Source organism: Thermococcus celer Vu 13 = JCM 8558 (assembly GCF_002214365.1).
In the GTDB taxonomy this organism is placed as follows: Archaea; Methanobacteriota_B; Thermococci; order Thermococcales; family Thermococcaceae; genus Thermococcus; species Thermococcus celer.
On sequence record NZ_CP014854.1, the window covers coordinates 1 to 113,552 of the forward strand.

Here is a 113,552-nt window from a genome sequence, read left to right on the forward strand (position 1 = left end):
TTTGAAATCCGGAGACGGTCAGGATAACTGGGGCATCACCTCCTGAAGCCATTCAGCAACATCACCAGGTGGTCGACCAAACCGAGAATGAATTCTGATAAAATTATACCAGAAAGCAAACAGAAAAACAAACCTGTGAACCTTCCTCCAGTCCCTACCCCTGAAATTATTCCAGAAACGCTTTGTTCTCTCCTTAAGGGTCCTGAACCAGCGCTCAATACTATTCCTCGGATCAAAAATCACGTGAACAAAATTCAGTCTCAAAGACTTAAAGGCAGACTTGTACCAATGCCCACCATCAACCAGCTTCGCAGGATTTCAAAACAACCAGGATAAAATTCCTGGCAATCCACCAGTTTCTGATTGTTGTAATCCAGACTGCTAAAACTTCCCTGCTTTCAACATCAATCGCAGCCCTTCGCTTTTCCTTGATTTTTATTAGGGTCTCGTCAACTGTGATGAGCCTGCTTCTGCGGTGGTTGAATAACACTCTTCAGCCTGCTCACCGCCTCGTGACTCATTGTCTGGAATACTCATGAACTTTTTTTCTGAGGGAGATTCCGGGGTAGTGCAGGATTGCGGCAGGTTTGATGTCTTTCTTGTTTCGCTTGAAGCGTTTAACCTCCTTATAGCCAACGCCATCCCCATGATCAGAACTAATCCTCAATTAATACTTCACTGTTATCTTGACAGTCTCTTGCTCAAAAGAAATAGAAAAGAGTTCATGAAGGAGCAAATCATGTATGATCTATCTAAAGTCAATTAACTGTGAAATTCTCCTAAGATCTGGGACCTGACATTCTCTTTCCAACAGTTGTCGAGATGAACATTCCTAGGATGCTAGCCAACGAAGACAAAGCATACATATACTCACTCAGAACCCCATACTCATTGCAATAACCGCTGGAAGTGCAACTCTCGGCACTTGGCTGTACTTAGGAAAGCCATTCGTTTTTGCCTTAGAGAGGATGGTAACTGTGATGGTAATTACATGTCCTCACGCTTTAGGATTAGCAGTTCCTTTAGTGGTTTCAGTATCAACATCAATATCAGCGAGAAAGAGAATACTAATTAGGAATAGAGAAGCCTTTGAGAGGGCAAAAGATGTTCAGGTAGTTGTTTTTGACAAGACGGGAACTTTGACCGAAGGAAAGTTTGAGGTAACGGATATAATTCCATTGGATGAGCTTAGTGAGGAAAGAATCTTGAAATACGCGGCAGCGTTAGAAAGTTATTCGGAGCATCCAATCGCTCAAGGAATAGTGGAGAAGGTTAAGGAGAAGAAGATTGAGCTTTACGATGTTAAGGACTTCAAAGCAATTCCCGGAAAAGGTGCTCAAGGCGTTATCAACGGCAGAGAAGTGCTTATTGTAAGTCCACAGTTCTTGAAGGAAAAGGGACTCTGGAAAGAGGATGAGCGCGTTAACAATGTCTTGGAGCAAGGAAAGACGGTGGTGTTCTTAGTCATCGGTGGAAAGCTCGTCGGTGCTTTAGCTTTAGCCGATAAGATAAGGCCAGAATCAAGGGAAGCTGTAAAAAGACTTCACGAGATGGGGGTAAAGGCATACATGCTCACAGGAGACAACGCTAAAGTTGCAAAGTGGGTTGCTGAGGAGCTTGGTTTAGATGGCTTCTTCGCCGAGGTGCTACCCCATCAGAAGTCTGAAAAAGTGCAAGAGTTACAGAATAAGGGATTAATTGTTGCGATGGTCGGCGATGGAATAAACGACGCTCCAGCCCTGATACAGGCGGACGTTGGAATAGCCATCGGGGCGGGAACCGATGTTGCCATAGAAAGTGCTGACATAATTTTAGTCAAAAACGATCCAAGAGATGTCATAACGGGGATACACCTTGCGAGAGCTACATACAGGAAGATGGTGCAGAACCTGGCATGGGCAACGGGCTACAACACCTTCGCCATCCCGCTGGCGGCAGGTATTCTCTACAGGTATGGTATACTATTGAGTCCAGCAGCCGGTGCTTTGCTGATGAGTCTGAGCACGGTGATAGTTGCCATCAACGCGAGGTTTTTGAAGGCCTGATCTTTTTAATTCATGCCTTAATTTTTATCCGTTTTCTAAAGTTAGTTTGGTGCCTCTAAAAGCTACATTTCTTGAGAAAGAATAGATGAGAGATAAGTTTTCCAGGCTTTCAGAGGTATTAACCCCAAAGCCAGCAATAGAGAGCATATTATCCATTTTACGTGGAGTTCCCCCAAGGACAAAAACAACGGGAGGATCACAATACCTACGGCAGAGTTTACCAGAGAAATCATAGATATTGCAGATGCCCGTATTTCTGATGGGACTATTGAGTTTCGGATATAACCCATGAAGACATAGTATAAACCAATAAGAACCTCAAGCACGTATAAAAGTGCCAGCACTATTATGTATGAGTCAATGTTCCACTTTAATACCAACGCTATGGCGATTGTAATGGCTGTTCCAAATATCAGGAAAAAACTCACTCCCCTGAGAGGCATCGAAACCTTTCTCGCAATGTAACTACCAAGGGACATGGAGAGCATCAAAGAAAAGTATACTGGACCCAGTATACTCTTAGGTGCTCCTAAGTTCTTTAGTGTTACAGGCCACACCACAAAGAATACTGAAAGCATTGAGGATACCAGCAGACTTAAAAACACAAGCATTGAAAAATCGGGGTTTTGGAAGAGTTTTAAGTTTTTCCTCAAAAGTGTCCTGCCTTCAGAATACCCTCTATTGTCTGGAAGGGAAAACAGTACTGCCGGGGAAAACACTCCCAAGAGACCAGATATAAACAAAGGATATTTTAGTCCTGCATATTTGACAAGGATGCCCGACAGTATTGAGGCAATAACACCTGCAATATTTTTTAATGTCCCCATGTCAGAAAATAGCCGCTTTACATCTTTTTTCCCAAATTCATCCACTGCCCATGCTTCCAAAGATCCGGAAATAAACGCCATTCCAGCCCCTCCGAGGAATGCTGAAAGTAGTACAATGTAAATCGGAAGTCTCTCAAATATTGTCAGCAATATCATACTCATCCCAACCAAAAACGTGCCCAGCATTGTAGATTTGAGTCTTCCGACTTTATCAGCAAATATTCCAGATGGGTATTCAAACAGCAGGTTGGAGAGTCTATTTAATGAATATGAAAGGCCAATCCATGATAATGCGATATGGGCATTAAGATACAATACAAAATAAGGTCCCGGAAGATATATGGAAGCGGACAATGCAAAATAAAATAAGAGGAATATCAACCGTTCATTTGAAGCTTTTCTATGTGGGGACATAATGGATCCTCTCTTTCTATTGTACCGTAGAATGCATAGGAGTTGTAAGCGCATCCCCCTTTGCATATGTTAAAAAATTTGCATTTTGAACACTGCGTAGTTTCTAGAGACCCTATTCTACTACTCCTGAACATGTTTAGCACATTTGAGTTAATCCAAATGTCATAAAAGTCTTGTTTAATAAGATTTCCTGATATGAACTCTTTATGTCCTAGAAACAGGGAACATGGATACACATTTCCAAAATTATCTATATGAAGTATTGTTCTCCCTGCAGCACAAACCCCCGCTAGATTTAATTCTCTCAGTGTACTAAACGAATCCGGATGTTTTTCCCAGGTAAATGTATATCCAAAGTCATCTAGCATTACTTTAAATGTGTCTGTGGAGTATTTATCTACAAGACGCTCTAGTTTGTGTTGTATCTCCTGAATCTCATGTTTGTCAAGGCTATATTTCTCAAAAACCTTTGAAGCCCTACCTGCAGGGGTAAATACCATAAAGTGTACTCCATCTGCCCCCAGATCCCTGCTAAACTTTATTATTTCCTCTAACCTATCCTTGTTGTGTCTATGTATTACAGTTCCAATTATAAATGGAATTGTAGTTTTGTTAATCTTGTTAATGAACTTCACCGTTCGTTCCCACGCTCCATCAGTTCCCCTGAATTCATCATGAATTTCACTTTCTACATCATCAAGACTTATAAAGAGACCACCAACATCCTTGACTTTGTCTTTGGATAGAAAATTAATCACATCTTTCCGGAATATAGTCCCATTAGTCAATATAGTGAAATTAAGTTTAGTTGAAGCATAAATATATTTAATTATTTTGTCTAGATACGGATGAAGAAAAGGTTCCCCTCCAGTAATAGCCAAATGGGTGACTCCTGATAGATCCAATTTTGATACTATTCTCACAAGATCCATGAAGCTAATATGTTCCCCTTGATGTAGTGCACTCGCATAACAGTGCTGGCACGATAAGTTACAAACATTAGTTATGTCAACTGAGACATCATACGGAGCAGATAGACTAAAAATAGGCGTTTTATGTGGTGCCAGTGTTCTAATATTGATACTATCTCCTGAATTGGGGAGAACTTCAAAGATTTCTTCCACCATGCTGTATGGATCCTCAAGAAATCCTGAAACTACATCCTCCACTGGAGATACTATCCTAACTTGAGCTCCTTCCCTTAAATGGACGTATGCTCCGAATGGTTCTTCTCTAACAGTTATATTATATACCGCCATCTTAACACCTCCATTTCACCAATACTCTCCCAATAACCAAAAAATAAAATACCAAAAATAAAAAATCAAAGCCCAACGGAGTCATGGCTGTTCCAGTGGTAGCATCCCGCATTCGAAAGTTTTCTTATCTTTAGTTTTTTCTTCATTATATATACCTCAAATAGAGTTTTTGCATATTTGAATAAGAAATTAGAATATTTAAGGTTTTCTTAAACTTATAGTTAGTAACTCAAAGTTAAGAAATTTCTAAAAAAGTAATCCTACAAGAGCTTTATTTTAAGAATTTAAATGATGTAAAATTATACAATTTTGAATAGTCATAGTTGGTAAGGATGCCTACAAAATAGCCGAGGGGACAATTGGGATGGTATCAAGTTAGTCCGTGCATCAGTTGTGAAGAGTCCCCTATATCAAAAACCAGATAACCCTCCTCGCGCAGCGCTTCCTTTTCCTCGAGGTGCTTTGCAATCAGGCCGTAGCGTTTTCCATTTCCGCCAGGGATAACGGTGGTCTCGTAGCATTCATAAACGATCAATGAATTTTAATACCGTGATATTAAATATCTCACGTTATTAAATTAAGCTCTTCTGCGAGGGATGCTGGTAGGTCAGGATGGAAGATTTTGATAATTGGATTTTTTAACCGATCCAAGCCCATCAAAATCCCTGTATTCCTTTCCGTCTCATTCTAACCTCAAGTACTCTGTAGCTTAGAATCCCCATTCCAAAGTATCCAAGGGACATCATAAGGAGAAGCATCAGCTCGGCATCAAAACCGAGGATCGTTCTGGAACCCAAAATCACCCCCCTGAGCAGATCAATCCCCCACGTGAATGGAAACGCATAGGAGAGGATCAACAGCGGCGCCGGGAGTACGGTTACGGGAAAGTAAAGACCGCCCAGGAGCGGGGCTGCGTTTCCGAGTAGCGAGACTATTTCATCGCCTTCCCTGATCACCAACGTCAAACCAAAAATTAAAAATGCAAAACCAAAAGAGGCTATCATTGAAATTAAAAATATAGATACTGCCAGAATACAAGTTTCTATGCTCAGGTGAAAGATATTTATTACCAACGCCACTATAATTAACGGCAAAGAATTTATTGTTGTTAAACTTATCGCCAAGAAGGACCAGCCGAGAATGTACTCCCACGGTCTAATCGGGGTAAGAAGGAGCTCTTCTAATTGTCCAATCCTCATGTGTTCTCTGAGTACGAAAATTGAAGCCCACACCGCTTCGATGTAGTTCCAGTAAGCGATTCCAAGGATGTAGTATTCAAAGAATTTTTTAGTTCCAACAATATGGGAAAAATCTAGAAAACCAATTTTATTCCCATACCACACGGCAATAGTAACAGGAAGAATCCCCAGAACCGGCATTAACACGTTGCCATACCAGTCTATTCTATAACGTTTTGCAGTTAATAGAGATGCTTTTGCGAGATATAGAAACCTCACCAAGCTTCCCATCCTCCCATACTCCTTAAATTATTTTCAGCCCTTTTGAGCAGTACTGTTCCTATAGAAAAGTACAGGAACGTTATGATTGTCAGGATAGCTAAATCGGGGAGAACTTCAAAAAAAGTTCTTCCTAGCAGAATTTCTCTGCCGATTTTTATTGTATATGTTAGGGGAAGAATATAAGCTACAGTTCTCATTAGTCTAGGATAAGCATTAATGTTAGCAGTGACACCAGAGGCTATCCCTAGGATTTCTTGAGTTATAAAGTTTATACCCGCGATCCTCCGGAATTGCAGCACCAAAGCCCCCCAGAGGATGGAAAACGCAAAGGTATACAGCCCTGACAGTATGTAAACGGCGAACATCTGAGGGGAGATAGCCTGCGATATTCCTAAAGCCCAGAATATTAGCATGGTAACGCCCGTTATGTACACACATTCCACAAGAATCCACATCCCCTTTCCAATCAGGAACTCCAGCAGTGAGATTGGAGTTAAAGCGATGCTTATCAGAGTCCCCTCTTCCCTCTCATCTTCGAACGCCTCCTGAACTCCAAAGAAGTACTGGTTGAGCCAGTACCACATGAGTGAGCCAACCAAAACGGCTTCCCCAAAGTCGGGGGAGAACATTTTGGCCGTCAGAACCCAGGGAGCCAACATAAAGAATGGCGTTAGGGCAAAGTTAATCCACACCACCCGATATCGAAGCTGGATTCTGCACTCTTTTTTAGCAATTGTGAGGATTCCACCCGCGTTAACCATCAAGGATCCTCCTTAGGATGGAGTACAGGTCGTCCCTCTCAATTTGAACGTTCTCGGCTCCACTCTCTGTGAGCTCCATCAGTGTTTCATTGAGCTCCTCCCGGGATACTATTCTTTCGACCTCTTTTCCGTTAATCGTTGCTTTGATTTTTATACTCTCATCCAATTTGAACTTCGAAAGTTTATCGTCAAGAACAATCCTCCCATCTTTCATAACTATCAGCCTAGCTTTTGGGGGTAGATCATGAAGGGCATGGCTAATTAAAACAATTGTTATCCCATTTTGATTTAATTCCTCAAGGAACTCTATAATCTTTAAATAGGACTTGGGATCAAGACCGTTAAGTATTTCATCAAGAAACAAGATTTTGGGGTTATGAATTGTGGCTTTAGCTAAAAGCAATTTCCGTCGCATGCCACTTGAATATTCCTCTACAAGCTTATCTTTTACATGTACTAGATTAAGTTTCTCTAAGATTTCTAAGGCCTTTCTTTTCCCTTTTTTGACCCCATAAAGTCCGGCAAATATCTCTAAATTTTCTAGGCCTGTAAGCTTCCAATATAGGGTCCTTTCATTTGCTAACGCAACACCAATATACTTAGAAAGTTTTTTCCAGTCTTTAGATACATCAAACCCTAAAACCCTAACTTTGCCTTCATCTGGGATTAACAGACCTGTCATTACTTTGAGAAGTGTTGTCTTACCCGAACCGTTTTCTCCGGCTATTACCACGAACTCGCCCTCGCGGATTCTGAGGTTTATGTCCCTTAGCACCCGGACATCTCCAAAAGACTTGGAGACGCCAATGATTTGGATTACTTCATTATTCATAGTAAGTCACCATACGTTGATAATTTCCTGTCCTTTTTGAAGTAATTGTAATTTTTATAGTTTTGTTATACCGTGGGGACTACTTTTCTAAGGGTACCCAAATATCGGGTTCTATTTCATCCACCTCTAATAACATCTCTGCAAATTTTGGTAGTGTTTTTTGGTGAAATATAGCCCAGCAGTCCTTCTTTTTACCCTCAATCCACGCATTGTATACACATCCTCCCCCACACACCGGGAAATACTGACAGCTCCAGCAATAATTATCGCCCTTCCCTCCTTCAATAAACTGGGCATATTTTACTAAAAATAACTCTGGGTTATGAAATACCTCTTCTTTTGATGCTACTTTGAAGTTATCCAATCCAATGGCTGATGTACACTTATAAATGGAACCATCTGGACCCACAAGTAGTTCGTTGTCTTTATTGTAGGTGCACACTGATTCCGAAAGGAAAGAGATTATGGGCACTTTCCTGTTTATAGCTTCCCTAATTGCATAAAGGAACATCGTTGCATATTGTTCGGGGTCTGGGATGTTACTTATCGTATGGGTACACGGGGAGGAGGGATGACTCTCCATCCCCACATTGAAAACAATTCGTCTGTCTTTAATGTGATCTCCAAATTTGTTTAATAGAATGTCTAGCATTTCCCCATAGTATTTCCAGTTTTGAGCATCTATGACGCTATGTATAATAATACGTATATCTGTGTGTTCTAGCAATAATCTGATGTTTTCCATTATTTTGTTAAATGTTCCATTGCCCGTAGGAAAAATTCTGCGTTTGTCGTGAATCCTTGGGGGGCCATCTAATGTTATTTGTACGTATTCAAATGGATACTCCGTGATGATCTCTAAAGTTCTCTCAGGATCCTTGAATACTCCGTTTGTTATTGCAGAATAATGTCCAACAGGAATACTAAGATTTTTGCTCATAGATAACATTTCCTCTACATAGCTAGGATCGTAGAACGGCTCGCCACCAAATAGCAGCACATCTATATATTCTTTTCTGAAAATTCTACGGAGTTGGTCCCATATTTGGACTCTCTCTTCTGGAGATAATGATAATTGTGGATTCAGCTTTCGAGTATCTTGTTGCATGCAATAAGTGCAAGATAAATTACAGTTAAGCGTCCATGCATCTATTATTATCAGTCTGTCCTCTGAGGGGTACTTTAGCTTATTATGGACATATCTGCTCAATGCCTCCTCTCCGTCAACCAAAATGAAGGAGGCCTTTAGTTTTTGTGAAATGCTTTCGTTATCAGCATTATCAGACACAACCTCAATGGATCTGGTCAATATGTTGAATAAAATAGTCTGACCATTAGGAAGAGTTTTACGAACTACATACTTCATTGATGATCCCTCCTTTTCCATGAGTCTATGTCTCCAGAGTAGGATTTGGTATTAAAATAAAAATTAAAAAGACAATTAGCTAAAACAATAAGTTTTTGCATCTCTGGCTACGGTTGCAACATCCTCCTGCGGGGGTAGGACCAGATATTAGTCTTGACAGAATTGTCTTCACCATTGGTACTCCCTCCTAGCTTAAATATCATGCATAATTTAATAGGTTGCTATATAATATTTATTCTTTTCGTAAACTTATAGTTAATAATTTGAAGTTAATAAGGAGAGAACAAACGCTTTGTTCTCTCCTTAACAGTCCTGAACCAGCGCTCCGCCCCCAAAAGTCACGTGAACAAAATCCAGTCCCAGGGACTTAAAGGCAGACTTGTACCACTTTGCTCCATCAACCAGAAAACCGGTTGTCCCTCGCAGGATTTCAAAACAACCAGAATGAAATCCACCAGTTTCTGGTTGTTGTAATCCAGACTGCGCCTTCAACATCAATCGCAGCCCAGAGGTATCTCTGCTTTCCGTTGATTTTTATTAAATTCCTGCAATTGCTGTAGGAGGCACTACACTTATTCTTATTGGAGTACCTGCTCTAATTGCTCTGGTGTTGATAATCGAGTACAGAGATGACATTGAGGACAAGGTTAAAAATGAATACGATAAAATTAAAAACACAAAATATAGCATTGAGATCAGAGAAGCCATCAACACTTTTAGAAAGAGATCTTTCAAAACTACTGGAAGAATGGCTCTCAGTGCAAGCACCATTGAAGTGCTCCTCCGAAACTCTACAATACCCTCCCTTGAGCCAGCGATAAGTACTCTGAAAAAGGAAACTTTGTTCATTTCATTGATCACATGCTGCCTGCAATAGCCGGGGAACTTGTAGCCGTGCAGGTTATAAGGGAGAAGTATGGCAGGCAAATTCGTGAAATTAGCAAAAATGGGAAAGCAGGCCCAGATTTTAGAATTAGACTACCAAAAGAGACAAAAATAGTCCCGTGGGAAGCCAAAGGTAGGTGGTGGAGGAGCCCGAACGGGCAGCTTAAGAGGGGCTACTGCCAGATACAAAAATATACCGACGAGAAAAGAGGCTATGTTTCGGTTCTAGTAATACTGGAAAAATTGAAAGAGGTACTCAACGGTGATCCAAGTATCATCTTCATAGGATGGTACGACAAAGCGGGACTGGTGGACTGCAAAAAGTACTGAGGTGGTCTTAATGGAGAACTTCAAACTGCTTGCGGATAACCTTCTGAAAGCTGCAATCGAACTCTTCACAAAGATCAAAAATGGCAATCCCTATGAAAAAGAAGACCTTGAAGATCTGGAGCATTTCATCAACACCGCTGCCCTTTACTATTTTTCCACTGGAGAATATGAAAAGGTTCTGGAGTGTGGCAGGCTCTATCATGAGGTTGAGGTATACTTAAAAGAGCTGGACGAGGGTATTCCTGCCTCTTTAAAGAAACTTCTTGCGTAGGAGGGATTCAAGCGCGCAAAATATTTGGAAGAGGTATCCATTCTCATCCTCGCTGGAAAGCCCATTCCGTGGAAGCTCATGAAGCACTTCCAGAAGGTCGTCGGAACTGCCGAGTCCAAAGACACCGAGTTCAGAGCCTTCCTCCTTGCCGCGAGGAGAGTTCTAGACTACCAGTTCGGATTTGGAAGGATAAACTGCAGACTTGAGACCCTTATCAATCCCCATCTTCTCGAATTTGGACTTGTAGGAGAGGTTAAAGGTTTTCAGGTGGTGAAAGGCAGAAACTGCTATGTTGGAAAATTCAAAGGAGTTCTTGACATTCGAGGAATGGACAGGGTAACATGGTCTAATCATGTCGAACTGTGGCTGAAAACCGAAAAAAGCAGATTCAACATAAGCTATGACCCAGAGACCAAAATCGGACTCTTTACCGGAAAGGGGGATATTAAAGAACTCAAGAAAAGGATACTCCCTCCAGAAGACGAAAAAGTGGAAGAATTTTTAAAGCTGCTTCCACGTAGAGTTACTTTCCCACCCTACTTCGTTGGGACCTTGAACCTCTCCAAGGGGGTAATAGAAGGTGCGTTTCACAAAGCAAAGCTCGAAGTGGAGTCGTGGCAGGGAGATGTTCTTGGGGCTAAAGTCTCCCTGAAAGCGGTTGGTGAGCACGACCCCAAGGTTGAAGTAAAAGTTGAAGGGCTTAAAGACTACCCTCACGTGAGGGGGGTTGTCGGTCACATCAGGAACAGCCTTATCCATCCCACGGAGAGCAGGCTCGTAGAAAGGGATGAGTATGCGTTGATTACCAACCTTCGCAACATTGAGAACGATAAAATTGTGCTCCTCTCCCGGCATCCCAGCTCTGTGGGTGGCTATTACCTTGGAAAGCTCAAAGAGGGTAGGTATACCATCCAGGGAGAACATAGGATAGAAATAACCGTATATAACGAAGGAGACTGGTCTGAATTTTTCATTGAATGGGTACAAAAAGTCGACCATCTAAGGAGGGGACTCGAGCACCTTGAAGAGTTAGAGAAGGGAGGGAGAAAGGGAACAACAGTATTCAGACTGACATTCTCATTGTCTTAAATTGTCGTCATTGCCCGGGTTTGTGAGTACATCACTTCTGCTTCTCTTACTTTTGATACAGTGAAAACCCCTCATTCATCCTGACAGCATGATCTTATTCCGGCGAAAAGGTTTTTAAGACTGAAATCATCCAGTAAATAATGGTTCCAGTCTTCATTTTCCCCCTCTCTTTTCTGAAGTATCATCAGGCACTTAAACCTAACGCCTACTACTTATCCTGACGGTATCCTTGAAGTAACCTCCGACATTCTTTGCCCACGTTTTCTCACCTTCCGGTTCGCAACTAAGCTTTATAATGTTTTCCATCTTATAAAGGTAAACATCCTTTATCGTCATGTAGAAGTAGCTGAACCTAGAAGCACGGGAGTACCGGGTATAACTCAGCGCTCAACCTCAACCGCAATCCTGAAGTTCAAAAGCAAATACAGCAACAAAATCAAAGCCAGAACGTTGATGGCCGTTGAAACCCTCCGCGGGAGCTCCGGAAACTCTTGGGTGGACCTCATGGTGGTGCCCTCGTCCACGAGCAGGGCATCTTCCGGCATCCCGGGGAGCAACGTAAGAATGAGCAGGTCTCCCGCCATACCAGAGGTGTTGAAGAGGAAGACGAGGCCCCACCAGGGGCTGTGGAGGGCGAATGCGAGGATGTACGCAACAACGGAGAGCAAAACCGGCTCGATGATAACGTAAACCCACTCCACCTTTCGTAACGGGGTTCTCACGGCAACGTAGGGGGCCAGGTTTATCTTCCCGAACACGGAGAGCCCGAACTCAACCTTCCCGCCGAGGAGCCTCGCAACACCCGCGTGGAGTCCCTCGTGAACCGCGACGACAAAAATCAACGGGGCAATCAGGTAGCGCAAAAGATCGGAGGAAGAGGTAAAGGTAATCTCAAGACCCAGCGGCTTCAGGATTAAGGCGGACAGCATAAACAGGAGGAAGGCAAGGGAGACTATCTCCCATTCGTACCTCTCCAGGGTGAAGGGGTGAGGGAACTCCTCGGGGTTCACTAATAATCCCTCTCCACGAGGAACTCTGCGAGGAGCTCGAGATCCCTCCTGGCCTCGCTCTTCGGGAGAACCTTCAGCGCTTCGTTGGCCTCCCTGACGAGTTTTCTGGCGTACTCCGCCGCGTAGTCGATGCTGCCGTACTTCCTGAGGAGCTCGATGGCCCCCGCAACATCCTCCTTGACCCTCTCGTCGTGTATCAGCGCGTCGCCCCGAGCGTCGCCCGCGTACTTGCCGAATACCCTCATGAACTCGGCCCTGTCCTCATCGTTCGCGTGCTGGAAGAAGTGGCTCACTATGAGCGTCTTCTTGCCCTTCCTTACGTCGCTCCCCACGGGCTTGCCGAGTTTCTCCTCGTCGGCTATGAGGTCGAGGACGTCGTCCCACACCTGGAAGGCTATCCCGACGTTCCTGCCCCACTTCGAGAGGGCCCGGATGTACTCCTCGTTCTCGGTCCCCACTATGGCACCTATCGTCGCGGAGCCGTCGAAGAGCGCCCCCGTTTTGCCGCTTATCATCCGGAGGTACTCGGCAACGGTGACCTCCTCCCTCGTCTCGAACTCGATGTCGAGTGCCTGACCCTCGCAAAGCTCGTTGGAAGTGCGGACGAGAACGTCCAGGATCCTCGCCTTCTTCTCGGGACCGACCTCGGCCCTGGCAACGGCCTCGAAGGCCTTGGAGAAGAGCAGGTCGCCGGCGAGGATGGCCATGTTCACGCCCCAGACCTTGTGGACGGTCGGTCTTCCCCTCCTTAGCTCGTCCATGTCCATTATGTCGTCGTGAACCAGCGAGTAGTTGTGGATGAACTCGACCGCCGCCGCCGGGTAGAGCGCCTTAGCCGGGTCCCCGCCCACCGCCTCGGCCGCACGGAGAACCACGAAGGGGCGAACCCTCTTTCCGCCGGCGAGCGGGTAGTGCCTGGCCGCTTCGTAGAGTTCCCTCGGCTCCTTCTCGGGGATGAGCTCGAGTATCTTCCCGTCAACGTCCTTCGCCATCTCCTTAACCCTTGCGAACAGTTCATCGTACTTTCCCATTCTATCACCCCGTGAGCGATGAAGGTAATTCAGAAGGAGAAGAGGGCAACCCTTTATCAGTTTTGCCCTAACCTATCTCGACGGTGTAGCCGTTCCTCGACACGAAGACGTCCCTACCTATGAGGTAGCCCTCCTCCTCGGCGAGCTCGGCGTAGTGGGTGAGCATCCTGAACTCTCCGTGGGCCGGGACGATGTTCTCCGGGTTCAGCATCCTCACGAGGTAGCGGTGGTCCTCCCTGCTGGCGTGTCCCGAGACGTGGAGGTCCTTTATCATCCTCACGCCCTTCATCCTGAGCTTGGTCTCGAGAACGTAGCGCTGGGCCCTGTTGAGCGGGTTGGGTATCGTCCCCGCGGAGAAGACGACCGTGTCGCGCTTGCCGATGTCGTAGAGCTCGCCGTTGGCCATCCTGGTCAGGACCGCCCCGGGCTCGCCCTGATGGCCCGTGACTATGAGCAGGTAGTTCTCCCTCGCCCCGGAGACCTCCTTGAGAACCTTCCTGACGGCGTTGGGACTCCTCACCGCCCTCGCGCCCTTCATCTTTATGAGGCCGAGCTGTTTGGCTATCCCGGTGTACTTGGCGAGGGAGCGGCCCACCAGAACGGCCTGTCTGCCCATTTTGTTGGCTATCCGGATGAGCTCCTGAAGGCGGGCTATGTGGCTGGCGAAGGTCGTCGCTATCAGACCGTCCTCGTCCATCCCCTCGTAGAGGAAGAAGTCCTCGAGGAGCATCTGGGCGACGGCCTCACTCGGCGTCTTCGTCGGCTCCGCGACCCTCGTGGATTCGGGTATGAGGACCTTCACGCCCTCCTGCCCGAGCTCCTTCAACCTTTTGTAGTCGGGCCTCTCGCCGAGGGGGTTGTTGTTGTCGAACTTGAAGTCGCCGGTGTGAACCACGGCCCCCTCCGGCGTGTGGACGACCACCATGGCCGCCTGGGGAATCGAATGGGTGCTTCTAACGAACTCTATCGCCAGGTTCTCACTCACCTGGACTATCTCGCCGTAATCCGTCTCGTACATCGGGTTCTTGACCTCGAAGTACTGCTCGCTCTTGACCTCGCCCTTGGCCAGCTTTATCGTGTAGGGCGTGCCGTATATCGGGACGTCCGGGTAGTGGGGCGCCAGCTTGGCGACGGCCCCGATGTGGTCGAGGTGGCCGTGGGTGAAGGTGATGGCGACAACCTTCTTGTTCCTTATGGAAGAATCGTCGGGAATCGCGCCGAGCCTTTGAAGTTCCTTCGTGGGAAACTGCTGAATGTTGACGTCCTCGTGGATGAGAACGCGGTCGAGCCTTATTCCCATGTCGATTATAACGACCTCTCCGTTGTATTCCACCGCGGTCATGTTCTTGCCGACTTCCTCGTAACCGCTAACCGTATGGATCTTTATCATGCATATTCCTCCTTACGCCCCCAGGCCTCTAAGAGGCGTGGGGCTGCGTTGGTCTTAGTTGTCGCGAGGGTTTAAAAAGGTGTGCATTTCGGGTTTCCTGCTGAGATACCATATTATCGGAATGCCCAGTTCCCACCGCAACGGCCATCGTGAACGGATTCCACGTAACCGCGAGACCCTCAATGAGACTCAAAAGAAGTCCTGACCACTTCTCTTTCTTCACCCATCACCACCTAAAAGAAACTACGAGTAGAAATTAAAAATGTTGTGTAGAGGTGTAGATGAGGCTATCTGCGCCTGAGATAGGTCGATAGCCCAATCCTTCCCTCCAGCCACTCCCGCGTGAAGCCCGTTATCACGAGCGGGACCTTCCTGAGCTCCCCGACGTCCCTCGCCCCGACGAGGAACATGGCATTGCGGATCTCCTCGATGTAGCGCCTCAGGATCCTTATCACCCCATCGACGTCGCCCTTCACCGCAGGTCTGAGTAGTGGCAGGGCGACGCCCGCGAAGGTGGCACCCATGGCCAGGGCCTTCGCCATCGTTATCCCGTCGCGCATTCCGCCCGTGGCTATTATCGGAAGGTCCGTGGCGTAGCGAACCTCGGCGACGCTTATCGCGGTTTTTATCCCCCAGTCCCAGAACCTCAGGGCGAGGTCTCTCCCCATCTCGTCCTTTGCCCGGTAGTACTCCACGCCGCTCCAGCTCGTCCCCCCGAGGCCTCCGACGTCTATCGCGTCGATGCCTATACTCTCGAGCCTCACCGCGACCTCCATCGAGACACCGGCCCCGGTTTCCTTGGCTATTATCGGGTAAGGAAACTCCGCCTTGAGCTCGGCGAGGGCGTTGAGAACGCCCCTGTACTGTGTGTCGCCCTCGGGCTGGACGCTCTCCTGAAGCGGGTTCATGTGTATGGCTAACGCATCGGCTTGAATCGTCTCGACGGCCTTCAAAGCCTCTTCAATCCCGTAGCGCTCCGGAATCGTTTCCGAGAACTGCGGCGCCCCGAGGTTCCCGACGAGGAATACATCGGGGGCGACGTCCCTGACGTAGTAGCTCTCCCAGGTCTCGGGCTTTCGTATCATGGCGCGCTGACTGCCGACGCCCATGGGTATGTTGAGCTCCTGCGCGGCCTTAGCTAAAGTCTTGTTTATCCTCCCGGCCAGCTGAGAACCCTTCGTCCCGCCGGTCATCCCGGCTATGAAGATTGGGTAGTCAAACCTCCTGCCGAGGAACTCGACGCTCAAATCAACCTCGTCCTTGTCGATCTCCGGCAGGCTCGTGTGGACGAAGTGAACGTCCTCGAAACCGTTGCTCACGTGGGCCTGAACGTTTCGCCTGAGGCAGTGCTCGATGTGCTCGAACTTCCTGATGACCGTGAGTTCTTCCCTATCGAACTCCCCCATTCGCACCACCGGGAAAAGAAGGGCGGGAAGGTTAATAGGTTTTTGGAAGGGCCTCTCAAACTATCCTCGTGCCGAAGCCGTCCCCCCTTATCGCCCCGCTCAACCTCCCCCTAACCTTGCCGTTCACGAACCAGACCTCCGAGTGCTCCGCTATCTTCTCCGCCTCTCTAAGCTTATTGCAGATGCCGCCCGTGACGTCGGTTCCCGCGGCGGTGCAGTTAAGCCTCTCGAGGAGCGCGGGTATCCCCTCCCTCGGAAGGTTCTGGATGAGTTTCCCCTCGCCGGGCCTTCCGTCGTAGATCCCGTCGACGTCCATCAGGAAGATGACCTTATCCGGCTCGAGCATCCTGGCGAGGTAGGTTATTATCTGGTCCCCCGAGAGGATGTCGATGCCCTTCGAGAGGTCTATCGACACGTCGCCGAAGAGAACCGGGATGAACTTCAGCTCCAGGAGCCTCTTCAAAACCTCGAGGTCCCCGTAAGCCACTTCCCCGTTCTCGGTGATGAAGACCGAAGAGGTCGAGACGGAGAAGGCCGGCAGACCCTTGCGGACGAACGCGTCTATAAAACGGGCGTTGGCCCTCAGCATGGCCTCATGGGTCAGCGTGAAGCCCATCCTCCTGAAGTCCGCGGTAGCCGGATCCTCAGGAAGGCCCTCCCGTATTCCGTACCTCTTCGCCTCCGGGTGCCCGAAGCTCCCGCCCCCGTGGACGACTATGAAGTCCTCGCCCGGGTAAAAGCTGGCCAGCTCCCTCGCTATGCTCCGAACGACCTCGCCCTTGAAGTTCTCCGGCTCACCCCTCTTATCGCTGAAGACGCTCCCCCCGACCTTAACGATTATCATGGGAGGACCTCCTCGATCCTGAGCCCCTCGCGGCTTATCTTCGTTATCATCGGCGTTCCGCCCGCTATGGTTATCGCCGTCGCGACCTCGCTCTGCTTCTCCGGGGCCAGGGCGTACATGCAACCCCCGCCGCCTGCTCCCGTTATCTTGGCCCCAAGAGCGCCGGCGGTCCGGGCGGCGTACACCAGCTCGCTGAGCTTCTTCGTCGAGACCCCGAGGGCGTCAAGGAGACCGTGGTTGATGTTCATTAGCCGGCCGAGTTTCTGGAAGCGCACCCCATCCTCGATATCCGAGAGGAGAACGTCCCTGGCCTTCTCAACTATCTTGCCCATGGCCGTGAGTATGGGCTCGACTATCTCCGGCATCTCCTCGTAGGTTCTCCTGACCATGGCAACGAGCTCCTTAGTTGAGCCGCTCGAACCGGTGTAGCCGACGACTACGGGCAGTTCCATGAAGGGAAGACGCTCGAATCTCCCGCCCTCGTAGTGGATGAAGCCGCCGATGGCAGAGACAGTGGGATCGATACCGCTCGACGCCCCCTGGACGAGGAGCTCGACCCTGTGACCGAGCCTTCCGATCTCCTCGTTCGAGAGCTCGAGGCCCAGGAGCTTTGAAACGGCACCTATGGTGGCGACCGCGACGGCCGCGGAGCTCCCGAGACCGGCACCGACGGGAATCTGAGAGGTTATCGAGACCGTTACGCCCCTGCTCCTATCCGCCTCGTCCCTGACGAGCTCTATCGCCTGACGGACGTAGCTGAGGACTTCGGCCGCCTTCCCGTAGTCGCTCTCGAAATATATCTCGTCCTCGGAGAACGAGACGGTCAAACCGGGCGTTTTTATGTCCCTCGCTTCGATTTTAATCGCGCCGTTATCGTTGAACCTGGCCTGGACGTAGGTTCTGAGGTCTATCGCCGCGGCTATCGCGGGCTTTCCATAGACGACGCTGTGCTCGCCGAAGAGGATGATTTTAGCGGGCGCGGAAGCCAGAACCCTCATCCTCGACCCTCCAGGAAGTTTTTAACTGATTTTTGATTTTCAGGTAAAATCCCAACGTTAAAAAACATCGGCTCGACCCTCATTCTATCGCCTCCAGCCCAAGGTAGTCGTAATGGTAACGCTTGAAGTCCTCCCACTCCTTGATGGTTTCGTAGGCGAGGTCGTAGAGGAAGGTCTCGTCCCTGCAGAACAGAACGAGGCCCTTCAGGCACTCCTTCCTGACGAAGAAGGGCAACAGGCTGAAGATCTGCACGTCGTAGTTGTCCGGAAGCTCCCCGAGGACCCTCATCCTGAATTCGAAGGCCTCCCTCCTCGTGCCCTTGTAGTAAACGCAGAGATCAACGTCGCTGTCCTTCCGGGCCTCCCCCCTCGCGTGGGAGCCGAAGAGAATGACGAACCTAACCCGGTCCCCGCCCAGCTCGAGCATCTTCCTCAGGGCATCGTTTAGCTCCATGTTTGAAAGATAGGGAGAGGCATTTATGGCCTTTTCGTTCATCGCCTGAAGACGATGCTCGCGTAGCCGACCACCGCGTCGGTCGAACGGCTCACCTCGTAACTTGTCGTGTAGTGGAGCAGTTCCGCCTCAACGGCCCCCGCCAGACGCGAGTAAACAATAGCCGCCCCGACCCCACCGGGCCCGCACATCGTGTGGTTCATCTCCCTCAGCTCGCGGAACATCCCCACAACGTCGAAGTCGAGGATCCTCCGTATCACTCTGAAGTCCCACTCCTTTATCCTGTGCGGGAGCTCCTCGGCCCTGGCACTGAAGGGCACGTAGCCGTACATCGGCCCGTAGTGCATGAAGTCCGTGCTCGCCATCACCACGACGTCCCTGTCGAGCTCCTTAGCGGCTTCGAAGATGGCCTTCCCGAGGTCTTCGGCGACTTCCTCGTCCTGGATTCCGAGGGTTATCGGGACTATCCTGACGTCCCTACCGGCCCTCTCCGCCAGGTGCTGGATGAAGGGCACCTGAACCTCCACCGAGTGCTCGTACCTGTGGGCCAGGTCGTCGAGGTCCGCGATGCCGGAGAGCTTGGCTATGGCCCTGGCCATCTCAGAGTCAACTTCAACGTCGCCCAGGGGCGTGCGCCACTTTCCGGCTGGATAGACAGCTATCGGCGAGCCCAGCCCCGTGTGGTTGGGTCCGAGGATAACGAACGTCTCGGGAAGGCCGTCCTCGAAGATGGCTTTGTAGGTTCTTGAGGCCGTGTAACCCGAGAAGACGTAGCCGGCGTGTGGGGCCACGCCCGCGGTTATCCTCCTCTCGCTTCCCTCCTCACCGAGGTCGCCGAAGAACCGCTCCAGCAGCCCGATGAGCTCATCTCCAGAGGGATAAAAGCTACCCGCGACGGCAGGATACCTTACCTCAGGCATTCCCTCACCTCCGCCTCTCTTTGGTGTTCAGACCTTAAATACCTTCCACACCCTTCAGCCCGGAACCCGTGAGCGGGAGAAGAACGCTCGAGCCCGAGCGTATGAAACTCCTCTTCCGGAGCTCCCACAGGGCCGCGAGAACCGTTGCCGAGGTTGGCTCCACAGGGAAGCCCCGTTCCCAGAGCCACCTCAACGCCCGCTCTATCCCGGGGTCGCCGACGCTTACGCAGGTTCCGCCGGTTTCGTCCAGAACGGCCTCCATCTCTTCAAGCCTCGGCGGTTCGGTTATCGCTATCCCCTCCGCGAGGTGGCTTTTCCGGGTGGAGCGCTCGCAGAGGCTCTCGTAGCCTTCGGCCTGAACCGCCACAAAGGTCGGGAGCTCGTCTATCTCGCCCATGCTCCTCAGCTCCGAGAACCCCTTCCAGAGGCCGAGGAAGAGGGTCCCGCTCCCCGCTGGAGAGATGACGTAATCGGGAACGCCGGCCTGTTCGTAGGCCTCAAGAGCTGCAACCTTTGTCCCCTCGAGGAAATAGGGGTTGAGCCAGTGGGATACGTAGGCTATCCCTTTTTCTTTGGAGAAGCTCACGGCCTCCCGGTGGACGGCCATCCTGTCGCCTTCGACGACGTGAAGCTCAGCGCCAAGTCTTCTCAGAAGGGCGAGCTTTCCCGGGCTCGTGTGCTCTGGAACGAAGAGGTGGGCCCTTATCCCCTCCATCCTCGAAAAGGCGGCCAGACTTATCGCTGCGTTGCCGGAGCTGTCGAGGACAACCTCGGTGATGCTTTCTCCCTTCAGTTTGGCCACGGTTACGTAAGTTCCTCGATCCTTGAAGGAACCGGTCGGCTGGAGATATTCGAGTTTGAAGAGCGCGGTAACGCCGTTAACCTTCAGCCGGGAAACCGGTGTTATCGAAGGAACCAGCCGCGGGAGATGCTCTTCCGAAACGGGAATGAACGCAAGGTATCTCCTCATGTCGGGATAATTACGCAGGCCCCCTGAGAAGTCCGCCGGAAGTTCACGCGCTACCGTTAACGTGCCCCCGCATTCGCAGGTTAGCCTGAAATCCTCGGGATACTTCCTTCCGCATCTGGAGCACACCAGCACCGGAACCACCCAAGACTTTTTAGGAGAGGCGTTGATATCTATGGCACAGAGGATAAAAAGGTGGTCGTCATGGGAGAGAAGTTCGTTTCGGCCGAGAGGCCCCAGACCGAGGAGGGCTACCAGTACCACATCGCCTGCAGGCCGGGGGACGTCGCGAGGTACGTCCTGCTCCCCGGGGATCCGGAGAGGGTTCCGAAGATAAGCGCCCTCTGGGACGAGGCGAGGGAGATAGCCTTCCACAGGGAGTACAGAACGCACACCGGGAAGTACAGGGGGGTTCCGATAAGCGTCACCTCGACTGGGATAGGTGGTCCCTCGACCGCCATAGCGGTGGAGGAGCTGGCGGCGATAGGCGCGGACACCTTCATCAGGGTAGGCTCGACCGGCGCGATACAGCCGGGGATGGAGATAGGGGACCTCATAATAGCAAAGGCGGCGGTCAGGCTCGAGGGAACCTCAAAGCAGTACGTCCGCGTTGAGTACCCGGCCGTTGCAGACCTCGAGGTCACGCTCGCATTAATCGAGGCCGCGGAGACGCTGGGAATGCGCTACCACCTCGGCATAACGGCCTCGACGGACAGCTTTTACCTCGGTCAGGGGAGACCGGGATTAAACGGCTACTTCCCGAGCTTCGCGAGGAGCATAATGGACGACCTGAGGCAGGCCAACGTCACGAACTTCGAGATGGAGGCGGCGACCCTCTACACACTGGCGAACATCTACGGCCTGCGGGCGGGGTGCGTCTGCGCGGTCTTCGCCAACCGCGTTACCGACGAGTTCGGAAAGGCTGGGGAGAAGGAGGCGGCCCAGGTCGCCAGTGAGGCCGTGAAGATACTCGCGGAGTGGGACGAGGAAAAGGAGAAGGCTGGAAAGAAAGTCTGGTTCCCTGGGCTGAGGAAGCTCTAACGCCCCTTTAATTTTGTCCCTTGCCCAACCGATACCCGCCCTAAACAAACTTTTCGCCAGCGAGCTTCTATAAAAAGCTTGACAACAGCCTTTTGGGAAAAGGCTGGCGAAAAAAGGGTCCCTTCTCATAAAAGGCTGGGATGAGAGCGTGCACTCTAAAAGTTGGAGAATCAAAGAGGGATTAGCATTAAGACCAATCCCTGAACAGGTTTCACTTTTTATTCTGGCGTTCTCCGAACGCCTTGTGAGAGTGAAACACTACAAAATCAGTTTGAGCGTTAATCCACGCTAAAACACCGAACTTTAAAACCGCACGCCAGTTTTCCGTCAACGCTTTCCCAAAGGGTTGTAATCAGCCTTTTGGGAAAAGGCTGGCGAAAAAATGGTGATTCCTTTTAACTGCCCTCTCGTGAGTGTTTGCACCCTCAAACGGCCATTGAACTCCGAATTAAGATTAAAAGGCCAAATTCAAGGGGTTTAGGATTCTCCCGCGCTCCGAAGGAGCGCCATCCAAAAGCAAACCCCACTATAAAAGCTTTTAAGAAGGGTGAATTCAAAACCCAAGAGCAGTCTTTATCTTTAGCAAACACCCTTAAACTGCTCCTTGAAAAAAGAATCACGACCTTTCCGTCAACGCTTTCGCAAGAAAGGGTTGCTATGGTGGGCCCGCGGGGATTCGAACCCCGGACCTCCACCTTGTCAGGGTGGCGTCATAACCAGTCTAGACCACGGGCCCAACCCAGGGATGGTGGACCGGCCGGGATTTGAACCCGGGGCCTCCGCCTTGCCAAGGCGGCGCTCATACCAGGCTGAGCTACCGGCCCACTCCCAAAGACGCCGTAATCACCTATCGGAGTGGGTTTATAAATCTTGCGGTCAGCCGTTCCGTTTAGACTTCTATCGAAAAGTTAATATTGTGGTTTTACCTTCCCTCTTCGGGTGAGCCCATGAACCCACTCACCGAGGCCATGAGAATTAAAGACGAGATAGTATCCTGGAGAAGGGACTTCCACATGCACCCCGAGCTCGGCTACGAGGAGGAGAGAACCTCAAGGATAGTGGAGAAACACCTCCGCGGGTGGGGGTACAGGATAAAACGCGTCGGAACGGGAATAATCGCGGACATTGGCGAAGGAGAGAAGACGATAGCGTTGAGGGCGGACATGGACGCTCTACCCGTTCAGGAGGAGAACGACGTTCCGTACAGGTCGCGCGTTCCCGGGAAGATGCACGCCTGCGGCCACGACGCACACACCGCCATGCTCCTCGGAGCCGCGAAGATAATCTCGGAGCACGTAGATGAGTTCAATGGGAGGGTGAGGCTCGTCTTCCAGCCGGCCGAGGAGGGGGGCAACGGGGCCGTGAAGATGATAGAAGGAGGGGCGTTAGATGGCGTTGACGCTATCTTTGGCCTCCACGTCTGGCATGACCTCCCCAGCGGTGTAATCGGAATAAGGGAGGGGCCGTTTCTGGCGGGGGCTGGTTTCTTTGAGGTCCGGGTAATAGGAAAAGGTGGCCACGGTGCCTCACCACACCAGACGGTTGATCCGATCCCGGTAGCGGCGGAGGCGGTACTCGCACTCCAGACGATAGTCAGCAGGAACGTGCCCCCCATCGATACCGGGGTGGTCAGCGTTACCTCGATACACGCCGGAACGGCCTTCAACGTGATCCCCGAGGAGGTCGAGATGAAGGGGACCATACGGTTCTTCAAGGATGAGATAGGTGAGCTGATCCGGAAGCGCATGGAGGAGATATTCGAAGGCGTCTCAAGGGCTCATGGCGCTTCCCACGAGCTGTCCATAAAAGAACTCGTCCCGCCGACCGTTAACGATGGGGGGATGGCCCGCTTTGCCAGAAAAGTGGCCGAAAAGTACGGTTTGAGATACGGCGATGTCGAGCCGACCATGGGCGCCGAGGACTTCTCCTTCTACCTCCAGAAGGTTCCGGGAGCGTTCCTGGCCCTTGGAATCTACAACGAAGAGAGGGGGATAATATACCCGTTCTGGTTAGCCGTAACTTTTGTAAATATTGTTACGGTTAACCTTCCCTCCTCAGGCTTCATTGGAGGGCTTTCGGGGGGAACGGAAACTCCCCACATCTTCGCCACAACCCCCTCCCCAGTCCCCATTCGGGCTTAAAACCCCACATATCGGGGACATCAATAGTTAAACACGGAGCTATTTAAAGTTTTTTGAAAAAACAAAAATATTCAAATGTTGTGATAGCTACTATTTAGAGAACAGCCCACCACCATCCGCGCTTCGACGTTGACGAGGAAGTGCTCCACCTCGGCACGGCGATGGAGGTTGCCTTAGCCCTCGAGTTCCTGAGAGGTTAAGTCCTTTCCTTTGTTTCGGGGCCTCCTTTTTATCCCATCTCAGCGTTACTCCATGTAACCGAACTCCCTCAGCACGTGGAGGATCCCCTCGGCCCCACCCGCGCCGTATGTCTTCTCCGTCACGTAGTCGGCCTCCCCCTTCAGGCTCTCCGGGGCCTGACCGACCGCGACGCGGTAACCGACGACGCGGAAGGCGTCGAGATCGTTCTCGCCGTCCCCGACGTGGGCAACTTCCCTCGGCTTTATCCCGAGCACCTCGCAGGCCTTCTCTATTCCCGTCCCCTTGTTTATCCATGGTTTCTTGACGTGTATCGCGAAGCCGGAGTCAACGGCGATTAGATTAAGCCCGAGCTCCTTGATCAGTTCCCTTACCGCCTCGACCGGGACCGTCCTGAGAATAACGAGCCCCGCCTTTCTCTCCGGCATCGAGAAACTCAGGATGGCCCCGGGATAGCGCTTCTTCACCTCGCTCCACAGGATCCACTCCTCGTCCATCGTCGTGAGGTAGACCCTCTTCCTCAGCCTGCCGTCCTTGATGGATAACGCCCCGCCGTCCTCCGCCACCACCGGCCCGCTGGTCCCTATCATTATCGCCATCGCCTCGGCGAAGGGAACGGAATTGCCGGTGACGAGCATAACGGGAACGCCGAGGCTTTCAGCGAGCCTTATCGCCCTCATGGCCTCCTCGTGGAGTCGCCTATCCGGGTAGGTTATGGTACCGTCTATGTCCAGGGATATCGCCTTCACCCGCCCCATCTTTACCACCGTTGAAGTTCAATAACATTCAGCGCTCACATAAATGGTTTTGGCGTTTAACCTTAATCCCCGGCGGGCTCAGTGGTCCTTGGTTATCTCCCTGAGAACGCTCGTCGCGTAGACTCCCTTCGGAAGGAAGAACCTGAAGCACATGCCCGTCCCGGGAACGTAGCCGTAGGTCATGCCGAGGGGCCTGATGAGCAACTCCCTCCTCCCGCCGGGTTCTCTCATGGGCTTCGGGAGTTTTTTGAAGGCTTCCGGGTTAATCCCTTCCTCCTCCAGAATCCCGCGCTCGAGCTCTCCCGGAAGACCCGCCGCCCTCCGCATGGCGAAGCCGAAGAGGGGCCCCGAGACCATCGCCCGGTTCTTCCTTATCTTTCCGTTGACGAAATTTACGTTGGTCTCAGTTACGCGGTAGGTCCTGTCGCGGTATGGAATTCCCCCCTTGACCCCAACCACGATGTCCCCCACCAGGGCCTCGTTCAGCGGTAGCTCCTCGATGCGCCTCGAGAGGTAGAGGTTGAAGAGGTAGCTCTGGTAGGCGTGGATGAAGATGCGCATTATCGGGAGCGGAAGGCTCAGGAAGGCCTTCTTCCAGCTTCCCGTCTCCTTGTAGCGGTGAAGGAGCGTCCTCTCGTAGCGCAGGAAGTTCGGGAACTCCTCGAGGGCCCTCTCCACATCCCCACTCTCCCAGAAGTTCCTCCTCGCCTCGTCGCCCTCCATCCCACCACCATGGGCCCCGAGGAAGAGCCTCGCCGCGCCCTCAAAGTCCCCCCTGAGTAACAGCTTTCCGATGAGGTGGTTCGTAACGCGCCTCTCACCGAAGCGCTGGTAGCCGAAGTAGTTGGGAAAACCGCCCTTCTCCCTGAGTTCGCGGATTATCTCCCTCGTCAGCCCAAAGGCGCTCTCATCGACGTCCCGCACGATTATCCTGAACCGGTTTCCAAGGAGGTGGCCGAGCTTTATGAAGCGGCCGTAGGAGACGAACCTCAGCTCGATGTCCCTTATCCTGACGTTCTCAACCCTTTCCTTTGCCTCGGCCGGCACGCTCACGTACTGGTGGGTCACCGCGTGCCTGTCCTTCGTCCCGGCGAAGCCTACATCGCGGTAACTTATCCCGGCTCGCTTCGCTATCTCCTTGACGGCGCTCATCGTGTCCCAGTTGCGTTTTTTCAGGAGGAAGATGGCGTTTTTCCTCCCCTCGAATATCGCCGGTAAAGGCTCCTCGATGACGACGAAGTCCTCCGGTTGGGCTTTGATTCGCCCGCCGATGCCGGGCCCCTTGCTCAGATACCTAAACCGGGAGAAGAACTCGCGGTGGTCCATGGCTCACACCAGTTTTAAATGTCCGGTAACCCTGTCAACCAGCTCTTCCGGGGCCGGCCCGATGGCCAGGACGGTTATCGTACCCGGGGGTATCTCGGTTAGTCCGGCGTCCCTGATGAGCGCCGTCGGGATGTCGAGCTTCTCGGCCTGAGCCTTCAGCTCGAATAGGCTTTTCTCGTTCTCCGCCTTGACGACGACCTTCTTCTGCCCCTCGTGGAACCAGGCCTTGAACCACTCGGGTTTCTCCTTCTGGGCCTTGAGGGCGGCGGTTACGGCACCGTGGGCCACCTGAACAGCGAACTTGCCCCTGCTGAGTTTCAGATCCTTCCTCGCCACGATGACCTGCTTGTACCGGAACATGGTCCATCCCGGATAGGATGGGAACGGGAGCTTATAAACTTAAGGAGGGTAATGGAAGAGAAGAAAAGGGGCAAAACCTTCAGAGCTCTAATTCTTCCTCGCCTTTGGGTTTCTCCTCCTCTTCCTCGGTCTTCTTGGGCAGTCCTCCGGGGCGCCTGCTCTTCTTCCTTTCGAGCTTCTTCCTGAGCTTCTCAGCCTCGTCCCAGTACCTGTAGGTGGCGCCCGCGAGCACGATGGTCAGGATGATGAAGAGGACCGCGAGCGGCTTCCACGGGTTACCCTTCTTGGCCGGGATGTAGTACTCGGTTACGTTCTTAAGTTCCTCCGCCAGGGGCCTCGGGTCGCTCATGTTGGCCAGGGTCTCGTTGACGTACGCTGGGAGCTCCTTAGCGGTCGGCCAGACCTTGACCTTCTCGACTTTAACTATAACCTTAGGCGGGATGCTGTTGATGGTAATGAGGTTGCCGAGTTCGATCCTGTGTTCGTTTCCGAGGGGGTCGAGGTAGACGAGCGTTGCTCCCACGTTGGTGAGGTTCTCCTTCAGCACCTTCAGGTCCGCCTGAACGGTTCTGGTCTCTCCAGCTTTGATGGTTCCCAGCTTGATCGAAGAGGGGCCGTCGAGACCGGAGGGCAGGTTGAGGAGGAGGGTGGCGTTCGTCACGAACTCGTAGTTGGGGTTGCCCTTCCCTGCGGAGAGCGTGAACCTGGCTTTGACGGTATCGCCGGCTTTTGCGTCCACGTAGTTACCCCATGTGCCATTGTAGGCCTGGGCGGTAACCTCTATTCCCGGTATGCTGTAGACCCTGATTCCCTTTAGAACCGGGGAGTACACGGTTCTCTTCTCCCCCGTCTCGAGGCTCTGGTCGTCGTAGAAGGTAACGACGGCCTTGCCTATATCGAACTCACCAACCTTTGTCGGTTTGAGGACGTAGATTAGGGCGGGCATGCTCGTGAAGGCGGGGAAACTCTTGAGCGTCCAAGTCTTGGTCATGCTCACGAGCTCGAAGTCGTTTGGTATGGGCGCCGCAACGCTGACGTCGTAGGCGTCCCCCCTGCCGAGGTTCCGGACGTTTATGGTGACCACGAGGTTGTCACCGAGGAGTATCTCCTTTGGAACGGCGTCTATATCAGCGACGACGTTGGCCCGCCTGAGTATCGGGGTAACCTTAGCGCCAACCGGTCCGTAAACCCTGACGATGGCCCTCTTGTAGTCGGGCTCGACGTTCTGGACCGAGAGCTTGAGGGGAGCGTTGGGAACGTTCTTAGGTTCGTCGCCGGCCTCGAGGAGCATAGCGCCGAGGCTGGTGCCGCCTTTAAGGACCTCCACCTTAACGACGTTGGGGATGGTCGAAACGAGCCTGACGTAATAGGTTGTGTTGTCAGCGGTCACCGGGAGTTTCTCGTTGACGTAGAGCAGGTCGTTGTAGAGGAGAACCGTCTCGACCTGGACGGACTGGTTGGTCTCCCCGCTCTTCCTTACGATTTTGAAGTCCGTGGAAGCCACTCTGGGGACGTAAACGTTCACGGTTGCCCCGTTGTTGACGGTGTTCGTGACCTCTATCGAGAGATAGTTGGAGTAAGAGTGGTCATTATCGAGCTTGTAACCCACGCTCCCGGCGGAGCCTTTGTCTATGGTCAGGGTGTAGGACTCGCCGTAGGGCATCGTGACCTTGAATGATGCCGTATTCCCTGAAACGGAGGTCAGCTTTATCTTAATCCCCGGGAAGCCCTCGGGGAGGGTTATCTCGTCCCCCACGAGCATGTTCTTGTCGGAGAGGATCCTCTGAAGCGGAGACTTGAGCTCCAGCAGGACGGACTTGGTATCGTACCTTACCCACACCAGACTCACGTTGAGGTACACGTTCGCGCTCGACGGGTAAAGGAGGTACCCTCCCTGGCTTAGGACGTACCTTAACGGACCCTGAGGACCGTTAACCTCGATGTAGATCTTGCTCCAGTTGGTGTTAACGTCCGCAAACTGAACCTCAAAGGGGCCCAGAACTGCCTTATCGCCAAGACCGAGGGAAACGGTCGATACGCTGGCGGACTCCGGTACGCTGGCGGATTTCACTAAACGCACCCCGGGTGCCAGGGAGAAAATCATAAGGCCCAGCAGGATTAGAGCGGTTACCTTTTTCATGCCTTCAGCCTCCGATGGATGTTAACTAATCATCAAAAGGAAAGGGGATATAAAGATGTTACGGTGTTAGCCTTCTCCTATCCCTCGGGAACAGAATGACCTCACGGATGTTGTTGAGGTCGAGCATCTGTTTTATCAGCCTCTCCGCGCCGAGACCGAAGCCGCCGTGCGGGGGCATTCCGTAGCGGAAGGCCCTGAGGTAGAACTCGAAGCTATCCGGGTTGAGCCCCTTCTCCCTGATCTGCTCGACGAGGACGTCCACCCTGTGCTCCCTCTGGCCGCCGGAGGTTATCTCCACACCGCGGTACTCGAGGTCGAAGGCACGGCTTATCTCGGGGTTGTCGTCGTACTTCATTATGTAGAACGGCTTCGCCTCGCTGGGGTACCGGTAGAGGAAGTAGAGGGGCGCGTTCTCGTTCTCCATCATGTACTCCCCGAGGAGCTTCTCGCCCTCCGTGTCTATATCCTCGCCCCACTCTATGGTTTTGCCAAGGTCGGAGAGTATCTCAAGGGCCCTATCGTAACTCAGCCTCGGGAAGGGAAGCTTCGGCTCCTCGAGCTCGAAACCGAGGGTCTCAAGCTCTTTCCCGTTGTTCTCGCGAACGTGGTCGATTGCGTGGGCGACGAGTCTCTCGAGGAGGTTCATGACCTCCTCCTCGTTCTCTATGAAGGCCATCTCGGCGTCGATGCTCCAGGCCTCGTTGAGGTGCCTCGTGGTGTTGTGCTCTTCGGCGCGGAAGATGGGCGCTATCTCGTAGACCCTGTCGAGGCCCGTGGCCATCATTATCTGCTTGTAGAGCTGGGGGGACTGGGCAAGGAAGGCATCCCTCTCGAAGTACCTCATCGGGAAGAGCTCGGTTCCCCCTTCGGTGGCCGTGGCGATTATCTTGGGTGTGTGGACCTCTATGAAACCCTCGCCGTAGAAGAAGTCCCTCACAGCTTTGAAAACGCTGGAGCGTATCTTGAAGATCGCCATGACCTCGGGCCTTCTGACGTCCATGAACCTGTTGTCGAGCCTCGTGTCGAGCTCGGCCTTCACCTTCCCCGTCGGATCGAGGGGGAGGGGAGATTCCGCTTTACTAAGCACCTCGAGCTTCTCGGGAAGGACCTCGAAGCCCAGCTTCGCCTTTGGAGTGAAGTTCACAACGCCCTCGACGGCCACGACGTCCTCGGCCTTCAGCTTGGGTATGAGCTTGAAGATCTCCGGAGTAACCTTCTTCTTGGGGGCGGTGATCTGGACTATCCCCTCTCTATCCCGTATCCAGAGGAACTTTATTCCACCGAGGTCCTTGATCTCCCATACCCATCCGGCGACCTTGACCCTCTGGCCGTTCAACTCCTGCGTAATCTGGCTGGAGTAGTGCGTCCTGTACATAACCCCCACCCGGAACGGTCACTAAAGGAAAAATCAGATGAAGTTTATCTTTACCTCCGAGCCAACTATCTGGGAGAGTATGCTCTCGAGCACGTCTTCCTTCGCGGGAAGCTTCTTCCTGTCCCTTCTCAGCACGAGAACCTTGTAGTAGGTGCCCCCTCCCGGCTTGTAGACGACGTTGACCCCGAAGACGCTTGCTGGATATAAGAGATCGGTGGCGAGCTTCTTAACGTCCTCGGTTCCTTTAACCTCTGCGGCCTCTATAACGCGTATCCTCTTCCCAAGTTCCCTTGTTAAGGCCTTTATGTTCTTGCCGCCCTTTCCAATGGTTATCGGGACGTCGCCTTCCCCGACCATGATTACTATTAGATCCCCGGCCTCAACCGCCTTCTTGAACTCCATATCAGCGTCATCGATGAGCCGGTAAAGGAGTCTCGCGACCTTAACGTCCAGCTCGGATATGATCCCTTCCTGAAGTTTTTTCTCGTCGGCCGGACAGAGAATACCGTCGGTCTTCAAACACACCTCACAGATCGGCGCCTTCATCTCCTCACCTCCGTCCAAAGAATGAACCTAAGGGGCTAACCCTAAATTCTGGAGGTCATTTAAAAACCTTATTATGGGAGAAAAGGCGGGAAAAGTTCAGATCTCGCCCTCCATCTCCCGCCTTATGCGCTCGATGAAAGCAACGGTGAAGGCGTGCCTCCCCTCCGCTATACGCCGGGCCGTTTCGGTGTACATCAAATCCTTGAGCCTCAGTATCTTCTCCTCGAAGTGCCTCAGCGAGGCCTCGACGTCCCTCCCGTGCTCGCCCGAGTACATGAAGACCCTCGCCACCCCTATCGCGCCGATGGCGTCGAGCTTGTCGGCGTCACTCAAGATCTTCGCCTCGAGGGTTCTCGGCTCGGGTCCACGGGAGAAGCGATGGGCCTCTATGGCGTGAGCGACGGCCGCTATCCTCTCCTCGGGGTAACCCAGACTTTTGAGATAGCTCCTCGCTATCCTCGCCCCCTCAACGGCGTGGTCATCGACCTTCCCGGCGCTCTCCAGCGGTCTGGCAACGTCGTGGAGGAGCGCGGCGAGGGCCAGAACCTCGAGGTCAGCCCCTTCCTCCTTCCCCATGTGCATGCAGAGGTTGAAGACGCGCTCGACGTGGCTGAAGCCGTGGGCTCCTTCCCTATCGAAGAAGTGCCTCGCGTACTCGCGGGTTCTCTCTATGAGCCTGCGGCTCCCCTCGTCCGTTATGAACTCCTCGAGCCTCATCCCATCACCTTAGCCTTTCATCCACCAGGGCGTTTAAAAGCTCGACGATTCTCTCGTGAACCTCGAGGCTTATTCCATCGACCGTTGGCGTCTGCGTTTTGGTGACACCATCTATGAGTCCGAGGCTCGATACCGTCTCGACCACAGCCCGCTCATCCCAGCGGGAAAGAAGGTTCTTACCGAACTCCAGAGAGGCCTGGGCGATGAGCCCGTAGGCCCCCCAGTTGGAGACGGCGGAGAGGATCAGCCCGTCGGTTTCAACGGTGCTCGCTATCCTCTCCCCGTGGGGAACGTGCTTCTCAACGAGGTCGCGGATCTTTCCCATTCCGGCCTCGTTTCCCCCGTCTCCTATCCCTATCGTGGGTACCCCGAGTTTCTTTGCCTCCAGGATTATCCGATCAAACGTTTTCCTCGTTATCTCAAGCCCGCTCATGGAGTAGTAGCTTCCATCCTTCGCCCTCCCGGGGGTTTCCACCGCTACGACGAGGGAGTAGTTCTCGACCGCTGGATCGTCCACAAAGCCAGGACGAAACGGTTCGAGGGCCTTCCTGACCTCGGGGTAGGTTAGTATCTCCGCCCGTCCACCGAGGGCTTCCACGGCCTTAACTATCGCAAGCGCCCCCGGCGGACCGTCGGTCTCAGCCTTCATCGCTGGAGGAATCGGGAAGCCCGTTACGACCAAAGTCCTTCCATAATTATTCAAAAATATCTTCGCAGAATTATGTAAAAAATTGGGACTCTCCCGGCGGTAGTCGAGGTAAACCCGGAGGACCCCCCTGTTGCCGACGTCGGTGTTGATTAGATGGGCTATCACTCCCGTTCGACCTCGTAGGCGATTATCCTGACCCTCTTGCCCTTTATCGCCTCCTTGAGCTTCCACCACAGCTCCGTCGGTTCCTCGCTCCTGTGGGTCAGCTCGTGGCCGTTCTGGAGCTTGACCTTTTTCTCCCTGTAACCAACGAACACGCCTTCCAGGTCGAATATCTCCTTCATTCCCATCCCCCCAGTATCTTTCTAAGCTCGTGAAGGCTCCTTACCTCGTAATCGGCCATGTTGTATCCGTTCTCACCATCCCGGTTTATCCACACGGCGGTCATCCCGAGGTTTTTGGCGCCGTAAACGTCCTGACTGAGGGAATCTCCAACCATAATTGCCTCCGACGGCTCGGCGCCAAGCTTTTCGAGGGCGTAGAGGAATATTTTTGGTTCGGGCTTTATTGCGTTAACGTCATCACGGGTGACGACAACGTCAAAGTAATCCAGCAGTCCGACGAGTCTGAGTTTCAGCCGCTGGTACTCCGGCCCGCTCGTCACGACGCCGAGCCCGTATCCGGCGTTTCTAAGCCACTCCAGGGTCGGGATCGTGTCGGGGTAGACGTGAAGCTTGTGCGGGTAACTCCTCAAAAGCTCCTCGTACCTGAGGTCGAGCTCAAAGAGCTTGAAGAAGAAGTTCCAGTCGTGCCAGTCGTAGGTGTCCCTCCTCCCGAAGATCTCGCTTAGAAACCGCTCCCTGGCCTCTTCTCTGGTGATCCCGAACTTCCTGGAGAGCTTCTCGTAAACCCTGGGGAGAAATAGCTGGATGAGAGGCATCTCCGTCAGTATCGTCCCGTCTATGTCGAAGAGAACCGCCTTCATTTTACCACCCCTTGACCAGGAGCGCCAGTATCTCGACCTCTCTGGTTAGGTTCTCGTCCATAACCACGCCCCAGATGATGTCCTTCTCGGCCAGTATATCCTGAAATCTCTTGAGGATCCCGTGGGCGTCCTTCAGCGGGAAGTCCTTTCCAACGAGGATCCCCACGAGCCCCCTGTCCCAGATGCCCCAGTGCCACCCGAAGTCGACCTTCCGAAGGGTGCGGAGGATCCCGACGTTGCCGCCGCGTATCATGTTGAAGAGGTCCGCGTAGTCTATGTTGACGAGCATCTGGGTCTCGAGGTAGTAGTGGAGCCGGGAGAACATGTCGGCGATGCTCCTTGAGGCCTCTTCAAACGCGGCTGACAGCGAGGCCTTCTCATCCGTGAGAAAGTCCCAGAGGGAATCGTAGAAGACCGTTTCAAAATCCTTAGCCCAGGGGGGCTTCTTCCCAACGGCGAGTTCCTTTCCGGGGGTTAGAACGTACGCGAGTTTTATTGTGTCACCCGGGGCACTATCGATTATTATCTCCCTGAGCTCGTGGTTCACCTCCTTGTCCTCGAAGATTAGCCAGAGGAACGTGTTCTCGGGGAGGCGGGAGAAGAATCTCCTGAGCCGCTCCTCGTACCTATCGGAGTTGGGAAGAAGGTAGTAGGCGGGGTTAACGGTTACCTTGACCACTCCATCGGCGGTTATCCCGTTGACTATCCTTGCCCCCGCGTTTCCGATTCCAACGAAAAGATGGGCAAAAGACCGCATGACGACCCCTACTCAAGGGTCGCATGCTTCCTCTTCATATCCTTTTCGGTCTTCTGGAAGGTTGCCATCAGGAGGGCTATGACGCCATCGAGGAAGACCATCGTGGAGTCCTCGAAGAGGGTTCCCATCGGGGCCGTCCATTTGTACTTGGTGAGCATCTGCCTCGCTATGTAATCGGCTGGAACGTCCGTCTTGGCCCTCCCCGGTATCTCGACGACGACATCGGCGAGTTTTCCGAGGGTTGAGTTCGCGTAGGACGTTATCGCCACGACCTTTCCGCCCTGTTCCTTGGCTATCTTAGCGGCGTCGATGATGGTGTTGGTCTCACCGGAACCGCTGATGGCCACGAGCAGGTCCCCGGGCTCGAAGGCGGGCGTTATGGTCTCGCCGACCACGTAAACGTTGAAGTCGAGGTGCATGAGGCGCATCGCAAAGGCCTTGCCGACGAGACCGCTCCTCCCGGCACCGTAGATGAATATCTTGTTGGCCCCTATCATGGCATCAACGAAGCCGCGAACGTGCTCTATCCTGAGTTCCTGCGCGACGTTGTTTACATGCTCGGTTATGTCCACCATGGCCTTCCTTATCGTCATCATGTACTCTCCCCAGAAGAGGTCTATTATCTTCCTGGTTACTTCCTCCGGATCCTTGGCCTTTGTTATCGCTCCACCCACTATCACAATCGTCGCCCCGAGCTCTATGACCTTCGGGATGGTCTCGAGGTTGAGTCCGCCCGCAACCGCAACGGGAACGTTGACGGAGTTGACGACCTTTCCGAGGTCTTCGAGCGGACTCTTGCCCTGAACCTGCTCGTCTATGCCCGTGTGAACGAGGATGTAGTGAACACCCATCTTCTCGAGCTCCTTGGCCCGCTTGACCTTGTCCTTAACGCCGATTAGATCGACCATAACCCTGATTCCATACCTCCTGGCCACCTCAACGGCGTCCTTTATCGTCTTGTCGTCCGCGACGCCGAGGATGGAAACGACGTCCGCACCGTGCCTCGCGGCCATCTCGACCTCGAGGGCGCCGGTGTCCATGGTTTTCAGATCCGCGACGATCTTCCTGTCCGGAAAGCGTCTCTTGAGGAGCTCAACCGCGCGCATGCCCTCCTTCTTGATGAGGGGTGTTCCAACCTCCAGCCAGTGGGCGCCACCGCGGGCCGCCTTCTCCGCGATAGAAATGGCGGTTTCGATGTCCGTAAGATCAAGGGCAACCTGAAGTATCATTCCCTCGCCTCCAGGGAGTTTTCGTTTTAACCTTACGGGGCTACTTTTTAAACTTTGGCATCAGAATTTGACAGAATTGTGTCCAAGGACCAACGTCGGGAACTCCCACCAACGTTTAAAAGGTGGGGAGGTGATTTTCGGTGGGTGGAATCGATGGTAACGTTCATCCCCTTCGGCGAGAAGCCCAACAGGGAGGGTGTTCTCTACGTTCTGAAGCTCCTCAAGAGGAACAAGCTCATCGACGATTACATGATAGTGGAGTCGAGCCGGGTTGAACTGCTGGCCGACCGTGTACCGATGGATAGCGCGTACATAATCGGCGAGCACCTCGCCACCTACGGCATAATAGAAAAGCTCCGTCCGCAGTCCCTTATCAGCGTTGACGCCCACACCGACCTCATGCACGACTACCTCGACCACGGCTCGTGGTTGGCATACTCCCTCGAGGAGCGCAAGGTAAATAGAGCGGCCGTTCTCGCGCCGGTTCTAATGATACCGACCACCGAGAGGACCCAGCTTTGGACGCGGAGGGTCAAGGTATTCCCCGCGTTGCTCAGAAGCAGAAGGATCAGAGGGAAATGGAGGGCCTACAGAAACCTTCAAACCAGCTCCCTTGAGGAGATAATCGCGGAAACGAAGAGGTACCTGGGGGAGGAGATCTACCTGACAGTTGACCTCGACGTCCTCCGCCCGGAGTACAGGATAGCCCGCTTCCAGCACGGCGAGTTAACGCTTGGAGAACTCCTCGATCTGCTCGAGGCGATAAAGGAGAACTTCAGGATAATCGCCTTCGACATAGCCGAGGTCTCCGATAGGATCCGTCGCTCGAGACTTGGAAAGAAGGCCTTCCTGGAGGTATTTCAACTTTTAGCTGGGTGATCCGAATGAACGGCCCGACGGACGAGGAGATAAGGAACGTCATAATGCCCCTCATGCTCTCCGGGGCGAAGATGCTCGACAGGCACTGCCCCAAGTGTGGCTCGCCGCTCTTCGAGAAGGACGGCAGGGTCTTCTGCCCGGTCTGCGAATATCGAGAAAAGCGGAGAAAAGCGGAGACGAAGGGCGTCGAGGAGAGATTAAGGGAGAAGCTGAACGAACTGGCCAACTCCCTTCCGGACGATATAGGGGGGCTTGAGAAACATTTAAGGGTGATGGAGAAGATAATAGAGGTGTTGGAACGCTATAAAAAACTGGAGGGAGGGGAATGAAGAACGTCCGGGTTTTAAAAGCGCTGGAGGATGGCCCCAAGACCATAAAAGAAATCGCTGAGGCCACGAAGCTTTCGGAGGCGGAGGTAAGGAGGTACCTCCTCCGTTTCGCGGAAGGGGGTAAGGTGGAGAGCTATCAGAAGGAAGGAAAGATTTTCTGGAAGATAAAGGAGCCCAGCGAGGCCGAGGAGGAGTTCAAGTACGTTTGAACTTTCTTTTCTCGTCCTCTGAGAACCATCGGATGACTGAAAAAGCAAGTAGATAATAACAGGATAGAAAAGAGAAAGGAGTTCAGGCCTTCTTGGCCTTCTCCCAGTACTCGTTGAACTTGCCTTCGAAGAGGGCCTTAACGCGGAAGTCCTTGATCCATATCTGGGTCTCGTAGTTGAAGTACCTCGCCGCCATGTCCTCGAGGGCGAAGAAGACCTCATCGTCGCAGATGAGCATCGGGAGCTCAAGCTTGTCGATTATCCTGAGCTCGAGCTTGCCCTGTTTGTAGTAGTCCAGTATCTTAGAGGAGCTGAGCCTGTGGTAGACGTTCTCGGTGACGATTATCTTCGCCTTGGCCCCGTTGTCGATGGCCTTTATGAGGTCGTTTTCGAGGTTGATGGCGATGTAACCGTCGTCGGCGAGTAGTATCTGGTCCTTGACGCCCTCGAACATCTCCTTGGTCTTGAGGGTGGCGTTCCTTATTCCCCTGACGACCCAGACCCTCTCGACGCCGTATTTCGGAATCTCGGTCTCGATGAGCGGGCTCATTAGCTCGAGGAGTTCCTCCTTGGCCTTCTTCTTGGCCTCGAGTTCCTCCTTGACGCGCTCCTGCCACTCCTCGATGAACTTCTCGAGGATGTTCTCCGGGTGCACCGGCCTGTACTTGTTGACCTTGCCGGGCTGGCTTATGGCGAAGCCCTTCTTCTCAAGGCTCCGGAGGACGTCGTAGGTCCTCGGGGCCGGAACCTCGGAGACGCTGGCGAGCTCGGCGGGCGTCAGGACTCCAAAGCCAACCAGTGCCACGTACGCCCTTGCCTCGTAGAGGTTCAACTCAAAGTGCTCCTGAAGGAGCTCAACCATCCTGTCCTTAACCATGTTTACCACCACCGTATTTTCTATTTCTGTTTGGGGCTTCATCCCATATAAATTTTTTCCATAGGTGCTTAGTGTGCGGGGTTATGCCCCTTTGATTATCCGGGCATGACTCTGCCAAATATTACCCGGATTGCATAGACATACAAAGGGGTTACTACTGAATAGATTTTAAAATTTTTGGTTTTACTGGGGAGCAAAATTTATGGGGGCCGTCGGGCCCTCAGACGGACAGGACATGATAAATTATGGGAACATCATGTAATCTTTTTCTGGATCTTTCCCCCTATTGTGTACCATAAACCGAACAAAATGACATAATTTAAAACCAATACCATCCACTTCCCGAAGAGATAAAAACCTCGACGGGAAATGGAAAGAATTCACCCCAGGTATTCCCTTATCTCCCCGTAGAGCCTTCCCAGAACCTCCTGGTAATCGGCCTTCCCGTCCTCGATGAGGTCCATGGTCTCCTCGAGCTCCCTCGTCTTCTCCTCGCTGACGAGGTCTTTATATTTGCTTATGAGGTAGTGGTAGACCTTGATGCCCTGCTCTGTCGGTACGAGCTTCTTCCGTCCGCGGGTCTCGATGACGTAGTACCGCCTCACGAGCGTCTCGACTATCTTCGCGTAGGTCGAGGGCCTTCCTATCCCCCGCTCCTTCATCAGGGCTATGACATCTCCCTGACTGTAGAGCGGGACCTTGGGCGCCTTCCACCTCTTGGACTCGACGACCTTCAACCTCGCTCCGGGTTCGAGCCTCGGTAGTTGCCTGAAGGGCGGGGAGCGGAGCTTCGTCCACCCGTCCTCAAGAACCTCAACGTACCCCTCGAGTTCAACCTTCCCGACTCCCGCGTTGATGAGGGCCTTCTCCATGAGGAGCTTCGCCGCCTTCATCTGGCCCGTCATGAAGCGGCGGAATATCATGTCGTAGAGGCGGTAGTGGTTCCTGGTGAGGTTCTTGGGGAGCTGGATAACGCCGTCACGGATCAACTGCATCAGTCTCCCGGTATCTATCGGCCGCGTTGGCCTTATGGCCTCGTGGGTTCCCTCCTCCCCCCAGTGGCGCGGTTTGAAGTACTCCTCGCCGAGTTCCCCGGTGATGTACTCCTTGGCTACCTCTATTCCGGTGTTGCTGACGTGCGTGCTGTCGGTGCGGTGATACGTGCAGTTATGGGACACGGCGCCGTTTGCTATGAAGTTCCCGGTTGTGGTTGTGAAATCGTAGAGCTTGCCGGTGTAACGAGTTTCCCTCACCTCGGAGACCTCAACCCAGGTTACGTTGGCCTCAACGAGTGAGCGCAGATATTCCTTGATCTCTCCGTCTTCCGCGTAACTTAGAACCCTCACGAGTTTATCCCGGGGAACATTTCCGGGCTTTTTCAACCAGTTCCAGACGTCTATGCCCTCCTCCCTAAGTATTTTGACCTTGACCCCTTCGGGGAATCCAAGGTTTTTGATAACGTTCCCGACGGGTATGAGGTCTGACTCCATGGACTTCCTCGTTCCCCTGTATGCGGAGTAAGCTTCCTCAAACTGCTTCCGTCTTATTCTTAGGTGGGGGTATATCTTTTCCTTAAAGGCTCCAAGACTGCGGTTGCTTATCGTGAGATCCCAGCCACCTCTTCTCCCGTTCTCTCTCAGGTAGTTGAGGATACCTATACGATACAGGTAAACGCTTAGTCTTTTGAGAACGTCCCCTCGCTTTGAGGTGAGAATCACCCTGAGGTCAACGCCTCTTTTATCGTGTAGCAGGGAGAACGTTCCGTCCGTATCGAAGTAGCCTGCCATCATGGCGTTCATCATGTTCTCGGGGATCGTGAAGATAATCGGATGGAGTTCACCGGAACGGGCCCCGAGACGCCTGAAAACTTCCGCCAAAATTGAGTTTGAAAAGCCCACCTGGTTCGTAGTCTCGAAGACGTGAAGGAAAGGAAACGTTTGCTCGAGGCTCTCCTTCACCCCTTTGAGGGGAGTCTGAGAAATGAGGACCTTGCTTCCCCTCAGTGTTCCGTCCCCCAGGACAAGTCCAAAGATGTACCAGAAGTTCTCATCAAGTTTAAAGTTTGGAATCCTCTTGCTTCCGGTCCTCTGGCGGTAGAGAGAGCGGACGTGGGGCTCGTATCCATTGACTCCCCACTCAAGGAGTTTCTTCAGAGGGACGACGCGGTTACGGAGGTATTTATATTTGGTGCTGGTTTTTATCCTCTCCCTGATGAGGGGGGCGATTTTTGAATCGAAGTATTCTTTCTCGAGCTCAACCATAACGTCGGTGATTTTCAGTTCAACGAGCATCCGAAGGAGGGTGTACTCCTCCTTTCCGGGATGCCCCGTATTGTACGCGAAGGCAACGTAGTCACCGGGTTTTATGTTCTTCGCGGAAACCCATCCGAGTTTTCCGTCCCTGATAACGAGGAGCCCATGGTCGGGAGTCGCCTTTATTTCGTGACCGTTCTTGAGCTTCAGGATCTTCAAAGGTCCATTCCAGTTGATTTCCCAGAATTCCGTCGCTTCGGCGTTTTTAACCTTTAGCCCGTTGATCCCCAGGAGATTCCCTTCCCCGCCTTTAACTGCAGTCTCAATGCTCATTATCCTTCCATCGGCCATGCTAACTACCGTATCGGGCGTAACGCAGAGACCTGCCTCGAACAGGTCCTGAGCCAGCCTCATCGTCTCCGGCGCCGAGAGCTTCAGGAAGGTCGAGGCGTCCTTCAGCATCTCGTCGGTGGTGTATGGGGGCATTGGATTGAGCTCTCGCTCCTCAAGCCGAACATCCTCCACCGTCACGTACTCGGGGAGCTCGACGTTCTTGCCGTCCTTTCCGAGTTCAACCGTCAACTGGAGGCCGTTCTCAAGGGTCAGGCCGAGGAAGTAGACCTCGCTCTCCGTGAACTCTTTATACCTCTCGATTATCCAGCCCAGGACGGGCGTCTGGACCCTCCCGGCGGAGAGGTTGTGGTTCTCGAAGACCCTCTGGAGTTCCTGGCTCAGCTCGAAGCCTATCCACCTGTCCTCTATGCGCCTCACTATCTGGGCGTTGACGCGGCCCTCGTTTACCTCTCTCGCCTCCTCGATGGCCTTCAGTATCGCGGGCCTCGTGACCTCGTGGAACTCTATACGCTTGATGTTGGGCGCGTAGGGGCCGAGCACGTTCCTTATGTCCCAAGCTATCTTCTCCCCCTCGGTATCAGGGTCGGTAGCTATGAGTATCTCGTCGACCTCCTGCGCGAGCTCCCGCATCGCTTTAACGTTCTCGAGGGCGTCGCGGACGTTCCTGCTTCCACACCGCGGGCACACCCCCTTCTCCTCCCAGTCGACGAACTGATGCCCGCAGTCCCGACAGCGCTTGATGGTGTCGTAGACGGGAACGAACCTCATAACCCCGTCTCTCTCCTCTGTCAGGACGCCGTGGTAGCCCTCGTTCGTCACGAGGTCGAACATGTGCCCGCCACTGGCGAGGATCGTCAGCATCACCTTCCCTATGCTCACCTCGTAGGCGACCAAATCCCCTATCCTCGTCTTGCTGGGCCGGCCGAAGAAGTTGGCTATCGTCCGGGCCTTGTTCGGACTCTCTACTATCATGAGGGCGGACTTCACGAGGTCCTTTACCTTCGAGCTTATCTTGCCCTCCATGACGAGCCTGACCTTCTCCCTGTCCTCGTCTATCTCCCTGAGAACCCCGTCGAGGTCGAGCTCCTCGAAGGGAAGCATCTTGAACTCCGTGAAGCGCCAGCGCATCTGCCGCACGAGGCCGTTGAAGACCTTCTCGTTGTCCACTATGAGGACGCTCAGCCCCTTGGTGATTCCACCGGCGAAGAGCCTGCTCGTCCTCCCCGTGGCCTGGATGTAGGTCCTCACATCCGGAATCTCTATGTACCACTTTCCACCCTCTTCCTTCACGCTGACGAAGGGGTCCTCGGCGAGTTTCCTGAGAACCTCCTCGTCCTTGAGCGCACTCCTGAGGAAATCGACGAGCTCGCGGAAAACGTCGAGGACGTGGTTGTGGAAAGCGTTCTCCATCGGGAGACCCTCCGCGAGGGCCTCCTCGATCTTTAAAAGCTCGAACTGCGGGATGTTGCGGATGAGGCGCCTCAACCTCGCGTGGAGCCTCTCGGCTTTCTTCCTGTCCTCGTCGCCCAGGAAGTCCATTATCTCGCTCAGTAACCCGAGGGAGCGGTATATCGTCGGTCTCTCCAGATCCATGCCGAAGCGGAACTTCGGAACCCCCGTGAAGACCGCGTAGCGTATGAGATGAGGTAGATCAAGCCCCCTGACGAGGGAGCCGTAGTAGGTGGCGGAACCTATGAGGTAGTCGGCCTCACCGTTCTCGAACCGCTCTATCGCCTTTTTGTTCTTCGAGCTGACGAGCTCTATCCTAAAGCCCCTCTCGCGGAGATAGGCGGCCAGCTCCTCGGCGTAGCTCAACCCCTGATCCACGGGCGTGAAGATTATCCCGCCCTTTCCGAGCCTCGCGAGGAGCTCCTCTACGTGCTCTTTTATGCCCTTATCCGGCTTTAGGTAGGTATCAACGACGTTCCTGAGGGCCGAGCGGCCGCTCCCGACCTCGAAGCCGAGGAGTTCGCGGTAGAGCTTTATCCTGTCGCCCCTCGCGGAACCGGTCGCCGAGGCGATTATCATGATGCCTATATCGTTCCTGGCCTTGAACTCATCTATCTCCCGCTGGAGCTTCGATATCTCCGCGTTCAGCTCCCTGAGTTTCTCCTCCCCATCCTTGGCGCGGCCGTTCAGGTATCTGCTCATCTCCCTTTTCAGGCGGATTATCTCCCAGGCCTTCGCTATTACCTCATCGTCGAAGCCGAGGAGGTGGAGGGAGCGGTCTATGTTCTTGCTGGCCTTCAGGAAGGCGTCTACGTCGTCGACGAAGATGAAGTCGAAGTGCCTCCCGTCGAGAACCTCGTCGTACTTCCTCGCGAGCCACTGGGCGCTGGTGACGAGTACGTCGTAGTCCCCGTTCTGGATCTTCGCCAGCATCTCCTCCTTCTCCCTCTTGCGGAGGTTGCCGTGGTAGTAGGCGAGGTTGACCTCGACGCCCGCCCTCTCAACTATCGCCTCGATTTTCTTAACCGTCTGGATGACGAGCGGCGTCGTGGGGACGACTATGTAGCTCTTCTTCCCCCTCGTGGCGTGCCAGACGGCCATGACGGCCCCGAAGGTGCTCTTGCCCATTCCGGTGGGGGCTATGATGGAAAAGCTCCTCCCCTTGAGTAGACGCTTCACCCACGTCCGCTGGGCGCTCCAGAAGGTGAAGCCCGTGGCCTTCCTGAAGAAGTCCTCGACCTCCCTCAATCCTTTCTCGAGGGAGTGTATCCTCTCCCACTCCTTGAGGGTGCCTTTAAGTTGGAGGGCGTTCCTAACGCCCGTGACGAGGTCAAAATAGGAATCAGCGTGAACGGGTTCATCGAGGCAATCGTCGCACGGGTTCTTGAGGTAGAGCCTCTCGTCGGAGATCCTGCCGAAGCAGTTCGGGCACATCTCGCGGTAAATCGCCTTCATCTTCCCACCCTCTGGGTTTCCATCTGGGGTTGAAGGGATTTATAAGGGTTTTTGGAGGGTCGCCTCGAGCTCCCTCAGCTCGTCCTCGAGCCTCGCCGAGAGCTCGTAGTCGCTGAAGACGTGTCTGTACTCCTCGAGGACCTCCTCAAGGACGTGGAGGGCCTCCATCCTGCCCGTCTTTTCCACGAGCTTCAGGGCCCTTCTGAACAGCCTGGCGACCTCGCTTCCGCTCTCGTCCGTACTGAGGGAGAACCTCAGCTCCTTTAACGTAACGTCGAGCGCCAGATCGGGCACTTCAGCCAGAAACTCCATGGCGACCGACTCGGGGAAGAGCTCCGCGTGCCTGTCGAAGCTCTCGAAGTAGAACCCCTTCTCGTATGCCGTCCTCACGGCGGCCACATGCTTGCAGTCTCCACCGAGCGGGCAGGTACAGCTGTTCTCACCTGTTGAGAGGTCGAGCTCGACGTAGTACGGATACGTGCCCAGAACCTTGGAGAAGAGCCTGTTTCCATGTTTGACTACCCAGAGAACCTTTCCCGCCCTGTAATAGCGCTCCCCCTTTTTGAGGGTCTTCTCGTCCATGGCGCTCACGCTGGGGCTTTGGGCAGCTTCGATTTAAGCCTTTCGTAAGCCCCTTAACCGCAACCGTTTTATTCCCCGATGAGCACTATACCTGGTGGTGACCATGGACGTTTTTGAGCTCGCGAGGCGCTATCACGATGAGCTTGGCGTGGAGGAGCCGAGCATGGCCACTATGGCGGCGGAGTTCTTCGACGACCTCGGGCTTAAGATGGCGGAGTTCCTCAAGGGAGAGGGCTACGCGGTGATAAGCACGAAGTTCGTGGACTACGACAAGAGCCTCGTCCTCGACGTGACAAAAGGGGAGAAGAGGTTCGAGATAACGCTCCGCAAGAGCTAATAGCGGTTCTCGTAGTCGAAGACTATCTCCTTCTTTTCTCCCGGGTTGACCGTGACCCTGAACTCGACGTACCCCTGGGTCTCGTCGATGGGTTCGACGCTCGAGCTCAGGATCCTCCCCAACTTGTGGTGTCTGACGATGACCGTCCTGCTCTCGTTTCCGAGGTTCTCGATGGTTACTTTGATCTTGTAGTAGGCGTAATGGTCGCCGTGTTTCTCCTGGAGAACGGTGGTGCTTCCCTGGAGGTCGTAGTCCCTGCCGATGCCTATCCTCAGCGTATCACCCTTGGGGGTGTGGTCTATAACCCGCTCACCGATGAGGAGCGCCCCGTCGTCCGTTTTCCTGTAAACCTCGACGATTCCTGCCGGAAGAACCTTCTCGGTCTTAAAGGATATCGACTCGTAGACGGGCCCCTCTCCGCCGTATGGCCAGCTCTCGTAGAGGTACTCCCTCTTGAAGGGCGCCTCGAAGTTTATGTACGGGTACATCATCGTGCTCGCCGGGTTGATGTCCGCTATTCCAAGCTTGTAGAGGTAGAACGCCTCCACCTTCTCCGGCCCACCAGCGTTGACGCTCTCGGCTCCCTTCTCCGCGATGCTGTAGAGAACCCTCGGCTGGGGCAGATTCTGGTACAGCTGGACGTCGCCCGCGACCAGGAGAACCTTCGCGTCCCTGAACTCCTGGGCCGTGGGGTTGTTGAGGACTATGTAGCCGTAGAGGGTCGCGTTGTCGCCGACGTAGAGCTTGTACCTGCTTTCCCAGCTCATGTTCGCGACGCGGTAGGTTACGCTCACGTTGTACTTCCCGGCCTTCCCGGCCTGGAGAACAGCGTAAACGCTCGCCTTTCCCTCGAGGTTCTTGGCCTTGAAGTAGGCCACCTCGCCCGGGTTGATGAGGTAGTAGCCGTCCCCCTCTATCGCGATGTTCCCGTTCTTGAAGCCGAGGAACCTGCCCATCACCGTTTCGCCGCTCCTCAGCTTGACCTCGACCTCGCTTCCGATGTTCGAGGAGTAAACGTCTCCCCCCTGGCCCCTGCTGAAGACCCCGAGGACCTCAACTCCGGGGTCGAGCGGCCTGAGGGTAACCTCGGCGATGTTGAGCCCTGCGAGCTCGTTGAGGGGAACGTCGTTCATGCCCTCCTTGAGCTCAAAGCTCATGACCCTCTCAACGACCCCTATCTTGGCGGAGTTGTAGAGGACCACCGTTGTTTCGCTCCGCGAGGCCTCACCCGTATGGAAGGAAAAAACCGCCAGAATCACTATCAAGACTCCCGCGATACCCGCGAGGATTTTCTTCTTCACAGCCATCACCGCTGATACTTTGGTTCTCAAGGTATTTATACCCAGGACATCGCTTCAAGTCCGTTGGAAGCGAAAGGAGAACAGAGGTTTGCAAATGGAAACCCTTTTAACCACCCGGGCCGATTGAGAATCGTCAGGCTGATGGGGTGATTGGTATGGACAGGATTGAGAAGGCTAAGGAGATCATCGAGAAGGCCAAGGCCGAGAACAGGCCGCTGGTCGAGCCCGAAGCCAAGGAGATACTCAAGCTCTACGGCGTCCCGGTTCCGGAGTTCAAGGTCGCGACCAACGAGGAGGAGGCCGTGAAGTTCGCCCGGGAGATAGGCTACCCGGTCGTCATGAAGATAGTCTCCCCGCAGATAATCCACAAGAGCGACGCCGGCGGTGTCAAGGTCAACATCAAGAGCGACGAGGAGGCGAGGGAAGCCTTCAGGACCATTATGGAGAATGCCAGAAACTACAAGCCCGACGCGGACCTCTGGGGCGTCATAGTCTACAGGATGCTCCCGCTCGGCAAGGAGGTCATAGTCGGTATGATACGCGACCCGCAGTTCGGTCCGGCCATCATGTTCGGCCTCGGTGGAATCTTCGTCGAGATACTCAAGGACGTCTCCTTCAGGGTCGCCCCGATAACGAGGGAGGAAGCCCTCGACATGATAAAGGAGATAAAGGCTTATCCGATTTTAGCGGGGGCGCGCGGCGAGAAGCCCGTTGACATCGAGGCCCTGGCGGACATCATCGTCAAGGTCGGTGAGCTGGCCCTCGAGCTTCCGGAGATAAAGGAGCTCGACATCAACCCGATCTTCGCCTACGAGGACTCCGCGGTCGCCGTCGACGCGAGGATGCTCCTCTGAGGGCTTGTTCTTTTCTCTTCCATGTTTCCTTGCCGTAGTTGCATTCGGGGCGGTTTATAGGGGCCATGTATAACGGCGGTTATATACTAACCATCGTTACAGGGCATGCGGACTTAATTGTCCTCTGAGAAGATGACAGTGCCCGATAAGTCCATCCTTCCACGTGAGCCCGAGGGAATAGACGTCCCTGACTGGAATGACTTCCTGGAACTCCCGACGGGGTGAGTTACCCCGTTGAATTTCCATTTAAGGTAACATAATGATATTTCTGGGACTCATCTGGGCGATATCCGATCTCAGGTCCTACAAGATCAATCTCTTAACCGTGGTGTTCATGGGTCTGCCCCTGCTCAACGTCACCCTGAGAAGTATGGACTCCCCCGCCGCGGAGTGGGGGCTGCTGACGGGTTTCTTCCTCGGTTTCTACGACTGGGCGATAACAAAACGATGGGCCTTCGGCGATTTTCTCATGATGACGGTTTACGGTGGCGCCCTTGGGCCGGTGGCGGTGCTGACGATATACCTGGCCTCGTGGGGACTGATGCGGACGAGGATGTACATCAGCAACAAGGGCCAGCCGGCCCGTACTTCTTCGCGATCTTCATTCTGCTGTTCCCGTTGTGGGACGCGCTACTCCACTGGTCGGGCACGGATCCACGCGGAATCGAAGAGATGGCGCACGAAGTCCTCCGGTACCTGTTCACGATGCTGTGATTTCTTTCCATTCCCGGCACATGGCTACACGTTGGCGAAGTTCTACTCAAGAAGTATCCCGAAGGCGCGCTCGAATATCTCCCTGTGGCCACCGAAGGCCTCGAACATCCTCTCTGAATATGCAGATGAGGCCACGTGGAGGAATTCCCGCAGGTTTTCCTGTATCTCGTCGGTCATCGGAACGTGGAGGGGCATGGGCTCGTAGTAGTCGAGGCCCTTCATAAGGGCCGTGGAGAAGTACCAGAGGGTTTTCCTGACCTTCCTCCCCTTGATCGTCGAGAAACTCGCGCCCGAGCAACGGAAGGCGGCGTGGAGCACCACCATCTTGTCTATCTCGACTCCCTTCCTGAGGAGCGCCCTACGTTCTGAATCGTCCGACAGGTCTTTTATCCTGTAACCGCTCCTCGTCTGGGTGTCGTGGGGGATCCTGATGTGGTGGATCTCCTCGACCTTCGGGTCGTAGACGAGAACGTTCGTCCCGCCAACGACGACGAGCCTCCCGTCGCGAACCTCTATCACCGTGTTCTCCGTGCTGAGCACCGTTAGTCCTCTGGCGAGGGCAAGCGCCGACATCGTGCTCTTTCCGGTGTGGGGGTAACCCACGAAGAGTACGGCAGTTCCATCGGGTTTCACAACAGAAACGGAGTCCGTCAGGAATATCCTGCCCCTCTTCATCGCGGCCCTGGCGGCGGCCTGGAGGAGGAAGAACACCGGTGCCTCGTTGCCGTAGGCTGAAGGAACTCCCGCCTCGAGCTTGTACCTGTCAACTCCGGAAACGTCGTAGATGGCACCAAAGACCCTGAATCTGTCACCCCTGAACCTCTCTATCGCGATATCCGGGTCTCCCGAGCCCTCGAGGACGTCCGGCAGGTACCTCCTCGCGAAGAGACCCATAAAAGCCTCCTCGAAACCATCGTCCAGCTCACCGGTAAAAAGGACCTCCACCCCTCCCACGTTGAGCGCCATCTCCTCACCCACGGGGGGCTGAACTTGGTGACTTATAACCTTTCCGCGAACCCAAAACCGCACGCCCGAACCATCGGGAAGAGGTCAATACCGGGGTGCCAAAACAGACATCGAAGGTATTAAAACGGGAAACGAGGGAAAGGGGAACCCTCACTCGAGGGCCGCGAGGAGCTTCTCCATGAACATCTTCTCGGGGTAGGCTCCCTCGAACTGCACCCTGTCCTCGCCGTCCACCTGTATGACGATCTTTGGCACGGCCATGACGCTGTACCTGTCGGCCCACTCCGGGTATTCGATGGCCTCGACCATGTCGCCGAGTATCCTGCCCTTGCCGGCGTTGGTGTTCTCGATAGCGAACTTGTGGGCCATCCTGACGGCGAGCGGGCAGTAGGGGCAGGTGGGGGTCACGAAGACGAGTATCCTGACGTCCCTGTCGATCTTGGCGAGCTCCTCCTTGCTCTCCGGCATGAGGTCGGTCCGGGCGTTGCTGACGTCGACTATGTCCTCGAGGAAGGCCCCGAACTCGTGTCCGGCGGGGAGGCCGAAGAACCTGACGCCCATGTCCTTTCCGTCCTGGGTTATGGTGACGGCCGGGGCGTTGTCTATCCTGTACCTTTCCGCTATCTTCCTGCCCTCCTCGGTGTCGAAGTCGTGGAACTCGTAGGTGAGCTTGTCGCTGAGCTCGCTGAGCTCCTTCATGAGTTGCTTGAGCTGGTCGCAGTACTGGCAGTGATCCTTTCCCGTGAACCCGATGATCTTGACGGGGTTCGTCAGCTTGGAGAAGAACTCCTCCTTTATGACCTTCTTATCGGAGTCGCTAATCAGTCCCATCATGCACACCTCCACATAAGGTTTATAACGATTGGATTGCAATGTCTTCTTGGAGTTTAAACTCCAGTTTGCAACCTAAGGTTAAATGTTCACTATATAAGCTTTACGTCACAGATTTGGGTGGTGTAGGCCATGGATGAACCCGACATTTTCTACATCCTCGGGAACAGAGTGAGGCGCGACCTGCTGAGCCACCTCACCTGCACCGAGTGCTACTTCAGCTTCCTCAGCAGCAAGGTTAGCGTGTCCTCAACGGCCGTGGCGAAGCACCTTAAAATCATGGAGCGCGAGGGCATACTGAAGTCCTACGAGAGGGAGGGACCCTTCATCGGCCCCGCGAGGAAGTACTATAACATAGCCATCTCGAATACCTACGTCGCAACGGTAACGCCGAACATCTTCTGGTACAGGGGGCTCGATATCGGCGAGGGCCCCTCCGAAAAGCTTGAACGCGTGGAAATCGACCTGACACGGATACCGGTAGATGGCGGGAGTCTCCTCCAGATGGTGAATTCTTTCCTGGAGCTGACGTCAGAGCTCGAGAAGATACTCGGGGCTCTTCAGGCGGTTGAAAGCCGGCGCGACAGGCTCATGAAAAGGATCAAGGAGCGCTACCTCGCGGAAATAGGCGACATGACCCAGCTGGCGATACTGCACTACCTCCTTCTCTACGGCGAGGCCACGATCGACGAGCTGAGCGACAGGCTTAACCTCAAGGAGAGGGAGGTTCTCGTGAAGGCCCAGGAGCTGGACAGGTTCGTACCGTTAACGATAAAAGAGGGGTTAATTAAAATCGACGGAGAAAAACTGAAACAAAAGCTTGGCGGTGTCAAATATGGCGGAGAAGATAAGGGTCGTGGTTAACGAAGATAAGTGCTACCTCTGCGGCGGCTGCGCGGGCGTCTGCCCAACGCTCGCCATCGAGGTCCACTCAAGCGGATGGGAGTTCTTCCAGGATAAATGCATAGGCTGCAGGATATGCATCAACGCCTGTCCGGTCGGAGCGCTCAGCGCCAAGCCGCTGGAGGTGAAAGAATGAACGAGATGAAATACGACGTCGTTGTCGTCGGCGCCGGAATCGCCGGCCCCATAGTTGCGAGGAACGTTGCCAGAGCCGGTTTCTCGGTTCTGCTCATCGATAAAAAGCCCGCCATAGGCGCACCGAAGCAGTGCGCCGAGGGGATAAGCATCAAGGTCTTCGACAAGTACGACATCCCCTACGACAGACGCTACATCAACCGCGAGATCTACGGGGCGAAGCTCTACTCGCCGAGCGGCCACGAGCTCGAGCTCCGCTATAAAGAGGTCAGCGGGGTCATCCTCGAGAGGAAGGTCTTCGACAAGATGCTCGCCTACTACGCCGCGAAGGCCGGTGCCGACGTCCTCGCCAGAACCGAGGCGACGGACGTCATAAGGAGGGACGGAAGGATAGCCGGGATCAGGGCCAAGCACGAGGACGAGCCCGTCGAGATACGCGCGGATATCATAGTCGCGGCCGACGGTGTGGAGAGCACCATCGCGAGGAAGGCCGGCATAAACACCTACGCCCCGCCGCACGAGTTCGACTCCTCCTACGAGTACGAGATGCTCATCGAGGGCTACGACCCGGATCTAATCCACCTCTGGTTCGGCAACGAGATAGCGCCGAGGGGCTACGTCTGGGTCTTCCCGAAGGACGAGGACAGGGCCAACGTCGGGATAGGCATAAACTCCGACAACCCTGAAACTGCTAAGTACTACCTCGACAAGTGGTTGAGGGACAACAACATCCCCGCCAGGAAGCTCCTCGAGGTAAACGTCGGCGTCGTTCCGGTCGGCGGTTTCGTCAGGGAGCTGGCGAAGGACAACGTTGTAGTGGTCGGCGACGCCGCGAGACAGGTCAACCCGATGCACGGTGGTGGTATGGCCGAGGCCATGGAAGCGGGAACCATAGCGAGCAAGTGGATAGTTAGGGCCCTCGAGGAGGAGAACCTCTCCCTGCTCCAGAACTACACGAAGGAGTGGTGGGAGACGGACGGAAAGCGGCTCGAGAAGGTTCTCAAGGTCAGGAAGGTAACTGAAAAGCTCACGGACGAGGACCTCGACCTCTTCATCCAGGTTCTCAGTGGCGCCGACGCCGAGAAGATAGCGGGCGGCGACTACGTGGAGGTCATCAAGGCCCTCCTGAAGCACCCGAAGGTCATACTGAGCCCCAGGAGGATAAAGCTCCTGAAACAGCTGATTTGATCATCCCATTCCTTTTCTGCCCTTTTTGCCGTTCCCGTCCTTCTTCCAGTCCCTGCAGTTCATGTCCACGCATACCTCGTACTCCCTTCCCCTCTCGCGTATCCTGACCACCGGCGCACCGCCACAGCATGTCTTATCCGTCGGGATTATCTCGCCGCGCTGGAGGAGGGGGTAGGTGACGTCGCACTTCGGCCAGTTGGAGCACCCGACGAAGCGCTTGCCCGTTTTTCTGTTGTAGCGCACCACGAGGTCGCCGCCGCACTTGGGGCACTTGCCGAGGACGAGGGGTTTTCTGCGTTTCTCCCCGTCGTTTTTCCCATCGACGGCCCCCCTAACCGCGTTCTCCTCCTCTTCGCTCAGCTCCTTCACCGCTCCGGCTTTTTTAGCCGAAGATCTTGATGTGGTCACGCCGGTTCCGGTGGTCTCGAGGAGCATCCGGCCTATATCGAGCTCCTTCTCCTTGAAGACCCTCAGGATTCTGATAAGCCCCTCCTTGCTCTCCTCGATGACCTCATCCCTCTTGGCCTTCCCGGCCATTATGTCCTCCATCTTCTCCTCGAAGGCCCTCGTCAGCTCGACGCTGACTATGTCCGGAACGTTCTTCTCGAGAGCTTCCACGACGCGCATTCCGAGGGGGGTGACCTTTATCTTCCGCTTTCCCTCGATGTAGCCCCTGCTGTAGAGGGTTTCAAGTATCTGGGCGCGCGTGGCCTTGGTGCCTATCCCGAGGTCTTCCATCTTTTTTATGACCGCGGCGGGCGAATAGCGAGCGGGCGGCTTCGTTTTCTTCTTCTCGCGCTTTATCCCGAGAACCTTCACCGGCTCTCCTTCCTTAAAAGCCGGCAGGAGAACCTCGTCGAACTTGACGTACTTCCCGTAGACCTTCAGCCAGCCCTCCTTGACCGTTCTCGCCCCGCTCAGAATGAAACGGTGAGAGTTGGAGTTGATGATGAGCTTCATCGTCTCCCTGACGGCGGGGTCCATGAAGAGTGCTAAGAAACGCCTGACCACGAGGTCGTAGAGGTTGGCCTCGTCCTTAGTGAGCTCTCCTGCCTTGGGGAGTTCTCCAGTTGGATAGATGGCCGGATGGGCCGGGTCGTCCTTCTTACCCTCGACCGGCTTGAGCCTTTCCCTGCCAAGGAGCTCGTGGGCGAAGGGCTTGTACTCCTGCAACTTGGCGAGATTCTGGAGTATGGAGCGGAAGTTCAGGTTCCTGGGGAGCTTCTGCGACGAGGTGCGGGGATAGGAGCAGTAACCCTTCTCGTAGAGCTTCTGGGCTATCTCCAGCGTCTTCTTCGGGCTGTAGCCGAAGGCGGAGTAGGCCTCCCTCTGCAGGGTTCCGAGGTCAAAGGGCACGGGTGGGTTCCTCTTCTGCTGTTTTATCTCGATTTTCTCCACGAAAGCTGGGCCCTTCTTCGCCTCCTTGACGATGCGCCTGGCCTCTTCCTCGTCGAGTATCCGCTCCCTCTCGTAGTTGGCGGTGTACTTCTCCCCGTTCTTCTCGATGAGCATCCTTATGACCCAGTACGGGGTGGGCTTGAAGTTCTGGATCTCCCGCTCCCGGTCCACGAGGAACTTCAACGTTGGCCCCTGAACCCTTCCCGTCGAGAGAACCATCCACTTCCCGCTGGCGCGCTTTATGGCAGATGTCAGGGCCCTCGAGAGGTTGACGCCCCAGTACCAGTCCAGAACGTGGCGCGCTATCCCCGCGTCCGCCATCCCGAAGTTTATCGTCGGCTCGATGTTGTACCAGGCCTTTAGCAGGTCCTTCCTGGTTAAAGCGGAGAACTTCATGCGCTTCGCCCTCGCCGGGTCAACGCCGCAGGCGTACTTCAGGACGGTGTATCCTATGACCTCGCCCTCGGTGTCGTAGTCGCATGCAACAACGAACTCGTCGGCCCGCTTTGCGAGGGTGGCTAAGGCTTTTATGTAGTCCTTGGCGTAGGCCTTCCCCTTCTCTGCGACGTAAACCGGCACCCATTCTATATCGAAGATGGGGTAGCCGTAGGTCTTGACCTTCGGGGCGAGGGAGAAGAGATGGCCAACGGCGGGAGCGACGATTATCCTCTTCCCATCGCGGGTGAACTCGTAGTAGGGGACCTTTCCGATGGTCTTCCTCACGGGTTTACCCTCGGCCAGGGCGTAGGCTATCTTCCTCGCGACGTTGGGCTTCTCGGCGATGATGAGCGTGACCATGACGACACCGGAAGCGATTGGAAGAGAGGTATAAAAATCCTTTCGTGAGTTGCCCAACAAGCTTTGCTCCGCAAAGTTTGATCGAAAGTTTGCGGCTCCTCATCAGGGGATTGTTATTGGGGGTCTCAACGGGGAACCCTAAAGGACAGACCTTAAAAAGGGTTTATTCCCCCGATGCCCGAAGGGTGCCTTTCAGCCTTTTGGGAAAAGGCTGGCGAAAAGGGTGTTTTCTTTTGAAAATTCAAAGAATGATAAGCGTGCGCTTTAAAATTGGGGATAAGATAGTGGATTACCCTTAAAACAAGATATTAAGCAGGTTTCACGGTTATTCTGGCGCCCTTCGGGCGCCTTGTGGACAGGAAACCCTGCAAAATGGACAAGTTGAGTGTTAATCCACGCTAAAACACCGAACTTTAAAACCGCACGCCAGTTTTCCGTCAACGCTTTTCAAAAGGGTTGTGATCAGCCTTTTGGGAAAAGGCTGGCGAAAAATGGTGATTCCTTTTGACTGCCCTCTCGTGAGTGTTTGCACCCTCAAACGGCCACTGAACTCCGAATTCAAGATTAAAAGGCCAAATTCAGGGGGTTTAGGATTCTCCCGCACTCCGAAGGAGCGCTATCCAAAAGCAAACCCCCCACCACTAACACGTTAACTGTGAATTCCAGATTGAAACAGCGCTTGCGAAGCAAGGGCTGAAGGATGTTCGAACGATAGTGAGAAGGGCGCTTGCGGAGCAAAGGGCTGAATGGCGCCCCGGCGGGGATTCGAACCCCGGACCTCGAGGTCCGCAGCCTCGCGCCCTATCCAGACTAGGCCACCGGGGCACACCCGCTAACCCTTACCGGGGAGCGTTTATAAATTTAACCGTCCCCGCTCACCGAAAGATTTATAAATTGGGCTTGGGTGAGTATTCTACGGGCTCAACTGCGGTGGTAGTCTAGCCTGGTCTAGGACAGCGGCCTGCCACGCCGCTGGCCCGGGTTCAAATCCCGGCCACCGCACCACAACCGTTTCTGGGAGCTCTTGGGTGGGAGTTCGGGTTTCGTTCTGAATCAAACCTCCAAAGATCGTAAAAGAGAAGGGACGTCAGGTTCTGAACTTCGCCAGGGCGTCCTCCGCCGCCATGAGTATCGGGTAGGCCACGGGTGATGCCGTTAGGAGCGGGTGCGTTGCTATCTGAAGCGTGTAGAGCTCGCTCGCAGTGAGGCGCCGCTGTATGGCCAGGGCGAGAACGTTTATCATCTCGCCCACGCTCTTTCCGCCCGCGATCTGAGCTCCGAGTATCGCCCCCTGTCGCGGGAGAATACGAGCTTGACCGTTACCATCGAGGTATCCGGGAAAATCGCGGGGTGTCTGTCGGGGCTCTTTCCGTAGCCGGTTATCACCTCGAAGCCCTCCTTTCTGGCGTTCTCCTCCGTCAATCCGGCCGCAGCGAGTGTGAGCCCCGCGACGTGGGTAGCGTAAACGCCAATAGTCCTCCTGTTCTCCCTGACTATGTGGATCCTGAAGAGGTTTGCACCGGCGATCCTGGCCTCGAAGGTGGCCGTTGAGGCGAGCATCAGTGGATAGGGCCTGCCCGTGAAGAAATCCCTGTGCTCAACGCAGTCGCCGACGGCGAAGATGTCGGGGTGAGAGGTCCTCATGTACTCGTCCGTCCAGATACCGTAGCGCGTGACCCTGAGACCGGCCTTGACGGCGAGCTCTACGTTCGGCCTGTAACCGATGGAGAATATCACGACATCGGCCGGTAGTTTCCTACCATCGACGAGTCTGACCCCTTCAACGCTTTTCTCACCGAGAAGTCTCTCGACGTGGCCGTAAACCACTTTGATGCCGTTCTCCCTGAGCCTCTCCTCAACCATCGCGCTGAACTCCGGGTCAAAGGAAGTCCTGAGGAGCCTGCTCCTTACGACCAGGGTGACGTTCTTCCCGAGTTTCCTTATCTCGTCCCCAACCTCGAGGGAGATGAAGCCGCCACCGACTATGACGACGTTTTCGGCCTCTTCCAGCCGCTCTCTGAACTCCTTCAGATAGTCGTAGTCCTTTGAAACGGTGTACACGCCGTCGAGCTCCGACCCGGGGATCTCGGGGAAAACGGCCCGCGAACCCGTCGCTATGACGAGTTTTTCCCATTCGATCTCCTTTCCACCGCGGGTCTTCACGAGCTTGGCCCTGGGGTCTATTTGAACCACCTCGTCCACGAGAACCTCTATTCCCGCGGGCTTGAGGAAGGCATCGATGGGTATGAGGTCATCGTCAACGCTCCTGAAGGTTCCAAAGACGTAGGGAATACCGCAGGAGACCACCCCGGCCTCTTCCTTCTTGATAACGAGAACGCTCTTGTCGGGGTAGAACCGCCTCGCCGAGAGGGCCGCGGTCATTCCCCCGGCGCTTGCCCCTATAACCACAACATCGTACTTCACCATTTTCAAAGTCACCATTGATGAGTTGGCCTAAGGGTTTTAAACGGTTTCGTTATCAAACAGATTGTGATGTAAGCAATAATCGTAACGGAAGAAGGGATAGAAGACGTCACTCCCCCGTGGCACCCTTCAGCGCGTCCTTGCAGGGGCAGTGCCTCTCTTTGGGGATGTGCTTGATGGACTCCATCAGAAGGTACTTTATCTCCTCACCCTTCTTCTCCATCAGCTCGACGACATCCCTGTGGGTGAGCTTCTCCTTGCTTATCCCCGCGGCGAAGTTGGTGACTATCGCGACGCTGGCGTAGCACATCTCGAGCTCCCTCGCGAGGGCCGCCTCCGGGCACTGGGTCATCCCCACGACGTCCGCGCCGAGGATCTTCAGCGCCCTTATCTCCGCCCTCGTCTCGAAGCGCGGCCCCTCCATGCAGGCGTAGGTGCCCGTCGGATGATAACTGAAGCCAAGCTCCCTGGCGGACGTTATCAGGGCCTTCCTCAGCTCGGGACAGTAGGGGTCGGTGAAGTCGACGTGGGCCACGAACTTTCTCTCGTGGGGGCTCTCCTCGCCGTCGTAGAAGGTGTAGTGCCTCGTCTTGGTGAAGTCGAGGAGCTGGTCGAGGATGACGAAATCGCCGGGTTTCATCGCCTCGTTGAGCGAACCGACGGCCGAGGTTGCGAGTATCCTCTCGACGCCGAGCTCGTGGAGGGCCCAGACGTTGGCACGGTAGTTGATCCTATGCGGCGGGACGCTGTGCCCCTCTCCGTGCCTCGCCAGGAAAGCTATCTCCTCGCCGTTGTACTCGCCCATCTTCACCCTGACCTTTCCGTAGGGCGTGCTCACGAACTCTTCCCTGACGTTCTCCAGAAGCTTCGGGTCGTAAACTCCAGAACCTCCAATGATGGCTATCCGCGGCATGCTATCACCTGAAAAGAAGAGACGGAGGAAGGCTTAAAACGTTAGTGCTTCTCCCAGAGATTCCTCTGGAGCTCCGCCCTCTCCTCGATGTCCTCGCTGACCTCTCCTCCGGCCTGCAGCTCCAGTATCTTCGTTAGTATCTCACTCAGCAACCACGAGCCCCACTTCGGATCCTTAACCTCGAGGGCCGCGTCTATCGCCCCGTCGATGTCTCCGGACTTCAGCTTGGAGACGGCTATGCTTCCGAAGGCCAGGGAGCGGAGGTAGTTACCGCGAACGAGTTCGGCAGATCTGAGTGCCTCATCGAACTCGCCAAGCTTCGAGAGGTACGTAACCACCTTAACCCTGACCGCATCTTCGCGGGTGCGATCTCCGATGGTTTTAACGAGGTGCAGATACCTGGGGTGGGGCCCCGTCGAGAGAAGCTGATCCATCACGAGACCGGCCACTCTTTCGAACTCCTCGCCTTTCAGGTAACCGAGGAGAGCCGAGAGGACGTCTTCTTTATCGATAGAGGTCTTAACGATACCCTCCAGTACGGGCAACCTCTCGTCGGGGTGCACCCGTTCGAGGATCTCCATAACGAAGTCCAGTTCGCCCTGGTTGCCGAGACCTATCAACAGCGACCTCAGAACGTCGACCCCCGTCTCCGAGGACATTCCAAGTGCGATATCCACGAACTTCTCGTACGTGCCCTTCGGCACGTTGGATCTCTTGAGGTGAACCGCAACCTCCTTCATGGCCTCCCCGAGCCAGTACTCGCTCTTAAGCTCCGACAGAACGCTGAGGGCGCTTCCGAACTCCTCACGTTTTAGATGCTCCTTTATCACCTCAACGGCGGCTATGGAGTGCCAGGGTTCCCCATCTATCTGCCCTATCATGAGCTTCGCCTTTCTCATGTTGCCCCTTCTCAGGTAAACTCTGAGTATCTTTAACAACAGGTCGTTCCGCTTTACGGAGTCCTCGATGTCCGTGGCGTAGAAGAGGGCGTCGTCGGGCATGTCCAGTGCCAGAAGTTTGGTGACCAGCTCTACCAGGAGCTCATCCTTAAGGGGCTCCGGGAAGGTGACGATGGACTCATAGGCCTGCTGAAAAACCTTCTGGGATGCCTTACCATCCACCTTGCTCAGGTACGTCCCTATCTCCAGGAGTGCCCTGATCAGAAGGACGGGGTTTTCAATCGACGCGGCGGCGTTGAGGGCGTATTTAAAAGCGGTTTTGTACTCTGGTTTTTTCGCCCGGTACATGTAATAGCCGATCTTGGCGTAGGTGACTGCCCGGATGTGTCTGTCCCGTATGCCAGCGGCCAACCGAAGGGCTTCACTATAGATGTCAGGGGGCATCGTTTACACCCAAAAGATTTATGATCCGGATATATTTAATCATTTCCTATTTTCCAGGGGGGCAAAAACGGCACACAAGGAGTTAGTCAAAAAACGAAAGTTCAGCCGAGTTCGTCGTAAACTACCCCAACGATCTCCCCATCGTCGAGCGAGACGAAGCTCACCTTGGTTTTTTTACCGCTCTTGGGGTCAAGAACAACAAAATCCGGCTTGGACAGGTACTTACTGGCGGGCATTCTCCAGACATCGCCGTAATGGGACCTGAGTTCCTTCAAAAATTTCTCCGCATCACGCCTGATAACGGTTGCCATCGGTATCACCACTATTATATACCACATCATGATATAAAAAGCTTTCCTATAGACATTCGTTAAAAATAATATCGACAACTGTCGATTCCGGGAAGACACCAGGCCTCGGAAGAATAAACCTGACAAAAAGGACAGAAAGGGCAAAAATCGATAAATCAGGACCTGAGCATCTCGACGTACTCGAGCTCCTCAGGAATGGGCCTCCTCCTCGCCCTCTCCATCTCGCGCTGGCGTAGGTAAGCGTAAAGCTCAGCCATCCAGATCATCTCTCTCACCCCCTTTTAGACTCCCTCGATTTACAGTAACCTTTTTCGAGTTTAAAAAGGTTGTCAGACCTCTAAATTACTTTAATGGACCTTCAAGAGCAACAGTATCTTAAAAAAGCAACGTGGAGCGACTTCTGCGTTTAATGTACAAATATGAACTACCAAAGGGGTTTTGAGAGGTTTGATTATTTTAAATGAATACATTTTAGGGGCCCCTTTTGACCCAACCGTTTATAAACTTTGGGGACTTCATCCTTACGGTGGGAGAAAATGGCCCTGGAAAAGCTCGGGAAGGCACTCAACAGCGCCCTCAAGAAGCTCGCCCGTTCGAGCACCGTTGATGAGGCCACCATCAAGGAGGTCGTGCGAGACATCCAGAGGGCCCTCATTCAGGCGGACGTCAACGTCAGGCTCGTCCTTCAGCTGACCAAAACGATAGAGAAGCGAGCGCTGGAGGAGAAGGCCCCGGCTGGGGCATCGAAGAAAGAACACATAATCCAGATAGTTTATGAAGAACTCACGAAGTTCCTCGGGAAGGAGGCCAGACCCCTCGAGATAAGGGAGAAGCCGACCGTTCTTCTGACCGTTGGTATCCAGGGCTCTGGTAAGACCACGAGCGTGGCCAAGCTGGCGAGACACCTCCAGAAGCGCGGTTATAAGGTCGGCCTCGTCTGTTCTGACACCTGGCGTCCGGGCGCTTACTACCAGCTCAAACAGCTCGTCGAGCCCTTCGGGATAGAGGTCTTCGGCGATCCCAACGAAAAGGACGCCGTGAGGCTCGCCCGGGAGGGCGTTGAGTACTTCAAGAATAAAGGTGTGGACGTCATAATAGTGGATTCCGCGGGAAGGCACAAGGACGAGAGCGGTCTAATAGAGGAGATGAAGCAGATAAGCGAGGCGATAAAGCCCCACGAGGTCATTCTCGTCATCGACGGAACCATCGGACAGCAGGCCTACAACCAGGCCCTGGCGTTTAAGGAGGCAACCCCCATAGGCTCGATAATAGTCACTAAGCTCGACGGTTCCGCAAAGGGCGGTGGCGCCCTCTCCGCGGTCGCCGCAACGGGGGCGCCCATAAAGTTCATCGGTGTGGGCGAGAGGATAGACGACCTCGAACCCTTCGACCCCAAACGCTTCGTCTCCAGACTGCTCGGAATGGGTGACATCGAGGGACTGCTCCAGAAGCTCGAGGAGCTCCAGAAGGAGCGGGAGTTCAAGGAGGAAGACGTCGAGAAGTTCCTCAAGGGCAAGTTCAACCTGAAGGACATGTACGCCCAGCTCGAGGCCATGGGGAAGATGGGGCCGCTGAAACAGATACTGCAGATGATCCCGGGGCTCGGCTATTCCCTTCCCGAGGACGCGGTTAAAGTCGGGGAGGAGAAGTTAAATAGGTACAGGGTCATAATGGACTCCATGACCGAGGAAGAACTCGAACATCCCGAGATAATCAACTACTCGAGGATAAAACGGATAGCGAGGGGTTCCGGAACCAGCGTGAAAGAGGTCAGGGAACTGCTCAACCAGTACAATCAGATGAAGAAGATGTTCAAGGGCATGGACAAGAGAAAGCTCTCCAAGATGGCAAAGAAATTTAACTTCGGGGGGTTGGGGATATGATGGAGGCCTTCGTGCTGGTCGTTGTTAAACCCGGGAACGAGGAAAAGGTCTACAACATCCTCGCCGGGGAAGAGCGAATAAAGGAGATATACCGGGTTTACGGGGAGTACGACATCATACTCCGGGTGGAGGTCGAGAACATCCACGAGCTCGACAGGTTCCACGACGAGGTTCTGAGGAAGATCCGGGAGATAGAGATGACGGAAACGCTGATAGCCAGCTCCTATCGGGGGTGAATCTTTGGAGAAGAGGTGGGTGGCAACCATCCACCTTGACACCCTCGAGGTCGAGTACGACCCCTCTTTTAAATTTAAGTGCGTTGAGAACTGTGGAAGGTGCTGTCGGGAGCTTGAGATACCTCTAAGAGACGAGGACGTAGTTGCCATGGAGGAACTCGGCTATAGCGCGTGGGAGTTCGTGGACTACGAGAAGATGTTCTACAGGGGCGACAGGTTCCTCGGTTATGCCATTAAAAAGCGTCCCTTCGACGACGCATGCGTTTTTCTCGACCCCGAGACGAGGAGATGCAGGATATACGAGAGAAGGCCCCTGGCGTGCAGGCTGTATCCCTTCGTCTTTGTAAAGCGCGGGAACCTGATGGAGGTGTACGTCAAGGTGGACTCCTTCTGCCCGGGTATCGACCATCCGGGCGGGGAGCCCGTTACCGGGGAGTTTCTACTCCGCGAGTACGGGGATATCGTAGAGGACTACCGCAGGAAAGTTGTGAACGATTCGAAGTAACCGAAACGTATTTAAACATTTTTTTGTTAATTCTTGGCCACCGGAGGTGAGAGGATGAGCCAGCTAAAGTCGGTGCAGGAAAAGCTCAGACTGGTCAGGGTGCTCAGACTGCTCAAGAAGACCTACACCTACGAAGAGCTCTCCAAGATAACCGGCCTGCCCATCACCGTGCTCAACAGGTACGTGAGGGGAAAGGTCCTCCCAAGCGCCGATAGAACCCAAAAACTACTCGAACTGCTCCTCCCATACATCAACGTTGAGGAGGAGGTCAGGAAGAGGGTAAAGTTCGACGAGCGCGGTTTCTTCGACAACATGCCCGTGCTCAGCGATACTGCATTAATGAGCCTAATCGCGGAGGACGTCGCGGCCAGGTACATGGAGGAGAACGTGGACAAGGTCCTCACCGCGGCGACGGATGGAATAGCCCTCGGCGTCCACATAGCCAAAGAGCTGAACGTCGACCTCGTATACGCCAAGAAGAAGAAGGAAGTCGGTGTTGAGAAGTTCTACGAGGTCAGCTACGTCCCAAGCGCCTCTGGAAGCGTTACGACACTTTACCTTCCCCAGTGGGCTCTCAGAAAGGGTGAAAACGTTCTCATAGTTGACGATGTGATAAGGAGCGGCGAAACGCAGAGGGCCCTCCTTGAGATGTGCGGGCAGGCCGGGGCGAAGCCCGTGGGGATGTTCTTCCTGATAAGCGTCGGCGACGTCATCGACCGCCTCAAGGAGGAGTACAGCATCCCGGTGGAGAGCCTCATAAGGCTGGAGTGATATCATGAAGGTCTTCATATACAACGTGGACGGCCTGACGGTACCGGTGGAGGTCGAACCCGGCCTCCCCTTCAAATTCGTCTGCAGCGAGGAGGAATGCGGCAGGGAAGTTGTGGTGGAGGGAATCGTCAGGCCCGCGAGCGAGGAGGAGTTCACCCGGATCCTCGAGGATACCGTGGCGGAGAACCCCGACTTCGAAAAGATACGCGAGATAACCGCCAGGACGCTCATCTTTGAAGGGAAGGTCAACGGGAAAGAGGTAAAGCTCCCCGCCGAGAGTTTCAATGACTTCGCCAAGCGCTTCCTGGACGGGGTTTTAGTCCTCCGTTAACTTGAGCCGGGGGTCCTCTTTCACCACCTGCATGGCCACGCTCGTGTTCGTTTTCTCCACCCCGTCGAGGGATAAAAGCCACTTAACGAACCGGTTCATGTCCGCCCTGTCTTTGAACTTCGCAACCACGACGATATCGAACTCTCCGGTTATGTCGTAAACGATTAGGACCCTATCGTTGCGGGCTATCTCCCTCTCTATTTCGACTATTTTCCTCCCCTGCGCCTTGACCCCGATAACCGCCGTGAGGCCGAATCCAAGCTTCTCGTAGTCGACGAGCGGCGCGAATCCTTTGATTATGCCCTCTTCCTCCATCCTCTTGATGCGGTTGTAAACCGTTCCAACGGCCACCTTGAGCTCGCGTGCTATCTCGCGGTAGGAGAGTCGAGCGTTCTGCTGGAGCAGCGAGAGTATTCTGAGGTCGAGCTCATCCACCATCTCTGTCACCGAGGAGACTACACCGCAAACTTTAAATACCCTTTCCCTGGAGGGGATAGCGGGTAGAGGACCGGTAGCCTAGCCAGGACAGGGCGGCGGCCTCCTAAGCCGCAGGTCCGGGGTTCGAATCCCCGCCGGTCCGCCATACAGCCCTTGCTTCGCAAGCGCCCTTCTCACTATCGTTCGAACATCCTGGCGGATGGCGGAAATTTGCGTGCGGTTTTAAAGTTCGGTGTTTTAGCGTGGATTAACGCTCAAACTGGCGGTTTTTGGATGGTTTCACTCTCACAAGGCGCCCTTCGGGCGCCAGAATAAAAAGTGAAACCTGTTAGGGATTGGTCTTAATGCTAATCCCTCTTTAATTCTCCAAATTTAGAGCGCACGCTCTAATCTCGTTCTTTTATGAGAAAGGGCTTCTTTTGGTCAAGCTTTTTCTAAAAGCTTGAAAAAGTTTGATCAAAAGGTTGTGATTCTCTTTTTTAGGGTGGTTGTGATGTGTTTGCATTGTAAAGAAGTTTTTGAGTTTGGAATTCACAGTTAACGTGTTATTGAGAGGGGGTTTGCTTTTAAATAGCGCTCCTTCGGAGCGTGGGAGATTGCAAACCCCCTGAATTTGGCCTTTTAATCTTGAATTTGGAGTTCAATGACCGTTTGAGGGTGCAAACACTCACGAGAGGGCAGTTAAAAGGAATCACGATTCTTCGCCAGCCTTTTCCCAAAAGGCTGTTGGCCAAGCTTTTAAGAAAAGCTTGTTCCAGGGGCAAAAAAGATAAAAAAGAGCGTTACAGCTTGATGGGCGCCCCGAAGGCCCTGTCGCCCGCGTCCCCGAGGCCGGGCAGAATGTAGCCGTGGTCGTTCAGCTCCCTGTCTATCGCGGCCACGAACATCTCGACCTCTGGATGGGTCTCCTTTATCCTGTCTATTCCCTCGGGCGCCGCGAGGACGCCAACCACAACGTAGCGCTTGGCCCTTCCGTACTTCTTCACCTCGTCGAGAACCTTGACGAGAGTCGAGCCCGTCGCTATCATCGGGTCCGCCACGATTACCGTGTCCTCAGGCTTTATCCGGGGCACCTTAACGTACTTCATCTCTATCTCGAACTTTGGAGCCTTCCCGCGGGATGCGGAGACGATGCCGACGCGGGCGTGGTCGAGAACCTTGATGAGACCCTCCATCAGCGGTATCGCCGCGCGTAGAACGGTTATTATGACGACGTTTCGCCTGTCCTTGATCCTCGTCCCGGTGGTTTCCTCGAGCGGCGTCTTTACCGGGATTTTCTCGACCTCCATCGTTTTGGTGAGCTCGTAGGCCATGTACCTGCCGAGCTTGACGAGTCCCTTCCTGAAGGGTATAGGTCCCGTCCTCTCATCTCGGAGTTCCGTCAGAACCTCCATGATGAACGGGGAGTCTTCGAAGGAGTAGACACCCTCCCACCTCGTGTCCTCTATCATTGCCCTCACCGAAGATGGGTCTGGACTGGGATTTATTAGCCTTCCGGCTGTCAAGTTATTGTATCCCTAAGTCATGTTTTTGATTTTTCCGCGATTATCCCGACCATCGCCTGTGGGTTCAGTCCCTTTCCTCTATGATGCGGCTCATCCAGCTCCCTGTCAGGAACCAGGCGAGGGCAACGATAGCGCCGAGGACGTTGCTCAGACCCATGCCCAGCCACATCCCGGCGGTGTCCTTCGCGAGAACCCCGAGGCCGTAGCTGAGGGGAAGCCTCAGCCCCCAGAGGCGGAATATACCAAGGACCATGCTCTTCTTGGTGTGTCCCGAGCTCTGGAAGACGTTGTTCACGGCGGAGAATATCCCGAAGAAGGGCAGGGAAGCCGAGAAGTACTTCACGACCTTCGCGCTCTCGGCTATTATGGCCGGATCGTTGATGAAGAACCTGAATATCTCAACCCGGAAGAGGATGAAGATCAGCGTCCCGATCCCGAGGATGGTGAAGTTTATGGCCATTGTTTTTTCGGCTATGGCCTTCGCCCGCCCGTAGAGCTTCGCCCCGACGGTCTGCCCAACCATCGTGCCCATGGCCATGCTTATGCCATCGGAGAAGGCGAACATGAAGTTGGTGAGCCTGTTGGTTATCGAGTAGGTTGCGAAGGCCACGTCGGCATCGCCGAACCGACCGCCGAGGGTGAAGATTATCCTTGTGAGTATGACGAAGCCAAGGGCCGTGCTTGATGAACCGACGCTCGAGGGTACCCCCACGCGGAAGATGCGCCCGTAGAACTTCCAGTCCGGCTTCAGGCCCTCCACCGTCAGGTGTATTCCCACCCTCCCCGTGAAGAGGAGGTAGCCACCGACGAGCGAGCCGAGGCTGTTGGAGAGCATCGTCGCCACGGCCGCCCCCACGACCCCGAGTTGGGGAAACGGTCCCCAGCCGAATATGAAGAAGGGGTCAAGTACGAGGTTGAGGAGAACCGTGGCTATGTTTATCTTGACCGGTGTTTTCGTGTCGCCTATGGCCCTCAGGAGGAAGTTGAAGGCGAAGAGGGTGAAGGCGAAGGGTATACCCGCGAAGATAACCCTCGTGTAGCTGAGGGCGTATGGATAGACGGTACCGCTGACGTTCATGAAGTCGAGCAGGTAGGGGGCCGAGATCACGCCGAACACGCCGACACCGATAGCGAAGAGCATCATGAGTGAGTAGAGCGCCCCGGCCGCTTTGTTTGCTTTCTCGTACTGCCTCGCGCCGACGTACTGGCTCACGAAGGCGAAGCCGGCCGTCGCGAAGCCCATTCCGATGGCCATGAAGAACCAGACGAGGGGCCAGGCCGTTCCCGGGGCGGCCAGCTCCGCCCTTCCGAGTTTTCCGAGCCAGAACGTGTCGGTGAGGTTGTAGAGGACCTGAACGAGCTGGTTTACGATTAGAGGATAGGCTAAGACGATGAGCGTTTTAACTATCGGGCCGTTGATGATCCGATCGCGCATCTCCTCAACTTTACCGTTCTTCATTGAGACAGGCATCGAAACGTTGGTATAAAAAGCTTATCCTGGATAAAGGAGCCAGCCCAGGGATATCGGTGCTCTGCGTTCAGAATCTATCCTTCAAACAAAAACTAAGTGGAGAAAAGGAAAGAAGCTCACTCGAGGAGCCTCTTCCTGGCGGCCTCGAGCATGATCTTCTGCTCTTCCCTGGCGACGGTCTTCCTGATGAGCTCGACCGCGTCCGGGTTCGCGGAGATGCTGTCGATGCCGAGCCTGACGAGGAGCCTGGCCATCTTCGGGTCGCTGCCGGCCTGTCCGCAGATGCTGGTCTCGACGCCGTGCTTCTTGCAGACCTTTATGACGTTCTCGATGAGCTTGAGAACGGCAGGGTGCTTCTCGTCGTAGAGCTTGAAGACGCGCTCGTTGTCCCTGTCGATGGCGAGGGTGTACTGGGTGAGGTCGTTGGTACCGAAGCTGACGAAGTCAAGGCCCTCCTTGACGAGGTCCTCGATGATGAGGGCGCTCGCCGGGGTCTCTATCATGACGCCCCACTCGACGTCCCTGTGCGGGACAAGGCCGACCTCGAGGGCTATCTCCTTGGCCTTCCTTATCTGCTCGGGGTGGCTAACGAGCGGGAGCATGACGCCGATGTTGTCGTAGCCCTCGTCGACGAGCCTCTTGATGGCCTTGAACTCGGCCTTGAGGAGCTCCGGCTGGTCGAGGCCTCTCCTTATTCCCCTCCAGCCGAGCATCGGGTTCCTCTCTTCGGGCTCCTCCTCTCCGCCGGGGAGCTCGCGGAACTCGTTAGTCGGGGCGTCGAGGGTCCTGTACCAGACGCGCCTCGGGTAGAAGGCCTCCACGACCTTCCTGATGCCCTCGACGAGCTTCTCGATGAGCTCCTCCTCCTTGCCCTCCCTGATGAACTTGACCGGGTGGGCGCCTATGCCGAGTATCATGTGCTCGGCCCTGAGGAGTCCGACGCCATCGGCACCGGTGGCCGCGGCGCGCTCGGCGACCTCGGGCATGGAGACGTTGACCTTGACCTCTGTGGCGGTGACGAGCGGGGCACCCGCGACGACGACCTTGCCGCCCTCGGCCTTCTCCTCCTTCTCCTTGACGAGGCTCTTGACAATGCCCTCGTAGACGACACCCCTGGTACCGTCGACGGTGACGAGCATGCCGTCCTTGAGGACCTTGGTGGCCTCCTTGGTGCCGACGACGGCGGGGATGCCGAGCTCCCTGCTGACGATGGCGGCGTGGCAGGTCCTTCCGCCCTCGTCGGTGACTATAGCCGAGGCCCTCTTCATGGCCGGAACCATGTCCGGGTTGGTCATCGTGGTTACGAGGACGTCGCCCTCCTTGACCTTGTCGATCTCGCTGGCGTCGAAGATGACGACGACCTTACCGGCGCCGATTCCCGGTGAGGCTCCGAGACCCTTGAGGAGAACCTTCATCTCCTCGGTCATCTCGGCCTCCTCGGTCTTAACCTCCTCCTTGAGGGTGGTTATCGGCCTGCTCTGGACGATGTAGAGCTTACCGTCGTCCTTGTCGTAGGCCCACTCGATGTCCTGAGGCCAGCCGTAGTGCTCCTCGATCTTGGCGCCCATCTTGGCGACCTCGATTATCTGCTCCTCGGTGAGAACCTGCTTCTCGACGTACTCGGGGCCCAGGTAGTCGGCGACCTTGACGAAAACGGTGCCCTTGCCGGTCTCGGGGTTGCGGACGACCATGACCTCCTTCTTGGCGATGTACTTCTCCTTTATCTTCCAGGTGCCCTTCTCGACGATGTACTCGTCGGGGGAAACGCTTCCGCTAACGACGGCCTCTCCAAGGCCCCAGGCGGCGTTTATCATTATCTCGCTCCTGTCGTTGGTGACGGGGTTGGCGGTGAACATGACGCCGCTGGTCTCGCTGTTGACCATCTTCTGGACGACGGCGGAGAGGTAGACCTTGCTGTGGTCGAAGCCCTGCTTGGCCCTGTAGAAGGTGGCCCTCGCCGTCCAGAGGCTGGCCCAGCACTTCTTGACCTTCTCTATAACGTCATCAACGCCGTAGACGTCGAGGTACGTCTCCTGCTGGCCCGCGAAGCTGGCCTCGGGGAGGTCCTCGGCGGTGGCGGATGAGCGGACGGCAACGTAAACCGCGTCCTTGTTGAACCTCGCGGAGAGCTCCTTGTAGGCCCTCTCGATCTCCTCGGCTATCTCGGGGAGCATCGGGAGTTCGATTATCTTCGCTCTTATCTTGGCGGTGTTCTCCTGGAGCTGCTTGGAGTCGTCGACGTTGGTCTCGGCGACGACGCTCATTATCCAGTCCTGGAGGGTAGTACCGTCCTCCAGCTTGACGTTCTCGACGAAGTACTTGTAAGCTTCGGCCGTGACGCAGAATCCGGGCGGAACCGGAATGCCGGCGTTGGTCATTTCACCAAGGTTGGCACCCTTTCCACCAACAAGAGGGACGTCTTCCTTTCCGAGTTCCTCAAACCACTTTATAAACCTGTATTCACTCATGCAAATCCCTCCGCAATTGTTTACTGCGGGTGATATATCGAGGGGCCGTATTTAAAATTAACTATCCAGGGCTGTTCCCTGGCGTACAGGAATGAAAAAGAAGGCGGATGTGTTCATTGGTGGAATGCGAACGCTCCGTATCCCCGCACTTTAATTCTGGATGGAAAGAGGTAAAAAGCACGAAGGGCTCAATCGAACCGCACGAGTGGATGGAGACTCAGCAGTTCGTTCGTCATGTCCAGGGCTTTCCCCTGACCGTAGGCGTAGCTGAGGTAGCGGTAGATGGCCAGCACGGCATCCAGGGGGTGAACTTCCTTGTTGGGGTTGAAGGTATCGAATATGAACTTCACGGTTTTGTTTTCCTCCCCGCTGAATCCGGCAACGTGGTATATGTAAAGCATCTGGGCGTAGGTGGAGCGGGAGTAGGCGTAGTCATATCTCTCGGCCTTTAGCTTTCCATTCTCGTCCTGTTGCTTCATCAGCCACCCGGCGGCGTTCTTTATCGACTCGAGTACGGTTTCATTGCCAGTCAGCTGGTAGTACCTCGCAAGACCCGAGGCTATCGCAACCGTCGTCCCCACGTTATCGTTCCAGCTACCGTCCTCCCTCTGTTCATCGAGTATCTTCGCCAGCACGTTTCTCTCGGTGGTTTCGTTGAGTATCCCCAGCTCCCTGTAAATCGGGAGCAACATGGCGTTGACGACGAGTGAGCCCCTTTTATCCTTCGGCGTCGTCATGAAGTAGTCTTCCCTCTCCCTGCTTTTGAGGAGCTCGATTGACTTCTCCTTGCCTTCAAAACTGATATCCCTGAGGGGTTCAAGGGTGTAGGCCGTGTAGAGGGTGAAATCGTTCGGTGGAACGCCCCAGGGGAATGCCCCGTTGTCCATCTGCTTGTAGGCGAGCCACTGGAGGAGCCATTCAGCCCTCTCCCTGAACGCATCATCCCCCGTCCGGTTGTAAATGTTCATGTACAAGTCCACCATCCAGGCGTTTAGGTTGAAGTAGGCTTTGTAGCGGTCATCGAAATCAGCGTAGTTGTAACCCGTCCAGAATTTCTCGAGGAACTCAACGAGGGGTCCGTAGGTTCCGGTGTGGTCCAGCACGAAGGGCTTCCCGGGCTTTATCGGGGGTTCCGGAACGAAGCGGTATATCTGGGCGTTGCCATTGCAGAACTCAAGTTTGAAGTGGGTGTCGTACGGGGCGTACTCCATTAGGCCGTACCTGATTAGCCCATATCCCAGTCTCCTCCTGTCCACGAATACGTAGCTCACATTATATTTCCTCATAAGGAAATAAACGCGCTCCCTCTGGCTGGAGCTGAACATCACAACGTGGTCCCCGTACGCCCGACTGGCCTGCATCGCAGTTGGTGCCTCCCCGAAAAACCCCTGATAGACTTTCTTCCAGATAACAACGTCCTTTCTGTGGGTGTTGCCTATCAGAAGATAGCCCATGTCCCACCAGACGAGTATCGTGGCGTTTTCGGAGGTGTTCTCGGCAATCCACTGATACGCCTCCCTATCGCTAACGGTGGGGGGAGTTATGTAATTGAAGGCCCCGTAGGTTCCCTGAGCGAGGGGAACGAGGAGTGTTAACACTATAATCACAGTTGCTAAACCCTTCTTGGCCGTTAGCTCCATTATCCAGCCTGCCCCAAACCCCCTGAGGTCCTCAAAGGACTTTCTCAGGAACAAAGCCACCCTCGGGAACACTTCGTCCATGAGGAACTCGGAGGACATGGCCGCGAGGGGTATCGTCGCGTAGGGATCACGGAAGCGGAAGGAGATGCCCCCAGCCAGTATAAAAGCCCAGGCCCAGAGGGCAAAGCCACGCCTTATCGGGTCTTTTTCGAGGTAATACCTCGTTCCAAGGGCACCGAACACGAGCTGGACAACCCCTATCCACTTGAAGTAGCCCAGGAAGCTGACCTCGGTCTTCTGCAGCCTCAGGAAGAAGTCCGCAACGAGGGAATTGATGAACCCCACCTTGAGGTACGCCACGTAGGCGAGGATTAGGAAGGCCAGGAAGTAGTGGAGGTTTCTCTTCACGACCGGCCACAGGTAAGCAAAGACTATCAGCGTGGCCGCCATCACGAAGAATATCCACCCCCTGTGGGTGAGCATGTAGACGCCGAGCAGGAGGCCGAGGGCCATGAGGTACCTCGACCGCCCGGTCTTCAGGAGCTTTATTAGGAACAGCAGGCCGAAGGAGAACATGACCAGCCCGAGGTTCTCCGGGATGTATAGCGACGTCCTGTATATGAAGTTCGGGGCAAAGGCCAGGAGTGCAGTGGCGAGGAGAGCGCGCTTTCCGTCCTCCACAAGTTCCTTGAATGCGAGGTAGAAACCAAAAACCGCTATGGTGCCGTAGATGGCGGGGAGTATAAAAAATACGTAGTCGGACGGGAACAGCTTATACACGATCGCTCCAAGGATGTGGAAGAGCGGTGGATAGCTGTAAGCCTTTAAGCCGAGGAGGGAGGGGATGTCCTTTGAGATTGCACTCATCCCCCTTTCGACGAGCCTCAGGGTTATGTCCTTGTGGAGGTACTCATCGTATGCCGCCAGTAGAAGGGTTCTGTGCGGTGTTAACCTGATGATAAAGGACGCAATAAGGAGCAATGGGAGGTAGAGCTTTTCGACCCTGGTACTCATCTCACCGGCACCTCTCAAACCTTTTAAGCCCTTCCATTTAACATTGGTAGGTGGTAAAGTGAGGGGGTTAAAAATCTTTAGCCTCGCCTTTTTCACCTATCTCCTCATCGCCCTCTATTCCAACTACCTCGACAGCAGGCTGAAGGAGTTAATCTACGCCCGGGGGTTTTCTCCCTCCATGGTACTTCTGGGTCTGGTCTACGCTCTGATCTTCTTCCTGGCCTTCTCCTCTGGCTACCTCGTTCGATTACGTTCAAAAGGGCTCAGGGTAAACCCCTGGTTCTACATCACCGGCATATTTGCGCTCTCGTTCGTCGAGTTTCCCCTCGGCCCGCTTCTGACTGTGCTCCTGATCGGGGCCTACTGTTTCCATCCCGGAATGCGGGACAGGTTGCCGTTCCATGCCATTGGGGTGGCCATCGTAGCCCCCCTCGTCTTCTACCTAACCGTGGGGATCCCGTTATTTAACAACTCCCTAAGGTACGTACTCGTTGGGCCCCTCGTCTTTTCCGCCCTCCTGGGGGCCTTTGGCATCGTGTACACGGACACCAGCGTCAGGGTAAAAACCCTCCTGTTCCTCGTCTTCATGCTCCTGTTTTTCCTCGGAACGTTCCGCTCTTTAATCGTGCTGGTGTACCTCGCCTACACCCTCGACCTGTACTCGAGGGGCGTTTTTAGGCTCGACACCAGGACCATTGGAATCAGCCTTCTCCTGGGCCTCATCGTGGTGTGGCTCAGCGGTAGCGTCCAGGCGATTCTGGTAAGGGTGGGTTTCACCTTCCTGGTGTTCCACAACCTCGTTCGCCTCTCCATCCCGTACGGTATTTTCCACGGTGCCCTGCTGTTCAGTGATAATCCGAGACACCTGGTTGCGGGGCTTTTCGGGGCCACGGGGGTTGGCAACTACACCTACTTCTTCTTCGGGCAGGCGGTAGCAGATTTTGGAATTCTCGGCCTTATGGAAGCGTTCCTCCTGGGTTTCCTCCTGGGGGAGAGCGAGAGAAACCCAAAAAGCCTTGCTTTCGTGCTCTCGATCATGATATACGCCCTCGATCCGGGAATCGATGCCGTCCTGCTGATATCTATTCTCGGGGCTTTGCTGTGTTCGGGCGAGTGATCGTTGCGTGGATCAACCTCATGTTAGCCCAGTTTGGGGAAGGAGTTGCGTTGTTGCTCATGTGGACTTACCGATTGTTCCATCGGGCAACGAATCTGAATCAGGTGCCCAAAAAGAGTCACCGTCGGTGTTACATAACCATTGCGGCCTCAGAATAACCCCCTAAGCCGAAATCTTTATATCGATGCTTCGTCCACAATAGAGGTGAACACTAAACACGGAGGTGTCAGGATGAATAGAAAGGCCTTGAGTCTCTTGATTGTTGTAGTGATGCTACTCTCAGTGGTTCCAGCGGCGTATTCAGTGCAGGCAGCGCCATCTCGCTCCGAAAATGTTACTTATAAAAACACCACCCCAAGCGCAGAAGAAAAACCCTCTGGCTTTATTCCTGGGGATGTCCTGAAGAAAGAGATCGAATCCATCCTTAAAAGCAGTGACAAGAACGTAAGGCTCATCGTTGCCCCCGACAGGGATCACGCGATGGATGTCTACAGAGCCCTTAAGAAGCTTGGAACCGTTGACCCGATAAGCAAGCCCGAATTCCAGTTCATAGTTGTGGAGATGCCCGTTTCCAGGGTGGAAGAGCTCCAGAACATCCCCGGCATCCTACACGTCTGGAAGGACAGGATGGTCAAGCTCCTGGAGCCCGTCGTCCCCGAGGCGGGGATAGGTGAAGTTTCCCCCAAGGCGGAGCTTCCCCAGCTTCCCGACATGTTCATGAGCGTCTTCACCATCAGGGCTTACGACACATGGATGGACTACGGTGTCTATGGAGATAACGTCACCGTTGCGGTCCTCGACACTGGAATCGACGTCGGGCACCCGTTCCTCCAGGTGACCCTGGACGGAAGGCCAAAAATCATAGACGTACACGACGCGAGTGACGAGGGCAGGGCCGACATCTACTACTCAAACAACACCACCGCTAACGGATACCTCGTTGTTAACAAAAACGTGACCATCGACTGGGGAGTCTATTATATGTACTACGGACACAATTCCACCACCAATTACACCATGGGCACCTACTACGTTGGAAGCATAAGCGGTGACGACTATTACATTGGTCTCCTTCCAGAGAGATACTTTGATTTCAACAACTTCACCTCGAGGAGTGATGGGCTAACAGGCGACCTCAGCGACGTTTATCCAGTCCTGATAGTCAACCAGAGCGGGAACTTTATCGCTTACATAGACTTCGACCTTGACAACAACTTTACCAACGACCAGCCGATGGGAGTCTTCGACCTCACCCACGATTACGTCACGGTTAACTCCACAAAGGTCGACGTAGCTTTCCAGGGCTTCTATGGAGACCATGCGTACTTCATGTGGGACTCTCACGGACACGGTACCCACGTCAGCGGTACCATAGCTGGCGTTGGACTCCCGAGCGATCCTGTGTTCTACGGTGTCTACGGTGTTGCACCGAACGCCCAGCTCATGGAGGTAAAGGTTCTTCCAGGAGAGCTCGGATTCGGAAGGACGAGCTGGATAATCAACGGAATGATATATGCAACTGAGATGGGGGCTGACGTTATCAGCATGTCCCTTGGAGGCGGCGGAGAGATAAACGACGGACTCGAAACCCCGGAGATATTCTACGTTAACCTGCTCACTGACATCTATGGAGTTACCTTCTCCATAGCGGCCGGTAACGAGGGGCCGACAACCAACACCGTCCACGCCCCCGGTGACAGCGACCTCGCGATAACCGTCGGTAACTACTGGGAGAGCGAGAGGTGGGATCTCCTCTACGGCTTTCCGGGAGTTGCTAACGGTCCCGCCATGAGTTCCAGCAGGGGCCCAAGGGACGACGGTCTTCTTGACCCGGACGTGATGGCTCCAGGAACCGCGATATTCTCGAGCCTGCCTATGTGGTACACGGTAGTCAATAATAACACCTACGGGTACTACGGCTTCTGGAGCGGCACCTCAATGGCCACCCCGCACGTCAGCGGTGCCGTTGCCTTGATGATAAGCTACGCCAAGCAGCACAACATCACCTACAACCCGCTAATGATAAGGCGCGCCCTCGAGCTCAGCGCCAAGCCCACCAACCAGACGATGGTAGACCAGGGATTCGGTCTCGTACAGGTTGACAAAGCCATTGAGAAGCTTGTGGAGCTCAGTCAGGAGCCCACCACGTACATATTTGGAGGAACCACATTTACGAGCTTCAAGAACCCGATTGAGGCACCATTGATACCCATCTCACAAGCGTACATCGACTTCAACGGGTACTTCCAGTACATGTTCGGCTTCCCGTACCTATACAGGGGAGTTTACATAAGGAACGAGTATCCGGGCAGCGTCCCGATATACTTCTCACCGATGGTGTACGAGCCAGGAGGGGGCCTCTGGTACGTGTTCGAGAACAAGACGTACAAGATAAGCACCAACGTCAACTGGATAATCCCCAACACAACGCAGGTCACGATCCACGGTGCCAGTGCCATGTACATAAGCGACCTCATAGGACAGCTCTCCATAAACATCGACTACTCCAAGCTCCAGAAGAGCGGAACCTACATCGGTCTGGTCTACATCGACGACCCCGACACCAGCTACGTTGACGGCTACGTCCCGGTTGTGGTCGACATACCGATGAACCCGAACGGAGAGAGCCACGCCGAGCTATCCGACACCGCCAAGTCCGGAGAGGCCAAGCACTACTTCTTCGAGGTTCCGAGGGGAACGAAGGAGCTCCGCGTTACCCTCCGCGTTCCGACCGACGACCAGGGTAACCCCATGGGAAGGGTCAAGCTCGTCATCGCCAGGCCACTGGGAGAAGTGGTCTACGATGGAGTTCCGGGATACTACTACGTCGGTCCGGGTGGACCGCTTGAGTACACGTGGGTCGTCGAGAACCCCGTTGAGGGAACCTGGGAGATAACCGCCTACGCCAGCGTCAGCTCCTATGCCAGAACCGGCTACGAAGACGCCCACTATGAAATTGAAGTCAGCACCGGCTCGGTGTCTATATCCCCGCAGCTCATAAAGAAGGACGCAGCCCAGCCCTCGAACGTCACCGTCACCGCAACGGTGACCAACAACTACGGTGACTTCAACGCCAGCGTCATAGGCTACGGTCTCGGAAGGCTCGATGTGGCGTACGCAATGACCAGAAACGTCAGCCAGGATGAATTTGATGTCATCGGGGTATTCCCAGTTGACCCGACGACGTACTTCATCAGGTTTGGAATCACCCAGCCAGAAGACCCGAAGGCTGACCTTGACCTGTACGTCTACTATTTCCCAACCATAAATGACCTCCTGAACTTTGAGAACTACACACTATACTACGATCAGATAGGGCCGACCAGCGATGAGGTCTTTGAGAAGTTCATGCCAGAGCCCGGCTATTACCTCGTTGCAGTTTACGGATACGACACCGTCGGATACAACCCGATCCACTACACCTTCTACTACCAGATGCTCGGCGACAACGGTGACGTGACGGTAGACAGCACGCCCTTCAGCTTCGATACTGGAACCACCAAGACCCTCCACGCCACGGCCGAGGTCTCAGACACCGGAACCTACCTCGGCATACTCGGCCTCGTGAACGCTGACACGGGAGAAACAATGACCTACGCTCCGATGATGTTCCAGGTGGGCCAGCCCGAGATGTACGTCGCGGTCTATCCAAACGCCACCCTCGGGAAGCAGTCAGTGCTTAAGATAAGGCTGCTCGACCTTGCTACAATGGAGAAGATAGACGTCCCCGCCAGGGTTATCATAAACGGCAGGGAGTACTACACGGACAACGGGGAAGTACAGGTTTACTTCACACCCCTCCAGATGGAGGAAACGTTCGACATAGAAGTCATCAGCGACTACTACCAGGACACCTCCAAGGAGGTAACGGTTAAGGTCAAGGAGCCGGTAGAGAACACGGTGTACTCCTCGACTCAGGTATCTCCTCAGGTTGATGTGGGCCTTGGAACCGTTACAAGCTACCACGTCACGGACACGAGCATAAATCTGACGGTCGACGGCCCGAGTGGAACAACTGGATACGTCATCGTGACACTGCCACTCGATACCCAGTACGTTGATGTGAACTCGGATCACCCGATAAGCTACTACGTCCTCAACGGCGAGAACGCGAAGTACGTTGTGATAAGAGTAACGTACGCTTCGCCTGTGACGGTGACGATTGAGTACAAGACCTCCCGCTGGATCATCAGCACCTGGAACTACGTCTGGTACATGCTCTACCTGAGCTATGACCGCAAGTTCGATAAGTTCTACGAGAAGGCTGTCGAAGCGGGCGTCGACAACGCAACCCTCCAGAAGGCAATGGAGTACAAGCAGCTCGCCGAGCAGTACTATAGTGCGGCAGAGCAGTACATGATGCCATCTATGGGTCAAGAAGAGCGCCTCGGAGTGGCGGTAATGGCACTGCCCTACCTCCGCAATGCCTACCTGAACATCCTAAAGGCGTACAAACTCCTTGAGGAAGCAATAAACGCCGCTGAGACGCAGGGTTAACCTCGTACCCTTTTATTTTTTGCTCAACATTTTTAAACTTCCACGCGTCCCTTCTCCCGGTGTCGTCCCGTGATATACGTTAAAATCTATCGAGTCCAGGGTGAAGTCTTACTCGCGGCGTGCGACGAGGAGCTCCTTGGGAAAACGTTCCGGGAGGGCGAACTAAAGCTCGAGGTGAAGGAGCGATTCTACAGGGGGGAACTCGTCGACGAGGACGCACTGGAGGACCTGCTGAACGAGGCAACCATCGCCAACCTCACGGGGGAGAGGTGCGTGAGAAAGGCGATGGAACTGGGCTACGTCGATGAGGGAAGGGTACTGTGGATTCAGGGGGTCCCCCACGCCCAGATGGCGAAGCTCCTCTTCTGAGATTAGGTTTTTAAACCTCCCACCCCACTCCCCCCGGTGGGAGATATGGGCGAGAGGTTCTGTTACAGGTGCGGGATAAGTGAGAGCGAGGGCGGTCCGCTCATAGACGGCCTCTGTCAGGTCTGTTACCGAAAGGAGAACCCGGTTCTGCTCATCGATGACGAGATCGAGGCCGAGGTGTGCGGGAACTGCGGCAGTTACAAAAAACGGGGCGTATGGGTTGACCCCCAAACCTACGATCTCGAGGGACTCATATTCGAGGTCGCGGAGAACGCGCTTCTGGAGACCATAGGAGATTCCCTCGACGAGAGGGTTGAGGAGTTCGAGGTGGTCCCCCCAGAGGAACTGGACGGGATGAACGAGCTCCCCGTCGGAAGGGCCCTCGTTGCCTTCGAGCCGATCAACTGGCACATCGAGCACTTCCCGGCGGTGGTGACGTACGAGGTCCGTGTTAAAGCGCGGATACACGAGCTCCAGCGCGAACTCCACGATGAGAACAAGAGGGTCACCGTCTACGTCCGCCAGACGGTCTGCCCGCGCTGTTCCAAGTTCCTCGGCGGCTACTTCGAGGCGATACTCCAGGTTAGGGCGGAGGGAAGACCGCTGAGCGAGGAGGAGCGGAAGGCCATCGGAAAGCTCGTGGAGGAAAAGGTGGACGAGATAATGCGGGGGGACAGGATGGGCTTCATCCAGGACACCATCGAAAAGGAGGAGGGACTCGACTTCTACATGGGCTCGACGTCCTCTGCGAGAAAGCTCGCCCACGCGATAAGGGAGCGCTTCGGTGGGACGATAAGCGAGGCGTACGAGCTCGTTGGAGTCGATCGGCAGACGAGTAGAGAGGTGTACCGCACCAGCGTGAGCGTTAGGATTCCGAAGTTCAGAAAGGGGGACATAGTAACGGACGGACGCGGCAACGTCTACGAGGTCGAGCGCGTGGACGGAAGGGGCCTGTCCCTGAGGAACCTGTCTACCTGGGAAAGCGAACACCGCAACTGGAAGAGCGTAAAGCGGGAGGGGATGGACGTCGCGGAGAGGGAGGAGAGCGAGGCCATGGTCACGAGCGTAACCCCAACCGAGGTTCAGCTCATGGACATGGAGACCTACGAGACCTACGAGCTCGAGAGGCCGGAGATGGAGCTCAGAGAGGGCGAGGTGTACAGAATCGTGTCCGTCGGCGGCAAAAGGTACTTCCTCGGCAGGAAGGAATGACCCGCTTTTGACCCATCAACGTTTTTAACTCAAGTCTCGAACCTTCCCCGGTGGTGAATATGAAGAGGACGGTGGCGATTATAGGCGGTGGAGCGGCCGGAATGAGCGCGGCGTCACGCGTCAAGAAGCTCAGGCCCGAGTGGGACGTAAAGGTCTTCGAGGCTACCGAGTGGGTCAGCCACGCCCCCTGCGGCATCCCCTACGTCGTCGAGGGGCTCTCCCCCAGGGAGAAGCTCATGCACTACCCTCCGGAGGTCTTCATCAAGAAGCGCGGGATAGACCTCCACATGAGGGCAGAGGTGATAGAGGTCGAGCAGGGGAGCCTGCGCGTCAGGGAAGGCGATGGGGAGCACGAGTACGGGTGGGACTACCTCGTCTTTGCCAACGGCGCCTCCCCGAAGGTTCCGGCACTTGAGGGGCTCGAACTCGAGGGGGTCTTCACGGCCGACCTCCCGCCGGACGCCGTCGCCATAACGGAATACATGGAGAAACACGACGTCAGAGACGTTGTCATCTTGGGCACGGGTTACATCGCCCTCGAGATGGCCGAGGCGTTCGTCGCGAGGGGCAAGAACGTCACCCTCATAGGCAGGAGCGAGAGGGTTCTGAGAAAGACCTTTGACAAAGAGATCACAGACATCGTTGAGGAGAAGCTGAGGGAGAACCTCAACCTCCGCCTCGAGGAGCTCACACTTCGCTTCGAGGGCGACGGAAGGGTCGAGAGGGTAATCACGGACGCGGGCGAGTACAGGGCGGACCTCGTTGTGATCGCGACGGGCATAAAGCCCAACACGAAACTCGCGAGGGAACTCGGCGTGAGGATAGGCGAAACCGGGGCGATATGGACGAACGAGAGAATGGAAACGAGCGTGGAGAACGTTTACGCCGCAGGGGACGTCGCGGAGACGAGGCACCTCATCACTGGGAGGCGCGTCTGGATACCCCTCGCACCGGCAGGCAACAAGATGGGATACGTAGCAGGAAGCAACATAGCAGGGCGCGAGATCCACTTCCCGGGCGTGCTCGGGACGAGCGTCACCAAGTTCCTCGACCTTGAGATAGGAAAGACCGGTTTAACCGAAGCGGAGGCCGTTAAGGAGGGCTACGATGTCAGGACGGCCTTCATAAAGGCCGGAACGAACCCCCACTACTACCCGGGCTCAAAGCCGATATGGCTAAAGGGCGTCGTTGACAACGAGACTAACAGGCTCCTCGGCGTGCAGGCCGTCGGTGCCAGGATACTGCCGAGGATAGACGGCGCCGCCGCCATGCTGACGGCCGGCTTCACGACGAAGGACGTCTTCTTCACGGATTTGGCCTACGCCCCGCCCTTCGCCCCCGTGTGGGACCCGCTCATAGTCCTCGCGAGGGTCCTGAAGTTCTGACCTGGGCCCGGATCCGGGTTCCACCCTTTGCTTTCTCGATTTTCCGGCCTTTTACCTTCTCAGCAGGGCCACGCTCCCCCCGAGCAGGGCGAGTCCGAGTCCGAACGCCGCTCCAAACCCGGCCGAGGATACGAGGAGTCCGCTTAAGGCGCTTCCCGTTACGTAACCGGCCGAGCTCACGAGGTTGTAAGTTCCCATGGCGCTTCCCTTCTCCCTCTCCCCCGCCCTCTCGCTCACGATTGCCGTTGAGGAGACGCTTATGAAAGTCCAGGAATAGCCCGCCAGAACGTACGAAAGGAAGGCGAGTGGTAACAGTGCCGATGAAACCATGGTTCCCGCCACTATGGCGACGAGGGCTCCGGCGCGGAGCATGAGGCCCCTTCTGAGGACCCCCTCTTTGTCTTTTCCCATGCCGAGACCCACGCGGGTGTAGTTGAGCGCGGATACCGCCGAGTTGGCGATGAGGGCGAGGTAGATGACCCCGCGGGAGTAACCTTCCCCCGAGAGGAGCACGGGCATCTGGGGGAAGTACAGACCGGCCCCTATCCAGAACAGCAGGAACGCCAGATAGAACCGCCTGAGGCTCGTCGGGACGCTGAAGTTCGTGTGGAGCACGAAGGAGGGCATGTAGCGGGCCTTCTCAACAACGTAGTTCCTGAACGCCCTTATCGCTTCCCTGTTGATGTATATTGGTGCCTCCCGTATGGTGCGCCATCCCATGATGATGGAGGGAACCCCCGTGAGGGCAAAGGTCAGCAACAGCCCGGGTATCGTCAGGAACCCCGACAGGCCAAAGCCCAAAACCAGACCGAGCACCCAGCCCCACCCGCTTATCTCGTTGAACTTGCCTATCCCGTAGTCCCAGCTGTGCTTCCTGACGCTCCTCAGGACGAGGGCTATCGGGACCGAAAGGGTCGAGGCCAGGAAGAACGCGTAGGTTGTGTTCACGGCGATGAGCTGAAGTGGAGTTTTCACGAAGGCCATCGCGGTGAGGAAGACCGGCACGCTGGCGAAGCCGAGCAGTATGAAGGGCTTTCTCCTGAGGGTTCTGTCGCTGAGCCTGCCCCAGAACAGGGCACCGAGCATGGAAGATAGGCTCGCGAGGGCGAAGGCCAGACCGACGGTCGAGGCGTTTCCCCCGAGCTCGAGGATGTAAAGGCTAACCAGGGCGGAGCTTCCCCCCGTGGCCACCTTGAAGGGAACGAAGGAGTAAAACCACCCCGGGATCCTCGGGACGTAGCGGTAGCGGTTGGACACGGACGCGTTCCTCACCGCGATGGCGACCCTCTGACTCATTTTCCCACCTGAGGCCCCCGGAAGGCGCCGCCGGTTTAAAAAGGTTCGTGATGGTGGAGATGCTATGATGCCCAGAAGAGTTCATTAACTTAAGTGAGGCACATACTGTCAGGATAACTGGGGTATCACCTCCTGAAGCTATTCAGCAACACCCTCGGAGGTTAGGACGGAAAACTTAAATCAAGGAGGAGCTTCTCAGGAGATTGGGGACTAAATAGGAAGGAATCTTGATGATATTGGCCTCATGTATTACGATCTTAGTTCCTCCCTTACTCATGAGACACTTTGGCGGCAAATCCTAAAGGGGAAACCATCAAAAGAATTAGTGAAAACTGAAGTCCTCTGCATCGTTGGAGCATTTGCCTTTTATTTTCCGCCGCTCTTTTCATACTTGGTTTCTTCGGTTTATAAGCAAAGGTAAGTCTAAACGGTTTAATTTGTCTTTAAAGGCAGGTCTAAACGGTTTAATTTGCATAAGAAATATATACAACTTCATCCTAAAATTGTTAGGTGTTATAAATGGGCGGGGATATGGAAAGAGTGGGGATTTTGGTGACTCCCGATAAGTGCAGCGGATGCAGATTGTGTGAGATAGCATGCTCCCTGGAGCACGAGGGTATTATATGGCCCGAGGCGTCAAGGATAAGGATTTTTGAGCTTCTTCCGGGGATAAATGTTCCCCACACATGCGTCCAGTGCCCTGACTATCCGTGTGTGGCTGCGTGTCCAACAAATGCGCTGAGCGTCGATGAAAAAACGGGAGCCGTTTTGGTGGATGAGGATAAATGCATAGAATGTGGAGCGTGTGTGGCTGCGTGCCCCGGAGACGTCCCGAGGATTCCCGAAGGGAAGGGGAGCGTGGTAATATGTGATCTCTGTGGGGGAGAGCCAAAGTGCGTTGAGGCATGTCATGAAGCGGCTCACGATGCTCTGAAGATTGTTAGAGGAAACTACAGACCAATCTTCAGGACTTTTGCAAAGGATCCGGTGGCGAAAAGCTTTGAAATCGCAAGAAAAGTTTATGGCGAAGAGTTTCTGAGGTGAGGGAAATGTATGGTTACACCGGAAAACTTCTCGATGTGAACCTGACGGGGGAAGAAATTAATGAAATTGAACTCAGCGAAGACGTTCTTAAAAAATTCTACGGCGGTAGGGGGCTTGGCACATACCTGTTATGGAAAGAGCTTGGAGAGCAATGGGAAAAAATTGATCCCTTAGGTGAGAAAAATCTCCTGCTCGTTCTTACGGGACCCCTAACAGGTTACTATCCGGGAATGAAAACCGCCGTGCTTTCCAAATCTCCGGAGAGCAATGGGGTGGTGGGGAGCGTTTTGAGCAGTGAGGTTGGGCTTGAACTCAAAGCCTCCGGGTACGATGGGATCATTATACGGGGAAAAGCCAAAACACCTGTTTATCTCTTAATCCACAACGATAACGTAGAGATACGAGATGCGAGTAAATACTGGGGAATGGGTGGTACCGAGCTCTACAAAACGCTCCTCAGGGATGTGTACGAGGAAATAAAGAAAAAAGAAAAACTGAAGGGAGTTCCAAAAGAGCCGGCGATGATGTACATAGGCAGGGGAGGAGAGAATAAAGTTCGTTTCGCCGCAATAATGACAAAACTCATGCACGCGGCCGGTTACGGTGGTTATGGAGCTGTAATGGGAAGCAAAAACCTCAAGGCGATTCTGGTTAAGGGGAGTAAACCCCTTCCGGAGGTCTATGATAAAAACAAAATGAAAGCTCTCCTAAGAGAGTTTTGGAAGAAATCCTTCTCCGCGGTTACGTTCAGGGAGTGGGGAACCGCCGCTGGAGGATACAGTGTTGGACACGACCGATCAAGTGAGCCTATCAGGAACTGGCAGGAAGAGTACCACAACGACGAGAGGATGAGTGTCGTCAACTTTGAAAACAAAGTATGGATAAAAAAGTACTGGGCGGACTATGGCTGTCCGGTCAACTGCATGAAGATCTCTTACCTGAGGAACGGGCTCCACAAAGGCGCGATTACAGATGGCCCGGACTACGAACTGATGGCATACATGGGAACGAACCTCGGCATCTTCGAGCCGGAAAAGATAGTTTACCTCTCCCATCTTGTCGATGAGCTTGGACTTGATGGCATAAACGCAGGAAATGTTTTGGGGTTTGCCGCCGAGCTCTACCAGAGGGGCATTTTGACGAAAGAGGATCTCGGCTTTGAATTGAGGTGGGGGGACGAGGAGGCCTTTGCAAAACTAATTGAGATGATCACAAACAAAGAAGAGATCGGAGAAATTCTGGCCGAAGGAACTTACAGAGCAGCGTTAAGGATCTCAGAGATGAAGGGAGTCGACGCAACGAAGTATGCAGTTCACGTCAAGGGCATCGGCGTCGGTGCCCATGGAATACGGAGCGAGCTTGACTACACAAGGGACGTGAGCTACGCCGTCTCCGTTCAAGGTGGGGACCACACATCGACCGCTGCCCTTCCGGCAAAGGGTTACGAGGGAGAAATGACAAGCGCATTCTACGACTCCGCAGTGATATGTATGTTCGTCACACAGCCAGGCTTTGAGAATATTTTGGAATTCGGAAACGCAGTGACTGGTTTCAAAATAACTCCTGAGCAGTGGCTAAACGAAATCGGACCTAGAATAATACACCTCCAGAGAATCCTCCTCCTTCTTGGTGGGCCTGATGTTTACTGGGATCCAAGAAAAGACGATGATAATCCTCCAAGGTTCTATGAACCCTTACCAAGCGGCCCGGTCAGGGGAAAAGCCCCAAGTAAAGAAGAGATACATACAAAGGTCAGGCAATACTACGAGGAGATTGGATACGATGAGAAGGGCATTCCACGGGAAGAAATCCTGGAAAAACTGGGTTTGGGTGAAGCAAAGAGGGATGTGAAGAGAATCAGGAGGCGGCTGGGAGTTTAACTTTTGCTTTAACTTTTGGTTCAGGAAAGCCTTATATTCTCTTTTTAAAATCTTTCACCGGTGAGTGAGTTGGAAGGATGGAAGGGAAAACTAAAGCAGGGGATCCTTGAAAATGAAGAGATTTTAATAGAACTGACCCTGAGAGGAGAATGCGGTGAATGGCTCCCCAGCCTGGCATTGTATGACAAGGAGAAGGATCTATGGTATTACTTTGACAATGAGATCAGGACAGGCTTTACCGAGGATAAAGCTTTTAGAAATGCGGTTGAGTTCTTCGAGAAGCTCATCATAGGACTTGAGGTTCCTATTCTGAAGGTCTCACCCCTTAAGGAAGAGTCTCTTGGAGGGGGTTAATGAATGAAGATCAGGGTTAGGCTCTACGGTGATCTGGCCCTAAAGTATTCCCCTGATTTTGAATTTGAAGTTCCTGAGGGAAGTAAAGTCTCAGATGTCCTCAGGATTCTTGGGATAAGTGATTATGGGAACCATATAATCGTTAATGAGAAAAAAGTCGGTAGGGAGCATCCCCTAAATGAAGGAGACGTTTTAAAGATCCTGCCCGTTGTCTACGGGGGTTGACCAACGTACTCACTAAACGTGGGCGTTAGGTAGAGATCAATCTTTCCACTCTCTATAGCATGTATTATGTCTCTTTCAAGTGCCCTGAGTTCTTCTTCACTCACTACATCACGTTCGTCCCGGACGGCGAGCCGACGCTCGACATCAACCTCTCCCGGGAGGTCGAACTGCTGAGGAGCCTCGGCATCCCCCTGGCGATACTCACGAACTCGTCCCTCATCTGGCGCGAGGACGTGAGGGAACTCCTTAGAAAGGCAACGCCGGCTGGGAGGTCGTTGAAAAGCTTCTGAAGGAGGGTAAGCTGATAGAACTCGAGTATCGCGGTCAGCGCTTCTACATGCGCGCCCTTCCGAGCAGGAGAAAGTCTTAATTATATCTCCCCGACCCCAATCATGCGGGCGGTGTCCCTGACGGTGTTCGCGAGGAGGTAGTGGGGTGATGGTATGAGGGTCGGGCTCATAGTCAACCCGATAGCAGGGATGGGGGGCAGGGTGGCGCTCAAGGGCACGGACGGGGTCGTTGATGAGGCCGTTCGGAGGGGTGCCAGGCCAATAGCTCAAGACCTCGTGAGGCTCTTCCTGAACGAGCTGAGCCACTATAAAGAAGCGAAGGAAATAGAGTTCCTCACGGGGCCGGGTCCCCTCGGCGAGAACATCCTGAGGGAATTCGAGTTCGATTTTGATGTGATACGGCACAGGAAAATAGGTTACCGCGAAGTTGAGGGAGTTAGGCTTCCCGATACCACCCCGGAAGATACGAAGGAGCTGGCGAAGAGGATGGCCAAGGCGGTGGAGCTCATCATTTTTGCAGGCGGCGACGGCACCGCCAGGGATATCCTCGAGGCCGTTGAGGAGCGGGTTCCAGTCCTCGGGGTTCCAACGGGGGTTAAGATGTACTCCGGGGTTTTCGCCTACTCCCCCGAGGACGCCGCGAGGGTTCTGATCGAGTTCCTGAAGGGAAACGCGAGGCTCGAGGAGAGGGAGGTCCGGGACATAGATGAGGAGGCGTACAGGCGCGATGAGGTGCGGGCGAAAACCTACGGAACGGCCATCGTCCCCGTTGTCGAGGCCCTCGTTCAGGGGAGCAAGGAGAGGGTCCCCATCGACGAGGAGGAAGAGCTCGAGACCATCTCCGGGGCCCTGGCGGAAGAGATCCTCGAAAACGATGGGATCTACTTCCTCGGTTCGGGTTCCACGGTAAAGAGGATAAAGGACCGGCTCGGCATAGACGGGACGCTCCTCGGGGTCGATGTTATAGAGGTGAAGGATGGGAGGGCGAGGCTCCTCGTTAAAGACGCCACCGAGGGGGATCTGCTCCGCTTTGCCGGGGAAAACCCCAGGGTAATCGTTACCGTCATAGGCGGTCTCGGGTTCCTCTTCGGGAGGGGTAACCAGCAGTTCTCAGCGGATGTCCTGAGAAAAATTCCACGGGACAATATAACCGTGGTCGCCACGCCATCGAAGCTCAAAAACGGCCCCCTAAGGGTTTACACCGGGGATAGAGAGGTGGACGAGAAGCTCCGCGGTTACATCAGGGTTCGCGTGGGCCCGTGGATGGAGAGGCTCGTCAGGGTAACCCGGGCCTGATCCGGACCAGAAGCCGTTTATAGTCCGGGTTCCTACTTCCCAACGGTGAACCCCATGAAGTACAGCCGCATAGCGGTCAGGCTCTTTGAGAAGGAGGAAGAGGACGTTTTCTACGACCCGGTCTATCACGGGAGGACCCTCAAGGTGTTCGGAATGGACAAGTGGGCCGGGAAGGCCCTGAAGTACTTCGCGGATCGATACAGGGAGATCGGCTACGGGGCGGTCATCTTCGACACGGAGGGAAGCTTTTCCAAGGAGGGGTTCGATACCGTTATCGAGGTGAAGGACGGCCGGGGAACCGGCCTCGACCCGCTTGTCCTCGCGCGGAAGGGACTCCTCGACGGCTACAGCGCCGCAACGATAGTCCAGACGATTTACGGGCTCGACAGAACCCTGACCGAGAGGCTCTACGCCGATTTCCTCGCCGGGAAGGTGGAGAGCGTTCCCGAGGCGGTGAAATCCGACGGAAAATACGCCGGGGTCATAGCGGAAAGCTACACCCCGCTTGATGGGGCTTTCTACTCCGGGGAACCCCCGGAGTTCGGGGAGAACATCCTGGTGGAGCTGGGGGAGACCTACAGCGTAACCCTCGCCGGAATGGCCTTTCTGATCGTGAGCGCGGTAATCCGGCACAGGAGGAAGACGATGGTGGGCGTTAACGACGCGGCGGTCCTGGCCTACACGACCGCTGGAGGCGCTGCCCTTCCCCTCATAACGAGGCCCATCAGGGCGAGGGTGACGGTTCTCGCGACGCAGTACGCGGTGGACTCGATAACGAACCTCGCCGGCCCGAGCCTCGTCCTGTACCACGACCCGGACACCCAGAGCGTCATATACGAGGCGAACGGCGTCCCACCCGGCCCCATGAGGAAGCACGTCCACAAGGGGGAGGGCGCGTTCATCTACCGCACTCCGGAGACGATAGACGTTGAGTGGGGCGAACTACCCCTCTGATGTATCTCTTTGAGTTTCGCGGGGACAGGTTGCGATTGTTTTGTTTGAAGTTTTTGACCCTCGAGCGCTTGATAGATACCAAGAAAAAAGAAAAGATCACGCATGCCAGAGTATAAACTCATCAACCCTGTGGAGCATGTCGAGGGCAATCGCAAAGTGTGCCTTGGCTTGCATCGGCTTTTTGTGCTTCAGGAGCCCAATACCAAGCCTGACCTCCTGCATTGCAACTTTAAGGTGGAGTTCAGCCTTTCTTGTATCCACCCCTTCCTTCTTGAGCTCTCTCAATGCCTTTCCATCTTTCCTGATTCTGCCGTTGAGCTCCCTGATAAATGCCTTTGCGTCCTTTATCTTTTCTTCAACCTGCCTCTCGTAAGCCTTCCTCTGTATAAAGCTCACCGCCTTTGAAAACTCCCTTAAAGTTGCACCGTTCTCCTGTATGACACCGAGGGCATCCTCCCATTTCTCCTCCCCTGCAAGGCCGTTCACTTCATCATAAATCGCCTTTACCCGCTCCGTCAGATTCTCAAGCTTGCTTACATCAGCTCCCCGTTCATTCCAGAGTTCTATGGCCTTCTCCGCTATCTCTATTCCCCTTTGTGTTTTGTTCAGGAATACCTTAACCACTTCCTCTGCATTCTCATAGGCGAGCTGCTCCTTTAGATCCCTGAGCTGCTCATCGAGCGCCGCCTTCTTCTCCCTCGCAGCCTGCAGATCCTCCCGTGCCTTTGCAAAGTCCTTTTCTTTTATATCATCAAGCACAGCCCTGTAGGCCTCTCTGGTCTCATTCAGAAGCTCTGGAGCATTGCCAACGTCGATACCCTGCTTCTGTGCAGCGTTTATTATGTGTTCCGCCATTTTAAAGTACTCCCCCATCCTCCTGGCTTCCTCAAAAAATCTGTCCCGCAGGTTCTCCTTGCCCTTCCTGAGGCTCTCAAGAACCACCTTGTAGTGGTGCATTGCGGTTAATCCATCCAGTATTGTGGTGTAGTAATCGCCGCTTTCATAGGCATTCATGGCGCTATCCCTGTACTGCTCGGCGAGTTCATAGTGCTGCAGGATGCTCGAGTTCTCGGGAAGTGTTGTATTGCCCATAATGTTCTCCGTTATTGTGCTGAGCTTCGTAAGGACATCCACTATATGCCGGGCTATGACCTGCTCCTGGGTTGCATTCTGGATCTCCGGGGGCATTGGCTCCACGGCGCCTGCACCCGCATTCTCATCCGCAAGGCTCAGACCCGCCGGGATGAGGCTCCCGACGAGCAGCCCTATCAACACCCAAACCCTAACATTCCACCTCATGGGAATCACCGGTTAAAAGTGGGATCTCCATCTATTTTAGGAACCCGGTGAAAAGAACGTTTCGAATCGTTCCAGAAGCAAACAGGGGGAATCGGAAGGGGTAATTTTTAAAAATATGTATTATCCACGGAAAACATACGTATTAAACGGCTATAAGCCTGAGTTACTAAGATCTTCTCATGCCCTTAACCAACCTTCTTGGATAGCCGTTCATAAGCCGCTTTTATCCTTTCAAAATCCCCATTAAAGAAGACGCATTCCTTTATACAGACCCCGCATCCAAGGGTTCTGGAAAAAACTTTGGCACATTTTACGGGATCTATGTGCTGTTCCCGCCCATCGGGGAGAACTTTAGGTTTTAAGTAGATCGCCTTAGCAGGACACGTCCGAACGCATTTATTGCATATATCACAAAACTTCGGGATCCACGAATATTGCTCTATGTTGGAATCCGTGTATGGAAGCTCCAGATCAGTATATATGGCTGTAATCCTCTGGGATGGGCCGGCTTTTTCGGAAATCAAGAGGCCATGCTTTCCTATGTATCCAAGTCCCGCTTTTTGGGCCAGCAGGGAGAAGTTGGTGTTTCCTCCAACGGGTGGATCAGGCTGGGCATTGTACCCCCTCTTCCGCATAAACTCTGCCAGTTTGTATGAAGCCCTGCTGAGCTCCGCGTATGTCCTCCAGACCTCTCTACCCGCGGTTATGCTGGGGGCGGTTTTTATTTTCTCTTTGTCCATCTCCATGGTTAAGACTATGGCATTCTTAAACAGTATGGCCCTGTTTCGAAAAATGTGCTCTCTAGGGACCTCTGTGTAACCCACGGCTGAGACCCCAAGTTTTTTTGCGCATTCTTCCAGTTCTTTAAAAAATTCCGGATCAGCACTCCTGGCTGCGTTGGATGGATTTCGTCTTACACTTCTCGGACATCTCCAGGCATAAAAAGCCGTCTTCAGGAAGTGGGGCAGCACTGCCAAAATTTTTAGTATATGGATTCCCGGGCTTCCATGTATGGCCACAAACTCCGGAACCATATAGCCCACTGGAGACCTTGGAGAGGGTTCTATCACCGGTGTATTCTCCGGAACAATGTCCCGGATGTCGGGCGCTATCCAGGAAATCATCCTTCGTATAATTCGCACTTTTAGCCCCTGTTCCATATCCTTATCACTTCCCCCTTTATTTCTTCTCCGTTCTGTTAGCCGTAACTTTTGTAAACATCGTTACGGCCAACCTTCCACCCTCCCATCTTCATCGGGTGGCTTTCGGGGGGAACGGAAACTCCCCACATCTTCAGGGCTCTCAAGCGGATATTCCACGAACCAACAACGTCCCTATCCGCCTCAAAACCACACTCACACTTCACCCCCCGGTACCCATTCGGGCTTAGTTTTCCCCCACATACCGGGCACCGGGAAGAAGTGTAAGCCGGGTCAACAAAAACAACACTCACACCCCTCAACTTCGCCTTGTACTCGATGATTGACTGCAACTTTCGAAAACTCCAGCGGTGAAGCCTCCCGTTCATTTCAGCCGAATACCTTATTGACTCCCGAATGTTCGTCAAGTCCTCGAGGGCAATCCCACCGTATTCTTCCGCCAGTTCAACAATCTTATTCGCTATTTTGTGGTACAAGTCATTCAGCCGGTTCTTTTCTCTTCCCCCATACTTCTCAAGGAGTTTCTCCCGCCTCTTTCCAGCCTTCAACTTCTTCTGGATTTTTCGTCTTTTCACGTAATAACCCGTCCGGATTTCACGCTCGTGAGTGATGACTTGCACGAACTCACCATCCGGGAGGCTTAAGGTTACATTGTTCTCGTTCAGGTCAACGCCGACGAAAGACTTGGCTTCTCCAACTTCAACTTCCTTGGAGAAGACGACGTTCACGAAGACGCCTTTTGAGGTTTTGACCAACCAGGCCTGCCCAACCTTCCAGCCCCTGAACTTTTCGTGGTACCTTGCGGGATAGAACTCGAGGGAAACCCTTCCGCCCGGGGTGGAGAGTTTTACCTCTCCTTTCAAGTCGAGCTTGAAGAGGTGGTCGTCCAGCATTATGACTTCTTTCTTGAAGGCTGGCTTTCCCTTTGCCTTTTCCTTCTTCTTCCTCTTCCTGTAACTCTTGTAGATTGCCGTTGCCATCTGGCAGGCCGTGTAAAGGTAGTGGCTTGGTAGTTCCGAGTACTCTTTGCGCAACTTTTTGTACGTTTCTTTTTTCAGCCTGTAGAAGCTGGTGATGTTGTTTTCGTGAGCGTGGGTGATGAGGGTGTTCACTATTTCTCGGTAAGTTTGGAATAGACCGTCTAACCCGTTTGGAGGGTTTTTGAGCTTGAATTTTGCGGCGAGTTTAATCGTCTCTGAGGGCATTCTTCACGGCCTCGATGAGGCGTTTTTTCTTGTGAGAACGCATTCCGTAAAGCCTTCCCGCGAAGGAGGTTACTATTGCTAATAAATCTTTCACGAGTTCCTTTTCTGGTGTTTTTTCCTCATCGTCGAATACGACTTCGAGTTCGACACCGTGGGAGTTGAGGTAGCGCTCAAGGTACTTGAAGCCGAATCTTGTTAGCCTGTCCTTGGAGGTTATCACAACTCTTGTTACCTCTCCGCTCTCAACCAATTTGAAAAGCTGTTTCAGGCCTTTTCTGTTTTCATTCAGGCCTGATGAAATGTCCGTTATGGTTTTTGTGATGTGGTAACCTTTGGCAGTGCAGTAGTTTTTGAGGTATTCTATTTGTCGTTCGAGGTCTTCTTTCTGGTTCCTGCTTGAAACCCTTGCATAAATAACCGTTTTGTTGGGAGTTTTGCCTTCAAGTATTCGTAGGATTTCGTTTTCGGGGATGCGGTATTCTCTTCCTATCCTGAAGGCTTTTATCTTACCCGCTTTTATCCATCTTAAGACTGTCATCTTTGAAACGCCAAGCCTTTCAGCGACCTCACCAGTCCGGTAAAGCTTCATATGTCATCGTTCATGAGATAGTTGTGAAAGTATATAAATGTTTCAGTAGTTATCATTTAAAGGACAGCCCCCACCATCCTCTTCCTATCACAAAAGAACTTCACAAGAAGGGCTTCATAGATATAAGTGAAGGTACCCCGGCATATTTCAGAGCCGTGGAACCCGAGAAAGTTATTGCTTCGTTAAGGGATAAATACCTAAGATCAGCGGAAGAGGTTATAATCAAGCTGAAAAGCTATCAAAAGGGACAAAGAGAGAACTGGTCACCTGTATGGTATCTCCAGGGAGAGTGGAACATAAGGGGTAAAGTCAGGGATCTTGTAGAGAACTCTGAAAAGGAATTCATAACGGCTTTTGTGGATGCAAAGATGGCCTTGAAGTTTAAAAAAGCCTTTGAAACGGCAAAACATAAGGGGCTGGACGTAAAAATCATCCTCCTTGAGAAAAACAAGCGTTATCTTAACGCTTTAAGCCGGTTCGGGGAGGTAATTCCCGTATCCCTCGAAGATATCCTGTATAGAGAGGAAGAGGACTTCCAAAAAATCTTCACGGAGGCGTTGTTCTCAAGCGAAGCGCCCTCCAGGGTAAAGGGGGTCTTTGTTCGAGACGGAAAGGAGTCCATCATGGTGTACGAGGAGGACGGAATAATCAAGGGCCTGATCGTGAGGATACCCTTCATCCCACTGTTCCAGAGGATGGTAATTCTCTATTTAATCGAAAAAAGCAGGGAAAAGAACTAACGCAAACTTCTAACAAGCTCCTCCATAACGCCGAGGAACGTTTCGACCTCCTCAACGCTGTTGTAGACGTGGAATGAAGCCCTGACGGTCCCGTTTATTCCAAGCTTCTTCATAACGGGCAGAGCGCAGTGGTGGCCCGAGCGAACCATTATATTGTGCTCGTCCAGAACTGCGGCGACATCGTGCGGGTGAAGAGGCGGTACGTTGAAGCTCACGACTCCAGCATGCTTCTTAAGGTTCCTGGGCCCGTACCATGGAACCTCAAGCTCGTCGAGCCCCTCGGTCATCCTCTCCACGAGTTTCCGCTCCTGCCTCTCGATTCTCTCAATCCCGATTTTCTCGATGTACCTTATCCCCGCGGCGAGGCCTATTGCACCGCCTATGTTGGGCGTTCCGGCCTCGAACCTCTCCGGCGGCCTGGTCAGCCTGTAACCGCGCAGGTCAACGTCCTCTATGGTCCCTCCTCCGATGAGCGGGGGCTCGAACGTATCGAAGAACTCCCCGTTGATGTAGAGCACACCTATTCCCGTGGGCCCCATCGGCCCCTTGTGGCCGGAGAGGCCGAGGAAGTCGGCGTTCATCTTCTTCACATCAACCTCCATGTGGCCGGCACTCTGGGCGGCGTCGACGACGAATATCGCCCCCTCCTCCTTTGCCATCTTTCCGAGCTCCTCCACCTCGTGGATGACCCCGAGGGCGTTGGAGACGTGCTGAACCGCAACGAGCCTTGCCCCCTTGATCTTCCTCTCGGCGTCGCTCAGATCGAGGTTGCCCTCGTCGTCGCCCTCGATGAACTCGAGCCTTAGGTTCAGCTTTCTCGCGAGCCTCTGCCAGGGGAGCAAATCGGAGTGGTGCTCGTAGGGCGTGGTCACTATCCTGTCCCCGGGCTTGAAGAGGCCCTCGAGACCCAGGGCCACGAGGTTGAGGCTCTCGCTGGTGTTCTTCGTGAAGACCACCTCTTCAAACCTGGCGTTGAGGAAGTCCGCGACGATTCTCCTGCTCTCCTCGTACTTATGCGTCGCCATCTGAGAGAGCCTGTGCACCCCCCGGTGGACGTTGGCACGGTATTTGAGGTAGTACTCGTCCATCGCCTCTATCACCGGCTTCGGGGTGAGGGAAGTCGCGGTGTTGTCGAAGTATATGACCTCAGAAGTCAGCGGTATATCCTTCCTGACGTCCTCAGGAATCCTCATGAGACCACCTCCAGAACCCCGGCGCAGTCGTATATCCTGCCGGCGATGGACTCTCCCTTCTTCGGGTCCTCAAGGAGTTTGACTATTATCTTGCCGCTCGGGTAAACGCTGACCTCGTATCCCTCCATCTCAAGGATGAGCATCATTTCCGGAATGAGCTTCTTAACGGTGTATCCCCTCTCCCGGAGACACCCGGCGGTCTTGGCCAGGTCTACCTTCACCTGGCGGTCCCAGGAGTAACCGCTCACCACGATGCCCTTCATCGTTACACAGGGTTTTGCGATTATCATACCATCACCGTATAAAACTCGGAAAAAGACGATTTATGGATTTCTTAAACCAAAGGTTGAGGACGAAAATGGGAAATCAGCAGACCCTCGGAACGGGGTCGCCGGCTGGGGGCTCAAGGAAGCGCTTTCCGCCTATGCCCGTCTCGACGAGGACCTTACCCCTGTACTCGCCTATGACCTCACCTATCACCGCCGCGTCCTTCCCCCTATCGGTGCTTCTCATGGCCCTGAGGGCGTCCTCGGCGTACTCCCTCGGGACGATCATGACGACCTTGCCCTCGTTGGCGACGTCGAAGGGGCTTATGCCCAGCATGTCGCTCGCGGCCCTGACCTCCGGCCTTATCGGGACGTCCGTTTCCCTTATTAGTATCCCCACGTTCGCCTTTTCCGCCATCTCGTTGAGGGCGTTGCTCAGCCCGCCCCTCGTGGGGTCCTTCATGGCGTGGACGTTCTCCCAGCCGATGGCCGTTCCCACGGCCTCTACCACCTCCCACACCGGGCCCACGTCGCTCTCCAGCTCGGTCTCGAAGGCTATCCCCTCGCGGTGGCTCATGAGGGCTATCCCGTGGTCCCCGATGGTGCCGCTGACGAGGACGACGTCGCCAACTTTAGCCCCCGCGTCGCTCACGGGCCTCTCGGCGAGCCCTATTCCTGCGGTGACGACGAAGATACCTATCCCGTCCTCGACGACCTTGGTGTCGCCGGTGACTATGGGAACGGGCACCTCTCTGGCCGTTTCATCCATCGAGCGGAGTATCCTCTCCAGATCGTCACCGTCGAAGCCCTCCCCGATTATCATGGAGTTCGCCAGGGCCAAGGGTCTGGCCCCCATCACCGCAAGGTCGTTCACCGTCCCGCTGACGGCCAAACGTCCTATGTCCCCGCCCGGGAAGAAGAGCGGCTTAACCGTGTGGCCGTCTATCGTGAAGACGAGGTGCCCCTCGCCAAGGGGTATTGTTGCGCCGTCGTCGAGGGCGTCGAGCCCTATCCCCCCGGCCGACTTCAGGGTCAGGTTCTTCAGCACGACCTCCCTCAGGAGTTCCTCCATTACCTCCCCACCGGCCCCGTGTTCGAGCTTTATCCTCATCCTTCTCCCTCCACAGGAATTTTGATCTTCCCGGTTAAATCCTTTCCTCACATCGTCAGGTCCTCCCTCGTGAGGTAGCCCTCGAGGTAGAGCCCCCCGAGGAAGGCCTGGCCGACGTTTATCCCGTTGTCGCCGCGCGGAACCTCGTGGGTGGTGTAGAACCTCAGCCCGCTGGCCTCTACGATTTTCCTCACGGTCTTGACGATGAGCTCGTTGAAGGCCACGCCCCCGCTTATCCCGACGTTCTTCACCCCGAACTCCCTCGCCTTTTCAACGGCGACCTCCCCGAAGGCCCTCGCGAGCGCCAGATGGGCCGAGTAAGCTACGTCAGCGGGGTTCGCCTTCCCGGTGAGCTCGAGGGCTCGGGCGAAGAGTTCTTCCACCTTTATCAGTTCCCCCTCGACGGGCACATCGAACCCAAGGTCGTTCTTGCCGCGCATCGCAAAACTCTCCAGCTTCATGGCCGGCTCGCCCTCGTAGTGCCTCCTGTAGGCGACGTTGAGGAGAACCGAGAGGGCATCGAGGACCCTGCCCGTTGAAGAGGAGTAAGCGGTGTTGACCCCCTTGGCCAGCTGGGTCAGGATGACGTTGAACTCCACCCTCCCGTAGGGAAGGCTCTCCACCGCCCTCGGACAGCATCCCTCGATTATCTCGGCCAGCTCTTCTATGCCGTAAACTTTGCTGAGTATCCCCATCAGCGCCCTCAGCGGGTAGTGGCTCGCCAGATCGCCGCCCGGCAGGGGGTAGTAGTCTATGTGGGCCAATCTCTCCACGTCCTCGTAGCTCAGGTATATCACCTCCCCGCCCCAGGTGTGGCCGTCGGTACCGTAACCCACGCCGTCAACGGCTATCCCAACCATCTCATCGAGGTTCCCCTCCGCCATGACGCTCGCCACGTGGGCGTAATGGTGTTGCACCTGCAGGAGCTCGACGCCGAGTTCGTTCGCCAGCTCCATCGCCAGCTTCGTCGTGTTGTAGGCGGGATGCAGGTCGGCTATGATCACATCGAAGTCCCCGACACGGAGTATTCGCTGAAAGTGCCCTATCGCCTCCCTCATGAACTCGAGAACCTCGACTTTGGACGTGTTCCCTATGTACTGGCTCGGATAGACCTTCCCGTTCTTCGCCACGCCGAAGGCGTTCATCAGTTCCGCTCCGACCGCCAAACCGCGGTACTCGAAGGGTATCTCCACCGGGAGCGGCACGAAACCCCTGCTCCTCCTTATCACCGCCCGTTTTCCGTCAACGAAGCGCACGACGCTGTCGTCGGCCCTGTTGAGTATCCTCCTGTTGTGAAGCAGGAAGTAGTCCGCCGTATCCCTGAGCTCCTCAAACGCCCGATCGTTGTCCTTGACCATGGGCATTCCCGGGTAGTTCGCCGAGGTCATGACGTAGACCCGGCTCCTGCTCCAGTGGAAGAGGATGTAGTGCGTTCCGGCGTAGGGGAGCATCACGCCCACCGTGTGGAGCCCGGGGGCGAGGTTCTCAGGCAGGGGGAATGGTTCCCTCTTGCGGAGGGCCACTATCGGCCTCCGGTAAGACGTCAGCTCCTCAAGTTCCGCCTCCCCCAGAAAGGCGAACTCCCTGACGGTCTCCGTATCTTTCGCCATTATCGCGAAGGGTTTCTGGGGTCTGCGGGTTCTCCTCCTCAGCTCCGCCACCGCCTCCTCGTTGGTGGCATCGCAGGCGAGGTGTATCCCGCCGATCCCCTTTATCGCCACTATATACCCTCCGTCTATGAGCTCCGCCGCTTTCTTGAGCGGGTCCCCGACGAGCTCCTCCCCATCGCTCGTGTAGAGCCGGTAGGAAGGGCCGCAGACGGGACAGCAGACGGGTTCGGCGTGGTAGCGCCTGTTGAGAGGGTCTTCGTACTCGCTTTCGCAGAAATCGCACATGGGAAACTCCCGCATCGTGGTGTTGACCCTGTCGTAGGGCAGGTCCTCGATGATGGTAAACCTCGGCCCGCAGTTGGTGCAGACGATGAAGGGGTACATGTAACGCTTGTCCGTCGGGTCGAAGAGCTCCCTGAGGCAGTCATCGCATATCGCTATGTCCGGCGGTATCACCGAGTCCCCGCCCTTCCCGCCGCGGGAGCTCTTCTCGATGTAGAAGCGGTCAAAGCCCTGGGGCGGAACTTCCCTTTTCTCTATCCGCTCTATCCTCGCCAGGGGCGGGAGCTTCTCCCTCAAATCCCGCAGGAAGGAGTCTATGTTCTCGCCACTTCCCTCAACGAGGATTTCAACCCCCGCATCGCCGAGGTTCTTAACGTAGCCCCTCACGTCGTTCTCGTGGGCTATCCTGTAAACGAAGGGTCGAAAGCCGACGGCCTGAACGATGCCCTGAACGTGAAGCAGGTAAGCCTTCATCCCTCCCACCGGTTTCCTCTTGGTAATCCAGGCCTTTATAGGTTTCTAAAACCAAAAGTTGAAAACGTAAGGGGAGTTTTGAACCTTTGGTGCTAAAACAGGGCGCCGTACTTGTAGAATATCGAGCACGTTCCCTCGTAGGAGACCATGCACGGGCCTACTGGGTGCCTCGGCGTGCACGTCTTTCCGAAGTGCGGGCAGTCCGTGGGCAACGCCAGACCGCGGAGCACGGCGCCGCAGAGGCAGCCCTTCTCGAGGTCGGGCAGTTCCGGAACCTCCGGGTCGTAGTACGTTCTTATCTCCAGGTCCTTCCACTCCCTCCTCAGCTCGAGGCCGCTCCGCGGTATCACACCGAGCGCGCGCCATTTTGCGTCCTTAACCTCGAAGAACTTATCCATGAGGGCCTGAGCGGTGACGTTGCCCTCGTACCTAACCACCCTCGTGTACTCGTTGATTATCCTCGCCTCCCCTTTCTTGACCATCCGGATGAGGAGCAGGATGGCCAGCAGCACGTCAACGGGCTCAAAGCCCGCTATGACCTGGGGGATTCCGTAGTCTTCCGTTATGTACTCCCAGCCCTTCACGCCGATTATCGTGGAGACGTGGCCGGGGGTGACGAGCCCGTGGAACCTCGTCCCCTGCTTCACGAGCGCCTCCACGGCCGGGGGAGTCAGGCGGTGAACCGAGTATATCTTGAAGTTATCGAGCCCCTCCTCAACCGCCGCGTTCAGCATCCCGGCGGCGGGGGCCGTCGTTGTCTCGAATCCTGGCGAGAAGTGGACGACCGTCCTCTCGGGGTTCTCCTTAGCTATTCTGTAAGCGTCGAATATCGAATAGACAACCCTGACGTCGTAGCCCTCGCTTTTCAGGTCCGCGAAGCTTCCCTTGGGGGTTGGGATCCTGTACATGTCCCCGAAGGTGGTGAGGATTATTCTGTCACCCCCCTCGTACGCCCGCCGCATTATCTCCCCCATCTTCACTATGTCCTCTACGGGGGTTATGCAGACTGGACAGCCGGGGCCGCTCATTATTTTGACGTTCTCGGGCAGGAGGGACCTTATCCCGGAGCGGGTTACCGTGTCCTCGTGCGTTCCGCAGACGTGCATGAAGCGGAACTCGTCGATGCCCTTCGCTTCCTCATGGATTTTCCGGACGATCCTCTGGGCCAGCTCCCTGTTCCTAAAGGCCTTAGAGACGTCTGTCACTGCCACCCCTCCAGGACATCCTCAACCTCCGCCCACGCCTCGAGTATCTCCCTCGCCCTCTCCTCCTCCAGCTTCTCTATCGCGAAACCTGTATGGACTATGACGTAGTCCCCCACCTTAACGCCGGGGAGCAGGTCGAGGCGTGCCTCCCTTCTCACGCCCCCGAAATCGACGAGCGCGACTTTTCCGGTTATCTCGACTATCCTTCCAGGAACGGCCAGGCACATTTTGTCTCACCCAAGAATGACTTAACAGGGACTCTTTTAGCTCTTTTTAGAACCATAGGTTTTCAACCCACTCATCCACCAAACAACCCGCCGAGAGGAATGCGGAAAAGGCACGAAGCTTAAAAATCCGGAACCGGAAAACGTAACATGCTCGGGGTCGTCCTGGCTGGTGGTAAGGGAAAGCGTTTCGGAGACGATAAGCTGTTTTTCAGGATAGACGGAAAGCCGCTCGTTCAACACGCCGTTGAGAGGCTCCAGTCGGCCTCGTTCATAGACGAGGTGGTTCTGGTGGCCTCGCCCGATAACACCCGAAAACTCCGGGGCCTCGGCCCCGAGGTCATCGTCGATGAACTGACCATCGGGCCCATCGGCGGAGTTTATACCGCGTTAAGCCTTGGTGACGCCTTCGTCGCCGCCGGCGACATGCCCATGATAGTTCCGGAATTCGTTGATTACTTGATTCGGGAATTCGGACGCCGTGGAAAAATCGTCTGCGTCCCCCGCTGGAGCAACGGCTACCTCGAGCCCCTCCACGCGGCCTATTCTGAGAAGTTCCGGGACTTCCTGGAGAAACAAATAAAACGGGGAGACTACTCCCTGAACGGGGCGATAAGCTCCGCTGACGTTCACTACGTTGACATCGAGGAACTTCCTGAGGGGTGGAGGGAGAGCTTCTTCAACGTCAACCAAAAGAGCGACCTCAGGAAACTCACCGGCTGAGGGAATCGGCCATGGCCCTCGCGAGCGCCTCGGCCCTTTTAACTATCCTCTCGCTCGGCTCCTGGAAGAGCCCCATGACCGCTGGCTGACAGCCTATCAGGACGAACCTCGCGCCCGTTCTGAGCTTCAGATAGCCGACGAGCACCCTCAGCGGCAGACTGTGGGTTGAAACAGCGTCCCCCACCGTCCCCTCTGGATCCGTCACGATTATCTCGCCGCCCTCGCCGCCGAAGTCGACCGCGTCCACGAATACCACGAGGTCTGGCTCAAAAGCCGCTATCTTTCCGGTGTAGCTCTCGGGGACCTCGCCGCAGTTGAGAACGAGGACGTTTGGGTTTTTTACAAGCTCTTTCAGTCTCTCCGCGACCAGAACGCCGAAGGCGTCGTCCCCCCTGACGTCGTTCCCGATACCGCAGACGACCACCCTCTCTGCGTTTTTAAGGAGTTCGGGAAGCTCCATCGTCAGTCCTCCGGTTTTTTGATGACGAAATCGAAAACCTGTTTTGCGATTCTTATGGCATCCCCCGCCAGGTCCTTGGTCCAAACAGGATTATCCTGGCTACACCCACGCCCCGCTCACGGGCGACGTCCATCACGGTATCGTGAATCAGCCTTCGAACGTCCATGTTTCCCACCGGTTACAGCTCTGATTAAGAAAAGAAAAAACCCTTCGCTAAATCCTCCCGGCCACTTCCCGTATTCTGCGGGCGAACTCCGTTCTCAGCAACTCCCCGGGATCGCCCACCTTTTCATCGAGGTCCAGGTAAAGCGGGATCCCTGCGAGGTAGGGGACGTTGAACCTCTTTGCCAGTGCCTCTATATCCTTTTCATCGTCGAGCTTCATGTTCTCGACGATCCCGATTACCCTGTGCTCCCTCTCCCCGAGAAGGGTCAGGAGCTTCTCAACGACGTTTATGGAGAGTTTCGAGGGCGTCGCCACGACCAGGAACTCGCCCCGCTTGAGGAAGCGGAGGACGTCGAGGAACTGGTCGCCGAGACCGGGCGGCATGTCTATGATGAGGTAGTCCAGCTCGTCCCAGCGCGTTATGGCGAGGAGCTCTATTAGGGCGTCGCTTATCTCCGTCCCCCTCATCGGCGTTGGCCTGTCCTCGGAGTAGTAAACGATGCTCATGAACTTTATCCCGTGAACGGTCGGCGGGATCACCCCGTACTCCTCCTCGGGAAAGTCCTTCGGCTCGAAACCGAGGATGACGTGGTCGCTCGCGCCGTGGAAGTCGAGGTCGAGCAGGCCGACCCTGTAACCCTTCCCCGCGAGGACGAGGGCGAGCGTCGTCGAGACCAGGGACTTTCCGACCCCGCCCTTCCCGCTGACGACTGGGATTACTCTCCTCACCCCCTCGAGCCTTCCCTCGATGCCCCTGACGCGCGGGTCGATCGTCATACCTCCCCCTCCTTCTCTATCTTTATGCCGCTCACGTAGACTCCCCTCCCCTGGACAACCTCGAAGTCCCTGCTGCCGCACTTCGGACATGCGAGGAAGGCGTGAACGACCTCCGGGATGAAGTGAATATCCTCCTTTATGCGCTCATCGAAGTTTTCCCTGACATCCTTAAGCTTCCACTCGTGGCCGCAATCCCTGCACCTGAACACCGCTTCTTCATCCTCAAAGATCACGTCGGCCCCCTCACCGATGGTGCCCTTGAGGAGTTCCCTCATCGCGAACTCGACTATCTCGGCGTTAACGTCCTGGAGTTCCCCCAGAACGACCCTGATGGCGACTATCCGTGACGCCCCCTCCTTCTCCGCGTAATCGAGGGCCGTCCTAACTATTCCATCAGCCAGTGCCCACTCGTGCATCTCGATTTCCCCCCACAACGCTAACGATCCGGCCATTAACCCTCAGGCCATCCCATTTGATTTCCGCGTGATTGGCCCGGATGGGACTTAGGGGACAAACCTCACCGATGTTATCGTTTGTTTCCATTCATCTCACTGAGAACTTAAATCGGGATTTTTTAAGGATTTTTTGAACCTGAGGTTTAAAACCGGGTCCAACGGCCGTTTTTGGCCTGCTTTCGCCGATTTCAATCTTTAGCTTCAAAATCCCGGTGAGGACTTAACGAGCTTTCCACTGGAATCCATGGTAATCACCCCCTTTCTATGGGCACCGAAGAAACGCGTTTGAAAGGGTAATAAAAAGGATAGGGAATCCCGGTGGTGATCCCATTAAAGCTCCGCCTCCCCAAGGACCTCGAGGAGATCGAGGAGACGCGGGTCTTTGACCTTCTCGATGGCCTTCTTTACCTCCTCCGCCTCGACCTTTCCGTCCTTGTAGAGGGCCAGGGCCTTCACGGCCTCGAAGAAGTCCGCGAGCTCCGGAAGGGCCCTCGCGAACATGTCCATGTGGAGGTAAACGGTCTCGAACTCGTCCTCGAGGAACAGCTGCCAGAGGACGTCGCTGAGAGATGTAAAGGCCACGTCCTCGTAGTCAGTGCCCTTAGCGCGGATGAGGGCGTAGAGGCACTCCTGGAGGGCCGCGTCGTAGTTCTCGTCCTCCTCAAATATCTCCTCGAAGCTCAGGTGTATCTCCACGAGGAGGTCGTCCCTGTCAAGGACCCTCGGGAGAAAGCCCGCGAGCATCGCCTTTGCCTCGTAGGTCTCGCCGGACTCAAAGGTCACGTAGGCCCTGTGGATGGCCACCCTCAGTGCCTCGTCCTCCTTTCCGAGTTCTTTGTAGGTCTGCTCCGCCTTCTCCATTAGCTCGAGGGCCTTCTCGTACTCCTGGAGCTCCTCGTGTATGAGCGCCATGGCGTAGTATATCTTAGCTATGTTCTCCCTGTTGCCCTTCTCCGTCTCCTCCTCAAGGAGAGCGCGGTACATCTCGAGGCTCTTCTCCAGCTCCCCTATGAGGTAGTAGAGGTCGGCCAGCTCGAATTTCACCTCAAAGGTATCGCTCTCCTCGGCCATCTTCTCGAACTCGCTCAGCTTATCCACGCCGAGGAGCTCGTGGAAGTAGTAAACGGTGAGCTTGTAGAGTTCGAAGTCGTTGCACTCCAGGGCGAGCTTCTCTGTCTTTTCGAGGACCTCCTTCAGTTCCTCGTCGCCCAGCCCGTCCACCCTGTGATACAGGAGGGTTGCAACCTTTTTGCAGTCCTTTTCCTCTATTGCCTTCAGGATCTCCTCCATCTCGTGACACCCCAGAATAATTAGCCGCCGGGGTATTTAACGATTTGGCAGGTATCGAAAGTGCCCGATGTTTTTCAAGGGGCCCCAAGTCACTCCATGAGAAGAGATTTAAGGCCCCGTTCCTACCGCCTAACATGCTCGACGTGATATTCCTCGGGACGGGCGGCATAATGCCCACGCGCGAGAGGAACGTTCCGGCCATAGCCCTCCGCTACAACGGTGAGGTTATCCTCCTCGACGCTGGAGAGGGCACCATAAGGCAGATGAACGCGGCCAAGCTCAGCCCCATGAAGGTGGACAGGATATTCATCACGCACTTCCACGGCGACCACTACCTCGGGCTGGCCGCCCTCATTCAGACGATGAACCTCTGGCGCAGGGGGAGGCCCCTTCACGTCTACGGGCCGAAGTACACCTTCGAGTTCGTCCGGAACTTCCTGAACAGCGGCTTCTTCAGGCCCGGCTTCGACGTTCACGTCCACGAGCTCGGCGAAACCCGGTTGAAGTTAGGAGATTACGAGATCTGGAGCTTCAAGGTCGAGCACGGTATCCCGGCGCTGGGCTACGTCTTCAGGGAGAGGGATAAACGGGGAAAGTTCCTGCCCGAGAAGCTCGCCCAGTACGGCCTGAGTGAGGGGCCGATACTCGGAAAGCTTGAGAGGGAAGGCCGGATCGAGTGGAACGGTAAGGTAATTCGCCTCGAGGACGTCACCGGGCCGAGGCGGAGGGGGGTCAAGGTGGTCTACACAGGGGACACCTTACCCGTTGAGAGAACCCGGCTCTTCGCGGAAAAGGCCGACCTCCTCATCCACGATGCCACCTACCTTAACCCTGACGACAGGGGCGAGGGCTACCACTCGACGGTCGCTGAAGCCTGCGAGGTGGCCAAAAAGGCGAGGGTCAAACTCCTGGCTCTGTTCCACAGGGCCTTCCGATACTCCTACGAAGAATACTCCGAGGAAGCCTCGAGGGTATGCCGCGAGTACGGGGTTAACTTCGTGGTTCCGCGGGACTTCGACGTTTTGACGTTCAAGTCCGGCGGGTTCAGCGTGAGAAACGTCCTGGGGGAGATGGGATGAGCTACCTTCGCTACGTCAGGCTCATAGGCACGATGCACGTCTCACCGCAGAGCCGTGAGGAGGTTATACGAACGATACTAAGCGAGAGGCCCCACGCCGTTGCGGTGGAGCTCGACAGGGCCCGCTTTCTGGCTATGGGCGAGGAGAGGAGGTTATCCCTCGAGGAGTCGCTCCGCTTCGGAAGGAGGGGGCTGGTGAACTACGTCCTGGCAAAGGTCGAGGAGAAGCTCGGCGAGGAGTTCGGGATGAAACCCGGGGAGGAGATGAAGGCGGCGATAAGCGCGGCCCAGCTCCTCGGCGTTCCGCTCTACCTCATAGACGAGGACATAGGTGTTGTACTCTCCAAGATCTTAGCGGCCCCGGGGAGAGAAAAGCTCCTCATGGCGCTGGAAGCCTTAAGCGTCTTCCTTCCTGTCAAATCAGGCCAGTTCTCGGACCCGATGGAGGATTACAGGGTCATGATGCTCCAGTTCAAGCGAAGGTATCCCTACCTCTACCGCGTCCTCGTCGAGGAGCGCAACGAGATCATGGCGAGGAACCTAATATCCATCGTCGATGAGCTCAGGCGCAGGGGGATCAGGAAGCCGAGGGTAATAGCCGTGGTCGGCCTCGGCCACAGGCCCGGGATAGAGCACATCCTCAACAATGTTAAACTTCGATAAGGTTAAAAACCTGAAGCACCTTTGTGGTAATTAGGTGATGGTATGGGAGAAAAGCTCGTCTGCCCGCTCTGCGGTGGAACGGAGTTTCAGGTTGAAGAGGGCAAGCTCGACAGCAAGTGGGGCTTCACCGCCCACAAGGTGAAGATAGTCATCTGCAAGAACTGCGGCTACGTCATGCTATTCTACAAGGGAAGGACCATCTGGGACTTCGACTGATTCGTTACGTTTATATTTGAAGTTGCCGAGCATTCCTGGGGATAGCCATGAAGGACAGACTCGAGAGGATGCTCAACGTTAAGATACTCGAAATCGAGGAACTCGACGACAGGATCGTCGTCTACGTTCCGGAGGATCAGGTGCGTATAGCCGTCGGAAGCGGCGGTGCGGCGGTTAAGGCGGCGGAACTCGTGATCGGCAAGAAGATCGAAGTCAAGGGCCGGTCCTGAGCGTTCTGAGACCACCCACCGGTTATCGTCGTGGGTCCTGCGGGATGACGGGAGTCGGTTAATTTATTTTTTGAACGTTCCCATTTTCTACTGATCCCCGGATGTTCCGTGACATCATTGAGGTAAGATCCCGGCGTTTCAGTTATGTAACACTCACGGTGATACAAAAGGGAAAGGTTAAATAGGTTGGGACCCATTCAGTTACGGTGATGGGAATGGAGTACAAGAAACCGATGGGTGTTGATATCGACCTCGAGACCGGCGTCATCCCCGGGGCCAAGAAGCTCGTCCGGAGGCTCAGTGACCTAAAGGGTTACTTCCAGGATGAGGAGGCTTACGCGGAACTCCTAAAGGAGAACCCCGTCGTTTACGAGGTCTACGCCGTTGAGCAGGAAGCCAAGGACGGCGACCTGAACTTCGCGACCACCGTCCTGCACCCCGGCAAGGTCGGAAAGGAGTTCTTCTTCACTAAGGGACACTACCACTCCAAAGCCGACAGGGCCGAGATATACTACGGCATCAAGGGGAGGGGTGGAATGCTCCTCCAGACGCCCGAGGGAAGGGCTGAGTGGATAGAGATGAGGCCCGGAACTGTCGTCTACGTCCCGCCCTACTGGGCCCACAGAACCGTCAACACTGGCGACGAGCCCTTCGTATTCCTCGCGGTCTATCCGGCGGACGCGGGCCACGACTACGGTAGCATAGCCGAGAAGGGCTTCTCGAAGCTCGTCGTGGAGGAGAACGGGGAAGTTAGGGTCGTTGACAACCCGAAGTGGAAGGAGTGACCCTGGCTTTCTTTTTACACCGCAACCCTTATTAACTTTTTATCGTTACATCACTCCTGGTGATACAATGCCCTGGGACGCTCTCTACTCATCCGCGTTCAACAAGGTTCGCGAGAACATCGGGAGGGTCGGGGAAGTTCTCCTCGCGTACAACACGAACATCGACGCCATAAGGTACCTCGATTCCGGCGACCTGGAGGGGAGGATAGAGAAAGCCGGGAAGGATGAGGTTCTGAGGTACTCGGAGGAGCTTCCGGAGAGGATAACCTCCATCGGGGAACTCCTCGGAGGGATACTCTGGAGCGTTAAGCGGGGAAAGGCGGCGGAACTCTTCGTCGAGAGCTGTACGGTTCGTTTTTACATGAAACGCTGGGGCTGGGACGAGCTCCGGATGGGCGGTCAGGTCGGCATTATGGCCAACCTCCTGGGCGGTGTTTACGGCGTTCCGGTGATAGCCCACGTCCCCCAGCTCTCGAGGCTCCAGGCGGGGCTCTTCAAGGAGGGCCCGATACACGTTCCAAAGGTTGAGGACGGAAGGCTGAGGCTCGTTCACCCGAGGGACTTCGCCGGGGACGAGGAGAACTGCTTCCACTACATCTACGAGTTCCCGAGGGGCTTCGGGGTTTTTGAGTTCCGGGCGCCGAGGGAGAACCGCTTCATAGGCTCGGCCGACGACTACAACCCCAACGTTTACATACGGCCCGAGTTCAGGGAGCACTTCGAGGAGATAGCGGAGAAGGCTGAACTGGGTATCATCAGTGGCCTTCAGGCCCTCAGGCGGGAGAACTACCGCGAGCCCTTCGAGGAGCTGAAACGACACTTGGAGGTCCTGGGGGAGAGGAACGTTCCGGTTCACCTCGAGTTCGCCTTTACCGCAGACGAGACCGTCAGGAAAGCGCTCGTCGGGTTGCTCGGTTCCTTCCACAGCGTCGGCCTGAACGAGGTCGAGATGGCCTCGATAATGGAGGTTCTGGGGGAGAAGGGCCTGAGGGAAAAGCTCCTCGCAAGCGACCCGGTTGACCCAGTTGTGGTAACCGGGGCGATGCTCAAGCTGGCGGAGAAAACCGGCGTTAGGAGGATACACTTCCACACCTACGGTTACTACCTGGCACTCACCGCCTACAAGGGCGAGTTCGTGAGGGACGCGCTGCTCTTCGCTTCGTTAGCCGCGGCCGCCAAGGCGAAGCTCGGCGACGTCCGCTCCATAGACGATATCGTCAGGGCCATGGACGTGCCGGTGAACGAAAAGGCGATGGCTGTGGAGAAGAGGTTGGCCAAAGCGTACGGCATGGAGAGGGGCATCGCGGAGGTCGGAGGTTACCAGCTATCGTTCGTCCCGACGAAGATAGTGGCGAAACCGAAGAGTACCGTGGGGATCGGCGACACCATCTCGAGCTCGGCATTCGTCGGCGAGTTCGCACTGCGCCCGTAGAAAAAACCTTTTATGTAGGTTTTCCAAAATTTTTGCGGGATTTCCTTTTCATCTCCAAAAATTAGCAGGGGTGAGTGAGTTGCTTTTGGAGGCTCCGGTTTACAAGGAGCTGTTCGGAGCGGTTGAGGTTTACGAGGTCCAGAAGGTCCTCAAGCTGGACACCCAGACGCGAGACGTCGGGAGCTTCACCGTCAAAAACATCCCCCGGGAGGACATCTACGGCATCCTCGAGGACATGGCGATAGTGGTTCCGATGAGGAACGAGAAGCTCCAGCTGGTCGACGGGGTGCTGAAGGCGATACCGCACCAGTGCCCCATAATCGTAGTCTCGAACAGCAGGAGGGAGGGACCGAACCTATTTAAACAGGAGGTCGACCTGGTCAAGCACTTCTACAACCTGACCCGGTCTCGCATAATAATGGTTCACCAGAAGGACGCAGGGGTCGCCGAGGCCTTCCGGGAGGCAGGATACACCGAGATCTTAGGTGAGAACGGAACCGTGAGGAGCGGTAAAGGTGAGGGGATGCTGATAGGTATCCTCCTCGCGAAGGCCATAGGGGCAAGATACGTGGGTTTCGTCGATGCCGACAACTACATCCCGGGCTCGGTAAACGAGTACGTTAAGGACTACGCGGCCGGGTTGCTCATGAGCGAGAGCGAGTACTCGATGGTTCGCCTGAGCTGGAGGCACAAGCCGAAGGTCAGCACCAGGGGGCTCTACTTCAAGAAGTGGGGACGCGTGAGCGAGATAACCAACCGCTACATGAACGCCCTGTTCGGCGTGGCGACCAACTTCGAGACCAGCATCATCGTCACCGGGAACGCGGGGGAGCACGCGATGAGCCTGAAGCTGGCGGAGATAATGCCCTTCTCCACAGGGTACTCCATAGAGCCCTTCGAGCTGGTGTACCTCTTCGAGACGTTCGGCAGGTGGGGCGCGGATCCCCACACGGAAGTCTACGATCAGGGCGTTGAGGTATTCCAGATAGAGACCCTAAATCCGCACCTGCACGAGGACAAGGGGAAGGAGCACGTCAGGGATATGATACTGAGCTCCCTGGGGACCATCTATCACTCAGGGCTCGCCACGGAGAACCTTAAGCGCAACATCCTCCGGGAGCTACGCCTCCACGGTTTAATCGGTGAGAACGAGGAACCGCCGAAACCGATGGTCATGCCGCCCATCGAGGGCATAGACGTTAAAGGATGGATGAAAACCCTTGAGGACAACGCAGAAACGCTCCTTCGCTTCGAGGTGTGAGAATGAGGGTGATCTTCCTGGACCTCGACGGAACCCTCCTCGGCGACGACTACTCCCCCGAGCCTGCGGAACCGATAATCCGCGCCCTGCTCGACGCGGGTTTTGAGGTCATCCTCAACTCCTCCAAGACCTTCGCGGAGCAGGAGCACTACAGGAAGGCCTGGAGGTTGAGGGGGCCGCTCGTGGTGGAGAACGGGAGTGCGATCTTCATCCCCGACGGTTACTTCCCCTTCGAGGTTCCCGGGAGGAGAAGGGGAAAATACACCGTTATCGAACTGGGTGAGAGGTACGACCGGATAAAGACCGTTCTCGATAAGATCGCCCCCGAATACGGTCTCAAGTACTACGGGAACTGCACGCTCGGTGAGGTCACCTCCTTCACGGGCCTGCCCGAGAGCCTGGCGAGGCTCGCGATGATGCGGGACTACAGCGAGACGATATTCGCGTGGAAAAAATCCGGCTTCGAAGAGTCCCTCTCCAGGGCGGGATTGAGGGTGTCAAGGGGGAGCAGGTTCATCGGCGTAACGGGGAGCACCGATAAAGGCCGTGCCGCCCGGGAGCTGCTGAGGATGTACTCCCGCCTTGGGAGGGTCGAGAGCTACGCCGTCGGCGACGGGGAGAACGACCTTCCGCTCCTCGAGGTTGTTGATCACCCCTTCACCGTAGGAACCCTCCGTTACAGGAGGGGTAGGAATATAAGCTCCATGAACGAACTCCTGGAGGTGGTGTTATGAAGACGCTGATCCTCGCCGGGGGGAAAGGAACAAGGCTCTGGCCGCTCAGCAGAGAGCTCATGCCCAAGCAATTCATAAGAATATTCGACGACGAATCCCTCTTCCAGAAGACCGTGAAGCGCGCCCTCCTCTTCTCAAAGCCCGAAGAAGTGTTCATCGTCACCAACAGGGAGTACAAATTCCGCGTTAGCGATGACCTCGACGAGCTCGGGGTCAGCGTTCCGGAGGAGAACATCCTGCTCGAGCCCGTCGGAAAGAACACGCTCCCCGCCATCTACTGGGGCATAAAACGGGTCGAGGAGGAGTTCGGAAAATCCCGCGTTGCCGTCCTCCCCAGCGACCACCTCATCGAGGCCAATGAACACTACAGAGAAGCGTTTGAGAGGGCGGAGAAGCTCGCCGGAAAGCACCTCGTCACCTTCGGAATAATCCCCACGAGGCCGCACACGGGCTACGGTTACATAAAACCCGGGAAGAAGCTCGAGGGTGGCTTCACCGTCGAGGAGTTCAAGGAGAAGCCCGACCTCGAGACCGCGAAGCGTTACATCGAGGAGAACTACCTCTGGAACAGCGGAATGTTCATGTTCGACACGGAACTCTTCACCGAAGAAGTGAGGAGGCACGCCCCGGAGGTTTACGAGGCCTTCGAGAGGGCGGAGAGCATAGAGGAGGCCTATGAACTCGTGCCGGACCTCTCGGTGGACTACGGTGTAATGGAGAAGACGGACAAGGCCGCCGTCGTGCTCCTCAGGGCCAACTGGAACGACCTCGGGAGCTTCGATGCCATCTACGAGGTCATGGAGAAGGACGGGAACGGGAACGCCCTCAGGGTGGACGGAAGAAGGGGCGAGTACATAACGGTTGACTCGAGGGGCAACCTCATCATGACGGAACGGCTCACCGCGACCGTTGGGGTGGAGGACCTCATCATCATCGACACGGACGATGCGCTCCTCGTGGCGAGGAAGGGTGAGAGCCAGAAGGTCAAGGAGGTTTACAGGAAGCTCGTGGAGCGGGGGGATGAGCGTGCCATCGTGCACAGAACCGCTTACAGACCGTGGGGGAGTTATACCGTTCTTGAGGAGGGTGACAGGTACAAGATAAAGCGCCTCACGGTGAAGCCCGGAAAGAAGCTCTCGTTGCAGATGCACTATCACCGCTCCGAGCACTGGGTGGTTGTGAGGGGCACGGCGGAGGTTATCAACGGGGATAAGCGGATGCTCCTGCGCCCGGGGGAGAGTACTTTCATTCCTGCGGGGACGGTTCACCGTTTGAGCAATCCGGGGAGGGTCCCGCTTGAGGTCATTGAGACGCAGATTGGGGAGTATCTCGGTGAGGACGACATTGTCCGCTTCCAGGACGACTTCGGGAGGGAGTGATACAGCCCTTTGGGAAAGCGCTGGCGGAAAAGAAAAAGAGAAAATAGCCAGTCTTTTATTTTCCACCGGTAATCGCATTAACAAGGACTGTTCGGGAGGGAGTGAGGATGGGCAAAGAGAAAAAGGAGAAGAACTGCGGGGACGGGTGGGAGCGCTTCAGCTCGGCCGTCTCGTCCCTCTCGCTCAGCCTTTTACCCACGCTGCTCTTCGTGCTAATAATGGCCTACGTAATCGTCGTTGGCCTCCAGAACGTCAGCATACCCATCACCGTTCAGGGGCAGAGCGTTACGGTAAAATACCCCCGGGTGAACCTGCCCATGGATTACCCGGCTATAAGGAACTCCGTGCTCTACCTCTTCGCCGCGATACTGATAGGATTGCCCGTCCCCCTGCTCTCGGGGAGGTGGAAGCCGCTGAAAGTACTAATCTCCCTGATACAGGCCGGGGCGTTCGTCTACGGGCTCTACACATTCGTCCTGGTGATAATCAACTTTGCAAACGCATTAACGTGAGGTGATTTCAATGGGAAGGCTGTTCGGAACGTTTGGCGTCAGGGGAATAGCGAACGAGAAGATAACACCGGAGTTCGCCCTCAAACTGGGCATGGCCTTCGGGACGCTGCTCAAACGCGAGGGAAGGGAGAAGCCCCTCGTGGTGATCGGAACGGACACCCGCGTCAGCGGGGAGATGCTCAAGGACGCGTTCATAAGCGGGCTACTCAGCGTTGGCTGCGACGTCGTAGACGTTGGGATAGCCCCGACCCCGGCGATACAGTTCGCTACGGACCACTTTGGAGCGGACGGTGGAGCGGTGGTAACCGCCAGCCACAATCCCCCGGAGTACAACGGCATAAAGCTCCTCGAGCCCAACGGCATGGGGCTGAAGAAGGAGAGGGAGGCAATCGTCGAGGAGATCTTCTTCAGCGGGGACTTCGAGAGGGCGAAGTGGAATGAAATCGGGGAGGTGCGCAAGGAGGACGTAATAAAACCCTACATAGAGGCGATAAAGGGCAGGGTGGACGTCGAGGCGATAAAGGCGAGAAGGCCCTTCGTGGTCGTCGACACCTCCAACGGCGCAGGCAGTCTCACCCTCCCCTACCTCCTCAGAGAGCTTGGCTGTAAGGTCGTCAGCGTGAACGCCCACCCCGACGGGCACTTCCCGGCGAGGAACCCCGAGCCGAACGAGGAGAACCTGAAAGAATTCAAGGAGATCGTGAAGGCCCTCGGAGCGGACTTCGGGGTCGCCCAGGACGGCGATGCCGACAGGGCCGTCTTCATAGACGAGAACGGGCGGTTCATACAGGGCGACAAGACCTTCGCCCTCGTGGCGGACGCGGTTCTCAGGGAGAGGGGCGGGGGACTGCTCGTCACGACCGTGGCCACCTCGAACCTTCTCGACGATGTAGCTAAGAGGAACAACGCCCGGGTGATGAGGACGAAGGTCGGCGACCTCATCGTCGCGAGGGCCCTGCTCGAGAACGACGGAACCATAGGCGGGGAGGAGAACGGTGGAGTGATCTTCCCGGACTTCGTCCTCGGCAGGGACGGGGCGATGACCACCGCCAAGATAGTCGAGATATTCGCGAAGTCGGGGAAGAGGTTCAGTGAGCTGATAGATGAGCTACCGCGTTACTACCAGTTCAAGACGAAGAGGAGGGTCGACGGCGACAGGAAAGCGGTGGTCGGGAGGGTTGCAGAACTCGCGGGGGAGAAGGGTTACAGGGTCGACACCACCGACGGGACGAAAATCCTCTTCCCGGACGGGTGGGTTCTCGTGAGGGCGAGCGGCACCGAGCCGATAATCAGGGTCTTCAGCGAGGCGAAGGAGGAGGGAAAGGCGAAGGAGTACCTCGAACTTGGGCTGAAGCTTCTGGAGGAAGCGGTCGGGGCTTAGCGCCCCGCTTCTTTCTACACAACCGACGTCTTGGAAAATAACGGGAGGGATGGGAAAGGTCAACCGCCCCTTACGTAGAGACCAAAGGGAACCCCAACGGAGCAGGAGCTGAACCAGCCGGTCTTGAACCTGTACCTCTGGGGGCTCTTAAAGGCACGGAGCGTTATGGGTTGTTCGTAATTCTGTATTCCCCCGCCTATTGAGACGCTTCCCGCTTTTTCGTACTGAACGGACGCAACGAGCCCGGCAACGGGGGCGGGCGCACCGAAGGCAACCGCAATGGCCCCAACGGGAACCCCCACCCCGAACCTGACACCGCAACTTCCGCCCATTCCACTGAAGAGATACCTCATGGATACTCCCTCGTTGCTCCTCAGGGGGTACCGGATATACTCCCGCGTAAAACTGAAGAACGCCTGACCGAAGCTCGGGCTCCCCAGGGCGGTTCCCCCGTCTATTATGTACCCGTTGGCTCCCTTCTCCGCTTTCACATCGTAGATTCCGACGTCTATCCTCTCCTTTCCGGTCTCACTGCAACCGTAGGCCCCCATCCCCTCCGCGCAGATGTACTCCTTCTCGTGCCTGTAATACGGCCTGGCCCACAGGTACACGTAACCAACGTCGCCCTTTGGAACGTCCACGGCCCGGTAGAAGTAGTACTTCCCCTCCATGGGAACCCATCTCTTCCCGTAGATGGTTACCGCGGAGGAGAGGGCTTTAACAGGATCCCCGTTCCCGAACTTCGCTTCAAGGTCTGTTCCGTAAGCTAAGGTGGCTGAGAACTGCGTTCTGTACTCCCCATCAAGGGAGATTGAACCCTGAAGTTTTCCCTTCCCGTCCCTGTTGTCGATGATCAGCAGGGGAACCTTAAGGTAGCGACTGGCTTCCCAGGAGTCATCCGCCGGTCTCCATTCGTAGTAGTACCCTCCCTCGCGGGCGGGCTTTGGAAGAGGCTCCTCCTCAAAAATCGCGACCTTAACCCTCTTGGAAACACCCCCAAGATCCGCCGCGGATAGGAATGTTGAGCCGATCCCCCTGTGAAGAACGCCGTTCTCCCTGTCCACGATCCACACGGAGAACCTGACACCGTATCTTTTTTCCTCGGTTATCCGGGGAAGGACCTTCCGCAGGCCCTTCACTGTTAAAACGCTCCCCGTGGTGTCGAACTTCCAGAATCCGGAGCGCTTGATCCTGTAGTGGCCGAGGGGTTTGATGCCCGAGGGCGTGGCAACGTCGACCTGAACCTGAACCTCGTAGTCCCCGGAGAAACCCCTTAGAACCTTTCCGTGCTCGTCAGTCAAAACCACGACCATTCCGTTCCCGGGCGGGGCCCATTCCGCCGATGCGTATGTTGCTATTAGAAGTGTTATTAAGGGCAACATCAACAATATTCTAATTATCCTACTCACCAACGGTCACCATTGTAACTAACGCGAAAAGTATTCTTAAAATTTGTGGTAATCTAACTGTTCAAACGACCTGATTTAAACATAAAACCGTCAATACCCTCCCCTTCTCCACCCTTCCAGCAGTCTCTTCCCCTCCTCCACAGTCCGGGGAACCGGCAGGCCCAGGCTCAGGAAGAGCTCGGCCAGAGGGGGGACGTCGAGGTTGTGCTTCCTCAGAAGCTCCGGGTTCCCGAGTATCTCCCCAGGTTTCCCAACGGTTACTATTCGCCCCGCGTCCATCAGGGCCACCCTGTCGCAGAGCGAGAGGTAGTGGGCCTCGTGAGAGGCCAGTACCACCGTCTTCCCCCGGGCCCTGAGACTCATTATCACATCCCTCATGGTTCTTTTACCGCCCAGGTCGAGGTTGGCGAAGGGCTCGTCGAGGACTACCACCTCGGGCTCCATCGCCAAGACCGTCGCTATCGCCACCCTCTTCTTCTCACCGAAGCTCAGCTCCTTCGTCTCCCTGTCGGCGTAGTCCTCCATTCCAACGGCCCGTAAGGCCCAAAGGACCCTCTCCCTTAGCTCTTCCCCGCGAAGGCCGAGGTTGTAGGGGCCAAAGGCGACGTCCTCGAACACGGTCGGCGAGAACAGCTGGTCGTTGGGATCCTGAAAGACCACCCCGACCTTCCTCCGCACTTCCCTCGGTTTCTCCGCGGGGTCGAGGCCTTCCACGAGAACCTTCCCCTTCTTCGGTTTGAGTACGCCGTTGAGGTGAAGGATGAGGGTGCTCTTGCCCGCTCCGTTGGGCCCGAGGAGGCCGAACAGTTCACCCCTCTCGATTCTGAGGTCCACCCCACGGAGCACCTCCCTGCCAGGGTAGGAGAAGTGAACCCCCCTGAGCTCTATCATACCAGCAGACCCCCCAGAGAGAGAAGAACCAATGCCAGCGTTTGAAAGCTCGGCCCGGGTTCCTCCAGCGCTGGAAACTCCCCGAAGCCCCGAGAGAGCATCGCCCGGTGTATCCTCCCGTTTCTTAGGTACGCCCTGACGAACACCTCCCCGATAAGGGAGCCGAGCCTTCTGTAGTACTCCATCCTGCCAACCCCAAAGGCCCTTGAGTCGAGGGCCCGCTTCATTCTCACCGCCTCTCTCGCGAAGAGGTCGAGGTAGCGGTAGGTGAAGGCGAGGGTGAGGACGAGTACCCGCGGGAACCTCAACCTTTTCATCTCGGCGAGGATCCTTGAAAACCCCGCGGAGTTCACCACGACGACGGCCGTTCCGGCCGAGAGGAACGCCTTTCCAAGGAGCATGAGAAAAGAACCCACCCCCTCGTGGGTTATCGGTCCGAGCGGGGTGTTCAGGAGGGGTCTCCCGGGGTTGAAGAGCGCCAGGATGAAGAGCAAACCCTCAAAGCCGAGGAGGAAGCCGAGTTTTTTGAGAAAGCCTCTCCTCGGTCTCATGAGGATGACAACCATCAGGAAAACAGCTCCGAAATAGG

The 113,552-nt window shown here is 55.0% G+C and carries 106 protein-coding genes, 5 tRNA genes and 3 pseudogenes (1 of these 114 running past the window's edge); 47 read left to right on the forward strand and 67 right to left on the reverse strand.

Features of this window, described 5'->3' with window-relative positions; translation table 11 throughout:
- Window positions 1-18: 18 nt before the first annotated feature.
- Window positions 19-460, reverse strand: a pseudogene (locus A3L02_RS00005) (IS6 family transposase); the annotation flags it as partial.
- A 436-nt stretch (window positions 461-896) separates the two neighbouring features.
- Here A3L02_RS00005 and A3L02_RS00015 point away from each other — a divergent pair.
- Window positions 897-2,045 carry a heavy metal translocating P-type ATPase gene (locus tag A3L02_RS00015; protein WP_237268665.1) on the forward strand — a complete coding sequence of 383 codons (1,149 nt, stop codon included), beginning with the start codon at window positions 897-899 and terminating at the stop codon, window positions 2,043-2,045.
- Window positions 2,046-2,107: 62 nt separating this feature from the next.
- On the opposite strand, the gene A3L02_RS00020 is transcribed toward A3L02_RS00015, so the two are convergent.
- The 7 genes and pseudogenes from A3L02_RS00020 to A3L02_RS00050 form a co-directional block, all read right to left on the reverse strand.
- Window positions 2,108-3,286 (reverse strand): MFS transporter, encoded by a 1,179-nt coding sequence (locus A3L02_RS00020; protein ID WP_157895703.1) that lies wholly within the window; start codon window positions 3,284-3,286, stop codon window positions 2,108-2,110.
- The gene (locus tag A3L02_RS00025) at window positions 3,250-4,545 is read right to left on the reverse strand and encodes a radical SAM/SPASM domain-containing protein (RefSeq protein ID WP_088862048.1); all 1,296 of its coding nucleotides are present in this window, start codon (window positions 4,543-4,545) and stop codon (window positions 3,250-3,252) included. Before A3L02_RS00025 ends, A3L02_RS00020 begins: the two co-directional genes overlap by 37 nt.
- Before the next feature lie 656 nt (window positions 4,546-5,201).
- On the reverse strand, window positions 5,202-6,014 hold the full coding sequence (locus A3L02_RS00030) for an ABC transporter permease (protein ID WP_088862049.1): 813 nt from the start codon (window positions 6,012-6,014) through the stop codon (window positions 5,202-5,204).
- Complete coding sequence (locus A3L02_RS00035; protein WP_088862050.1) at window positions 5,999-6,766, reverse strand: ABC transporter permease; 768 nt, start codon at window positions 6,764-6,766, stop codon at window positions 5,999-6,001. Before A3L02_RS00035 ends, A3L02_RS00030 begins: the two co-directional genes overlap by 16 nt.
- Window positions 6,759-7,541, reverse strand: a complete 783-nt coding sequence (locus A3L02_RS00040; protein ID WP_237268606.1) for an ABC transporter ATP-binding protein — start codon at window positions 7,539-7,541, stop codon at window positions 6,759-6,761. The genes A3L02_RS00035 and A3L02_RS00040 overlap by 8 nt, the downstream gene beginning before the upstream one ends.
- A 136-nt stretch (window positions 7,542-7,677) precedes the next feature.
- The gene (locus A3L02_RS00045; RefSeq protein WP_204247198.1) at window positions 7,678-8,964 is read right to left on the reverse strand and encodes a radical SAM/SPASM domain-containing protein; all 1,287 of its coding nucleotides are present in this window, start codon (window positions 8,962-8,964) and stop codon (window positions 7,678-7,680) included.
- Between the two features lie 272 nt (window positions 8,965-9,236).
- Window positions 9,237-9,505 (reverse strand): annotated as a pseudogene (locus A3L02_RS00050) (IS6 family transposase); the annotation flags it as partial.
- 69 nt (window positions 9,506-9,574) lie between these two features.
- Here A3L02_RS00050 and A3L02_RS10125 point away from each other — a divergent pair.
- The 4 genes from A3L02_RS10125 (at window position 9,575) to A3L02_RS00065 (ending at window position 11,539) form a co-directional block, all read left to right on the forward strand.
- Entirely contained in the window at window positions 9,575-9,841 is a 267-nt protein-coding gene (locus A3L02_RS10125) for a hypothetical protein (RefSeq protein WP_157895704.1), read from the forward strand.
- Window positions 9,826-10,179 (forward strand): hypothetical protein, encoded by a 354-nt coding sequence (locus tag A3L02_RS00055; protein WP_088862053.1) that lies wholly within the window; start codon window positions 9,826-9,828, stop codon window positions 10,177-10,179. The genes A3L02_RS10125 and A3L02_RS00055 overlap by 16 nt, the downstream gene beginning before the upstream one ends.
- Window positions 10,180-10,189: 10 nt before the next feature.
- A complete protein-coding gene (locus A3L02_RS00060; protein ID WP_054834442.1) occupies window positions 10,190-10,450 on the forward strand; it encodes a hypothetical protein in 261 nt (86 codons plus the stop codon).
- 78 nt (window positions 10,451-10,528) lie between these two features.
- Window positions 10,529-11,539, forward strand: coding sequence for a hypothetical protein (locus A3L02_RS00065; protein ID WP_157895705.1), 1,011 nt, complete (start codon window positions 10,529-10,531; stop codon window positions 11,537-11,539).
- Window positions 11,540-11,919: 380 nt separating this feature from the next.
- Here the strand turns inward: A3L02_RS00065 and A3L02_RS00070 are convergent, their stop codons facing one another.
- The 9 genes from A3L02_RS00070 to A3L02_RS00110 all read right to left on the reverse strand — a co-directional run bounded on the left by A3L02_RS00070 (window position 11,920) and on the right by A3L02_RS00110 (window position 20,694).
- On the reverse strand, window positions 11,920-12,549 hold the full coding sequence (locus A3L02_RS00070) for a DUF3267 domain-containing protein (RefSeq protein WP_088862055.1): 630 nt from the start codon (window positions 12,547-12,549) through the stop codon (window positions 11,920-11,922).
- Entirely contained in the window at window positions 12,549-13,580 is a 1,032-nt protein-coding gene (locus A3L02_RS00075) for a polyprenyl synthetase family protein (protein ID WP_088862056.1), read from the reverse strand. The genes A3L02_RS00070 and A3L02_RS00075 overlap by 1 nt, the downstream gene beginning before the upstream one ends.
- A 67-nt stretch (window positions 13,581-13,647) precedes the next feature.
- A complete protein-coding gene (locus tag A3L02_RS00080) occupies window positions 13,648-14,970 on the reverse strand; it encodes an RNase J family beta-CASP ribonuclease (RefSeq protein ID WP_088862057.1) in 1,323 nt (440 codons plus the stop codon).
- Window positions 14,971-15,257: 287 nt separating this feature from the next.
- Entirely contained in the window at window positions 15,258-16,376 is a 1,119-nt protein-coding gene (gene fni, locus A3L02_RS00085) for a type 2 isopentenyl-diphosphate Delta-isomerase (RefSeq protein ID WP_088862058.1), read from the reverse strand.
- A gap of 55 nt (window positions 16,377-16,431) precedes the next feature.
- Window positions 16,432-17,220, reverse strand: coding sequence for an isopentenyl phosphate kinase (locus A3L02_RS00090; protein ID WP_088862059.1), 789 nt, complete (start codon window positions 17,218-17,220; stop codon window positions 16,432-16,434).
- Window positions 17,217-18,218, reverse strand: coding sequence for a mevalonate kinase (locus A3L02_RS00095; RefSeq protein ID WP_088862060.1), 1,002 nt, complete (start codon window positions 18,216-18,218; stop codon window positions 17,217-17,219). The genes A3L02_RS00090 and A3L02_RS00095 overlap by 4 nt, the downstream gene beginning before the upstream one ends.
- Window positions 18,219-18,297: 79 nt before the next feature.
- Window positions 18,298-18,672: a type VII toxin-antitoxin system MntA family adenylyltransferase antitoxin gene (gene mntA / locus A3L02_RS00100; RefSeq protein ID WP_088863788.1), complete on the reverse strand. Its 375-nt coding sequence runs from the start codon at window positions 18,670-18,672 to the stop codon at window positions 18,298-18,300.
- 38 nt (window positions 18,673-18,710) lie between these two features.
- Entirely contained in the window at window positions 18,711-19,592 is an 882-nt protein-coding gene (locus A3L02_RS00105) for an MEMO1 family protein (protein ID WP_088862061.1), read from the reverse strand.
- Window positions 19,593-19,626: 34 nt separating this feature from the next.
- Window positions 19,627-20,694 (reverse strand): pyridoxal-phosphate dependent enzyme, encoded by a 1,068-nt coding sequence (locus A3L02_RS00110; protein ID WP_088862062.1) that lies wholly within the window; start codon window positions 20,692-20,694, stop codon window positions 19,627-19,629.
- Between the two features lie 69 nt (window positions 20,695-20,763).
- On the opposite strand from A3L02_RS00110, the gene udp reads away from it, so the two are divergent.
- The gene (gene udp, locus A3L02_RS00115) at window positions 20,764-21,600 is read left to right on the forward strand and encodes a uridine phosphorylase (protein WP_088862063.1); all 837 of its coding nucleotides are present in this window, start codon (window positions 20,764-20,766) and stop codon (window positions 21,598-21,600) included.
- Between the two features lie 658 nt (window positions 21,601-22,258).
- Here udp and A3L02_RS00120 read toward each other — a convergent pair.
- Window positions 22,259-22,336: transfer RNA gene (locus A3L02_RS00120), tRNA-Val, on the reverse strand.
- Window positions 22,337-22,346: 10 nt separating this feature from the next.
- A tRNA-Ala gene (locus A3L02_RS00125) sits at window positions 22,347-22,424 on the reverse strand.
- Window positions 22,425-22,547: 123 nt separating this feature from the next.
- On the opposite strand from A3L02_RS00125, the gene A3L02_RS00130 reads away from it, so the two are divergent.
- Window positions 22,548-23,741 (forward strand): M20 metallopeptidase family protein, encoded by a 1,194-nt coding sequence (locus A3L02_RS00130; protein ID WP_088862064.1) that lies wholly within the window; start codon window positions 22,548-22,550, stop codon window positions 23,739-23,741.
- Between the two features lie 245 nt (window positions 23,742-23,986).
- On the opposite strand, the gene A3L02_RS00135 is transcribed toward A3L02_RS00130, so the two are convergent.
- From A3L02_RS00135 to hxlAB, 12 genes are all read right to left on the reverse strand, one after another.
- Window positions 23,987-24,697, reverse strand: a complete 711-nt coding sequence (locus tag A3L02_RS00135; protein ID WP_088862065.1) for a phosphoglycolate phosphatase — start codon at window positions 24,695-24,697, stop codon at window positions 23,987-23,989.
- A 78-nt stretch (window positions 24,698-24,775) separates the two neighbouring features.
- Window positions 24,776-26,023: a tRNA pseudouridine(13) synthase TruD gene (gene truD, locus A3L02_RS00140; protein WP_088862066.1), complete on the reverse strand. Its 1,248-nt coding sequence runs from the start codon at window positions 26,021-26,023 to the stop codon at window positions 24,776-24,778.
- Window positions 26,024-26,026: 3 nt separating this feature from the next.
- Window positions 26,027-26,383: a peptidyl-tRNA hydrolase Pth2 gene (pth2, locus tag A3L02_RS00145; protein ID WP_088862067.1), complete on the reverse strand. Its 357-nt coding sequence runs from the start codon at window positions 26,381-26,383 to the stop codon at window positions 26,027-26,029.
- A 79-nt stretch (window positions 26,384-26,462) separates the two neighbouring features.
- Window positions 26,463-28,454, reverse strand: a complete 1,992-nt coding sequence (locus tag A3L02_RS00150; protein ID WP_237268607.1) for a COG1361 family protein — start codon at window positions 28,452-28,454, stop codon at window positions 26,463-26,465.
- 127 nt (window positions 28,455-28,581) lie between these two features.
- A complete protein-coding gene (gene aspS, locus A3L02_RS00155; RefSeq protein ID WP_088862069.1) occupies window positions 28,582-29,898 on the reverse strand; it encodes an aspartate--tRNA(Asn) ligase in 1,317 nt (438 codons plus the stop codon).
- Between the two features lie 33 nt (window positions 29,899-29,931).
- The gene (locus A3L02_RS00160; protein WP_088862070.1) at window positions 29,932-30,444 is read right to left on the reverse strand and encodes a KH domain-containing protein; all 513 of its coding nucleotides are present in this window, start codon (window positions 30,442-30,444) and stop codon (window positions 29,932-29,934) included.
- A gap of 96 nt (window positions 30,445-30,540) precedes the next feature.
- Window positions 30,541-31,161 (reverse strand): HD domain-containing protein, encoded by a 621-nt coding sequence (locus A3L02_RS00165; protein WP_088862071.1) that lies wholly within the window; start codon window positions 31,159-31,161, stop codon window positions 30,541-30,543.
- Between the two features lie 4 nt (window positions 31,162-31,165).
- Entirely contained in the window at window positions 31,166-31,975 is an 810-nt protein-coding gene (locus A3L02_RS00170) for a DUF4392 domain-containing protein (protein WP_088862072.1), read from the reverse strand.
- Window positions 31,972-32,154: a hypothetical protein gene (locus tag A3L02_RS00175; protein WP_088862073.1), complete on the reverse strand. Its 183-nt coding sequence runs from the start codon at window positions 32,152-32,154 to the stop codon at window positions 31,972-31,974. The genes A3L02_RS00170 and A3L02_RS00175 overlap by 4 nt, the downstream gene beginning before the upstream one ends.
- A complete protein-coding gene (locus A3L02_RS00180; RefSeq protein ID WP_088862074.1) occupies window positions 32,151-32,795 on the reverse strand; it encodes a TIGR02253 family HAD-type hydrolase in 645 nt (214 codons plus the stop codon). The genes A3L02_RS00175 and A3L02_RS00180 overlap by 4 nt, the downstream gene beginning before the upstream one ends.
- Before the next feature lies 1 nt (window position 32,796).
- Window positions 32,797-33,552 carry an FtsZ/tubulin family protein gene (locus tag A3L02_RS00185; RefSeq protein WP_088862075.1) on the reverse strand — a complete coding sequence of 252 codons (756 nt, stop codon included), beginning with the start codon at window positions 33,550-33,552 and terminating at the stop codon, window positions 32,797-32,799.
- A gap of 8 nt (window positions 33,553-33,560) precedes the next feature.
- Window positions 33,561-34,781, reverse strand: coding sequence for a bifunctional 3-hexulose-6-phosphate synthase/6-phospho-3-hexuloisomerase (hxlAB, locus tag A3L02_RS00190; RefSeq protein ID WP_088862076.1), 1,221 nt, complete (start codon window positions 34,779-34,781; stop codon window positions 33,561-33,563).
- Between the two features lie 153 nt (window positions 34,782-34,934).
- Here hxlAB and A3L02_RS00195 point away from each other — a divergent pair, with 153 nt between their 5' ends.
- The 3 genes from A3L02_RS00195 to A3L02_RS00205 are packed head-to-tail and all read left to right on the forward strand — an operon-like array spanning window position 34,935 to window position 36,198.
- On the forward strand, window positions 34,935-35,660 hold the full coding sequence (locus tag A3L02_RS00195) for an arginase family protein (protein WP_088862077.1): 726 nt from the start codon (window positions 34,935-34,937) through the stop codon (window positions 35,658-35,660).
- A 5-nt stretch (window positions 35,661-35,665) separates the two neighbouring features.
- Entirely contained in the window at window positions 35,666-35,989 is a 324-nt protein-coding gene (locus A3L02_RS00200; RefSeq protein WP_088862078.1) for an Sjogren's syndrome/scleroderma autoantigen 1 family protein, read from the forward strand.
- Entirely contained in the window at window positions 35,986-36,198 is a 213-nt protein-coding gene (locus A3L02_RS00205) for an ArsR family transcriptional regulator (RefSeq protein ID WP_088862079.1), read from the forward strand. Before A3L02_RS00200 ends, A3L02_RS00205 begins: the two co-directional genes overlap by 4 nt.
- 82 nt (window positions 36,199-36,280) lie before the next feature.
- Here A3L02_RS00205 and trmBL2 read toward each other — a convergent pair whose 3' ends face one another.
- From trmBL2 to A3L02_RS00220, 3 genes are all read right to left on the reverse strand, one after another.
- A complete protein-coding gene (trmBL2, locus tag A3L02_RS00210) occupies window positions 36,281-37,075 on the reverse strand; it encodes an HTH-type transcriptional regulator TrmBL2 (protein ID WP_088862080.1) in 795 nt (264 codons plus the stop codon).
- A 380-nt stretch (window positions 37,076-37,455) separates the two neighbouring features.
- Window positions 37,456-42,585 (reverse strand): reverse gyrase, encoded by a 5,130-nt coding sequence (rgy, locus tag A3L02_RS00215; protein WP_088862081.1) that lies wholly within the window; start codon window positions 42,583-42,585, stop codon window positions 37,456-37,458.
- A 39-nt stretch (window positions 42,586-42,624) separates the two neighbouring features.
- Window positions 42,625-43,167 carry an SWIM zinc finger family protein gene (locus A3L02_RS00220; RefSeq protein WP_088862082.1) on the reverse strand — a complete coding sequence of 181 codons (543 nt, stop codon included), beginning with the start codon at window positions 43,165-43,167 and terminating at the stop codon, window positions 42,625-42,627.
- A gap of 103 nt (window positions 43,168-43,270) precedes the next feature.
- Between A3L02_RS00220 and A3L02_RS00225 the strand changes: the two genes are divergently transcribed.
- The gene (locus A3L02_RS00225; protein ID WP_088862083.1) at window positions 43,271-43,504 is read left to right on the forward strand and encodes a hypothetical protein; all 234 of its coding nucleotides are present in this window, start codon (window positions 43,271-43,273) and stop codon (window positions 43,502-43,504) included.
- Here A3L02_RS00225 and A3L02_RS00230 read toward each other — a convergent pair.
- A complete protein-coding gene (locus A3L02_RS00230) occupies window positions 43,501-44,811 on the reverse strand; it encodes a DUF4139 domain-containing protein (RefSeq protein WP_394335147.1) in 1,311 nt (436 codons plus the stop codon). The genes A3L02_RS00225 and A3L02_RS00230 overlap by 4 nt on opposite strands.
- A gap of 149 nt (window positions 44,812-44,960) precedes the next feature.
- Here A3L02_RS00230 and A3L02_RS00235 point away from each other — a divergent pair, with 149 nt between their 5' ends.
- Window positions 44,961-45,659: an acetate--CoA ligase family protein gene (locus tag A3L02_RS00235; protein ID WP_088862085.1), complete on the forward strand. Its 699-nt coding sequence runs from the start codon at window positions 44,961-44,963 to the stop codon at window positions 45,657-45,659.
- Window positions 45,660-46,415: 756 nt separating this feature from the next.
- On the opposite strand, the gene A3L02_RS00245 is transcribed toward A3L02_RS00235, so the two are convergent.
- Window positions 46,416-47,339, reverse strand: a complete 924-nt coding sequence (locus tag A3L02_RS00245) for a hypothetical protein (protein WP_088862086.1) — start codon at window positions 47,337-47,339, stop codon at window positions 46,416-46,418.
- A 150-nt stretch (window positions 47,340-47,489) separates the two neighbouring features.
- Window positions 47,490-48,170, reverse strand: coding sequence for a protein disulfide oxidoreductase (gene pdo / locus A3L02_RS00250; RefSeq protein WP_088863789.1), 681 nt, complete (start codon window positions 48,168-48,170; stop codon window positions 47,490-47,492).
- Window positions 48,171-48,302: 132 nt separating this feature from the next.
- On the opposite strand from pdo, the gene surR reads away from it, so the two are divergent.
- The 3 genes from surR to A3L02_RS00265 are packed head-to-tail and all read left to right on the forward strand — an operon-like array spanning window position 48,303 to window position 50,396.
- Window positions 48,303-49,034, forward strand: coding sequence for a sulfur metabolism transcriptional regulator SurR (gene surR / locus A3L02_RS00255; RefSeq protein WP_088862087.1), 732 nt, complete (start codon window positions 48,303-48,305; stop codon window positions 49,032-49,034).
- Window positions 49,006-49,209 carry a DUF362 domain-containing protein gene (locus tag A3L02_RS00260; RefSeq protein WP_054833837.1) on the forward strand — a complete coding sequence of 68 codons (204 nt, stop codon included), beginning with the start codon at window positions 49,006-49,008 and terminating at the stop codon, window positions 49,207-49,209. The genes surR and A3L02_RS00260 overlap by 29 nt, the downstream gene beginning before the upstream one ends.
- Window positions 49,210-49,214: 5 nt before the next feature.
- Window positions 49,215-50,396, forward strand: coding sequence for a geranylgeranyl reductase family protein (locus A3L02_RS00265; protein WP_088863790.1), 1,182 nt, complete (start codon window positions 49,215-49,217; stop codon window positions 50,394-50,396).
- Here A3L02_RS00265 and topA read toward each other — a convergent pair whose 3' ends face one another.
- Window positions 50,397-52,592 (reverse strand): DNA topoisomerase I, encoded by a 2,196-nt coding sequence (gene topA, locus A3L02_RS00270; RefSeq protein WP_088862088.1) that lies wholly within the window; start codon window positions 52,590-52,592, stop codon window positions 50,397-50,399. It abuts the gene before it with no gap.
- A gap of 747 nt (window positions 52,593-53,339) precedes the next feature.
- A tRNA-Arg gene (locus tag A3L02_RS00275) sits at window positions 53,340-53,417 on the reverse strand.
- Window positions 53,418-53,519: 102 nt separating this feature from the next.
- Between A3L02_RS00275 and A3L02_RS00280 the strand changes: the two genes are divergently transcribed.
- A tRNA-Gly gene (locus A3L02_RS00280) sits at window positions 53,520-53,597 on the forward strand.
- A gap of 82 nt (window positions 53,598-53,679) precedes the next feature.
- Here the strand turns inward: A3L02_RS00280 and A3L02_RS10360 are convergent.
- From A3L02_RS10360 to A3L02_RS00300, 5 genes are all read right to left on the reverse strand, one after another.
- On the reverse strand, window positions 53,680-53,835 hold the full coding sequence (locus A3L02_RS10360; protein ID WP_237268666.1) for a hypothetical protein: 156 nt from the start codon (window positions 53,833-53,835) through the stop codon (window positions 53,680-53,682).
- Window positions 53,832-55,031, reverse strand: coding sequence for an NAD(P)/FAD-dependent oxidoreductase (locus A3L02_RS00285; protein ID WP_237268608.1), 1,200 nt, complete (start codon window positions 55,029-55,031; stop codon window positions 53,832-53,834). Before A3L02_RS00285 ends, A3L02_RS10360 begins: the two co-directional genes overlap by 4 nt.
- Before the next feature lie 94 nt (window positions 55,032-55,125).
- Window positions 55,126-55,929, reverse strand: a complete 804-nt coding sequence (gene mtnP, locus A3L02_RS00290) for an S-methyl-5'-thioadenosine phosphorylase (protein ID WP_088862089.1) — start codon at window positions 55,927-55,929, stop codon at window positions 55,126-55,128.
- Between the two features lie 41 nt (window positions 55,930-55,970).
- Window positions 55,971-57,272: a hypothetical protein gene (locus A3L02_RS00295; protein WP_088862090.1), complete on the reverse strand. Its 1,302-nt coding sequence runs from the start codon at window positions 57,270-57,272 to the stop codon at window positions 55,971-55,973.
- A gap of 101 nt (window positions 57,273-57,373) precedes the next feature.
- Window positions 57,374-57,583, reverse strand: a complete 210-nt coding sequence (locus A3L02_RS00300; RefSeq protein WP_088862091.1) for a hypothetical protein — start codon at window positions 57,581-57,583, stop codon at window positions 57,374-57,376.
- A 536-nt stretch (window positions 57,584-58,119) separates the two neighbouring features.
- Between A3L02_RS00300 and A3L02_RS00305 the strand changes: the two genes are divergently transcribed.
- Genes A3L02_RS00305 through A3L02_RS00325 form a run of 5 tightly spaced genes read left to right on the forward strand, consistent with a single transcriptional unit; the run spans window position 58,120 to window position 61,309 of the window.
- Window positions 58,120-59,466: a signal recognition particle protein Srp54 gene (locus A3L02_RS00305; RefSeq protein WP_088862092.1), complete on the forward strand. Its 1,347-nt coding sequence runs from the start codon at window positions 58,120-58,122 to the stop codon at window positions 59,464-59,466.
- A complete protein-coding gene (locus tag A3L02_RS00310; RefSeq protein WP_088862093.1) occupies window positions 59,463-59,702 on the forward strand; it encodes an Lrp/AsnC family transcriptional regulator in 240 nt (79 codons plus the stop codon). The genes A3L02_RS00305 and A3L02_RS00310 overlap by 4 nt, the downstream gene beginning before the upstream one ends.
- Before the next feature lie 4 nt (window positions 59,703-59,706).
- Window positions 59,707-60,207, forward strand: a complete 501-nt coding sequence (locus A3L02_RS00315; protein WP_088862094.1) for a YkgJ family cysteine cluster protein — start codon at window positions 59,707-59,709, stop codon at window positions 60,205-60,207.
- 54 nt (window positions 60,208-60,261) lie between these two features.
- Window positions 60,262-60,978 carry a phosphoribosyltransferase family protein gene (locus tag A3L02_RS00320; protein WP_088862095.1) on the forward strand — a complete coding sequence of 239 codons (717 nt, stop codon included), beginning with the start codon at window positions 60,262-60,264 and terminating at the stop codon, window positions 60,976-60,978.
- Between the two features lie 4 nt (window positions 60,979-60,982).
- Window positions 60,983-61,309, forward strand: coding sequence for a hypothetical protein (locus A3L02_RS00325; RefSeq protein WP_088862096.1), 327 nt, complete (start codon window positions 60,983-60,985; stop codon window positions 61,307-61,309).
- Here A3L02_RS00325 and A3L02_RS00330 read toward each other — a convergent pair.
- Window positions 61,295-61,747 (reverse strand): Lrp/AsnC family transcriptional regulator, encoded by a 453-nt coding sequence (locus tag A3L02_RS00330; protein WP_204247223.1) that lies wholly within the window; start codon window positions 61,745-61,747, stop codon window positions 61,295-61,297. The two genes, A3L02_RS00325 and A3L02_RS00330, sit on opposite strands and share 15 nt — an antisense overlap.
- Window positions 61,748-61,814: 67 nt before the next feature.
- On the opposite strand from A3L02_RS00330, the gene A3L02_RS00335 reads away from it, so the two are divergent.
- Window positions 61,815-61,892: transfer RNA gene (locus tag A3L02_RS00335), tRNA-Arg, on the forward strand.
- A gap of 637 nt (window positions 61,893-62,529) precedes the next feature.
- On the opposite strand, the gene upp is transcribed toward A3L02_RS00335, so the two are convergent.
- The 4 genes from upp to A3L02_RS00355 form a co-directional block, all read right to left on the reverse strand.
- Window positions 62,530-63,198 carry a uracil phosphoribosyltransferase gene (upp, locus tag A3L02_RS00340; RefSeq protein WP_088862097.1) on the reverse strand — a complete coding sequence of 223 codons (669 nt, stop codon included), beginning with the start codon at window positions 63,196-63,198 and terminating at the stop codon, window positions 62,530-62,532.
- A gap of 118 nt (window positions 63,199-63,316) precedes the next feature.
- The gene (locus A3L02_RS00345) at window positions 63,317-64,711 is read right to left on the reverse strand and encodes an MATE family efflux transporter (RefSeq protein ID WP_088862098.1); all 1,395 of its coding nucleotides are present in this window, start codon (window positions 64,709-64,711) and stop codon (window positions 63,317-63,319) included.
- Window positions 64,712-64,839: 128 nt separating this feature from the next.
- Window positions 64,840-67,191 carry a phosphoenolpyruvate synthase gene (gene ppsA / locus A3L02_RS00350; protein ID WP_088862099.1) on the reverse strand — a complete coding sequence of 784 codons (2,352 nt, stop codon included), beginning with the start codon at window positions 67,189-67,191 and terminating at the stop codon, window positions 64,840-64,842.
- 188 nt (window positions 67,192-67,379) lie between these two features.
- Window positions 67,380-69,845: a glycosyltransferase family 39 protein gene (locus A3L02_RS00355; protein ID WP_088862100.1), complete on the reverse strand. Its 2,466-nt coding sequence runs from the start codon at window positions 69,843-69,845 to the stop codon at window positions 67,380-67,382.
- 58 nt (window positions 69,846-69,903) lie between these two features.
- Here A3L02_RS00355 and A3L02_RS00360 point away from each other — a divergent pair, with 58 nt between their 5' ends.
- The 5 genes from A3L02_RS00360 to cdr all read left to right on the forward strand — a co-directional run bounded on the left by A3L02_RS00360 (window position 69,904) and on the right by cdr (window position 78,425).
- Window positions 69,904-70,962, forward strand: coding sequence for a hypothetical protein (locus A3L02_RS00360; protein WP_088862101.1), 1,059 nt, complete (start codon window positions 69,904-69,906; stop codon window positions 70,960-70,962).
- Between the two features lie 480 nt (window positions 70,963-71,442).
- Window positions 71,443-75,459 carry a S8 family peptidase gene (locus A3L02_RS00365; protein ID WP_237268609.1) on the forward strand — a complete coding sequence of 1,339 codons (4,017 nt, stop codon included), beginning with the start codon at window positions 71,443-71,445 and terminating at the stop codon, window positions 75,457-75,459.
- A gap of 69 nt (window positions 75,460-75,528) precedes the next feature.
- Entirely contained in the window at window positions 75,529-75,828 is a 300-nt protein-coding gene (locus tag A3L02_RS00370) for a DUF424 domain-containing protein (protein ID WP_088862103.1), read from the forward strand.
- 45 nt (window positions 75,829-75,873) lie between these two features.
- A complete protein-coding gene (locus A3L02_RS00375; protein WP_088862104.1) occupies window positions 75,874-77,040 on the forward strand; it encodes a 60S ribosomal export protein NMD3 in 1,167 nt (388 codons plus the stop codon).
- A 59-nt stretch (window positions 77,041-77,099) separates the two neighbouring features.
- Window positions 77,100-78,425 carry a CoA-disulfide reductase gene (gene cdr, locus A3L02_RS00380; RefSeq protein ID WP_088862105.1) on the forward strand — a complete coding sequence of 442 codons (1,326 nt, stop codon included), beginning with the start codon at window positions 77,100-77,102 and terminating at the stop codon, window positions 78,423-78,425.
- 51 nt (window positions 78,426-78,476) lie between these two features.
- Here the strand turns inward: cdr and A3L02_RS00385 are convergent, their stop codons facing one another.
- On the reverse strand, window positions 78,477-79,721 hold the full coding sequence (locus A3L02_RS00385; RefSeq protein WP_088862106.1) for an MFS transporter: 1,245 nt from the start codon (window positions 79,719-79,721) through the stop codon (window positions 78,477-78,479).
- Window positions 79,722-80,240: 519 nt separating this feature from the next.
- On the opposite strand from A3L02_RS00385, the gene A3L02_RS00390 reads away from it, so the two are divergent.
- The 7 genes and pseudogenes from A3L02_RS00390 (at window position 80,241) to A3L02_RS00420 (ending at window position 85,764) form a co-directional block, all read left to right on the forward strand.
- Window positions 80,241-80,765, forward strand: a complete 525-nt coding sequence (locus A3L02_RS00390; protein WP_088862107.1) for a 4Fe-4S dicluster domain-containing protein — start codon at window positions 80,241-80,243, stop codon at window positions 80,763-80,765.
- A gap of 5 nt (window positions 80,766-80,770) precedes the next feature.
- Entirely contained in the window at window positions 80,771-82,645 is a 1,875-nt protein-coding gene (locus tag A3L02_RS00395) for an aldehyde ferredoxin oxidoreductase family protein (RefSeq protein WP_088862108.1), read from the forward strand.
- A 60-nt stretch (window positions 82,646-82,705) separates the two neighbouring features.
- Complete coding sequence (locus tag A3L02_RS00400; protein WP_157895706.1) at window positions 82,706-82,999, forward strand: hypothetical protein; 294 nt, start codon at window positions 82,706-82,708, stop codon at window positions 82,997-82,999.
- Between the two features lie 3 nt (window positions 83,000-83,002).
- Window positions 83,003-83,224: a MoaD/ThiS family protein gene (locus tag A3L02_RS00405; RefSeq protein WP_088862110.1), complete on the forward strand. Its 222-nt coding sequence runs from the start codon at window positions 83,003-83,005 to the stop codon at window positions 83,222-83,224.
- A 104-nt stretch (window positions 83,225-83,328) separates the two neighbouring features.
- A pseudogene (locus A3L02_RS10130) lies at window positions 83,329-83,466 on the forward strand (radical SAM protein); the annotation flags it as partial.
- Between the two features lie 201 nt (window positions 83,467-83,667).
- Window positions 83,668-84,810: an ATP-NAD kinase family protein gene (locus A3L02_RS00415; protein ID WP_088862112.1), complete on the forward strand. Its 1,143-nt coding sequence runs from the start codon at window positions 83,668-83,670 to the stop codon at window positions 84,808-84,810.
- 54 nt (window positions 84,811-84,864) lie between these two features.
- On the forward strand, window positions 84,865-85,764 hold the full coding sequence (locus tag A3L02_RS00420; RefSeq protein ID WP_088862113.1) for a hypothetical protein: 900 nt from the start codon (window positions 84,865-84,867) through the stop codon (window positions 85,762-85,764).
- Window positions 85,765-85,860: 96 nt separating this feature from the next.
- Here the strand turns inward: A3L02_RS00420 and A3L02_RS00425 are convergent, their stop codons facing one another.
- The 4 genes from A3L02_RS00425 to A3L02_RS00440 form a co-directional block, all read right to left on the reverse strand.
- The gene (locus A3L02_RS00425; RefSeq protein ID WP_088862114.1) at window positions 85,861-87,063 is read right to left on the reverse strand and encodes a hypothetical protein; all 1,203 of its coding nucleotides are present in this window, start codon (window positions 87,061-87,063) and stop codon (window positions 85,861-85,863) included.
- A gap of 185 nt (window positions 87,064-87,248) precedes the next feature.
- A complete protein-coding gene (locus A3L02_RS00430) occupies window positions 87,249-88,187 on the reverse strand; it encodes a 4Fe-4S dicluster domain-containing protein (protein ID WP_237268610.1) in 939 nt (312 codons plus the stop codon).
- Window positions 88,188-88,261: 74 nt separating this feature from the next.
- Window positions 88,262-89,428: an RNA-guided endonuclease InsQ/TnpB family protein gene (locus A3L02_RS00435; RefSeq protein ID WP_088862116.1), complete on the reverse strand. Its 1,167-nt coding sequence runs from the start codon at window positions 89,426-89,428 to the stop codon at window positions 88,262-88,264.
- The gene (locus A3L02_RS00440) at window positions 89,409-90,017 is read right to left on the reverse strand and encodes an IS607 family transposase (protein WP_088862117.1); all 609 of its coding nucleotides are present in this window, start codon (window positions 90,015-90,017) and stop codon (window positions 89,409-89,411) included. Before A3L02_RS00440 ends, A3L02_RS00435 begins: the two co-directional genes overlap by 20 nt.
- 23 nt (window positions 90,018-90,040) lie before the next feature.
- On the opposite strand from A3L02_RS00440, the gene A3L02_RS00445 reads away from it, so the two are divergent.
- Window positions 90,041-90,757: a TrmB family transcriptional regulator gene (locus A3L02_RS00445; RefSeq protein WP_088862118.1), complete on the forward strand. Its 717-nt coding sequence runs from the start codon at window positions 90,041-90,043 to the stop codon at window positions 90,755-90,757.
- On the opposite strand, the gene A3L02_RS00450 is transcribed toward A3L02_RS00445, so the two are convergent.
- The 6 genes from A3L02_RS00450 to A3L02_RS00475 all read right to left on the reverse strand — a co-directional run bounded on the left by A3L02_RS00450 (window position 90,754) and on the right by A3L02_RS00475 (window position 97,125).
- A complete protein-coding gene (locus A3L02_RS00450; RefSeq protein WP_088862119.1) occupies window positions 90,754-91,950 on the reverse strand; it encodes a cysteine desulfurase in 1,197 nt (398 codons plus the stop codon). The two genes, A3L02_RS00445 and A3L02_RS00450, sit on opposite strands and share 4 nt — an antisense overlap.
- Window positions 91,947-92,240 carry a hypothetical protein gene (locus A3L02_RS00455; RefSeq protein ID WP_088862120.1) on the reverse strand — a complete coding sequence of 98 codons (294 nt, stop codon included), beginning with the start codon at window positions 92,238-92,240 and terminating at the stop codon, window positions 91,947-91,949. Before A3L02_RS00455 ends, A3L02_RS00450 begins: the two co-directional genes overlap by 4 nt.
- A gap of 76 nt (window positions 92,241-92,316) precedes the next feature.
- Window positions 92,317-93,327 (reverse strand): hydrogenase expression/formation protein HypE, encoded by a 1,011-nt coding sequence (gene hypE, locus A3L02_RS00460; RefSeq protein WP_088862121.1) that lies wholly within the window; start codon window positions 93,325-93,327, stop codon window positions 92,317-92,319.
- A gap of 47 nt (window positions 93,328-93,374) precedes the next feature.
- A complete protein-coding gene (hypF, locus tag A3L02_RS00465; RefSeq protein ID WP_088862122.1) occupies window positions 93,375-95,693 on the reverse strand; it encodes a carbamoyltransferase HypF in 2,319 nt (772 codons plus the stop codon).
- Between the two features lie 92 nt (window positions 95,694-95,785).
- Window positions 95,786-96,898: a hydrogenase formation protein HypD gene (gene hypD / locus A3L02_RS00470; protein ID WP_088862123.1), complete on the reverse strand. Its 1,113-nt coding sequence runs from the start codon at window positions 96,896-96,898 to the stop codon at window positions 95,786-95,788.
- Entirely contained in the window at window positions 96,895-97,125 is a 231-nt protein-coding gene (locus A3L02_RS00475; protein ID WP_088862124.1) for a HypC/HybG/HupF family hydrogenase formation chaperone, read from the reverse strand. Before A3L02_RS00475 ends, hypD begins: the two co-directional genes overlap by 4 nt.
- 147 nt (window positions 97,126-97,272) lie before the next feature.
- On the opposite strand from A3L02_RS00475, the gene mobA reads away from it, so the two are divergent.
- Window positions 97,273-97,845 (forward strand): molybdenum cofactor guanylyltransferase MobA, encoded by a 573-nt coding sequence (mobA, locus tag A3L02_RS00480; protein ID WP_088862125.1) that lies wholly within the window; start codon window positions 97,273-97,275, stop codon window positions 97,843-97,845.
- Here mobA and A3L02_RS00485 read toward each other — a convergent pair.
- The 4 genes from A3L02_RS00485 to A3L02_RS00500 form a co-directional block, all read right to left on the reverse strand.
- Complete coding sequence (locus tag A3L02_RS00485; RefSeq protein WP_088862126.1) at window positions 97,835-98,305, reverse strand: hydrogenase 3 maturation endopeptidase HyCI; 471 nt, start codon at window positions 98,303-98,305, stop codon at window positions 97,835-97,837. The two genes, mobA and A3L02_RS00485, sit on opposite strands and share 11 nt — an antisense overlap.
- A gap of 213 nt (window positions 98,306-98,518) precedes the next feature.
- Entirely contained in the window at window positions 98,519-99,247 is a 729-nt protein-coding gene (locus A3L02_RS00490) for an Mrp/NBP35 family ATP-binding protein (RefSeq protein WP_088862127.1), read from the reverse strand.
- Window positions 99,244-99,663: a hydrogenase nickel incorporation protein HypA gene (gene hypA / locus A3L02_RS00495; protein ID WP_088862128.1), complete on the reverse strand. Its 420-nt coding sequence runs from the start codon at window positions 99,661-99,663 to the stop codon at window positions 99,244-99,246. Before hypA ends, A3L02_RS00490 begins: the two co-directional genes overlap by 4 nt.
- A gap of 369 nt (window positions 99,664-100,032) precedes the next feature.
- Entirely contained in the window at window positions 100,033-100,992 is a 960-nt protein-coding gene (locus A3L02_RS00500; RefSeq protein WP_088862129.1) for a tetratricopeptide repeat protein, read from the reverse strand.
- A gap of 134 nt (window positions 100,993-101,126) precedes the next feature.
- Between A3L02_RS00500 and A3L02_RS00505 the strand changes: the two genes are divergently transcribed.
- The 11 genes from A3L02_RS00505 (at window position 101,127) to glmM (ending at window position 110,663) form a co-directional block, all read left to right on the forward strand.
- On the forward strand, window positions 101,127-102,071 hold the full coding sequence (locus A3L02_RS00505) for a ribonuclease Z (RefSeq protein ID WP_088862130.1): 945 nt from the start codon (window positions 101,127-101,129) through the stop codon (window positions 102,069-102,071).
- Window positions 102,068-102,733, forward strand: coding sequence for a TraB domain-containing protein (locus A3L02_RS00510; RefSeq protein ID WP_088862131.1), 666 nt, complete (start codon window positions 102,068-102,070; stop codon window positions 102,731-102,733). Before A3L02_RS00505 ends, A3L02_RS00510 begins: the two co-directional genes overlap by 4 nt.
- A gap of 42 nt (window positions 102,734-102,775) precedes the next feature.
- Entirely contained in the window at window positions 102,776-102,949 is a 174-nt protein-coding gene (locus A3L02_RS10285) for a zinc ribbon domain-containing protein (protein ID WP_204247201.1), read from the forward strand.
- 47 nt (window positions 102,950-102,996) lie between these two features.
- Window positions 102,997-103,179 carry a KH domain-containing protein gene (locus A3L02_RS00515; RefSeq protein ID WP_054833825.1) on the forward strand — a complete coding sequence of 61 codons (183 nt, stop codon included), beginning with the start codon at window positions 102,997-102,999 and terminating at the stop codon, window positions 103,177-103,179.
- A gap of 215 nt (window positions 103,180-103,394) precedes the next feature.
- Entirely contained in the window at window positions 103,395-103,964 is a 570-nt protein-coding gene (locus A3L02_RS00520) for a glucose-6-phosphate isomerase (RefSeq protein ID WP_088862132.1), read from the forward strand.
- Between the two features lie 67 nt (window positions 103,965-104,031).
- Window positions 104,032-105,396 (forward strand): ADP-specific glucokinase, encoded by a 1,365-nt coding sequence (locus tag A3L02_RS00525; RefSeq protein ID WP_088862133.1) that lies wholly within the window; start codon window positions 104,032-104,034, stop codon window positions 105,394-105,396.
- Between the two features lie 79 nt (window positions 105,397-105,475).
- Window positions 105,476-106,657, forward strand: coding sequence for a mannosyl-3-phosphoglycerate synthase (gene mpgS / locus A3L02_RS00530; protein WP_088862134.1), 1,182 nt, complete (start codon window positions 105,476-105,478; stop codon window positions 106,655-106,657).
- A gap of 2 nt (window positions 106,658-106,659) precedes the next feature.
- On the forward strand, window positions 106,660-107,391 hold the full coding sequence (gene mpgP, locus A3L02_RS00535; protein WP_088862135.1) for a mannosyl-3-phosphoglycerate phosphatase: 732 nt from the start codon (window positions 106,660-106,662) through the stop codon (window positions 107,389-107,391).
- Window positions 107,388-108,770, forward strand: a complete 1,383-nt coding sequence (locus tag A3L02_RS00540; RefSeq protein ID WP_088862136.1) for a mannose-1-phosphate guanylyltransferase/mannose-6-phosphate isomerase — start codon at window positions 107,388-107,390, stop codon at window positions 108,768-108,770. Before mpgP ends, A3L02_RS00540 begins: the two co-directional genes overlap by 4 nt.
- A gap of 107 nt (window positions 108,771-108,877) precedes the next feature.
- A complete protein-coding gene (locus A3L02_RS00545; protein WP_088862137.1) occupies window positions 108,878-109,282 on the forward strand; it encodes a hypothetical protein in 405 nt (134 codons plus the stop codon).
- Between the two features lie 10 nt (window positions 109,283-109,292).
- Complete coding sequence (glmM, locus tag A3L02_RS00550) at window positions 109,293-110,663, forward strand: phosphoglucosamine mutase (protein WP_088862138.1); 1,371 nt, start codon at window positions 109,293-109,295, stop codon at window positions 110,661-110,663.
- Window positions 110,664-110,722: 59 nt separating this feature from the next.
- On the opposite strand, the gene A3L02_RS00555 is transcribed toward glmM, so the two are convergent.
- From A3L02_RS00555 to A3L02_RS00565, 3 genes are all read right to left on the reverse strand, one after another.
- The gene (locus tag A3L02_RS00555; protein WP_237268611.1) at window positions 110,723-111,976 is read right to left on the reverse strand and encodes a hypothetical protein; all 1,254 of its coding nucleotides are present in this window, start codon (window positions 111,974-111,976) and stop codon (window positions 110,723-110,725) included.
- Window positions 111,977-112,162: 186 nt separating this feature from the next.
- Entirely contained in the window at window positions 112,163-112,963 is an 801-nt protein-coding gene (locus tag A3L02_RS00560; RefSeq protein ID WP_088862140.1) for an energy-coupling factor ABC transporter ATP-binding protein, read from the reverse strand.
- Window positions 112,960-113,552, reverse strand: the 3' portion of a protein-coding gene (locus A3L02_RS00565) for an energy-coupling factor transporter transmembrane component T family protein (RefSeq protein ID WP_088862141.1). 67 nt of this gene lie beyond the right edge of the window; only the last 593 of its 660 coding nucleotides appear in the window; the start codon falls outside the window, past its right edge — the gene reads right to left on this strand; the stop codon is at window positions 112,960-112,962. Before A3L02_RS00565 ends, A3L02_RS00560 begins: the two co-directional genes overlap by 4 nt.

Coding starts and splice junctions, on each gene's coding strand:
- A3L02_RS00200 (WP_088862078.1), top strand. CDS start 35,666: ATGAACGGCCCGACGGACGAGGAGATAAGGAACGTCATAATGCCCCTC.
- A3L02_RS00265 (WP_088863790.1), top strand. CDS start 49,215: ATGAAATACGACGTCGTTGTCGTCGGCGCCGGAATCGCCGGCCCCATA.
- topA (WP_088862088.1), bottom strand. CDS start 52,592: ATGGTCACGCTCATCATCGCCGAGAAGCCCAACGTCGCGAGGAAGATA.
- A3L02_RS00485 (WP_088862126.1), bottom strand. CDS start 98,305: ATGGAGCTTCCCGAACTCCTTAAAAACGCAGAGAGGGTGGTCGTCTGC.
- pth2 (WP_088862067.1), bottom strand. CDS start 26,383: ATGTTCCGGTACAAGCAGGTCATCGTGGCGAGGAAGGATCTGAAACTC.
- A3L02_RS00420 (WP_088862113.1), top strand. CDS start 84,865: ATGAAGTACAGCCGCATAGCGGTCAGGCTCTTTGAGAAGGAGGAAGAG.
- A3L02_RS00415 (WP_088862112.1), top strand. CDS start 83,668: ATGAGGGTCGGGCTCATAGTCAACCCGATAGCAGGGATGGGGGGCAGG.
- hypE (WP_088862121.1), bottom strand. CDS start 93,327: ATGAGGATAAAGCTCGAACACGGGGCCGGTGGGGAGGTAATGGAGGAA.
- A3L02_RS00245 (WP_088862086.1), bottom strand. CDS start 47,339: ATGGCGCTCAACGTGGGAGGGGTGGAGGTCCTTTTTACCGGTGAGCTG.
- A3L02_RS00135 (WP_088862065.1), bottom strand. CDS start 24,697: ATGGGGCGGGTGAAGGCGATATCCCTGGACATAGACGGTACCATAACC.
- A3L02_RS00160 (WP_088862070.1), bottom strand. CDS start 30,444: ATGAAGGCGCCGATCTGTGAGGTGTGTTTGAAGACCGACGGTATTCTC.
- A3L02_RS00300 (WP_088862091.1), bottom strand. CDS start 57,583: ATGGCAACCGTTATCAGGCGTGATGCGGAGAAATTTTTGAAGGAACTC.
- surR (WP_088862087.1), top strand. CDS start 48,303: ATGGATGAACCCGACATTTTCTACATCCTCGGGAACAGAGTGAGGCGC.
- A3L02_RS00055 (WP_088862053.1), top strand. CDS start 9,826: ATGCTGCCTGCAATAGCCGGGGAACTTGTAGCCGTGCAGGTTATAAGG.
- A3L02_RS00505 (WP_088862130.1), top strand. CDS start 101,127: ATGCTCGACGTGATATTCCTCGGGACGGGCGGCATAATGCCCACGCGC.
- A3L02_RS00205 (WP_088862079.1), top strand. CDS start 35,986: ATGAAGAACGTCCGGGTTTTAAAAGCGCTGGAGGATGGCCCCAAGACC.
- A3L02_RS00175 (WP_088862073.1), bottom strand. CDS start 32,154: ATGAAGGAGATATTCGACCTGGAAGGCGTGTTCGTTGGTTACAGGGAG.
- A3L02_RS00500 (WP_088862129.1), bottom strand. CDS start 100,992: ATGGAGGAGATCCTGAAGGCAATAGAGGAAAAGGACTGCAAAAAGGTT.
- A3L02_RS00165 (WP_088862071.1), bottom strand. CDS start 31,161: ATGAGGCTCGAGGAGTTCATAACGGACGAGGGGAGCCGCAGGCTCATA.
- mtnP (WP_088862089.1), bottom strand. CDS start 55,929: ATGCCGCGGATAGCCATCATTGGAGGTTCTGGAGTTTACGACCCGAAG.
- A3L02_RS00355 (WP_088862100.1), bottom strand. CDS start 69,845: ATGAGTACCAGGGTCGAAAAGCTCTACCTCCCATTGCTCCTTATTGCG.
- A3L02_RS00080 (WP_088862057.1), bottom strand. CDS start 14,970: ATGATAAAGATCCATACGGTTAGCGGTTACGAGGAAGTCGGCAAGAAC.
- A3L02_RS00375 (WP_088862104.1), top strand. CDS start 75,874: ATGGGCGAGAGGTTCTGTTACAGGTGCGGGATAAGTGAGAGCGAGGGC.
- aspS (WP_088862069.1), bottom strand. CDS start 29,898: ATGTACAGGACGCACTACTCCAGCCAGATTACGCAGGAGTTGAACGGC.
- A3L02_RS00025 (WP_088862048.1), bottom strand. CDS start 4,545: ATGGCGGTATATAATATAACTGTTAGAGAAGAACCATTCGGAGCATAC.
- A3L02_RS00035 (WP_088862050.1), bottom strand. CDS start 6,766: ATGGTTAACGCGGGTGGAATCCTCACAATTGCTAAAAAAGAGTGCAGA.
- A3L02_RS00330 (WP_204247223.1), bottom strand. CDS start 61,747: ATGGTGGATGAGCTCGACCTCAGAATACTCTCGCTGCTCCAGCAGAAC.
- A3L02_RS00320 (WP_088862095.1), top strand. CDS start 60,262: ATGAGCCAGCTAAAGTCGGTGCAGGAAAAGCTCAGACTGGTCAGGGTG.
- A3L02_RS00395 (WP_088862108.1), top strand. CDS start 80,771: ATGTATGGTTACACCGGAAAACTTCTCGATGTGAACCTGACGGGGGAA.
- A3L02_RS00450 (WP_088862119.1), bottom strand. CDS start 91,950: ATGAGGATTCCTGAGGACGTCAGGAAGGATATACCGCTGACTTCTGAG.
- A3L02_RS00455 (WP_088862120.1), bottom strand. CDS start 92,240: ATGATAATCGCAAAACCCTGTGTAACGATGAAGGGCATCGTGGTGAGC.
- udp (WP_088862063.1), top strand. CDS start 20,764: ATGGGAGAGAAGTTCGTTTCGGCCGAGAGGCCCCAGACCGAGGAGGGC.
- fni (WP_088862058.1), bottom strand. CDS start 16,376: ATGGGGGAGTTCGATAGGGAAGAACTCACGGTCATCAGGAAGTTCGAG.
- A3L02_RS00295 (WP_088862090.1), bottom strand. CDS start 57,272: ATGCCCCCTGACATCTATAGTGAAGCCCTTCGGTTGGCCGCTGGCATA.
- A3L02_RS00440 (WP_088862117.1), bottom strand. CDS start 90,017: ATGAAGCTTTACCGGACTGGTGAGGTCGCTGAAAGGCTTGGCGTTTCA.
- A3L02_RS00090 (WP_088862059.1), bottom strand. CDS start 17,220: ATGATAATCGTTAAGGTCGGGGGGAGCGTCTTCAGCGATAAGAGGGGT.
- A3L02_RS00225 (WP_088862083.1), top strand. CDS start 43,271: ATGGACGTTTTTGAGCTCGCGAGGCGCTATCACGATGAGCTTGGCGTG.
- A3L02_RS10360 (WP_237268666.1), bottom strand. CDS start 53,835: ATGATAAACGTTCTCGCCCTGGCCATACAGCGGCGCCTCACTGCGAGC.
- A3L02_RS00045 (WP_204247198.1), bottom strand. CDS start 8,964: ATGAAGTATGTAGTTCGTAAAACTCTTCCTAATGGTCAGACTATTTTA.
- A3L02_RS00185 (WP_088862075.1), bottom strand. CDS start 33,552: ATGCGGTCTTTTGCCCATCTTTTCGTTGGAATCGGAAACGCGGGGGCA.
- A3L02_RS00385 (WP_088862106.1), bottom strand. CDS start 79,721: ATGAGTCAGAGGGTCGCCATCGCGGTGAGGAACGCGTCCGTGTCCAAC.
- A3L02_RS00525 (WP_088862133.1), top strand. CDS start 104,032: ATGCCCTGGGACGCTCTCTACTCATCCGCGTTCAACAAGGTTCGCGAG.
- A3L02_RS00545 (WP_088862137.1), top strand. CDS start 108,878: ATGGGCAAAGAGAAAAAGGAGAAGAACTGCGGGGACGGGTGGGAGCGC.
- A3L02_RS00490 (WP_088862127.1), bottom strand. CDS start 99,247: ATGACGATCGACCCGCGCGTCAGGGGCATCGAGGGAAGGCTCGAGGGG.
- A3L02_RS10285 (WP_204247201.1), top strand. CDS start 102,776: ATGGGAGAAAAGCTCGTCTGCCCGCTCTGCGGTGGAACGGAGTTTCAG.
- A3L02_RS00180 (WP_088862074.1), bottom strand. CDS start 32,795: ATGAAGGCGGTTCTCTTCGACATAGACGGGACGATACTGACGGAGATG.
- A3L02_RS00435 (WP_088862116.1), bottom strand. CDS start 89,428: ATGCCCTCAGAGACGATTAAACTCGCCGCAAAATTCAAGCTCAAAAAC.
- A3L02_RS00515 (WP_054833825.1), top strand. CDS start 102,997: ATGAAGGACAGACTCGAGAGGATGCTCAACGTTAAGATACTCGAAATC.
- rgy (WP_088862081.1), bottom strand. CDS start 42,585: ATGAAGGCGATTTACCGCGAGATGTGCCCGAACTGCTTCGGCAGGATC.
- cdr (WP_088862105.1), top strand. CDS start 77,100: ATGAAGAGGACGGTGGCGATTATAGGCGGTGGAGCGGCCGGAATGAGC.
- upp (WP_088862097.1), bottom strand. CDS start 63,198: ATGATAGAGGACACGAGGTGGGAGGGTGTCTACTCCTTCGAAGACTCC.
- trmBL2 (WP_088862080.1), bottom strand. CDS start 37,075: ATGGTTAAGGACAGGATGGTTGAGCTCCTTCAGGAGCACTTTGAGTTG.
- A3L02_RS00560 (WP_088862140.1), bottom strand. CDS start 112,963: ATGATAGAGCTCAGGGGGGTTCACTTCTCCTACCCTGGCAGGGAGGTG.
- A3L02_RS00365 (WP_237268609.1), top strand. CDS start 71,443: ATGGATGTCTACAGAGCCCTTAAGAAGCTTGGAACCGTTGACCCGATA.
- hypF (WP_088862122.1), bottom strand. CDS start 95,693: ATGAAGGCTTACCTGCTTCACGTTCAGGGCATCGTTCAGGCCGTCGGC.
- ppsA (WP_088862099.1), bottom strand. CDS start 67,191: ATGAGTGAATACAGGTTTATAAAGTGGTTTGAGGAACTCGGAAAGGAA.
- A3L02_RS00020 (WP_157895703.1), bottom strand. CDS start 3,286: ATGTCCCCACATAGAAAAGCTTCAAATGAACGGTTGATATTCCTCTTA.
- mntA (WP_088863788.1), bottom strand. CDS start 18,672: ATGGAGCTAAACGATGCCCTGAGGAAGATGCTCGAGCTGGGCGGGGAC.
- A3L02_RS00430 (WP_237268610.1), bottom strand. CDS start 88,187: ATGATTTCCTGGATAGCGCCCGACATCCGGGACATTGTTCCGGAGAAT.
- A3L02_RS00230 (WP_394335147.1), bottom strand. CDS start 44,811: ATGGCTGTGAAGAAGAAAATCCTCGCGGGTATCGCGGGAGTCTTGATA.
- hxlAB (WP_088862076.1), bottom strand. CDS start 34,781: ATGATACTTCAGGTTGCCCTTGATCTTACGGACATCGAAACCGCCATT.
- A3L02_RS00220 (WP_088862082.1), bottom strand. CDS start 43,167: ATGGACGAGAAGACCCTCAAAAAGGGGGAGCGCTATTACAGGGCGGGA.
- A3L02_RS00030 (WP_088862049.1), bottom strand. CDS start 6,014: ATGGGAAGCTTGGTGAGGTTTCTATATCTCGCAAAAGCATCTCTATTA.
- A3L02_RS00060 (WP_054834442.1), top strand. CDS start 10,190: ATGGAGAACTTCAAACTGCTTGCGGATAACCTTCTGAAAGCTGCAATC.
- A3L02_RS00130 (WP_088862064.1), top strand. CDS start 22,548: ATGAACCCACTCACCGAGGCCATGAGAATTAAAGACGAGATAGTATCC.
- A3L02_RS00095 (WP_088862060.1), bottom strand. CDS start 18,218: ATGAGGGTTCTGGCTTCCGCGCCCGCTAAAATCATCCTCTTCGGCGAG.
- A3L02_RS00195 (WP_088862077.1), top strand. CDS start 34,935: ATGGTAACGTTCATCCCCTTCGGCGAGAAGCCCAACAGGGAGGGTGTT.
- A3L02_RS00305 (WP_088862092.1), top strand. CDS start 58,120: ATGGCCCTGGAAAAGCTCGGGAAGGCACTCAACAGCGCCCTCAAGAAG.
- A3L02_RS00345 (WP_088862098.1), bottom strand. CDS start 64,711: ATGAAGAACGGTAAAGTTGAGGAGATGCGCGATCGGATCATCAACGGC.
- A3L02_RS00520 (WP_088862132.1), top strand. CDS start 103,395: ATGGAGTACAAGAAACCGATGGGTGTTGATATCGACCTCGAGACCGGC.
- A3L02_RS00325 (WP_088862096.1), top strand. CDS start 60,983: ATGAAGGTCTTCATATACAACGTGGACGGCCTGACGGTACCGGTGGAG.
- A3L02_RS00390 (WP_088862107.1), top strand. CDS start 80,241: ATGGGCGGGGATATGGAAAGAGTGGGGATTTTGGTGACTCCCGATAAG.
- pdo (WP_088863789.1), bottom strand. CDS start 48,170: ATGGGACTGATTAGCGACTCCGATAAGAAGGTCATAAAGGAGGAGTTC.
- A3L02_RS00405 (WP_088862110.1), top strand. CDS start 83,003: ATGAAGATCAGGGTTAGGCTCTACGGTGATCTGGCCCTAAAGTATTCC.
- A3L02_RS00235 (WP_088862085.1), top strand. CDS start 44,961: ATGGACAGGATTGAGAAGGCTAAGGAGATCATCGAGAAGGCCAAGGCC.
- mobA (WP_088862125.1), top strand. CDS start 97,273: ATGCTCGGGGTCGTCCTGGCTGGTGGTAAGGGAAAGCGTTTCGGAGAC.
- A3L02_RS00475 (WP_088862124.1), bottom strand. CDS start 97,125: ATGTGCCTGGCCGTTCCTGGAAGGATAGTCGAGATAACCGGAAAAGTC.
- A3L02_RS00310 (WP_088862093.1), top strand. CDS start 59,463: ATGATGGAGGCCTTCGTGCTGGTCGTTGTTAAACCCGGGAACGAGGAA.
- glmM (WP_088862138.1), top strand. CDS start 109,293: ATGGGAAGGCTGTTCGGAACGTTTGGCGTCAGGGGAATAGCGAACGAG.
- A3L02_RS00065 (WP_157895705.1), top strand. CDS start 10,529: ATGAAGCACTTCCAGAAGGTCGTCGGAACTGCCGAGTCCAAAGACACC.
- mpgP (WP_088862135.1), top strand. CDS start 106,660: ATGAGGGTGATCTTCCTGGACCTCGACGGAACCCTCCTCGGCGACGAC.
- A3L02_RS00105 (WP_088862061.1), bottom strand. CDS start 19,592: ATGCCTGAGGTAAGGTATCCTGCCGTCGCGGGTAGCTTTTATCCCTCT.
- A3L02_RS00555 (WP_237268611.1), bottom strand. CDS start 111,976: ATGGTCGTGGTTTTGACTGACGAGCACGGAAAGGTTCTAAGGGGTTTC.
- A3L02_RS00510 (WP_088862131.1), top strand. CDS start 102,068: ATGAGCTACCTTCGCTACGTCAGGCTCATAGGCACGATGCACGTCTCA.
- hypA (WP_088862128.1), bottom strand. CDS start 99,663: ATGCACGAGTGGGCACTGGCTGATGGAATAGTTAGGACGGCCCTCGAT.
- A3L02_RS00075 (WP_088862056.1), bottom strand. CDS start 13,580: ATGGGAAAGTACGATGAACTGTTCGCAAGGGTTAAGGAGATGGCGAAG.
- A3L02_RS00540 (WP_088862136.1), top strand. CDS start 107,388: ATGAAGACGCTGATCCTCGCCGGGGGGAAAGGAACAAGGCTCTGGCCG.
- A3L02_RS00425 (WP_088862114.1), bottom strand. CDS start 87,063: ATGAGGTGGAATGTTAGGGTTTGGGTGTTGATAGGGCTGCTCGTCGGG.
- A3L02_RS00260 (WP_054833837.1), top strand. CDS start 49,006: ATGGCGGAGAAGATAAGGGTCGTGGTTAACGAAGATAAGTGCTACCTC.
- truD (WP_088862066.1), bottom strand. CDS start 26,023: ATGGACCACCGCGAGTTCTTCTCCCGGTTTAGGTATCTGAGCAAGGGG.